The sequence below is a fragment of the Candidatus Stoquefichus massiliensis AP9 genome (assembly GCF_000455285.1).
Lineage (GTDB): Bacteria > Bacillota_I > Bacilli_A > Erysipelotrichales > Coprobacillaceae > Stoquefichus > Stoquefichus massiliensis.
Genome location: NZ_HG005289.1, coordinates 67,765 through 183,107, shown reverse-complemented (window position 1 = coordinate 183,107; position 115,343 = coordinate 67,765). Strand labels below are relative to the sequence as shown.

The window sequence follows — 115,343 nt, the reverse complement described above, 5'->3', positions numbered from 1 at the left end:
CAACATATGATGTTTTGAAATTATCTATACTGTTCGTTGTCTCGTTATAGACCTGTTCGTTTAATAGCAACATATGATGTTTTGAAATTACAATTTCATAATAAACACCCCTTTCAAAGTCGACGTTTAATAGCAACATATGATGTTTTGAAATTTCGTAAGCATAACGCCACCCAATGCACAGAGCCCGTTTAATAGCAACATATGATGTTTTGAAATTTGCGAGATTTGCAACCCAAAGACTCACAAATACTAGTTTAATAGCAACATATGATGTTTTGAAATAGATAAGGTTTTAAACATTCCCTTTCATCTTTTTCAGTTTAATAGCAACATATGATGTTTTGAAATTATGCTTTATTATCTATATACATCTGTGGCTTAAAAGTTTAATAGCAACATATGATGTTTTGAAATCCAGCTTTGGTATAGTTTTGGCAATTTAAGCTGGCAGTTTAATAGCAACATATGATGTTTTGAAATAGACATGATAATGAACTCTACCGGACTTTTGAAATTGTTTAATAACAACATATGATGTTTTGAAATGTATCTAAGATTTTAGAATGACGGTTAGCACCTCGGTTTAATAGCAACATATGATGTTTTGAAATGTTGATCCAGCAATCCCAATATAGAATCAAATCCTTGTTTAATAGCAACATATGATGTTTTGAAATAAACTTGAAAAAGCAAGATTTCTAAAGTGTACCAAGGTTTAATAGCAACATATGATGTTTTGAAATGGTTTTAGCAACAAATTCTTCTTTAGATAATCAGCTGTTTAATAGCAACATATGATGTTTTGAAATACATTCAATCTTCAGGCCAATTCTTCAACCATTTCAGTTTAATAGCAACATATGATGTTTTGAAATAGGCTTAATTCTACCTTGGATAAATCCTCTGCCTTAAGTTTAATAGTAACATGTGATGAAAAAAAGTTTTTAAATAAACATTTAAAAATTATTTAGGAGGTGTAAAAATATGTTATAATATAGTAAAGTTGATTTAGTTTTATGTATTTAAAAAAATAGTAACAAAAAGAAATGAGGAATAATGATGAAAATTTATGAATACAAAGTGAAGATAAAATTAAAACAAGATTTAGAATATTCCCAATTGGCGGAAAAAACAAGTTATTATATTGATAGTATACTCACAGAAGATAATGAATTTCTATCATACCATACGGGTAAGCAATACAAAGGATATGTTCATGATTTGTTATATCCAATTGAAAATGCAGGTCTCTACAAAAAGAATAAAATATATACTATGCGAATTCGAATGGTTGAAGATAAGTTGGTTCAATATTTAATGGCAAAACTATCTTTTCATGAAACAAATGAATTTGAAGGTGTTGGTGGTGAGATTAAAATTATACAAAAAAGAAATATTCAAAGAATATATTCAATAACACCTGTTATTTTAAAAAATCCTGGTTTAGGTTACTGGAAAGGTCACATGACATTAGAAGATTTTGAGAAAAGATTAAAAGATAATCTTATTAAAAAATATAAATTCTTTACTGGAAAAAATATTGATGAGAGTTTATCTTTATATGATCTTATAGAATTTAAGAATAAAGTTCCAGTAAAGCTGCCATACAAAAGTATTAATCTACTAGGTGATAAAATTGTTTTAGAAATTGCTCAGAATGAACAAGCACAAGAATTGGCTTATTTGGCATTAGGTGTAGGATTGTTAGAAAATAATAGTAGAGGGTTTGGATTTGTTAACTTTAAATACATGTAGAAGGAGGTGTAGATATGCTACAAGAGGCATTGGAAATCTTTGAAAAAAAACTAAGAAAAAACAGTAGAATTATTATTGACTCTCATACCCTAAAAGATGGTACATATAGATTAATCGAAATAGGAGATGATGATAATTGGAAGGTTACAAAAAATTTAAATGTTTATTTTGATAAAAAGTCCAAAGAAACGGTTGGTCATAATGATGAAGATTATTTGTTTATTCAAGAATTGGATTACTATAGTAAACTCCTAGAAATGAATAAGCCTATTGATCCAAAGAAAATTATACATACAAACAATTATCTTTCTATTGCAGTAAAAAAAGAAAGTATTGTTCTTAATAAGCTCACTCCTGAAATTATCAAAAACTTTTTCAGCATACTAAAAAATCCTATTGTCAAGTATGAGAAAAAAGCAAAATCAAGAGAATTATATAGAAATGTAGAAGAACAACTTGGGCCAGCAGATGTTGATTTGATTAACAAAATAGAGAATTATGTTTTAAATCATGATATTTTTAAGGATGAAGATATTGATTTGACTAAGAAAAATTATGTAAAGATATTCTTTGTTTTCACAGACAGAGAGAAGACTATAGAATATTATAAAAAAGAAAGCGAACGTTATTTACTCCCTAATTTATATAATAGTAATGATTATAATTTTGATGATGAGGGAATCATTTTAGGCTTGCCTAATAATAATATGGGAATGAACTCTAAAAAACCATTTTTAGAGAATAAAACACGTAAAGTTAAAGTTCCTTATTTATTAGATCAACAAAAAGCATTATTACAATCTCAATTATTTGATTATTTATTAGGGGAAGTTTCCAAGGGAAAATATAATATCTATATAAATAATTTTCAAAACAAAGAAGATATTAAAGCCTATACAGATTTAGAAGAACCTGAAGATTTGATGAGTGGATACTATCTCAGATGTCGAAAAGAAAAAAATGAAGTTGAAATTATTCATGCTGATAACATAAGTCATTATTCAAAACTTTTAAAAAAACCATTTATGCTTAAAAATTATATAGGGATATCACAAAAAGATATAGATAAATCCACACTCCCTTATGGTAATTCAATAGATAATTTATGGCAGATTAGGCATTTGATTGATAGTGTATTTTTTGAAGGAAGATTACAATTTAATCTTTACAGTAGAATGGAAGACATTCAAATCAATGATGCAGTTTTGAAAAGGTGTCTATTAGAAAATCGTGGGGTTTTATCTGCTTGGTTTTATCAAGGTGAAAAGAATCAAATAAGGGCATCATTAGATAAATTTACAATGGAACTGATTAAAAATGCTATTTTGAAAGATGAAACTTTTAAAGCACAAAGACAATTTAATTTAAGATGGTCTTTATTATCTTATTTTAATGATGAAAGGAAAATAGGTGAAAAGATGGAAGACGTACAAGAGAAACTGAGAAAACATATTAATTCAAAGAAAGGTGAGAAATGGGAGTTTGATGATGATTATGAATTTGGATATGCAATTGGACAACTAGCACAATATTTCTTATCATTAAATAAATCAAATAATAAATCATCAGCATATATTAATGCATTTTTAAATGCCAAAGATATTTCTTTGATGAAGAAAAAAATTATGAACTCATATAAGAAGTATAATTATTTAATTAATCCTATTGAGGGAGGTAGAGTTCAGCAACTCGTTGAACATATTATGTTATATACACCGCAAGTATTGCACGCTGAATATATTTTAGCTGGTTTTAGTGCTATGATGTTAGTATATGAAAAGAATAAGGAGGAAAAAGAAAATGGATAAAAGAGTTTATGGAGTTTTGGGAGTGAGTTCAATCATGGCAAATTGGAATGCTGATTTTACAGGATATCCAAAAACAACAACCAGTGGAGATACTTATGGAAGTGACAAAGCTTTTAAATACCCTATGAAGAAAATGTGGGAAAACCAAGGAGAGAAAGTCCTTTATATTAAATCTATGAAACTTTCACCTGATAAAAAAGGGGAGGTTAATTTAGTTCCACGTAGTTTAAAAGAAAGATATGAGTATTTATTTAATGTTAATGATTTGAAAGAATGTAAAGATACTTCAGAAGTTTTAAAAAATTTATTTCATGCAATTGATGTAAAAAACTTTGGTGCAACATTTGCTGAGGTGGGGATGAATATTTCTATACCAGGTGCTGTACAATTTGGTCAGGGATTTAATAAATATCGTGATACAGAGCCCCAAGAACAACAAATTCTTTCACCATTCCGTGACGCTACAAAAACAACTGTGGAAGATGGAGAAGCAAAAAACTCAACATTAGGAACAAAAATTGTTAGTGATGAAGCTCATTATTTTTATCCATTTGTTGTGAATCCTGACGCTTATAATGAATTTGTGAAATTAGGAGTAACAGAAGGTTATACGGATGACGATTATTTGAAATTTAAAGAAACTTCACTTGTTTCGGCAACAGCGTTTGCAACGAATTCTAAAGAAGGTTGTGATAATGAATTTGGATTATTTGTTGAAACTGATAATCATCTTTATTTGCCTAATTTAACAGAGTATATTGACTTTGAAAAGACAGATTCAAAGAACATTATTCATATATATCTCAAAGATATATTAGAGGGATTAGAATCTCAAATTCAAACAATAGAAGTATACTATAATCCAGTAACAACATCAATAAACTGTGATTTTGAAGGAGTTAAATATTTACATATTGTGACTAGAAAAGAGGTTTAATTTATGAAGGCTATAAAATTTACTTTAAGGGGAAAAACAGCTTTCTTTAAAAATCCAGAAGTGAATACTTATTATTATTTTACATATGGAAATATTCATAAACCTGCTTTGCTAGGGATTTTTGGGGCTATATTAGGATATCGTGGTTATGAAAGTGAGTTTGATACATATCCTCAATATTATGAAAAATTGAAAGATATTTCTGTTTCTATTGTTCCTCATAAGGAAAACGGACATTTTTATCGTAAGATTCAATATTTTAATAATTCAGTAGGATATGCATCTCATGAACAGGGAGGAAATCTTGTTGTTAAGGAACAATGGTTGGAAAACCCTGAATGGAGTATATATGTCTTGATTGGCAATGAAGAAAGTCAAAAACTAGCAGAAATGATCATGAACAAACAATGTGTTTATACTCCGTATCTTGGTAAAAATGATCATCTTGCTATTATAGAAGATACAAAGTTAGTTGAACTTCAAGAGAGAAATTGTCAAGATATACAAATTCATAGCTTATCTTTGGCTTCAATGTTAGAATACAATTGGCGAACAGCGATGTTTAAATATGAAGAGTACTTACCAATCTCTCTTAAAGAAAGTACCAATCATTATCAATTAGAAAAAATGCTTTTGACTGATGCAATTGTTAAGAATAGTTATGTACCGATATATTCTGATGGAGAAATAAATGTTACTTTTTATTGATTATAATGAAATTATAGATAGTCATGCATTGTTTTATGCACATACTGATGATCAAAGAAAAGAATTATTAAAAGAGCATATTGATAGATGTCAAAAGTATTTTCAAAAATTGTATGATGATAAAAATATAGAAATGGTTATTCAACGGTTTCATCAAAATTTGCATTTTCAAAATGAGAATGCAAGTTTTGACTTTCTCAAAGAATTATTAATTCAGCTTGTATCATTTCATGATTTTGGTAAAATCAATCCTGAATTTCAACGAATAAAAATGCATAACAATATTGGTAAGCCATATCAGGGATTAAAAAAATCAGATCATTCATTTTTCTCAGCTATCATTTATTTGGATTATTTTCTTTATAAACTATCATTGAATGAAATACTCGTAGATGACGATAGATACATTTTGGAGAGAATCATTGTAGAACATGCCTATATTATTGCTAGGCATCATAGTCACCTGGAAAGTTTATCACAGTTTACTCAATGTCTAAAAGAGAATCAAACCAATTGTTTAATAAAAAATTTATTATCAAATCCATTAAGTGGTTATAAAGGTCTCAAATATATAACTGAAGGAAATATTGATGTATTAAAGAAACTTGTATATCATCTTTATGATGAGCATCCAGATTATTCTTTTGAAGAATCAGCTATACATTATTTCTACTATCGTTTAACTTATTCTCTTTTAGTAGCAAGTGATTATTATGCGACAAGTGAATTTATGAATGATCATGATTATAACATTATAGGAGGTAAACTTTCTATTCAAGATTATCAGGAAGAATATAACACTTCCAAGTTATTAAAATCAATTCGGGACTATGAGAAAAAGAGTTATCAAGGCATGACTAAACATTTTGATAATATTTTACAGATGAATGATTTAAGAAGTGAATTGTTTTTAGATGCTGAAAAAAATCTATTAAATGATTTAGATAAATCTATTTATTTTCTAGAGGCACCAACGGGTAGCGGGAAGAGCAATACTGCCTTTAATTTGAGTTTTCATTTAATGCAAAATAGAAAGAAGATGTTTTACATTTATCCTTTCAATACACTTGTAGAGCAAAACAGGCAAACATTGAATAAATTATTTCCTCAAAAAAAGTTCCAAGATCAAATTGTTGTTGTGAATTCTTTGACACCACTTCCTCAAAGTCACAGGGAATATAAAGATAATGATGATTCTACTGATTTTTATCAAAAATTATTATTAGATAGACAATTTTTAAATTATCCATTGATTTTATCTACGCATGTTAGTTTTTTCAATTTGCTTTTTGGTGATAAGCGGGAAGATGTTATGGGATTTCATCAATTATCTGAATCAGTGATTGTATTAGATGAAATACAAAGTTATAGAAATGAAATTTGGGCAGAAATGATTATCTTATTAAAGGCGTGTGCTGAATTAATGAATATGAAAATTATCATGATGTCAGCAACACTTCCCAATTTAGAAAAATTATCTGGACAAAATCATGTGATAAAACATTTATTACCAAATTGTCAGTTATATTATCAGCATAGACTTTTTAAAGAAAGGGTTATTCCTCATTATGAGTTATTAGAAAATGATATTGATTTAGAAGATTTAAAGAATCATATTATTGTTCATCAAAGTCACGATAAAAAAATACTAGTTGAATTTATTTTTAAAAACACTGCCTATGAATTTTACAAAATGCTATCAGAATGTGATGATATTATTGTAGATGTCAAATGTATAACTGGAGATGACTCACTTTTAGAACGTGAAAAAATACTAAAACCTATCAAATCAAATGAAACATCAGGACTTATTTTAATAGCTACTCAGGTTATTGAAGCAGGTGTGGATATTGATATGGATATAGGGTATAAAAACATCTCATTATTAGATAGTGAAGAACAATTTTTTGGACGTATAAATAGATTGTGTCAAAAAAAGGGACATGTTTATTTTTTTAAACATGATGGGTATAAGACCATATATCGTAGCGACTATCGAGCAAGTGATGCATTAACCCTTATGTGTAATGATATGAGAAATATTTTTTCGAATAAAGATTTTGGTCAATATTATGATCGTATTATGCAAATTATTAAAAAAGCAAAAAATGAGAGTACTAATGATAGCGGACTGGATTATTTTTTTAATCACCTTGTCTTTAAATTGGATTTTTCAGAAATATCGAAAAAGATGAAGTTGATTGATGATGAAAACTGGTCTATCGATGTTGTGTTTTGTAGGAAAATCGAATTAGATGATGGATCCATTTTAGATGGATGGACTGTATGGAACTTATATAAAAATTTATTACAAGACAATGAGATGAATTATGCAGAAAAACAAGTTAAATTGATTGAAGTCAGAAGCAAATTAAGTTACTTTACATATAAATTAAAAAACAATATTGATATTCAATATAATGATATTATTGGTGAATTGTACTGTATTGAAGATGCAAGTGGATATTTTGTTAATGGAAAGTTGGATAGAGAGAAACTTGGAAAATCAAGTTATGATATTTTATAATGAAAGGGAGTCTTGATATGAAGGTGAATGGAACGTTAATGAATTATTATATTCATTGTCCACGACAATGTTATTTGCATGCACATAGACTAAACCTAGAAAATAATAGTGAAGATGTTAAAGTGGGGAAAGCATTACATGAAAGCAAATATTTAAATGATGTTAATGCTGAAATTGCTATTGAAAATATTAGACTTGATAAATTAACAAAAGAATATCTCACTGAAACTAAGAAAAGTGATGCCGATGTAGAAGCAAGTCGTTGGCAATTGATTTTTTATCTATATAAACTTAAAGAGAAAGGGGTAGAAAGAAAGGGGAAGTTAGAATTTATTCAAAAAAACAAGGAAAAGAAGACAGTTATTATTGAGTTAGATGAGCAATTGGAGACTGAATTGTTAATAAAAATTAATGAAATTGAAAAATTATTGAAGAGTGAACAGGTTCCTAGTGTTATAGAAAAGAAACATTGTAAAAAATGTGCGTATTACGAATATTGCTATATATAGGAGAAAGAAAATGGGATCAACAAAATATATTACAAGTATGGGCGAATTGAGTCGTAAAGATAATTCATTATGTTTTCGAAAGAACCAGAAAAATGTTTATTTACCAATTGAGAATATTAAGGAAATTTATTGTATGAATGAGATTTCTATTAATACGAAGTTACTTGATTACATTTCTAGTAAAAATATAATGGTTCATTTCTTTAACTATTATGGATTTTATTCAGGAACATTTTATCCTCGAGAACAATACAATAGTGGGAGATTATTAGTTAAAGAGGTAGAGGCTTATCATTCAGAAAAAAGAATTGTTATTGCAAGAAAAATAGTTAAAGCTATTGCGGTAAATATAGACGAGGTTTTATATCATTATTATAAACATAACAATAAAGAGGTAAAAAATACAATAGATTGGATTCGTGGTGATTTTAAGAAATTGATATATGAGCAAAATGATATTCAATCTATTATGCTTCTAGAAGGAGAACTATGGCAAAGGTTTTATTCAGCATTTCAATTTATTTTACCTACTGATTTTATGCTTAATAAACGTGTAAGAAGACCACCGGATAATCCAATTAATGCTCTTATTTCTTTTGGAAATTCTTTATTATATACGAAATGTATTTCGATTATTTATCAAACACATTTAAATCAAACGATAAGTTATTTGCATGAGCCAAGTGAAAGCAGATTTTCGTTAAGTTTAGATTTAAGTGAAACGTTCAAACCAGTCATTGTTTTTAAAACTATTTTTGATTTAGTCAATAACAAAAAATTAAGAGTTAAAGATCATTTTGAGAAGAAAGTGAATTATTGTATTCTTAATGAGACAGGTAGACAAATTTTTATTCAGGCTTTTGAAGAACGGTTAGATAAGACTTTTGTAAATAAGAAATTAAATCGTAAAATGACTTATAAAACTGCAGTCAAAATGGATTGCTACAAATTGATTAAATATTTGTTAGAAGATAAAGATTTTGAATTCTTTTCTTTGAAAGAAGGCCAATAATGAAGAAAAAGTATAACTATAATTATGCAATTGTATTTTATGATATTGGAGAAAAGCGTGTTCAAAAGGTTTTTAAAATATGTAAAAAATATTTATCACATTTTCAATATTCTGTATTTAGAGGGGAGATTACCCCATCAAAACTAATTTCTTTAAAAACCGAATTAAATAAAGTCATTAATAAAGAGGAAGATTTTATATGTATTATAAAAACATTTAATGATAATGTATTTGATGAGGAAGTTTTAGGTAATAAAAAGAGTGAAGGTGATGAATTGATCATATAATTTACCAGCTAAATTTATCTTTATAATTGAAATTATACTGATTAAATCAGATAAAAGTGATATTTTTAGAATAATTTTTGTTATAATCATTTTTACTTGGAAAAAAATCGTAAAAACATTGATGAAATCAGTGTTATTTGATTTGTTATAGTCATGAAAACGTTGATTTATCTAGGCTTAATAGCAACATATGATGTTTTGAAATTCATTTAAATTTATAATTTGTCCACTTTTAAAGCAAGCGCTTAATAGCAACATATGATGTTTTGAAATTGGAAAAATATCTAATGATGTTTGGTATGATGTGTAGCTTAATAGCAACATATGATGTTTTGAAATAATATAGATGGAATACGCATCTGTTTTGTTGCTAAAGCTTAATAGCAACATATGATGTTTTGAAATCTGAATCTATCATTAAACCACTGTCCGATTGAACCGGCTTAATAGCAACATATGATGTTTTGAAATAGTTTGTTATCTCTTAATGTTCCGATAATACCAGCCGCTTAATAGCAACATATGATGTTTTGAAATAGTATGATTTTTATCAATAACAGTTTTATCATATCGCTTAATAGCAACATATGATGTTTTGAAATTCAAAAGGAATTAGCCAATTTACATAAGAAAGATAAGCTTAATAGCAACATATGATGTTTTGAAATTTACTATTAGGAAGTTGCCATATAAGCCCCCAATTCGCTTAATAGCAACATATGATGTTTTGAAATTCATTAAATGGCTTGTATGAGTTTTTCCAATTTCGGCTTAATAGCAACATATGATGTTTTGAAATAATGTTTTGCATGCTCCGCCTGAAACTTTTCCGAAGCTTAATAGCAACATATGATGTTTTGAAATAAATTGCCTTTTCTTTTAACGGGATTGACAAGCATTGCTTAATAGCAACATATGATGTTTTGAAATTTTTGAATGACTTTAAAAGGGGATGTAAAAAAGTATGCTTAATAGCAACATATGATGTTTTGAAATTTGATATTTCAAAAATAGGAAATTACAAGGACTTTGGGCTTAATAGCAACATATGATGTTTTGAAATAACAAGTTATTTTAACAGTAAGAAAGTGAGGACGATGCTTAATAGCAACATATGATGTTTTGAAATATGATAGAACATTAGGAGATATTACACCCGTTAATAGCTTAATAGCAACATATGATGTTTTGAAATTTATTGGTAATAAAAACAATTTAGATCTTGTAAATGGCTTAATAGCAACATATGATGTTTTGAAATCTTTCATAGTGACCAACCTTTGCTTTTGTAACAGTAGCTTAATAGCAACATATGATGTTTTGAAATCTAAATACACAACTGAAACTAATAAGCCATAAAAGGGCTTAATAGCAACATATGATGTTTTGAAATTGGCCATTTATACAATGATTGTGGGATTCTATTTTGGCTTAATAGCAACATATGATGTTTTGAAATAAGGTTGCATCATTTCCTAGAACCCAATAATTTGTAGCTTAATAGCAACATATGATGTTTTGAAATTCGACTAGACTATAAGCATAATCAACCATTTCTATAGCTTAATAGCAACATATGATGTTTTGAAATGCAAGTTTATCATATATAACGATATAAATATCACTGCTTAATAGCAACATATGATGTTTTGAAATAGTTTATGTATTGGGTAGTGTTAAGAACATCTCACGGCTTAATAGCAACATATGATGTTTTGAAATCAAGAATATAATCCAAATCATTAAAAAGATACATAAGCTTAATAGCAACATATGATGTTTTGAAATTTCTTTACGTCGAAAAATCTACATTTTTATTCCACGCTTAATAGCAACATATGATGTTTTGAAATAAAAATACAATGAATGAAATTTTGAAATATAGAAAGCTTAATAGCAACATATGATGTTTTGAAATCAGATACTATCAAATACACGCTCCGAAACCTTAACCGCTTAATAGCAACATATGATGTTTTGAAATATGAATCTGCTCGAATTTCTTTCAATTCACACGAATTGCTTAATAGCAACATATGATGTTTTGAAATTGAGACATAATTTTATAAACTAAATAGCGATTTCTAGCTTAATAGCAACATATGATGTTTTGAAATGGTTTTGCAGACATGCTTCAAGATCATTTGAATTTCGCTTAATAGCAACATATGATGTTTTGAAATTTACTGCAATCTTGATGATCTAAAAGTAAAGAAGATGCTTAATAGCAACATATGATGTTTTGAAATTAGACAGAATGGACATAACAACTACGACCATCATATGCTTAATAGCAACATATGATGTTTTGAAATGAAATACTTAAAAATTATGTTGGTTCTTCTATAAAGCTTAATAGCAACATATGATGTTTTGAAATGAAATACTTAAAAATTATGTTGGTTCTTCTATAAAGCTTAATAGCAACATATGATGTTTTGAAATTGTCTATGCAACTAAGACAATAAAAAGCAATAATCAGCTTAATAGCAACATATGATGTTTTGAAATTATTCTAGAAAATATAAAAAACAAGCAGGAAATCCAGGCTTAATAGCAACATATGATGTTTTGAAATATACCTGGAGTAGCTTATCCTCGTCTTTGAGGACTGGCTTAATAGCAACATATGATGTTTTGAAATAGGTAAGACAATGGCTATGACTTATCTTGCGTTAAAGCTTAATAGCAACATATGATGTTTTGAAATTTTTACGTTTAAGTTTTTTTGCCGTACCTTTTCTCAGCTTAATAGCAACATATGATGTTTTGAAATGTTTTCTATTTTCCTAAGGCCTAACCTTGATTACAGGCTTAATAGCAACATATGATGTTTTGAAATCCCTTAACTCCTCTTCAGTTTCTTGTGACATACCATTGTTTAACAGTAGCATATTATGTTTAGCAAGTGGTTTTATTTTATTGTCTTTGTTGTTATAAAGATGAAAAAAGTGAAGATGAGCTAAATCATTCTTCACTTACAAAATTCATTCTTTAAGCTTTAATTGCCCATCTCATTTTAGTTGATCTAGCACGGCTATTAATGTGACATTCTTCTTTGCTAGGACGTATCACATTTCTTGCAATCTCACTATAAATCCCAAGATTTTTCATTTCTTTAAAAGCTTTTTTAACAATTCTATCTTCTCCAGAATGAAAAGTAAGAATAGCCACTCTACCACCTGGTTTGAGAATACTAGGAAGTTTTTCCATGAATTCCATAAGTACATCAAATTCACTATTAACTTCAATACGAAGTGCTTGAAAAACTCTTGCAGCCGACTTTTTAATTGAATCTTTTCTCTCTTTAGTAGGAATAAAAGAAAGGCTTTTTTCGATAATCTTATAGAGTTCAGTAGTCGTGTTTATAGGATGTCCAGCTTTTAAAAACGAATCTATATTAGATGCTATTTCTTTTGCATATGGTTCATCAGAATTTACAATAAAAAGTAATTCTAACTGTTCTCTTGTTAATTGTTGTAATCTTTGAGAAGCGGGGATACCTTTTTCAGGATTAAGTCTTAAATCTAAAGGACCTTCTTTTTTATAGGAAAACCCTCTTTCTGGATTATCGATTTGCATTGAAGATACACCTAAATCCGCTAAAACGAAATCAAATAAACCAACGTCTTTTGATACCAAATCAATATCTTTAAAGTTGCATTGTTTAATTGTTAAAAGATCTTCACCATATCCTTTGTTTAATAATCTTTCTTTTGTTTTTATACTTTCGATAGGATCAATATCTAGAGCATATATATGTCCAGTATGATTTAAAGATTCTAGCATCTTTAAAGTATGTCCACCGTATCCAAGCGTACAATCTAATCCAATTTGTCCTTCTTTAATATCTAAAAACTCAAGTATTTCATTTACCATAATAGATAAATGCATGCCTACAGGTGTACTGCCCTTTTTAATCACTTTTTCAATTGTTTCAGGATATAATTCAGGATTCAATTCTTTATATTTTTCATTATATTTTTTAGGATGTGTTCCTTTATATCTCACTCTTCGTTTATGTTGTTTTTCCATCAATAATAGACCTCTCTTTTATATATAGCTAATATCTATATTATCATCATAAAATGATATATGTCTAGATAAATAAATCATCTCTACATGATTTATCTACAAAATTTGCTCATAATATGTTACTCTATAAGAAGAAAGGGTGATAATATGATAGAAGACATAACAAAAACCGTGAGAAAAGAATTTATATACGAAATATATTATAGAACAGTAGAGATTCCAAAAGAATATGAAAAAATAACGCGAAAGAAGATGATTAAAGAAATTTTTGATTATTATAGAGAAGATAATCATTTAGAACTCTGCTTATCTTATCAAGATATGATAGAATTAAACGAAATCATCAAAAATGGTAATATTTTAACATTGGAAAAGAGCCATCTTTATCAATTACTGTTATTGAATTTTATTGATTATAAAACATTTTGTATTCACGAAGATATTTTACCTTTTATAAAAGAGAAAATAAAAACTTTTGATTTAGAGGCAGCAAAACAAAGAGATGAAATGAATCATTTGGTAATAGGAATGATTAAAGGATATGGTATTATTAAAGAACAAAATTTAAATCAAATGATAAATATCTTCAATGAAATCAATGGAACCCATTTAGATTTAGAAAGAGATGTCTTACAAAATCGAATTGCCAGAGAGTATTATGAGATTATAGATAGTGAATACGGTTATTATATTGTTTATAAAATATTCGATGAATATATTGATGAACATATGGAAATACAAAATGAAGGTCCACTTTATGTAAAGATATTTGAATATAATTCATTAATGAATATTGCCCAATATGATTTCGATATCTCAAATTCTAAAATCAAAAAATTATATGATCAAATAAACCAAATTAAATCACAATATGCAAGAGATAACATAAAAGAAAATCTTATGATTATGTTAAATTTAGGTCATAACTATCAAGATATTGAAGATTTCTTTTTAAGATTTCCATATTTAAAAGATAAATTGTCTCCTCTATTATTAAAATGTATTAAAAATGCTATGAATGACATACCTATAGCAATTTTTAATGGAATGACAATAAATGAAATGTTAGAAAAAGAAGAGCAAAAAGAAAATAATTCAAAGTACTTAAAATCAGTTCAACAAATTCGTGCATGTCTTGGTGAAAAAGAAGCAAAGTATTTTTATAAAATGTATATGAACTTATTGGATTATGTGAATAAAAAGTATCATATTATACAAGAAAATCATTTAGCTACTGCACGACATGTAGAACCATTAGATCAAGTGAAAGTGAGAAATAAAATGTTTGAGGACATGTCAATTATTGACGAATATATACAACGTAATCCAAATCATTTAAACAGTACAATATTAAAACAGATTGAAGAAGTGAAAAATGCTATTATGGTGAATTGTATCATTGTTAAATATGAGAAAAACTATACATTAATTATGGATGATCAAGATATTCTTTATGCTATTATTGGCGGAGTGAGTAATCTAGATGAAGTCATTCCATCTCAAGAACTTCCTTATATGTGCAAATTAGTGTTAGTTCCATATAAAGGGAAAATATTATATGACGGAGTTATTGAAGGAACAAATATTCAGATGGGATCAGGAATTCAATCAAGAATCATAGAAAGTATAAAGAATACGGAAATACATAAAACATTACCTATTATTGTCAATTAGATAGGAGAAAATAAAAATGAATTATGCAGATGAATTAAAGGGCATTCAAACTGAAAATGAAAAATATTTAAATGTTTTTTATGGGATTTAAGAAAAGAAGGGCTTGTTGAGAAAACAATACGAAAACATATGAATAATGTTGAATTTTATATCAATGAGTTTTTACTTTATTATGAACCTAGAAAGATGGTTATGGGATGTTATGTAATTAATGAATTTCTAGGTAATTGGTTCATTAGAAAAGCAATGTGGTCAACAGCGACAACTGTTAAAGAAAACTGTGCGAGCCTAAAGAAATTCTATAAAGTCATGTTTGAAAATAAATTCATAAATAATGAAGACTATGCAGAATTAGTGAGTATAATTAAGTGTCAAAAAGAAGATTGGCTTAGAACTGTTAAAGAATACAATAATTATGAGATTGATTGGTAGACACATATGATATCAAATATATAAAATTATAATAGTGATGATTTCTAGTTGAATACTTTAATCGTTAAAATTTCGATTTTACATGAAAGAAATTGATTTTCTTGTAATGTTTATGTTACAATGGGCACATGTCAAATTGAAAGGAAATATTTATGGGAAAAGTTAACAAATTAGGACAATATAAAGGTATTGAAGTCAAAGTAGAAAAACATACTGCAACTGATGAAGAAGTCAATCAACAAATCGAAGCTATGGTTGCTCAAAATCCCACTTTTGTAGAAAAAGATGGTGAAGTAGAGCATGGAGATATGACAACAATTGATTTTGAAGGATTTAAAGATGGTATTGCTTTTGATGGTGGAAAAGCAGAAGGACATCAGTTAGAAATTGGATCAGGACAATTTATTCCTGGTTTTGAGGAACAAATGATTGGTATGAAAAAAGGGGAAACAAGAGATTTAAATCTTACATTCCCAGAAGATTATGGAATGGCTGATTTAGCTGGTGCTGATGTTATTTTCAAAGTTAAATTACATAAGATTGAAAATAAGAAAGATTCAGAATTAAACAATGAATTTGTGGCATCTTTAAATGTTCCAAATATGGAAACAGTTGAAGATTTACAAAATCAGATGAAAGTTCAACTTCAATCACAACATGATCAAAAGTATAGAACAGATGTAGAAAATGCTATTTTCGATAAGTTGATTCAAGCAAGTGATGTAGAAGTAAGTGATGAAGATATTCAAAGAGCAATGGAACAACATATTCAGCATATCCGTATGGAATTAGCTCAACAAGGTATGCAATTAGAACAATACTTACAAATGACTGGTGCAAATGAAGAAATATTACGTCAGCAATTAGAACCATCAGCTAGACAACAAGCTATTTTTGAAGCAATTATTGATGAAATTGTAACTGTTGAAAACATAACAACAACTGATGAAGAAGTAGATCAGCAAGTTGAAATGATTGCTCAACAAAATCAAATGACTAAAGAAGATGTTTTAACAAGAATTCAACCAGATGACTTGAAACGTGATTATAATCGTATGAAAGCAAGTCAATTAGTTATTCAAAGTGCTCAAATTAATAATTAATAAAATGAAGATTCATTCTTAAGGGAATGAGTCTTTTCTTATATAAAAAAGTTCTCTTTAAAAGAGAACAAAAACAAATCCAGATATTTATAATAAAAGTAAAAGAAGGGAGAATATAAATGATAAAGAGAATAAAAGAATGGTTAATGAATGAAGAAGAGGGAGATAGGGATGAAGAAAAATATAAAATTGTTCAATATAAAATTCATAATTATGATTTGTTAGATAAAATAGGTGAAGATATTAAAAATCATAACTTTGTTATTTGTATCATAGATGAAAACTATCTCATCAGAACATTAGATTTTATTTCAGGAATAACTTTTGTTTTAGATGTTCAGGAGGTCGTTTTGAGTCAAAATATTTATCTTTTTATTCCATATGATTTCGATTATAAGCCCATTTCATAAAGAATTTCATTAACTGTAAAAAGATCATAAATATGATGTTGGATACAATAAATAATAACAATATCAAATTCATTATTTAAAGCCAATGCATACTGTGCACTTGTTAGTAATAATTCAAATTCTTCCAAGGTAAGTTCTAAAGCAAGTCCTAAAGCAACAACTGTTTTTCTTGAAGGATGATATTTTGGATTTCTAATTTTTGAAAATAATTTGGCATTGATATGAGCTTTTCGATAAATATATGAATCTTTTTCTAATGGATATTTGATATGAATAAAATGATACAACAACTCAATAAAAGTATAAAAAGCATAAGGATTTTCATTCATGAAATCCTTATTGTTTTTTATTTTCCATTCTAGACTCTTAATTTCTTTAATCATTTCATTTATCATGATTGATAAAATGCTGATTCAAAAAATTTTTAAATCTTTGAATCTGCTCCTGATTTCCAGAAATTTGAATCTTTCCACCAAAACCTATAATCCATGAATAAAAAGTGCTATTAATAATATGTTTCACTTGAACCCTATAAATTTGATTTCCAATATCGTAAGGCTTAATATCTTTCCCAAATTTATCAATCATATTTGAATAGATAGATTGATCAAAATCCAATTCAATTGTTTCCAAATTTCCTTCTCCATACATATAAGTTGTATTTTTCAGTTTTTCATGGAAACATTGCAATTGATACTCATCATAGAAAAAACTTGAGTCTTTTATAATCTCAACATCTTTTATATAATCTAAGCGATACAGTAAGCAATCATTAGGATTTCTTGCTCCTTGGCATAATAAATAATATTCATTATTAGAAAAGCAAGTATCAATCGGGGCCAACTCTACTCTTTTCAGTTTTATATCATGATTTAAACTTGGTTTTTGATAAATAAAACTGATTTTCTTTTTTTCATGAATGGCTCTTGTGATTGTTTCAAGTTCTTTATAGAAAACTTGATCATTCTCATTTTTTACAATATGCAGATTTAATTTTTTATTAAAATAAGCCTGATAATGAACACTAAACATATCTTGAATTCTCTTCTTATAGTTTTCCTTTGTTTTTAAAGTGAAGAAATCTGAACTATATACCAAATCAACAATGGCTTTTGCTTCCATTGTATCAAGCGAAGTATTGATAAAATAATAGTAGTCATTTCTACCTTGATGATAACAGGCTATCACTGTATCTTCATAATATTCATTATAATACTGCACATATTTTTTAATTAAACGATAATCAATGCTAAAATCATACTGCAGTGCGTAAATTTTTTCCTGAATATCTTTCACTGTTAAAGCATGTTTTTCATCACTGTTTTTAATAATAATATCTACCACAGCAAGAAATTTAATGAATGATTGACTGTCTTTGTTTCTTTTCATTGATAAGCACCTTCTTTCTTATATATTAAAAGATTAATACACAAAAATCAATAATGTATGCTTATATAAGCATGTATTTTCTTGTCGCATAGTTTATACTTGGATTCAAGAGGTGGATATTATGGATTATATGATTACAATCACAGGAATTTCGCATTTTATTGAAAGCGCAGATCTAGAAGCGCATCAAAAAGTTATTTTAAAAAAAGAACCTTCAAACAAGTATGACAAAGAAGCCATAGGCGTTTATATGAACGACACAATACAAATAGGATATGTAGCTAATAGTATTCATACAGTTGCAAAAGGGACCTATTCAGCTGGAAGATTATATGACAAAATTGGTGATAATGTAGTCGCTGAGATATTGGTTGTTATTCATCATGTTGCAATAGCATCTTTGTCAGTCAATTCAGGAGAATAATTTATGTTAAAAAGATTAAAAATGAGAAAGTACAAAAAAATATTTTTAATTGATAGTGAAAATGTTGGGTATCAATTGCCTAATCAATTGCCTAAAGATGTTTATATTTATTTGTTTATAAGTGATCAAAATGTACTAGAAAAAATTCATCATCAGCTTGAACAATACTCTAGACAAGTTGAAGTGGTTAATATTAAAAAAATTGTGAAACAAAATCAAGCAAAGAATGCCATGGATTTTTGTATTGTTTCTCAATTAGGAAACTTATTACATGTTTTATCTCGTAAACAAAAGGTCATTATTGTTTCTAAGGATAAAGGGTATGATGCTGCTATTGAATTTATGAAACTGCAATTTCCTAATCATCACATTGAAAGATATCCTTTATCAATGTACTGTTATTATACAACAAATCCATATGCTCAAAGAATACTCAAACAATGTCATCAAGAATTGCTAAAACGTATTTCGACATATCAAACAATGCAGAGTCTAAAAAAGTCACTGACAAAATCAGAAAAAAGCATTTTTATTATTGATGAATATGTGGAAGAAATATCAGGAGTAAAAATTTTTATTGAATTTGATATTTATCTAAATCAATTTGCATTATATCATTCTGGTAATGTCAAAAAACGCTATCAGACTTTAGAAGAAGTAAATGAAGATTATTGTTTATTAATGGACAATCTTCAAAAGAAATATCAAAAATATTATTCAAGAGAATTATTAGTAAAAGCCAAGCAGATGAATATTCATCCTTATATTGAAGAGGCTTATTTAAAGAATGAAACATTACAGAAATGCTTAGTCAATCATTTTGGACAAAATGAAGGAGTACAATTATTCAATCAGTTTATACATTCATCATAATAAAAGAGTATAGAGTGTAAATATTATCGAAATTTGTAGGCATTGGTGATAAAATTCGTTATAATACTTATATCCACTTTTAAGGAGAATATTCATGCAAATCAATGATAAATTAATAAAACCCATCTATGAAGTCAACTATTTAAGAGCTGAAAATGTTGATCGATATCGTATGATCATTAGATATTTTTATCTTGAATATGAAAAAATTCATAACTGGTTACATAAAGAAGATGTTTATGAAGAGATTCATAAAATAGAAGGATATGAGAATTATACACTAGAACAATGTCAGCAGGATTTACAAATGCTTGTTAATTGGGGAAACCTCACAACCATGCAAGACAGCAATAAAGTCAGAACAATTGAGGATTTTAAAAATAAAAAATATCGTTATCAGTTAAGCGAATATACTGTTGAGATAGAAAGAATGACCATTCGTTTAGAGAATTTGGAAATCGAAGGTGCTTCTTTAGAACCTACTTTATTAGAACGTATTTATAAACAAATATTACAAATATCCAATATAAAATCACAAGATGATATGAACATTCATGGTTGGTTGCAATTGTTGATGAATGATTTTGTACGCTTGAATCAAAACTATCAGGATTACATCAAAATGCTCAACAGTGCAAAAGCAGAAGAACTGATGAAAACAACAGAATTTCTTGTCTATAAAGATAAAATCATTATGTACTTAAGAACATTTGTTATGGAAATGCAAAATAATGGGAACTTAATTGCAAGTGTATTGATGCAAATAGATATCAGCGAACTTGAAATAATTTTCCAAAAAGCAGCTCAGTATGAAATTTCTATTCCAAGAATTGGTTATGATCTGAATGAAAAGGAAGTCTATCAGAATTTCAAAGAAAAATGGGCAAGTCTTCATCGTTGGTTTGTAGGCGAAGATGGATCAAATGAAATGGATAAACTCTATGAAATCACTAATGAAATTATCCGTAAAATGACAAGATATGCTCAACAAATTTCAGAAATGATAAACCGTGGTTCAAATCGTAAAGAACAATATCAATATATTGCTGATATATTTACAAAATGTGAAAATATAGAAGAAGCACATTGTTTAAGTGCCTATGTTTTTGGAGTTGAAGATTGTCTACATTTAACGCATATTCAGCCCAGATTAAGTGAAGATATTCATATGGGTGTTTATCAGGAAAGTCCGTCTTCAATCCGTTTTGATCCGCATTCACGAATTGTTAGAAAAAAGACATTGCGTAAACCAGCGAAAGATTATTCATTAGAGCGAAAAATGAATCAATTGGAATTAGAAGCAGAATTAGCTAAACAAAAAGAGTCTATTCAAAAACTCATTATCAATGGTGAAATTGATTTTGCTTCCTTACCAAAAATTGATTCATCAACACGTAAGACATTGCTCATCTGGTTATCAAAAGCTCTGGCACAAGAATCACTTTCATCCAAGACTGATTATGGAGATCATTACTATATAGATAAAAGTCTCGAAAAGGAGACTTGTGTCTTACATTGTCAAGATGGAGATTTCCTGATGCCATCATTTAAAATTGTATTTAAGGAGGCTCACCATGAATAATGTAGAAACACTTTTATCAAAAAGATGGATATTGAAACGTGATGATCGAGACCGTTACTATAAAATAAAAGATCACATGAAAGAACTTAGAAATTTATTTCAAGATAAATTAGGTTACTCACTTGTTTCTCATCAGCAATTTATTCGCCTTGATAAAATCCCTGGAAAACCAGAACCATGGATGGGAATTACAGATTTTAAAACGATTGAAGAATATCAGATTCTTTGTTATGTCTTGATTTTTTTAGAAGATAGAGAAATTGAAGAACAATTCATTCTTTCTCATTTAACCGAATTCATTCAAGTTCAGTTAAAAGTCAACGAAGAGTATTGGTTAAAACATGCACATCGTAAAATGCTTGTTAGTGTTTTAAAATTTTGTATGAAAGAGCAGTTAATTGTACAAGATGATGGAAATACTGATCATTTTATTCAAGATCAACAAGTTGAAGCTTTATTTGAAAATACAGGATTATCTAGATATTTTATGCGTAATTTCACAACTGATATTTTTGAATGGAACGAACCATCACAATTTATGCAAAATGAATGGCTAAACGAAAATGAAAGAGATCGTGGTGTGATTCGTCGACAGCGTATTTATAGAAGACTATTATTGTCATGTGGAATCTACCGTGAAAATGATGAATTGAATGATGATTTTTCTTACATTCGCAATTATCGGAAAAGAATTCAAAATGATTTTAATCAATTCTTTCCATGCGATTTACAGGTTTATCAATCAAGTGCCTATTTGATTTTAGATGAAGAAGTACGGGTGGGAAGACTCTTTCCAAAGAGTAATGCTTTAGATGAACTGGTCATTATCTGTTGTAGTCAGATTCGTAAAGGTATTAAAAATGGAGATTATCATATTGATAGTCAGGAAATTTATTATGAAGAAAAAGAAAGAATGTTGAAAAGAATGAGAATTGCTATTCAAAAACAGCATCAGTTTTTACCTTCAACATATCGTCAAAAAAGTATTGAACAGCTTGTGAATGAAGTTTATCAGCGCATGTTGGAAATCGGCTTTGCAAAAGAAGAAAAAGAGAATGTTTTATTTTATCCAGTTGTTGCAAAACTGGTTGGAGAGTTCGATGGAGAGGGGGATAAATCATGAATTTAAGTCGTTGGCATATGCACAAAATGGGATTGGTTGATTTTTGGTGTTATCAAAATGAAACTTTTGAGTTTGAAGATGGCCATATGTTGTTAAGAGGAAGTAATGGGAGTGGGAAATCTGTCACAATGCAGAGTTTTATCCCTTTACTATTAGATGGGAATAAAAGTAGTGAAAGATTGGATTCTTTTGGGACAAGATCAAGAAAAATGGAAACATATTTAATTGATGAAAACAGTGATCGTGAGGAAAGAATCGGTTATCTCTATTTGGAATTTAAGCGTCAGGATAGTGATTTGTACAAAACAATTGGCATGGGCTTACGTGCTAGAAAAGGAAAACCATTGCAATCATGGTATTTTGTGATTGAAGATAATCGGAGAGTTGGGATTGATTTTTCATTAATGCATAATCATTTAACATTAAGTGAAAAACAGCTTAAAAATATATTAGGAAACCAAGTTATTTCATCTCAGGGTGAATATATGAAGCGTGTCAATGAGGCATTGTTTGGTTTTGAAAACCTTGATGATTACAGTGATGCCATCAGTTTGTTATTACAATTACGTTCTCCAAAACTCAGCAATTCCTTAAATCCTCAAAAAATCAATGAGATCTTAGCAAAATCTTTACAGCCTTTAAGTGATGAAGACTTACGTCCAATGAGTGAAGCGATTATTAATATGGATAATTTACAAGATCAATTAGAAAGTTTAAAACAAAGTTTGAATGCTGCAATGACATTAGAGCAGGCCTATCATACATATAATCAAGCAATCTTAATGGATAAATGGAATAAATATTTAAAAGTTTATCAAGAATTATCAATGTTAAATCAGCTGATTGCAAGTAAGACTAATGAACGTACTGATTTCCTCCAAAAAATTGATGAAGCAAAACAAAAACTTCAGGAAAATCGTATTGAAAATGAAGTCAAAAAGAAAGAGCAAGCTTCATTAAGAAATAATGATATTGAAAAATGGATTGAAGATATCGCACAGTTAGAAAAAGATGTAAAAGATTATACACAAGAGTTAGAAAAGAAATACCAAACCTTAGAACAAAAAGAATCAGCATGTCAAAATACTCAAAATCAGATAGACCATTATCAAAACATCATGGATGAACATGAAAGAAAGTGTCAATTAACTTTAAAAGAAATGGATATCTTAAATGAGAACTTACAGTTAAGTGAACATATTGCTATTCAAGATTGTTTTGATAATCGAAAATCAAACTATGATTTTTCCTATACACGTCAAATTTTACATGAAACATTACGAAAAGTTGAAAATGGTCTTGAAAAATGGGATGCATATGATAAACAAAGGGAACAGATTGCATTCTTTGAAGAACAAGAAAGTCGTTGTAAAAGTGATTTACAAATGACACAAGATCGTGTTGATAAAGCTGAAGACAATTATCAACAAACAGTAGAATCATATCTTGAATTTTATTACCAATATAATGAAACAAATCAAGTTTTAAAGTTTCATCAAGATCAAATGGATATGTTGAGATTATCATTGATTGATTATGAAAAATCACAGGATTATTCATCTATACAAAATATCTTAAATGAAGTTCATCAAAAACAACTCACTCAATTGACTCAACAAAAAATAGATATGATGAATAAAAAAGAAAAAACAGATCAAGATATTTCTGAATTAAAAAAGGAAAAAGATAGATGGGAAAACATGAGTGATCCTGAACCAGAAAAAACGATGGAGAGCTTGGCCAACAGACAATATTTAGATGAAAATCATATTGAATATGTTCCTTTATATAAGCTTCTCGATTTTAGTGATGCATTGAGTGAACAAGATAAAAGTCAAATTGAAGAAATATTAAGTCAAATGAAACTCTTAGATGCTTTGGTTGTTTCTGAAACACATCGTTCTTTTATTGAATCATCACCAGAAGGTTGTGAAGATTATTATTTATGGACTAGTCAGTCTTTAGATGCATTAAAATCGTTTGTTTTTGATAAACCTTTAGATAAAGAAACATTATTATTGTTATTGTCAAGTTTAGGCATTCAAGCAAATCATGATTTTATGATTCACCAAAGATATTTCCAATCTGGTATTATTGAAGGAAATATTTCTCATTGTAAACAAGCTGTTTATATTGGATATAAACGTCGTTTAAAAATGAAAGAGGATGCTATTGCATTATTGACTGAGCAAATCCATGAAAAAGAAATCATTTTACAACAATACATTGATAAAGAAGATCATTATCAAAATCAACTGATTTTACTTCATAAAGAATATCATCAATTTAAAGATGAAAAAGAATTAAAGAAGAAAATCAATCAAGTTGAACAATTAAGAGCTGAGTATTCACGTTTAGAAAAAGAGTTAGAATCTATTCTTATGCGTATCCAATCAGTGAGTGAAAAGATGTCTCATCTTTATAATGAATTACAAAAAATAGCTTCTGAAATGTTGTTATCTGTGCAAAAGAATGCTTTTATAGAAAGAAAAAAAGATATTCAAGAATATCAAAGTTATTTTGAAAAATTTAAAGATGATTATATGACATTACAGCAAACACAAGAATTAAAACAATTAGAAACAAATAAACATGAACAATACTTAATTGATTTAGATGATCTTAATTATGAAATCAATCAATATGAACAAAAGAAAGAGATTGCTATGAATCGAAAACAATCACTTCAAAAGCAGTTAGATGAAGCTGGTTATACAGATTTGGCTAAGAAACTTACAGCCATTGAAAACCGTTTGGTTGAATTAGAAGAGGAATATAGAAACTATAGTAAAAATCTTGATATCTATGAAAATGAATTGAAACATATTGATGAAGAATTAATTGTTAAGGAAGAAGAAAAAGAAAGTCAATCTGTCATTGTACAAGTTTATAAAGATATTTTGATTCAGGAAGTCGATTATCAATTTGTGATTAAAGATTATAGTGATGATAAAGAGCTTATAAGACAATTAAGAACAATGTCAGCACAATTCAATAATAAGAAGAGTATTTCGGATTATCAAAATCAATTACAACATGTTTATTTTGAACAAATTGCTTATTTATCACAATATAATGTCGTTCAAGAAAATGTTGAATTATGTCATGAGGTTGAAGATATATCTAATCGTTTAATTTTAAAGGCTATTCATCAAGGAAAGAAAGTGTCTTTCTTAGAATTAATTGAAGTTCTCAAAACAAATATTGATATGCAAGAAATGCTTATTCAAGAAGAAGATAGACATATTTTTGAAGAGATACTCGTCAATACAATAGGTAAGAAGATTAGAGAACGCATCCAGGTCAGTCGCCGCTGGGTAGAGAAGATTCAAGATTATATGCAATCAATGAATACAAGTAGTGGATTACAATTAAGTCTTAAGTGGAAAAGTCGTAAAGCCATTGATGATCAACAAATGGATACGCAGCAGCTTGTTGAACTCTTAGAAAAAGATTATCGTATTTTAAAAGAAAATGATCGTCAAAAAATATCTAATCATTTTCGTTCTAAAATTGCTTCAGCACGTAAGATGAGTCAAGATGAAAGTACAACTGCTTCTTTCCATCAATTAATGAAAGAAGTTATGGATTATCGTGAATGGTTTGATTTTACATTATTTGCAAAGAAACCTAATGAAAATCGCAAAGAATTAACTTCCCATATTTTTTATGCCTATAGTGGTGGGGAAAAAGCATTGTCAATGTACGTTCCATTGTTTTCCGCTGTAGCAGCTAAATTTGAAAGTGCACGAGAAGATGCACCACTATTAATTGCTTTGGATGAAGCCTTTGCTGGAGTGGATGAAAATAATATTGATAATATGTTTGCTTTGATTACAAAATTTGGATTTGATTATATTATGAATTCTCAGGTATTATGGGGAGATTATCCTTCATGTCCATCACTTGCAATATATGAATTATTTAGACCCAATAATGCACCATTTGTGACTGTTGTTGCTTATATTTGGAATGGGCATAGTAAGAGTGTGAGGGTTTCATGACTTTAGAGGAAGAATTTGCTGATTATCTCAATCAACCAGCATTTGATCAATTCATTGAAGCTTGGATAACAAAATATCAAAGTCTAGGATATCTTGGTGGCAAGATACAATTATCCCATTTAAACTCTCAAGAAATTGAGAGTTTAAATGGATTGCTGGGCTTACATATATCAAATGGACAACTCCAGATCACATATCATCAATTTGAACTCATTTTATCAAAGACACGCTTTGAAGGCGTTGATTTCTTCAAAGTTATTGAATTATTGAAAAAACAGAAAGTTTATTCAAAAAAAGAAATCAAACAACACCATGAAAAGAAATTAAATCAATTTAAAGATGTATTGCTTTCTCAATTTATAGAAACAAAATGTTATGAATGGTTATCCGATTATTTGAGCACTGATAAATATGTCAAAAGATACTTTGAAGATAATTCAAAACAGTATTTTGATATATTGAAGTCTGTTTGTCATGCTTTGAATCATTTGCCTATATATGAATCTCGTTATGAACTTTTAGCCATTTTCTCTCAAACCATCACCAAAGATCCGCATTATTTTGATGAAGATTTACCTAGAGATTTATTATTAAAAGGAATAGCATTTTTATTTCATTTAGGTGAAGTTTCAAAGTCAAGTGAAGACATCACACGAGTCTATTATGAAGCAGGCATCTTACGAGATGATTTATCAAATTATTGTTATATTTGTCATATACTTCCTCAAGGTGCAATATCATCATGGCATGGTTTTTACCATGCATATGAACCATGGAATATGAACTTATATAATATCAATCAAATCCAATTAGGTTTTTATCCTCAATCTATCTATATATTTGAGAATCCGTCAGTCTTTAGAACGTTGTCATCTTTTATCAAAGAACAAGGCTTACCAATTGGACTTATTAGTAGTAATGGACAAATTAATTTGGCAACTTATATGTTAATGGATAAATTAGTTGAAAGTGGGTGTTATCTCTTTTATGCAGGCGACTTTGATCCAGAAGGTCTTGTTATTGCAGATAAACTCAAACAGAAATATCAAGAGAATTTAACATTATTCTGTTATGATCAAGACTTATTTGAACAGATTAAAGTTCATCAGTTAGAAATTTCGCAAAATCGTTTACAAATGTTACAAAATATTCAAGATGAAGAATTATTAATAATTGCAGATAAGATAAAAGAGAGTATGTCCTTTGGATATCAGGAAGGACTTATTGATGAGTATAAAAAGTCTTATATGATGAGAATATATGAATGTAATGTAGTGAGACAATAAAATATTATTATATGTTTATAGACAAATGAGAGTTTTTATGTAAAGATTTTAGATAAGAATTTGAAATAGAATCGAATTAATGATAAAATTCAATGACATGTAAAATATAAAAGAAAGGTGTGAGGTTATGAGATATACTTTGATGAATAGAAATATCAAAATATTAGATTTTGAGTATCAACAGGAATATCAAGCATTTCTAGGTGTAAGTAAAGTTTATGATCTCACCTATGCACCTTTGTCATTGCAATATTGTCATTCAAAAGAACTCGCTCATAGTTTTTATCAATGGTTCAATGACAGAAAAATTCCACCAATGAGAGATGAACTTCAATACTTGTTAAAAAGTTTGAAATACACGAATACGACTGAACTCATGATGAGGCATTATGGTTTATCATTAAGTGATCAGTATTGGTTTTTACCAGAAAATGAAGATATTTTATGGGAAGATATCAATTTTTTTGATAATTCTTATAGTTCACATAATTTTTTGGAAGCAACATTTAGATATTCTGATTTCCAATTGTCTTCAGATTATAATATATCTCCTAATGCCTCTACGAATGGACAACTTAGTAAATGCTGGATTCAAAAGAATGGGAAAAACATTTTATTTAAAGGTGCAAATACTATCTATAGATTTGAAGCTATTTGTGAAGTTATTGCTTCAAGGATGTGTGAAGTTTTAAAAGTGCCTTATGTCGAATATCAATGTTTAGCATTATCAGGAACAAAATCAAGAGCACTTGTGAGTGCTTGCCCTGTCATGATTCAAAGCCATCAGGAATTTATTCCATCATATCACATTCTTCAAGTTAGAAAAAAACAGATAACCCATACATCAGCTGATTATGAATTGTATTTAGATATTTTAAATGAACATCATGTACCTCATGCAAGAGAATATGTTGAAAAAATGAATATGTTAGATTTTATACTTGCAAATGAAGATCGTCACCTTGGTAATTTTGGTGTTATCAGAAATCTAGATACATTAAAATGGGAATCTGTATGTCCAATATTTGATACTGGTAGAAGTTTAAACACAAATGTTTCTCGAAAATATTGGTTAGAGGAAAAAACTGATATGAAATTCTTTACTCATGATTTTGTATCGAGTGAAAATGTCTGTCGTACTTTTTCTATTCGCATTTCTCATCAACAAATCAATAAAATGTATGAACTCACAGGTTTATTTCAAGAACTTCTAGAAACATATCTAGAAGAACTACCTATTCATAAAGATGATATATATATGTTGAAAAAGTCTTTTGAAAAAAGAATAGAATTATTTGAATCAATCATGTACCATAAGCATCTCATTATTGATGATTAATGAATGGGATGTGTCGAAGAATGTCACATTATAAATGTAAGGGTTTCCATTTTTGGAAACTTTTTTGCTTTACTCTTGTTTTTTACCTATAATGAAGGTGAAAAGAGAGGGGAAACTCAAATACATAAGATCTGATCAATCTTACTATGTAGAGAAATTATTTATGACATGTCAATCAAACTCTTTTTAACAAACGATAGGAGGAAAAAGATATGCAAGCGTTGAATCGATTTTTTGAAAAGTATTTCATGCCTTTTGCAACAAAACTCAATAGTATCAAAGGTTTAATTGCGATTCGTGATGCTTTTATACAAATATTCCCATTAACATTTGTGGGATCAATTGTGATTTGTATTAATGTTGTTTTATTAAGTTCTACTGGTTTTATTGGACAATTTTTAGTTAAAGTGATTCCTAATTTAGATGATTTCCAAGCGGTTTTATCACCAGTAGGAAATGGAACAATCAATCTTATGGCAGTCTTTGTAGTCTTTCTGATTGCAAGAAATATGGCATTACAGTATAAAGAAGATGGTTTAAAAGCAGGCTTAACTGCTTTGGCAGCATTCTTTGTTTTGTATCCACCAAAAGTAGAGGGTATGTTAACTGACTCTTACTTAGGAGCTAATGGAATTTTTGTCGCTATTATTGCTGGGTTGCTGATTGGATGGGGATTTAGTAAGTTGGTTAAAGTCGATAAGTTAAAGATTAAAATGCCTGATCAGGTCCCACCAGAAGTCGCTAAGTCATTTATGGTTGCTGTACCATCTGCAATTTTGATTATTTTGACTTCTATTGTTGCTTACCTTGTTTCATTGATTGAACCATTAGGTATGAATGCTTTACTCTATTCATTATTACAGGTTCCAATTCAATCATTAGGAGCAACACCATTTACACCGTTAATACTGATTCTTATGGCTATGATTTTATGGTCAGTTGGAATTCACGGAACATTTACAGTTTCACCTATTTATTTAACATTATATGCTTCTATGAATATTGCCAATATTTCTTATGCTGCACAGGCAGGAACAACTGCAGGTTCGCCATATCCTTATACATGGTTTGCCTTATTTGAAAATTATGGGTGTATAGGTGGAACAGGAAATACACTTGCATTGATTGTTGCCATTCTTATTTTATCAAGAAGTAAAGGATGGAAACGTGATGATTATACAAAGACTGCAAAAATTGGATTGATTCCAGGATTATTCTGTATTAATGAACCGATTATCTTTGGATTACCAATTGTTTTGAATCCAATTCTTGTGATTCCATTTATTCTTTCACCAATTGTTTCTATGGCATTAGGAGCATTGATGATTTCGACTGGTTTTGTATTGCCAGGGACTTTAGATGTTGGATGGACAACACCACAGCCAATTAAGGCATTCTTATCTGCTTCTGGGTCATGGGAAACAGCAGTATCAGTATGTATTGTTTTTGTGATTTGTGTATTGATCTATCTACCATTTGTGAAAATGGCAAATAAACAAAATATTGAAAATTATGGAGAAGGAGAGTAATTTATGAGTCAAATTCCTAGTGATTTTTTATGGGGTGGTGCAACGGCTGCCAATCAATTAGAAGGAGCCTATAATGAAGGTGGAAAAGGACTGAGTACTGCTGATATGGTCAAGTTTGTACCAAGAGAAGTTAGTCAAGGAACAAATACAGAAACTGTCACTTATGCAGAAGCACTTGAAATCATTGCTGGGCAGCATGATAATGAGTACTATCCAAAAAGATGGGGAGTAGATTTCTATCACCATTTTAAAGAAGATATTGCTTTAATGGCGGAAATGGGAATGACATGCTTTAGAATGTCTATTAGTTGGCCAAGAATATTTCCTCATGGTGATGATCTAGAACCAAATGAAGAAGGGTTGCAATTTTATGATCAAGTCTTTGATGAATGTTTAAAATACGGAATTGAACCCTTAGTGACATTATCACATTACGAAATGCCATTACATCTCTCATTAGAATACAATGGATGGGAAAATAGAAAATGTATTGATTTCTTCTTAACCTATGCAAAAACTGTTTTTGAACGTTACAAGCATAAAGTCAAATATTGGATACCATTCAATGAAATCAATATGTCATTACACTTGCCTTATACGGGTGGTGGAATCTTTATTGAAAAATCAAACAACAAGCTCCAAACAACATTCCAAGCCTTACACCATCAGTTTGTTGCAAGTGCCTTAACAACAAAACTTGCAAGAGAAATCAATTCACAATTTCAAATAGGTTCGATGTTAGGATTGTCACTATATTATCCAAAAACAAATGCACCAGAAGATATTTTGGCTGCTCAAACTGCAAACCGTATCAATTATTTCTTCTTAGATGTCTTATCAAAAGGAGAATATCCAACTTATGCAAATGCCTATTTTCAAAAGAATCAAGTTCAGATTCACATGGAAGAAAATGACCTTAAAATTTTAAAAGATAATACTATTGATTTTAACTCATTTAGTTATTACTATTCTTTATGTACATGTGCTCATCCTGAAAATGAAGAATCTTTAGTAGCTTTTGTTCCAGAGGGAGAAGTGATTGATGAATTCCATCCACGTAAAGTCAGAAATAATAATTTAGAAGTGACAGACTGGGGATTCCAAATTGATCCAATAGGATTAAGAATTGCAATTAATGAGATATGGGATCGTTATCATAAACCTATTATTATATCTGAAAATGGTCTTGGAACATATGACACCTTAACAACTGATAAAAAAATTCATGATAATTATCGTATTCAATATTTAAGAGAACATATTGCACAAATGAAAATATGTGTTGAAGAGGGAATACCAGTAATTGGATATACATCATGGGGATGTATTGATATTGTCAGTGCTGGAACTTCTGAACGAACAAAACGTTATGGTTATATTTATGTAGATAGTGATGATTATGGAAATGGAACATTTAATCGTTATAAAAAAGATTCGTTTTATTGGTACAAAAAAGTCATTGCATCTCATGGGGAAGATTTGGATTAAAATAAAGAACTCTTGTCTATCTCAACAAGAGTTTTTCCTGTATAATAATAAAAAAGAACAGATAGGGGCTGAGAATATGATTATTGATAAATTAAATGAGGTTTTAAATAGTGTTGATACTCATACAACAATGTATGTTTTTTGTTATTATGTGAAATCGCACATGAATGAAGTGTCACATATGACTATTGATGAGATTGCACAAAACTGTTATACGTCAAAAGGACAGATTTCAAAATGTGCTAAACATCTTGGCTTTCATTCCTATTTAGAATTTAAAGATGCCTGTATAGATTATAGTCAGTCCTATCGTGATAAACCCATCTTCTTTCGGCAGGATTATGATTTGCCACACAACTCAAAACAATTTGCCAATGGGATATCACAGGCTATTACACATGTGAGTAAAAACATTAATTATTCTTCCTTGAATCGTTTAATTAATGATATTTTTCAAAGTCAAAAAGTCTACCTTTATGCTCAAGGAGATAACCGTTCTTTGTGTAATGTCATTCAGGTAGAATTAAGTGCTTTACGTATTCCAGTGATTATTTGTGATACTGATTTTGTGAAAGATTATCACTTTGAAAAAGGACATCTTTTGATTATTTTAAGTACTAATGGAACAATTTTCCAATTAAACAAAAGAATTATTTCTCGTCTTCTTAAAGCTGATGTGAAAACATGGCTGATTACATGCAATTCATTAATGGATTTTTCGAAAAACAAATTAACTGTTCCTTCATATGATTTAAAATATAATAAATTTGCAATTCGATATATTGTTGATATTTTAATTGCTAGTATGCAAATGATCTCAAGAAAACAGTAAAGATTGATATAATAAGTCGGAAATTAAATGGTACAATAATAAAAATAGAAATGATAATGTATTTTAAAAAAGTCTGATTTTACATCTTGACGTGTACTCAGACTTTTTTAATTTATATTCTTTTCTGGCTGCATTTTGAAAAAAAGATCATCTTCTAATCTTTATCATTAAAATATGTGAACCCTAAATAATAAACCATTTCATCAAACATCTTTGTATTAAATCCATAACAAATACAATCATCCATCTCTCCATCCCAATCATTATTCAACTGATCAAGTAATGGCTGTACTTCATTCTCTTGTAAATCACATGTGATATAAAATTCACTATGACCTTTCAATCCTGCATACTCACGACTAGGTGAAATAGAAAACTGAGGATTGATATTCAATAATTCTTCTTTGACTTTTTGATAGTCTGTATCCTTTTCACTAGATATAATAACATGTAATCTTGCTAACATATAAACACTCCTTTTTATGACTTTCATTATAACATAAGCTTATATAAATAAGAAACTCATTTCAATAAATGTCACTTGGTTGTCATTTGAGGCAAGTGAGTTTTATTTTGTGGATATTTATGCTTATTCTTATTATAATGCAAATAAGGAGTGTGGAGAAATGAAATTCAAAGATACGAATCTACAAGATTTATCATTGTATATTGAATTTGATAATATGCAGGAAAAACAAAAAGTTATTTCAATCTTAAATAATATAGATGCAAAACTTGTAGGTTATAAACGGGGAAAGCAATATCTCTTAGATATTGAATCTATTTACTATATTGAATTGGTTGATAAGCAAGCATTTATTTATACACAGGATGACTGTTATGAATCTCCATTATGGTTATATCAGTTAGAAGAAAAACTGAGTGATGCCTTTGTCAGAGCTAACAAATCAACTTTATTGAATATGAATCATATAGAAAGCTTAAAAGCAGATATTGGTTCACGTATTATGGTTTATCTGGATAATAGAGATCAAATATTGGTTTCAAGAACTTATTCAAAAGAATTCAAAAGAAAATTGAAAGGAGATACAGATGGAAACAACAATTCGTACAATCATTGATATTATGAAGAAAACGGCAATTTCTTTTATAGTCTGTGTGATGTCTATTTGCGTGATAGGAAGTTTTGTGGGAGATGAAGTGACTACTATATCTACATTGTTTCAAAATGGAAATATCACATATGCGTCATTGTTTCAAATTTTTTCATTAAGTTTGATAATTGCTATTATTAATGCGATCTTTGATTATCCTAAGTTTATGAAGAAAATACTTCTCCTTTATAAAATTATCTTTCGACTCATGATTGTTATTGCAGTGACAATTCTTTATATTTATTTATTTGATTGGTTCCCATTTACAAATGTAGGAGCATGGATTGGATTTATTGTATCCTTTGGATTATGTTTTGGTTTGGCTTTTTCAATAAGTCTTTATACAACAAGAAAAAAGAATCAGGAATATCAGGAATTATTAAATAATTATAAGAAAAGAGGACATAGTGATGGAAGCCATTCGTATTGAAAACATTTGTAAATTATTTTCACAAAAACAAGTTTTAAATGATATTTGTATTGAAATAGAAAAAGGTGAAATCTTTGGATTGCTTGGACCTTCTGGAGCAGGGAAAACCACATTGATTCATATCATTACAGGACAATTAGCACCAGATAGTGGAAAATCTTATATACTAGGTAAAAATTCATTAAAACTATCACATGATGATTATACACATATTGGTTTAGTTTTAGATCAGGAGGGTCTTTATACACGATTAAGTTGTTATGATAATCTGGCATTGTTTGCATCGATTTATCAATTGGATAAAGCCAAGATAGAGAAAGTTTTAAAGCAAGTTCATCTTTATGATGATCGTAAGAAAACAGTTAGTGAACTTTCTAAGGGTATGCGACAGAGATTGGTTTTAGCAAGAGCAATTATGCATGAACCACAAATATTATTTTTAGATGAACCAACGTCAGGATTAGATCCTGCGACGACATTAAAAATTCATAACTTATTATTAGAGTTAAAAGATAAAGGAACAGCTATTTTTTTAACAACACACAACATGGAAGAAGCAGCAAAATTATGTCATAGAGTCGCACTATTACATGAAGGAAAAATCATTGAGTGTGATTCACCTGTAACAATTTGTGAAAGACATAATGATTTGAATAAAGTCATTATAACAACCAAAGATCATCAAAAATATATTCTTAATAACAATCGAGAAAGTGCACAACACATCTATCAATTATTCCAATCAGAAAATATACAATCAATTCATTCATCAGAACCAACACTAGGAAATGTCTTTATTTCTCTTACAGGAAAGGAGTTGGGCTAAATGAGTTTTCGTATTATCAAAGCTATATTTATTAAACAACTAAAAGAAACATTTAAAAACAAAGAGGTCTTAATACAAATTGTGATGTTTCCAATTATTGCGATTGTATTAACAAATTCAGTCAGTGATAATATGGTTCCACCTGAGTATTTTGTGATTCTATTTGCTAGTATGTATGTGGGGATGACACCTATTATTATTCTTTCAAGTATTATCAGTGGTGAAAAAGAAACTGGCAGTTTAAGAATGTTAATAATGTCCAATGTCAAACCTATTGAGTATATTTTAGGAATTAGTATTTATGTGATGATTTGTACAGTTATTGGATTAATTATTATGGGAATTACTGGGGGTTATTTAGGAATACAATTATTATACTTTGTTGGAATATGTACTTTAGGAATGCTTGTATCTATTTTTATAGGAAGTATTATTGGTATTGTTTCTAAAAATCAGATGGCGGCTAATTCATTAGCTGTACCAGCCATGATGATTTGTGCATTTGTTCCTATGTTATCTATGTTTAATGAGAGTATCAAAAAGTTTGGCAGTTTTCTTTTTACTCAACAGATTAATAATGTCTTAACAAAATTACCATTAAATGAGTTTCCAACTCAAGCAATTCTCATTATTCTTGCTAATTTATTTGTTTTTCTTATCATTTATATTCGTTTATTTCGTAAAAGAAATCTATTAGCATAAATAGGATTCAATAGTTGATTTCAACTATTGAATTTTTTTGATTGTTTACTTGACTCTCCCCTAACAGGAGGATATATCCTAGGTTTGTAAGGAGGAGGAGAAGATGAATAAATGTATTGAAGTCCATCAATTAACAAAAACTTATGATGGCAGAAAAGTTGTTGATAACCTGACTTTTGAGGTTGAAAAAGGAGAAGTTTATGGACTCTTAGGTCACAATGGGGCAGGCAAATCTACAACGATAGAATGTATACTTGGTTTAAATACACCTGATAGTGGGTCGGCAAAATTATTAGGAAAAGAAGCAACTAAGCACCGAAAAACTATTTTTGAAAAGGTTGGTGTACAATTACAGCAATCTCATTATCAAAATAATATTCGTGTTGGTGAAGTCTGTGAAGAAAGAGCAGCTATGTATAGTCATCCGGCAGATTATCATGCTCTTTTAAAACAATTTCAATTAGAACAATATATCCATCAGGCAGTCGCTCAACTTTCTGGTGGAGAAAGACAAAGATTATCAGTTGTTATTGCGTTAATTCCTCATCCTGAAGTCATTTTTTTAGATGAATTAACTACAGGACTTGATGTTACAACTCGTCGAGAAGTTTGGCAGATTTTAAAACTGCTGAAAAAGCAGGGAATGACATTGTTACTGACTACACATTATATGGAAGAGGCAGAAAATCTATGTGATCGTGTTTTGCTTATCAAAGAGGGTCAAAAAATTGTTGAAGGAACGGTTGATGAGATTATCAAGAAGAGTCCTTATAACAATCTGGAAGAAGCTTACTTATGGTATATGGGAGAGGAGAAACTTGTATGAAAAGAATGATGACAATGTTGAAAGTTGAAGGAAAATTAGCATTACGCTGTCCAGATGGATTAATATTTGGTGTGGGAATGCCTGTAGGTGTTTTATGTTTGATTGGGATGATTGCTGGTAATCAAACTGTCAATGGTCAAGGTTCATATACATTTATGGATAGTGCTTTTGCATCTTTATTGACTGTTGGCATTTGTGCTACAGCATTTATGGGCTTACCATTGACTTTTGCAGATTATCGAGATAAAAAGATTCTTAAACATTTCTTTGTAACACCAGTCAGTCCAATGAGTATGTTGTTTGTACAAGTCATGATAGCAATGATGACAGCATTATTATCATCAGTGATTGTTTCACTTGTTGCTGTGTTTGGCTTTGGGTATCAGATGCAAGGGAGTGTCTGGGCATTTATTGGCGCTTATTTCTTAGTTGTCCTATCCATGTTTAGTTTAGGAATGGTAATAGCAAGTCTATGTAAAACTGTGAAAATTGCAAATGTTGTGACAACTTTTGTCTATTTTCCAATGTTATTTTTATCCGGTGCCACAATTCCATATGAAATATTCCCACCATTTTTACAAAATATTGCCAATATATTACCACTCACACATGGCATCAAATTATTGAAAGATATATCAATGGGTGTTACAAACGAGCATTTGTTGTTTTCAATTGGCATTTTAGTTGTATTTACTATTGTGGGATGTATAATATCAGTTGTATCATTTCAGTGGGAATAAGGGAGGAATGAATGATGAGTAGAGAAAATTGTTATGCAGAAAAGTCACCTCAAAAGTTATATAAAATCGGAATGTTTGCTCAAATGAATAGAGTGACTATTAAAGCATTAAGACATTATGATGATATTGGTTTATTTAAACCAGAATATGTAGATGAAATGAATGGTTATCGTTATTATACCTCAGATCAGCTTCCACAATTACATAGCATTTTAGCATTGCGTGAACTTGGTTTTTCATTAGAAGACATCAAGAAAGTCAGTAATGGTGTGTCAGAAAAAGATTTACTGATACGCAAAAAATGTGAGTTATTGCATGAAATGGCAGATATTCAAAAACAGATTGCACGTGTTGAAGGGTATCTTTCAGGTAATTGCTTGAATAGTGATTACCGCATTGTGATGAAATCTATACCTGAAGTGATTATCGCATCAATGCAAGTGCATATGGACGGTTATGAGGATTTATTCAATTATATGCCAGCAATGGGAAATGAAATGGAAAAGGCAGGCTGTGAATGTGCGATTCCAGAATATTGTTTTACAATTTATTATGATGAAGAATATCGAGAATCAGATATTCATGCAGAGATTTGTGAAGCAGTTACAGAAAAGAAAGATGATACCGAACTTATTCAATTCAAAGTTCTTCCAGCTGTTGATTTAGTAGCATGTGTGTTGCACAAAGGTCCTTATTACACATTGCCAAAAGCCTATGAGGCAATCGTGCAATATATTGAAGAAAGTGGTTATGAAATTATAGGTTATCAAAGAGAATCATATATTGATGGAATATGGAATAAAGATACAGAGGATGAATGGTTAACGGAGATTCAATTTCCAGTACGTAAAATAGAAAAGTCATATTAAGGAACCTAGAGTGAAAACTTTAGGTTTTTATATCATATGTCAAAACACATTTCATGAATAATCAAAAAGAATTCCATTTCTTGTTAAAAAATGCTAAAATAGGCATGTGAAAAAGGAGTGAGATGATAATGAGAATTGGAATCGTAGGTTATGGAAATCTTGGACGAGGTGTAGAATGTGCAGTACACAATAGTCCAGATATGGAATTAGTGGGAGTTTTTACAAGAAGAAAACCAGAAACAGTTCAAACACATACAGAAGTATCTGTATATGAAATGGAAAAATTGAATGATATGAAAGATAAAATTGATGTTCTTGTTTTATGTGGTGGAAGTGCAAATGATTTACCAACACAAACTGTTGAATTGGCAAAATCTTTTAATGTTGTGGACAGTTTTGATACACATGCCAAAATACCTGAACATTTTAGCAATGTCAATGCAGCAAGTGTTGCAGGAAAACATATTAGTATTATTTCAGTAGGTTGGGATCCTGGTTTGTTTTCATTAAATCGTTTATATGGACAAGCTATTTTACCAAATGGTGCAGATTATACATTCTGGGGAAAAGGTGTCAGTCAAGGACATTCTGATGCTATTAGAAGAATTGATGGTGTCAAAGATGCAAGACAGTATACAATTCCAGTTGAAGAAGCATTGGAAAGTGTACGTAAAGGTGAAAATCCAACGCTTTCTACAAGACAAAAACATACACGTGAATGTTTTGTTGTGACTGAGGAAGGTGCTGATTTAGCTGTTATTGAAGAAACAATCAAAACAATGCCTAACTACTTTGCTGATTATGATACAACAGTTCATTTTATCAGTGAAGAAGAGTTGATGAGAGATCATCAGGGTATTCCTCATGGTGGGGTTGTTTTAAGAAGTGGTGTAACAGGTTTTGATCAAGAACATAAACATGTGATTGAATATAAATTAACATTGGATTCAAATCCAGAGTTTACTTCTAGTGTATTGGTTGCTTATGCAAGAGCTGCTTATCGTTTGGCTCAAGAAGGGCAATATGGCTGCAAGACAGTTTTTGATATTGCACCTGCTTATTTACATGTAAAATCTGGTGAAGAATTACGTAAAGAATTGTTATAATGGAAATGCAAGGTACTACTTATGAAAGAAGTACCTTTTTAACATTCAAAATAGGGAATCAAAAATGTTGGAATACCAGTAGAATGTGGAGCAATATCATATAATGCAAAGAAAACAACTACACCTTCACTTGTTAAATAAAAATTCTGTGGATTAAAAGTTTCTTCAACTAAACTTTGATAATTATCAAAATAGTTGCTTAGATCATGACTGGTTTTTATTTGTTTAATAATGTTATTTTTGATACAAGTTTCACAGTTTTCCGTATTTTGAAAAAAGTCACAAAGTTTTAGAATTTCACCTGTTAATGTATTGACTGTTTGACTCATTCTTGTTGTGTTACCATTAGCACCTCCTGTATATAAATATTCCTGCTGATAAAAACTCGCAATTTGTTCAGTTTGTAACGTTATTGTGATTGTGACTATCATTTCATAAGGAAAAGCCTTTGATCCTTGTAAGAATGCTTGAACAGCATCCGGATATAAGACATTGCTACAATATTCTTTTTTCTTCAGTGCATTCCAATAGTACTGTTTATTTAATTTATGAAAGATAGGATTTTGACCTATAAATTGTGGGTAGACAATATGATAAGAAACAACCTTTATACCTTCAAAATAATAATCCTCATGTAGAAGAAAACGTTTAATACACACAAATTCATTCATATTAAAACCTCCTATCTATTCATATGATTATAGATATAAATATAGCATTGTTCAGATGTGAATAAATAAAAATATTTGTATTGAAATTGTAAAATAATTTGATAGAGTTCATAGCTATGATATAATTTTGCTTGTAGAGAAACTATCATTATTTGGGAGGACAATATATGGACGAACTATTATGCTTTCAAACGCGTGCTGACTTTAGAGATTGGTTATCTGAAAATTGTCAATCACATGAAGGAGTGTGGCTATTATTTAGCAAAACAAAAGAATTACCTACATTAAAAGCAAATGAAGCTCTAGAGGAAGCACTCTGTTATGGCTGGATAGATGGATTAATGAAGAAAATTGATGATACTTCTTATAAGAAGTATTTTGTAGCACGTAAACCTAACAGTAAGTGGTCTATAAAAAATAAGGAACTAGTTGAAAGGTTAGAATCATGTGGATTAATGACTGAATTTGGAAGAATCAAAATTGAAGAGGCAAAGAAAAATGGTCAGTGGGATCTTGCTACAAAGCCATCAGGGATTACAGATGAACAAATTGATATTGTATCTGAACTACTCAAAGCAAATGAATTGGCATATACCCATTTTTTAAACATGTCTCCATCTGTCAAAAAGACTTATACAAGAGCATACTTTGATGCAAAAACAGAGGTTGGTCGTTTTAAGCGTCTGACTTGGATGATAGAACGATTAGAAAAGAATTTAAAACCTATGGAATAGAGAATCGTACATAGATGAGAAGCAACTTTTTGTTGACTTCTTTTTTATTTGAATCAATTTAGAAATGAAAAATGTCGATTTTAAGATAATTTCCAGGAATTATGATAAAAAAATAATAGCGTAATGGGATGAATTATATTATAATAGCACTGTATATAAATAAGAAAGTCAGGAAGGTACTTATATGGATAGAAAAGTAGGAACTATTTCAAGAGGAATTCGTTGCCCAATTATTAGAGAAGGTGACGATTTAGCAAAAATCGTTGTTGACAGTGTAACAGAAGCTGCTTATAGTGAAGGATTTATGTTAAGAGACAGAGATGTCATTTCAATTACTGAATCTATTGTAGCAAGAGCTCAGGGAAATTATGCATCAATTCAGAATATTGCAGCTGATGTTAAAGAAAAATTAGGCGGAGAAACAATTGGGGTTATTTTACCAATTATGTCTCGTAATCGTTTTGCAATCTGTTTAAAAGGAATTGCAATGGGTGCTAAGAAAGTTGTTTTAATGTTAAGCTATCCTAGTGATGAAGTCGGAAATGCGTTATTAACATATGATCAATTAGATGAAGCAGGTGTTAATCCCTATAGTGATGTTTTAACATTAGAAAAATATCGTGAATTATTTGGAGAAAACAAACATGAATTTACAGGTGTAGATTATGTGCAATACTATTCAGATATTATTACTGAAGCAGGTGCAGAAGTAGAAATTATTTTTGCGAATCGTGCACAAGAAATCTTAAAATATACTGATTGTGTATTAACTTGTGATATTCATACACGTGCAAGAACAAAACGTCTATTAAAAGAAGCAGGAGCGAAGGCTGTTTGTGGATTGGATGATATTTTAACTGCATCTGTAGATGGTAGTGGATATAATGAAAAATACGGTTTATTAGGATCTAATAAATCTACTGAAGACACTATTAAATTATTTCCAAGAGAATGTCAGGACTTAGTTGAAAATATCCAAAAAGAAATCTTAAGTTTAACTGATAAACATGTAGAAGTTATGGTTTATGGGGATGGTGCATTTAAAGACCCTCAAGGGAAAATTTGGGAATTGGCTGATCCTGTTGTTTCACCTGCTTATACAAGTGGATTAGTAGGGACACCTAATGAATTGAAACTAAAATATTTAGCTGATAATGATTTTAAAGATTTAAGTGGTAAAGAATTAAGAGATGCAATTGCGAAAAGTATTAAAGAAAAAGATGATAATTTGGTTGGAAATATGGCTTCACAAGGAACAACACCAAGACAATTGACTGATTTGATAGGTTCTTTATGTGATTTAACAAGTGGTTCTGGTGATAAAGGAACACCTATTGTATTAGTTCAAGGTTATTTTGATAATTTCACAGATTAAGGAGAAAAAGAATGAAACAAGATATGATTGTTATTTTAGATTTAGGTAGTCATAATAATACTGTGATTGCACGTACAATTAGAGATTTAGGTGTATATAGTGAAATTAAACCTCATGATATCACTGTAGATGAATTAAAAGCATTACCTAATGTGAAAGGGATCGTTTTAAGTGGTGGTCCTAATAATGTGATTGATGGTGAAGAAATTGATGTATGCAGTGATTTATATAATGCTGGATATCCAATTCTTTCATTTGAACATAAATTAGCAAAAGTGGATAATAGAACATATCCTGCTAATGAAGAAGAATTAAAAGATATATTAAAAGCATTTGTGATTGATGAATGTCAAGCTGACAAGAACTGGAACATGAAAAACTTTATTAATGATCAAGTTGAAATCATTAGAAATCAAGTTGGTGATAAAAAAGTTTTATTGGCTTTATCTGGTGGTGTTGATTCATCTGTAGTTGCAGCATTGTTAATCAAAGCGATTGGAAAACAATTGTATTGCGTACATGTTAATCATGGGTTAATGCGTAAAGGTGAATCTGAAGATGTTGTGGAAGTTTTCCAAAATCAGTTAGATGCTAATTTAATCTATGTTGATGCAACAGAACGTTTCTTAACTAAGTTAGAAAATATTGCTGATCCAGAACAAAAACGTAAGATTATTGGTTCTGAATTTATTCGTGTTTTTGAAGAAGAAGCGAGAAAGTTAGATGGTATTGAGTTCTTAGCTCAAGGAACGATTTATCCTGATATTATTGAATCTGGAACAAAGACTGCAAAGATGGTGAAATCACATCATAATGTTGGTGGATTACCTGAAGATTTACAATTTGAATTGGTTGAACCTTTATATCAATTATTTAAAGATGAAGTGAGAGCATGTGGTGTAGAACTTGGTTTACCATATGAAATGGTTTATAGACAACCATTCCCAGGGCCAGGACTTGGGGTACGTTGCTTAGGTGCAATCACAAGAGATCGTTTAGAAGCTGTTAGAGAATCTGATGAAATCTTAAGAGAAGAATTTGCGAAAGCAGGTTTAGATAAAAAAGTATGGCAATATTTTACAATTGTCCCTGATTTTAAATCAGTTGGTGTCAAAAACAATGCGCGTAGTTATGATTATCCAGTCATTATTCGTGCTGTAAATACTGTGGATGCTATGACGGCAACGATTGAACAAATTGATTGGCCTATCTTGATGAAGATTACTGATCGTATCTTGGCTGAAGTGCCTCATGTTAATCGTGTTTGTTATGACATGTCACCAAAACCATGTGCTACAATTGAGTGGGAATAAATAGGTAAGTCAAAAATAGCCGATAAATAAAGCGTATTTTGAATATTAAAAAGAAAATGACCTTAAAATGACCTTAAAAAGTCAAAGAATGCGTCATTTTTAATTATTAATTATTGTAACTTAATTTATTTTGTTTTACTCTATCTATATAGAAAAATAATTAAAAAAAGGAGGTACTTTAATGAAAGAAAACATAACTGAACAAAGTTTAATTGATTTTTTAACTGCTATTTTACGTGTTGAAGGAGAAATTACATTGTATGACTTTAAAAAACGTGTTGCTGAATCGTTTGAACTAACTGAATATGATATGAGTTTTTCAAAAACTAGACCAAACGAACGTATGTATGAGCAAAGGTGTAGAAATTTAAATTGTCATAGAAATTTTCCAAGTAATTTGATTTCATATGAAAATCAAGTTTTCAAATCAAGATTTTAATGGGGAATCAAAAAAGTATGGATTTTAATGTGTTTCCATACTTTTTTAGTCTATAAAATTCTTTTTTTTGCGGCTTTAAAATATTCTTTATTTATCTCAATTCCTATGAAATTTCTTTTCAAATTTTTGCAAGCTATACCAGTAGAACCAACACCCATAAATGGATCGAGTACAACATCATTTTCGTTTGATGCTATTTTGATTATGTGTTCTAAAACAGAGACGGGCTTTTGCGTTGGATGCTTTGGGTTTGTTAATCTTTCAGGATATTCACAAATTGGTGTTTCAATAAAGTTGTGCATTTTTTCTTGAGAAATAAAATTCCATTTATGACCTTTGTTCCATAAACAGATAATTAGTTCGCAACTATTTAAGAAAGTTTTTTTGTAAACACAGGGTGTAGGGTTAGTTTTATGCCATACCATAAACTGAAAAGTATCAAATTCTTTGTCAAAAAACTTATGCCAAAGACCAATTTGATTGTAACTAGTGAATACAAAAATATTTCCATCTGGTTTTAGTATTCTTTTAAAATCATCTACTAAAAGACTTGGATCAAAATAGTTTTCATCCCATTCAGCTATTTTGGTATTTAACTTTCTATTACCAATAAACACATCGGTTTTTGAATAATTTGATATGTTGTAAGGTACATCAGTTAAGATTAAGTCTACTGAATTAGACTTAATTTTTTTCAATTCATCAAAAGCATCGGCGTTAATTAAATTCATTTTTTCTTTCATGTAAAGTTCCTCCTTATAATGTTTTTTATAGTGAGTTACTTCTGCAAATATTAATTAATATTTTGAGGACTTTACTGTTTTATGCTTTTAAGAAATATAAAATTTTGATATAATTAAACATAAAGGAGACGTGATCGTAATGGAAAATATTTTGAATGAAAGACTCTCTTCACTAATAAAATATCCAGGTGGAAAAGAAAAAGAACTTAAATATATTTTACCAAATTTACCAATTAAAATAAATAATTATTATGAACCTTTTGTAGGTGGTGGTGCAGTTTATTTTGCAGTGCAAGCCAAAAATTATTTAATAAATGATAAGTCTGATGAATTAATTTCATTATATAACATGGTGAAAAATCAAGATAAAGAATTTTTTGAAAAACTAAAAGCTTTTGACCATAACTGGAAAATCATTAGTAATGTTGTTGATAATCATTCAGATAATTTAATTACACTTTATTGTTCTTATAAGAATGATACTTATAATGAACGAGAGTTAAACGATGAAATTACTGAATTTGTATTAGCTAATGCTGATGAATTTAATGGTCTTCTTAGTCGTAGTTTTAACTGTCAAATTGAAAACTTTGTAAATGAACTAATTAAAAGTATAAAGAATAAAATGATTAGAATGAAACGTTTAGAGAAATCTAAAGGAACATTATGTCAAGAAGATTTAATTGCTAATATTGAATGTTCTTTAAAAACAGCATTTTATACACATTTTAGATATCTCATTAACTATAAAGATGAATTTGGTATTTCTAATGCCTTTGCGACTGCTATATACTTTTTTATGCGTCAAACATGTTATTCTTCAATGTTCAGATATAACAAAAACGGTCAATTTAACGTACCATATGGAGGAATTTCTTATAATAGAAAATCTTTCTTAAATAAAATTGATTACTATCAAAATAGTGATTTAGTAAAACATTTAAATAAAACTAAAATTGGAAATATGGATTTTTATGATTTCATGTATGAAAATCCACCGATGCAAGATGATTTTGTCTTTTTAGATCCGCCATATGATACTGAATTTAGTACTTATGCAAAGAATGAATTTAATCAAAATGACCAATTAAGATTAGCAAATTATTTAATTAAAGAATGTAAAGCTAACTTTATGTTAGTTATAAAAAATACTGATTATATAGCATCTTTATATCCAGAAGGAACAAAGACTGCTAACGGTGATAAGATATATATAAGTAGTTTTGATAAAAAATATTTTGTAAGTTTTCAAGATAGGAATGATAAAAATGCGCAGCATTTGTTAATAACTAATTATCAAATAAGCGGAGGTGAATTCAATGGATGAAAATAAAAAGAAAGCAATACAACAAATAATGGATTCTAATATTAAGAGTTTTGCTGAAGGATTTGAATTACGTTATTCTAGTGAAGTAGATGATCCTGAAGGTGTAATTAACCGCAAGAAAAATAATTGCTTTATTGCAGCACTTGGTAAAGAATTTATGTTTTATAGTGCTTTTGTAAGAAGCTTTGATAGCTCGTTTGGACGTATTTTAGAAAACATAGGGAATAGTATTGCAAAATTATCTTATGACGTAAGAGGCAATATTGAATCATTTTTACTTCCTCAACAATCACAACACATGGATTATATTATATTGGAATATGAAAAACATGCTAAACCAAAAGCATCAGATTACAATACTTTCAGTTGTATGATTCCTGCTGATATTAGAAGTTTTCAAAAATCACATGTAACAGATCATTATTTTTACAATGAGGAAAAGAAAGAACATTATTTAATTGAATTAAAATCTGGTGGAGATTTAGATAACAAAAAAGCAAAAACGGAAAAACTAGCATTATTACAAGAATACTTTATTTTAAAAAATTCTTTAATAAATAAACCTGACGAAAAAATCAAATTATTCTTTGGAACAGCATACAACATGTATGGTGAAGGTGCTGAATGGAAGCAAGAAAGAGTTAAACAATTCTTTGCTGATGAAGAACTTTTAATTGGTAAAGATTATTGGAATTTTGTTTGTGACGATGAAGATGGATTTGAAATTATATTCGAACAATATAAGCAAAGTGCTTCATATATTAAAGAAGCTTTAGAAAGAATTAAAACACTTTATTTTTAAATTTTTGAAGAAAATTAGAGGGTAAGGTACATAAGTTAGGAGGAAACAATCATGCATTCTGAAGGAGATATTAGAAAAGCTGTAAGGTTATTATTGGATAAGTATGGAGAGATAAATGTTACTGAAGCTAAAGAAATGCTTCATGAAGTACTTGAATATGACGAAGAAGATAAAGAGATGTCTTCATCTCGTAATGAAATTAAAATTTTGCAAAGAATAGGGAATATTGCAAGTCATCAAACAACCGAACAAAAAATTTACAGAGAAGGATTTATACTGGATAAAAAATATGAACCTGCTAGATTCGCAGCAATAAAAGGTATTGGTGATTCTAAGAATAAAATTTCTAAAACTCAAATTAATGCTAGAAAGAAAAAATCCAAAACATTTAAAGGACGTAAGGTTAATTGGGGAGAATTAAGAGAAAGAAATGATGATTTAGGGAATTTAGGCGAAGAATTTGTATTAGAATATGAACAAGAAAGAGTATCTGAATTTGATCCTACTTCTGTTACAAGGGTTTTACATCTTAGTCGATTACAAGGCGATGGACTTGGGTATGACATAAGTTCGATTAATGATGATGGAACAATTCGAAGAATTGAAGTAAAAACTACATCAGGTGGTTTAAATACTCCATTTTTTATGAGTAAGAATGAAAAATTATTTTTTGAAACTTACAAAGATGAGAGTGTTTATCTATACAGAGTTTATGATTTTGACAAATTGACAAGAAGAGGGAAAATAGAAATTATTGATGCCGAAACATTGCTTAACGATTATGATTTTAATCCAGTTACTTTTGCTGTTGTGAAGAAACAACAAGAAATATAAAAAATAAAAGAAAGAATAAAACTAGGAGGGTATCAATGAAAGGTTGGCACAAAATTGATTTACATCAACATACTTTACATGAGATTACATATGATGGAAAAGAACCTCAAAGTTTATATACTCATGAGAAATTTGAAAATATCTTGATAGAGGAAGCTGTTGAACTTAAAGCAGTAACTAATCACAATACATTAAATATCGTTGATCATATTAAACACGCATTAATTTGTAAGAAAAATAATGTTAATTATTTACCAGGAGTTGAAATTGACTACTTATTTGATGCAAAAGATATACATGCTATTACAATTTTGAATCCACAAAATGATATAGTAAGTTATTCAATAAAGTTAAATGAAATTATAACAAATAAATTAGGAAACAAGTTTTTAGATAAGGATGAGTTTGCTAGATTACATGAAAATATGGAATTTATTTTTATTCCTCATGTTATGAAGAACAAAGGAATCTATCCTTCAAAAGATGTAGAAATAGTAGAAGAAGCAGAAGACTGGGTAATCAATATGATAAGAAATGGTATTTTTGTACCAGTTATATTTGAAAACACGCAGAATTATAACAAATACTCAATTTATGGTAAAATTGAAGAACTTTTATTAGACGATTATCAATATCCTGCATGTTATGTTGGGTCGGATTATAAGTTTGATAATGATGTGAAACGTAGAAATATTGCTATCAACAGAGTTAAACATTATATTTTTTCCGAACCAACATATCGAGGGTTAGAGATTTCTGTTAGAAATCACCAAACCAGAATGGCTCATGAATCTGAAATTATTTCAAGAAGTAATTATTTAGAATCAATTAAGATTCGTGATAATAAAAATTTTAGGAATAATTCAATACTTGAGTTATCTCCATCATTAAATGTAATTATTGGTGGATCGGGTTCTGGGAAAACATTATTACTGAATGAAATATTTAGATGCATAACGGGAAATGATTTAAAAGATGTCAAAAATAACAGTAAGAGAAAAGGAGAAAGTGCGTATTTTTCTAGAATTGGGAAAGGAACTCTTTTAGAGATTAATTCTGTTCCAGATGATTATAAAAACTTCAAAGTTGTGGAAATACCAAATATTTATACTGAGATTATGAAGTATGTAAACGATCATGAACAATTAGGAAATGTTTTCAAAATTTCTAATAGGTCTTATGTAAATTCGTTGATAAATGACTTTATCTCAGATTGTAATAAATATAGCGAATTAATGTCTGATTTAGAGGAAGAGAAAAAATTGGGAAGTGAAAGTTTAAGAAATATTTTTACAAGTATTGAATTTTTAAATACTAATCCAATTGAAAAAAGTTTGTTTAAATTAAAACCTAAAAATATGGCAAATCTTGACTCAACAAAAACTCGTTTAATTATAGAAAATGATGAAAAAATCATTTTAAAAAAGGATGAGATTCTAAAATATTTTAACGATATCAATAAAACTTTATATTTTGAATTTAAGGAAGTAGTTGAAGAAATTATAGATGATTATTTGTTTTTGTTAGAGAAAGTAAAGGATAAAATTATTACGTTTGAAAAAAGAAAGATTGAAGAAATGATAGTAGAACAAATACAGAATTTATTAAATGTAGCTATACGTAATTCTTCAACTAAATTAGGGCAAAAGGAAAAAATATTCAAAGAGAGGGAAGAATTATTATCTAATAATCAGACAACTTTAATCAATTGTATAAAAAATGTTTTAAAAATTAATAAGGATCTTGCAGGTGTTTATCTCGAATATCCTTTTGATCAAATAAAAAATACAATTGAAACAAAGAATGCAAATGAATTAGCTAGATTTACATTATCATTTGATAAAGCCAGTTTAAAACATGTTTTAACGGATGATAGTGATTTTATAGAAACAAAAAATATCTCTACAAAATTAAAAAAATTACCAATAAAATTTATTGATTTTTTAGATGATCAATCAATTAAAATGTTTATAAACGAATTAAAAAAAGTAACTTTAGATATTAATGATGTTATTAAAAACGATTTATCATTAACTCTTGAATTAAATGTTAATGGTAGTTGGAAAGAAGCTACAACTGTTAATCAAGGAACAATAGCAAAAGTTTCTATGGAATACTATTTTAACGATATTATAAAAACTGAACAACCAGATATTATTTTTATTGATCAACCTGAAAATGATGTTGATAAAGAATTTTTAACACAAACCTTAGCTAAATTTTTAATTGATAAAAAAATGACATCGCAGATTTTTATTACTTCACATGATGCTATACTAACAGTAAATGCAGATGCAAATATGATAATACAGGCAGATGTTGATGAAGATAATAAAATTAATTACATGTCATATCCATTAGAATATACAGAATGCAATAAAGTTGGAACGGATAATGTTGCACGTATACTGGATGGAGGAAAACAAAATATTGAGAAAAGATATCAAATTTATGGAGGTATTTTGAAATATGGAAATTAGTATTTTAAAAGAAAAAGAGAATGTTTTTTTTACTGTAGATGGATCGGAAAATCAATTAATGAATTTTGATAATTTAGTTGCATTATCAGAAAAAATAGTTGATATTAAAGATGATTTTGAATACCAGATTAATTGTACTGATGGTTCATTAGAACTATATAAATCCACAATAGATGAATTAATAAAAAGTTTAAGAAATGATACTGATTTACTGGATTTGCTTTCTCAAAAAGAAAGTAAATTTGGTGAAACTAAATCTGATACTTAAATTTAGACTATATTTTACTGAATATTATTTGTTTACTACCTTTTTTGCTTACACTGGTTCTTATCTATGATTAATATAGTTAAAGCTATAATTAGCAAAATTGTATGTGGTGTGAGAATAAATATGTTTAATACTAAAAACTGTTGACTGGAGGTACTAGTATATGAAATGTATTTATTGTAACGATGAAATAAATTTGACTATATCTGATATAATTCCTGCTGCCTTGACTGGAGCAAAATTAAGAAAAAAATTTGTTTGTCGAGAGCATAATTCATTTACAAACGATCATTATGAAAAAGCAATGATACGACAACTTGATATTTTCAGAAATCAGATAGGTTTAACTGAACGAGATGGCGATTCTGTTCGATTTTCTGCAAATTTAACTATTGGTGAATATGTTTCTCAAAAAAATATTATTGTATCTGATAATAAATCCATTATGGATAGTGATAGAGTTTTTAGAATGAAGGACAAGCAGGGAAATACAGTGTTAGTCGGTCCTAAAAATAAGTTGCTGAAGATTAATGGAGTGGAAACGAACAAAATAATTGATCTACCCCTTGAGGATATTTCAATTAGTTCTAAGGCAGATATGAGAGATTTGTTCAGTTCAGAAACAGTGTTACATGCGGTAGCTAAAATTGCGTATGAATGGCATTGCTATATTAACGATATAGAAGAATTTCAAGAAGATACATATGGAATGATTACATCTTACATTTTAAATCCTGAGCAAGAAAATACATTAGTCAATATAGTAAATGATTCCCATGTGAAAGTGGTGGCAGATCGTTTTTCACGCACAGGTAGTAATATGCTTTTTGAGTATAATGATCCTAATGGAAATATCTATGTTATTTTCTGTTTATGGAATGTTATAGCATATAAAGTCAAGATAGGTGTACACAACGAAAAGCTTAGTATGGTTCATTGTCCTATAGCATATTTTTATCATCCCGATGGTTCTCAAAATGGTGTAATGTTCAGTGTTTATGGGAATTTTCATGTTAATGCAACTTCACCGAATGTAGGAATTTCTGAACTATATTCTGAAATTAAGTTTAGATTGTCTAAACTAGGTGAGCGTGATTTATCTAAAGAGTATCTGCAAAATTGTATAGCAAAGATATCAAAAGAGTTACCTACTTATGAGGAGCATAAGATTTCTATTGCCGATTTGCTTGACTTTGAACATGAGGATAGAATAATACCTGTATATATTCTTGAACAAATATATACACATAGGGATGAATACTTACCGTCAGAAGATTTCTATAAAAATATGCAACAAATTCTTCAAGTTAATGAACGTTATGTATTAACAAAAGAAATTGTAAAAGAAATTATAGAACGATATTCGAGTATGGATTGTGATGGTTCTTTTATTACAATGCTAAATCAAGCAATAAAGTTCTTTGAAACAATAAGTAAGGACGAAATAGATAGTTAATGAATTATAAAGTGTGTGAATATTTCTCATTTGAATAGCTAGTTATCATCTTAACAATAATCCAAGCGCAATCGCTTAAAATAATATTGTTTCTGCTACCGTTTTGATACCATTAGCTCGTATAGTCAATATAATTGATATAAAACATGTTAAAAATAGCAAAATAGCATACGATACGTGAACAAATATGTTTAATTTTAAAAATCGCTATCCGAGTGGGAATAAAAAAATAAAGTCCATAGAGCCTTATTCTATAAGGTTTTACGGACTTTTTCATTTTGTTTGAGTACAAAATAAGTTAGCAGTAATAAATCTTTAGGCATATAAAATTATATAAAATTAAATACAATCATTTTTTAACTCTTGACAAAAAATTATAAATGTATATATTGTACATGTACGATATATACATTTATATACATTGGAGGAATGGTTGTGCAAATACTGATCAGTAATAATACTACAAAACCAATATATGAGCAGATTATCACTCAAATAAAAAATGCTATCATGAGTGGGGAACTCAAGTGTGGAGATTCATTGCCGTCAATGAGAATGTTAGCAAAGGATTTGCATATTAGTGTGATAACAACGCAAAAGGCTTATGAAGAATTACAAAGAGCAGGCTTTATTGAGAGTGCTGCTGGAAAGGGAACGTTTGTCTCTTCACCAAATAAAGAATTTATACTGGAAGAACAAATGCGATTAGCTGAAGAAAAATTACAGGAAGTGGCTGACATTGGGCGAACGAATGGGATTCAACTAGACAAGTTATGTGAGATATTAACGATGTTTTATGAAGGTGAATAATAAAAAGAAAGGTGTGTTGTTATGAATGCATTAGAAATAAAAAATATTACAAAAAATTATGGAGATTTTCATCTAGAGAATATATCATTTATTTTGCCTTGTGGAAATATAATGGGTTTAATCGGTGAAAACGGTGCAGGTAAATCAACGATTATAAATTGTATTTTGGATACAATAGAGAAAGATTCTGGAACTATTTCAATATTGGGACAAACAAATGAAAAAAATAATTTGAGGTTAAAGGAAGATATTGGAGTTGTGTTTGATGTAAGCGAGTTTTATGATAATTATAATATTCTGCAAACAGAAAATATTCTTAAGGATATTTACAAGAAATGGGATAAAAAAACATTTTATAACTATATGGAAAAGTTTGATTTACCAAAAAATAAGTTAGTAAAAGATTTCAGTAGAGGAATGAAAATGAAGTTAGCAATATCAATTGCTTTATCTCATCAACCTAAATTACTTATATTGGATGAGGCAACAAGTGGGCTAGATCCTATTATGCGTGATGAAATATTTATTAAGGCTTGGTTAAGAGCACAATATGCCATAACTATTAGAGAAAACAAAGCAGGAGCAGTAAAATTAGATTTTGATATCATTGGAGGGCCATTTCATAAATGGGTTAGAGATGAAAGTAAAAAATTAAACCTTGAAACATCATATGATTTTGAACAGTTCATTAGAAAGTTTGCTAAATATGCAGATATATATATGAAAATTAGGGAAGCAGAAAGTAAGTTTTCAAAGGAAACAAAATATGTGTATTATAATGCTCAGCTCAATTTCACTTTTCAACCTCAGTTGATTTTATCGACGATTTGTTTTGAAGATAGTTGGGATATAATCATTAAAAAAATGAATATTGTTGCAAGATTTATCGATTTATATATTGTTTCAAGAGTTACAAATTATAGTAAAATTGAATATAGTACAATTAAAAATTATATCTTTAATGTAACGAAAGAAATTAGAAATTTGAATGTAAATGAGTTAAAGGATAAATTGTTATTTATATATAATAGCCTTGATTTTGACAGTGATAAAGTTTTACAAGATTTTAGATTAAATGGGTTTACTAAAAAATATATCAAACATATGTTGGCACGTATAACTGGCTACATTGAGGAAAATACTGGTGTTGCTTCAAACTATTGTAATTATGTAAAAACTGTAAAAGTAAAAAATCCATTTGAAGTTGAACACATTATTTGTGATCATTTTGAGTGGTTTACTGATGAATATTTAGATCATGAAGATTTTAGACGTTGGAGAAATAGCCTTGGTGCATTACTTTTATTACATAAAAGTATAAATGCTAGTTTGAATGATGCTAAATATGAATATAAGCTAAATAAATATTGCTCTAATGAAGGAAACATATATTCTGAATCTCTTGGTACACAGGCTTATCAAAATAATCCACAGTTTATTAAGTTTATAAAAGAGAATAAACTCCCCTTTGAGCCTTATCAAAAATTTGGAAAAAAAGAAATAGAAAAACGCAATGAGTTATTTGCAAAGTTATTCAAATTAGTTTGGAATAATGAGGTATTAAAAAATAAGGAATAAAGAATATTGAAGTTGTAAAAAGAGATAAGAAGTTCCAGTTAATAAAATTTAAAGTGAATTTTTAGATATTATTAATTGATTTATAGAGATAAAAAATTATTGATTAGAGAAGATAAAAATATAAAATTTTGAACAAGATATTTCAATTTAGATATGGTAAATTAAATATAAAATAAAAAAGCAATAGATAAATCTTAGTTATGATGAAAGATATGTAGAGTAACGATATGAGCGGATATAATAAAGATAAGTTAAAAGTGATATTAACAGCGTTAGCAAGAAATGAAATACGGATATCATATAAAAAGGCAGATGAAATACTTACTGCTTGCAGTAGCAAAATTGGAGGTAGACCAGCAGTTCCCAATGATTTTGTATGGCCTAGATTTTTAGGTGAATCATTTGATGGTAAGACAAAGGAACGACCTTTATCATTTATGGCTCAAATTAATCTTGAAGATGTAAAAAATGATGATACTGAAAATTTATTACCCAAGACTGGCATATTAAGTTTCTTTTATGAGCAAATAAGTATGCCATGGGGATTTGATCCTAAAGATAACGGATCAGCCAAGGTATACTATTTTCCCACAAAAGATCATCTAATTCCTATGAATATTCCTAAGGATATGGATGAAGAGGCAATTATGCCAGAATTAGCCATAACTTTTGAAAGTCATATCAGTTTTCCTGAATATGGTGATTTATCTGCTGAAATTACAGATATGGAAATAGAATGGGAAGATTATGATGAATGCCGCATTGAATATGGATATCCATGTGATGAATATGGGGAAGTGACAAAACTTCTTGGTTATTCTGATACAATTCAATCATCTATGGAAGAAGAATGTGAGATAGTAACTAGAGGATATAGGTTAGGATCTCCAGAAGATTTTGCTGTTATTCCAGATGATATATTAGAACAAGTTAAAATCAATAGTAAAGATTGGATACTTTTATTTCAAATGGGAACGATTGAAACAGAAGATATGGAGTATATGTTTGGTGATTGTGGTCACATTTATTTTTGGATACGAAAACAGGATTTAAAAAATAAAAATTTTGATAGAATATGGCTGATTCTACAATGTGGTTAATGACTGAGTTTTTTTATCAAAAAGAGTTAAATAAGTGGGAAGTAATAAATGATTTAAGTTCTGTTTTGATTAAAAAAGTTATTAAAATATATTTGGGTTTTTTAAATCTTATGAAAACACAATGAAAACAAGATTATCGATGTCATGTTTAATATAATGAGCAAGAGGTGGGATATTATGAAAGACAATAGATATTTTCAAATGGTGTATCTTTTGCTGCAAAAAGGGCATATGACTGCACCAGAATTAGCTGAACATTTTGAGGTTTCAGTAAGAACTATTTATAGGGATATTGACATATTGAGTTTAGCAGGAATACCTGTATATGCTACACAGGGTAAAGGTGGAGGTATCTTTATTCAAGAGAATTTTGTACTTAATAAATCTCTTCTGAGTGAAGAAGAACAGAAACAAATATTAATGGCTTTACAAGGGATTAGAATCATAGAAGAAGGGGATACAAGTGCTCTTTTATCAAAACTGAGTAGTGTGTTTCAAAAACAAAACACAGATTGGTTTGAATTTGATTTTTCAAGTTGGACAAAAAGTGGTGCAAGGAAAGAAGTTTTTCATTTATTACAAAGTGCAATTTTTAAGAATAAGAAAGTTATGTTTCATTACTATAATGGTAAAGGTGAATGCATTCAGCGTATTGTTGAACCACTTAAACTGGTTTTCAAGTCTTATGATTGGTATCTATATGGATATTGTTGCATACGAAATGATTACCGTTTTTTTAAATTCACACGCATTCGAAATTTAGAGATGACAGATGATGGGTATACCCGTAATATACCAAATGAAATTTTTACAAGAGCAGAAAAATTTGAAATGGAAATGATTCAAGTCACACTTTTGTTTGATAAAAGTATGTCAGTTCAAGTTTATGAGAAATTTGATGATGAAGTCACTAAAAATAAAGATGGAAGTTTATTGGTAGAAACATTCATGCCAAATAATGAACTTCTCTTTAGTTATATATTATCTTGTGGGGATAAAGTAGAAGTGATTGCTCCTCAAAGTATTCGTAATATCATATTTGAAAGAGTTAAAAAAATCCAAGAAAAATATAGAACATGACACGCTGTTGCAAGTTATAAATGATATGATAGTTTTAACATATTCAATGTAAAATGCTTTATAGATAAATTGGCTATTTCAGTCAGAACAAAGTATAGGAAGAAAGTAGGGGAATGAAGGCTCAATTAATTTTCCATTGTTTTGCAATAATAGAATCTAAAATTGAATAAGCATTATATAATTCAATATGTTAATGATTAAAGAACTCAACACATTAATAATGATGTGATGATAGTATCTATTTATAAGAAGGAGAGAGTGTACAATGGAAAAAGCTTTAGTAGTTATAGATATTCAAAACGATATTACAAAGAATTATAAGGAAATTATTGATAATATAAATAGTTCAATAGATTGGGCAGTTAAAAATGATATTCATGTTGTTTATATAAGGCATTATAATTTATCAGCAGGAACAAGAACATTTAAACCTAATACACCTGGATCTGAATTAGTTTCTGATTTAAAAATAGTATCAGATCATATTTTTATAAAATCTAAAGGAAATGCATTAACAAGTGAGGAATTTGCAAACTTTATAACTGAAAATCAAATAGGTGAGTTTTATATTACTGGAGCAGATGCTGTTGCTTGTGTGAAATCAACGACTTATAATTTACGCAAGGCAGATTATCAAGTTAATGTCTTATCTGATTGTATTACAAGTTATGATAAAAAGAAGATTGATGAAATGCTTCATTATTATGAGAGTAAAGGCTGTAAGCTAATGAGTTTGAATGATTTATTAGATTCATAATTGATAAAGCTTTAAAAGTAAATAGTATGGAATATAATTAGTTGTTTGCTAAACATCAAAATGTCTTAGAGTTGATTGATTAAATTTGTTTTTTATGAAAGTGACCATTAAATTTTAATAACAAGAATAATTCAATCATTTGAAAGTGCTCACTCATTTTTTCTATATAATATCAAATATGCTAATATAATTAGTTTCATTAAAATTTTATGTAATTGAATTTAGTTATAAAATGAACTATGAAAATAGAGATTATGACAATAAGTAGAAATATTATAAATGAAAGTTATATAAAATAATGTGTATTTTTTTATAAATATGGTAACATAGTAAGTAAGATAATAAGCAAGATGAGGTGATAAAATGAAGGATTATAAACCACCTTATTCAATAACAGAAGATATGTTAAATTTAGTTTCTTCTATATCTGAAAAAATGGGTAAAATTAATGTATATCACAATCTAGATGCAAAGCCACATCTAAGGAGAAATAACCGAATTAAATCAATTCATTCATCTTTAAAGATTGAAGCAAATTCTTTATCATTAGGAGAAGTAAAAGATGTTATTGATGGTAGGGTTGTTCTTGGGTTAGAGCGAGAAATTCAAAAAGTGAAAAATGCATATGAAGCCTATGACATGATACAAGAGATAGATCCATTCAGTTTAAAAGATTTGAAAAGAGTTCATGGCGTTATGGAAAAGTTTTTAGAAGTAGAAGCTGGTGAATTTCGAAGTGGGGATGAAGGTGTTTTTAATGGAGATGAATATTCCTTATTTTATAGGAGCGTTTATTTATTATATTAGGTTAAAAAGCGAAGTCAAAAAATAAAATGACTTATTAAAAAGTATACAAGAGAAAAAATCAATATCATTCTTAAAGTGTATATAATCATAAAATAGCATTAAAATTTTCTTATGAAAGTTTATAAAAGAGTGAAGTGATCAATTTTTCTGTGTCTATGTCTTACAATAATCCATGAAACAGCTCATCTTATAATAGTACATAGAAAGAGTGGTAATAGAAAAATGAAATAACCATTCACATATTGGTTAGTAAAGACTATGAAGCATGTAACGATTTTTATACAGAATAGTTAGGATTGGTGTCTATTTGGGGAGATAGAAATGGACTTTATACATCATTTGCAGTAAATGCTGATGAAGCACCTTGCATGGCTGTTATTCTATCAGTGAAGGATGTGCCAACTGTTATTATTATGAGCCCACATGCCAAACATTATAGACAAAATACTGTTGAAAAAACAGATAATAACTGTAACTAAAGAATATCATATTAATATTTTAAATGGAAAGAAATTCTTTTAATAGATGAAGGCATCACATGATGTCTTTTTTAGATGTTTATAGCAGAAAATATCATGAAGACAATAACAAACTTTGATAAAATGAAGGAAATGAAAGAAAGGAAGTATACGAAATATTATGAAAAAGTGCATAATCAATGGAAAAGTTATTCTACATGATGAAATTGTTACTAAAAATGTTTTTATAGAGGGAGATAAGGTTGTAGAAATTAGTGAGAGGAAACCAGAAAAAGAAGACATCATAGATGCCAAAGGGTTATATGTGAGTCCAGGGTTTATTGATATTCATACTCATGGTAGAGGTGGATATCAAGTGATGGATTCAACTTTCGAAAGTCTCAATGCCATTTCAAAAGCATCTTTACAAACAGGTGTGACTTCTTTTCTTGTAAGCACAGTCACAATGCCTATTGAATCTATTTCACATGCGATTGAAAATGTTGTCAAAAATAAAGAAAAAGTTGAAGGAGCACAAATTTTAGGCGTTCATATGGAAGGACCATTTTTCAGTAAAGTTTACAAAGGAGCACAACCGGAAGAATATATGATTCATCCTACTATTCAAAACTTTGTTTCTATTGTTAATAATAATGAAGATATCGTCAAAAAAGTATCACTTGCTCCAGAATTAGAAGGGGCTACTGAATTGATACCCTATTTATGTGAGAAAGGTATTATTGTCTCATTGGGTCATACCAATGCGACCTATCAAGAAGCGCAAAGAGCAATTGACTTAGGTGCTACATCAGCAACCCACACTTATAATGCAATGACACCTCTAACCCATAGGGAAGTGGGTGTTACAGGAACTGTGATGATAAATCAAAATGTATATGCTGAATTGGTATTAGATGGAATACATGTTTCTTATCCAGCTGCTAAAATCCTCTTAAAAACGAAAGGAAAAGACAAGGTGGTTTTGATAACTGATTCTGTAGAAACCGCAGGATTACCAGATGGTATTTATGAGTCATCAATGGGAACAGTTCGTATCAACAATCATCAAGTCAGATTATTAAATGAAACTTTAGCAGGGAGTCAGGCTGATATGAATCAATGCGTCAAAAATGTATATCAGCATTTAGGATTAACTTTGAATGAAGCTGTTTCTTTAGCAAGTTATAATCCAGCGAAAAGTTTAGGTATTGATAAAATGGGAGAAATAAAAGTAGGGAATTTTGCAGATATTATTTTCTTTGATGATAATTTCCAGATTAAACAAACAATAGTGAAAGGAAAGGTGTTATAATATGTTAACTATACAGACACGTACTATTGAGGTCGGTGGAACCCATTATGAAATTGGTTATCAATTAGGAAAGATGATTGAGACAAATTTATTATTAAAATCAAAATATATTGTAAAACCAGAAATGACTCTTTATCAGATTCAAGAAACCAATCAATTACTTGATAAATGGTGTCCAGGATTAACTGATGAAATCAATGGCTTTGCTGATGCTTTGAATGTATCATTAGAATCATTATTCTTCTATAATATGACTTGTTATATTCCTCGCTGTAGTCATATTGCATTGCTTCCAAGTATGACGGCTGAAAAGAAGCCATTACTTGCAAGAAATTATGAATTTTCTTGTGAACTTGAAGATTTTTGTCTGATGAGAACAGTGGCAAAAGGCAATTATACACATATTGGAACATCTATGTTACAATTTGGACGGGATGATGGTTTCAATGATCAGGGTTTAGCTGTCACAATCAGTTCATGTGGTCTTCCTGTTGCTAACTTACCTCATATGAAAAAACCACAATTTCAAGGTTTACAATATTGGGTTGTTGTGAGAGCACTGCTTGACAACTGTAAAAATACAAAAGAGGCATTAGCTTATTTAAAAGATATGCCAATTGTTTTTAATATGAATATTATTTTATTAGATAAGACAGGTCATGGGGCACTTGTCCAAACGATGGATGGTCAAAAAGCATTTCGAGAAATTGATATGCATAGTTCTCAACAAATGCTTCATGCCACAAATCATTCTGTATTACCAGAATTGATGCATTTAGAAAAACACGCCTTTACACATAGCGTTGGTCGATATCAATATATAGAAAAAGAATTACAATATCAAAAAGCAATCACAAGAGAAAAACTCAAAGAAATGTTATTAGATAAATATCCTGATGGACTTTGTTTTCATAATTATAAAGAAAGTTTTGGTACAACCAAAAGTATGATTATTTCACCGATTGATGGGACAATCGAGTTATGCTGGGGTGGGAGACATGAGAATGGCTGGAATCTGTATCATTTATCTCAACCATTTGATAATCAAACATCAGAAATTGAAATTCATATTGATGATGTTCAAAAAGGATTGTTTGATTGGCAATCATTATAGAAAGGATATAAAAACATGAACTATCAAAAGGCTTTAGAAGATGCTATTATCTACATTGAAAATCATTTAGAAGAAGATATCAGAGTTGAAGAAGTTGCTCATTTTGTTGGTTATTCATACTTTCATTTTAATAGACAATTTCAAGCATTGATTGGAGAGAGTGTTGGTAATTATATAAAAAAACGACGACTTGCCAATGCTGCTCACCAACTTTTATATACGCATCATAAAATTATTGATATTGCTATAAAAAATAATTTTGAATCAGCTGAGTCTTTTAGTCGTGCTTTTAAATTGATTTATAAAGTGAGTCCACAAAAATATCGAGAGAATCGAATACAAACATTAACTTCTAATAAAGGAAATTTAAATTCTGATTTGTTAGAACACTTAGTTCATCATGTTACTGTTCATCCTCAAATTGTCATATTGCCTGAAATTAAGGTTGTTGGAATCAGAAGACAGACTCAATTAAGAACCAAGGAGATTAAAAAACTTTGGGAAGAGTTTTATAGTCTTGAAGAAAAGGCTCCTTATTCTTATCAAGAGCATCGTAAATTTGGTATTTATGAATCATCTTTAAGTGATGTTCATTTTATTGTTGGAGAAGAGACGATATTTAATGAAGTGGTTGGTATAGAGGTTGATTCTTTTGAAAATATGGCATCATATTTTATCAAGAAAGTCATACCAGGAGGCCGTTATGCTGTTTTTACACATCATGGTTGTTTTAAGACATTACCACAAACAATAAATTATATTTGGGGAACATGGCTTCTTTCTACCAAAGAAGAAATAGATTCACGAGAAACATTTGAAGTTTTAGATGAAAGATTTTTAGGCTATGATCATCCTGATTCTGAGTTGGATTTATATATTCCTTTACGATAACTTATATCATTTAACTGGTATAAGTTTTTTTATATGCCTTTTAGGTATAGGAATCTATAAATTATAAGTGTTTGTATTCTTTTTATTTATATATTAGAATAAAAACATCAAAAGATGAAATAATTTATTATTCATTTTTTGAAAACAATTGAAAATATAAATATACAAATTAATAGGAGGAATTTATGGCAGCATTATCAACTTTATTTCCCGTATTCTTTATGGTACTTTTAGGGATTATATCAAGAATTAAGGGATTTGTTACACCAGAACAAAAAGAAGGAGCCAACAATATTGTCTTTAATGTTTTGTTTCCAATCTTAATCTTTAATATTTTATTAACTTCAAAAATAGAATCATCAGCAATTTTGATTGTTGTTTATGTTTTTATCGCATTTGTTTTGACAATGTTCATTGGAAAACTTTTCACAAAGTTCACAGGTGAAAGATTTTCTCACATTTCTTATTTCATGTTAACAACATGTGAAGGTGGAAATGTTGCATTACCACTTTATACTTCTATTGTTGGTGTTGCATATGCCAGCAATACAGTTATCTTTGACTTAGCAGGAACTTTAATTGCCTTTGTGCTTATCCCAATCATGGTCGCTAAACTGAGTGCAGGACAAACAAGTCCAAAAGAATTGGCCAAAACAATTTTTACGAATTCATTTGTGATTGCAGTTATCTTAGGTTTAGGATTGAATTTATTAGGTGTTTACAATATGTTAGCACAAACACCATTTATTGATGTTTATACAAATACAATCAATATGATTACAGGTCCAATTATTGGTATGATCTTATTCATTATTGGCTATAACTTAAAAATCAATATGGACACACTAGGTTCGCTATTGAAATTATTAATTGTGAGAATTGTTCTATTTGCCTTTGTCATTGTAGGGTTCTTTGTATTCTTCCCACATTTAATGGCTGATAAGATTTATATGTTGGCAGTGCTCATCTATTTTATGTGTCCAACTGGATTTGCTTTACCAATGCAAATATCACCACTGTTTAAAAGTGAAGAAGATAACAGTTATACAGCTGCACTGATTTCATTAAACATGGTTGTGACATTGATTGTCTATACTGTTATCGTTATTTTTATTGTATAAATCATAACAAATTGTTTTTATATACAAACATAAAATTTGTTACAATAGAATCAAGGAGGAAAGAAAGATGGCATTTCAAAAAGATTTTTTATGGGGTGGAGCAATTGCTGCCAATCAAGCTGAAGGAGCTTGGAATAAAGATGGAAGAGGACCAGCCAAGACTGATGTGACAACAGGAGGCTCAGTCAAAGAACCTCGTTACGTGACATTTATTGATAAGGATGGGAATCCTGGTAAAGTCAGGAATGGTCAGCCTATTCCTGATGGGGCAAAATATGCAGTTTTAGATGATTACTATTACCCCAATCATGATGGTATTGACTTCTATCATCACTACAAAGAAGATATTGCATTGTTTGCAGAAATGGGATTTAAGATGTTTAGACTCTCTATTTCATGGAGTCGTTTATTTCCGCATGGAGATGAAGAAATACCGAATCAAAAAGGCATTGAGTTTTATCGTCATGTGTTTAAAGAGTGTAAAAAATATAGAATTGAGCCATTGGTGACTATCTGGCATTTTGATACACCACTTTATTTAGAAGAACATTATGGTGGATGGAACAATCGAAAACTAATTGATTTTTATGAAAGATATGCCAGAACATGTTTTACTGAATATAAAGGACTGGTTAAATACTGGTTAACATTTAATGAAATCAATAATACAATTATGATGTTGAATTTATTTGGGAATCAAGCTGGTTCAAAAGAACATCAGGAAGGATATCAGCAATTACATTATCAGTTTGTAGCCAGTGCAAGAGCTGTACAAATTGGACATGAAATTGATCCAGACAATATGATTGGTTGTATGATTTGTGGGATTACATTCTATCCAGGGACATGTGATCCTCGTGATATTTTAGCGAATCGCCATATGTGGGAAAAATCCATCTTCTATTGTGGAGATGTGCAGTGCAAAGGTAAATATCCAACCTATGCAACACGTTTATGGAAGGAGCATGAAGTTCATTTAGATATCACGAATCAGGATTTGATTGAATTAAAAAATGGGACTGTCGATATGTATACATTCTCATATTATATGTCATCACTTGAAACAACGCATGAAGCAGATGAAATGGTTTCTGGAAACTTTGCGGCTGGTGCTAAAAATCCATATTTACAATATTCAGATTGGGGATGGGCATTTGATCCTCAAGGACTGCGTTATTATCTAGAGATGATTTATGATCGTTATGAACGACCATTAATGGTCGTTGAAAATGGATTAGGAGCTTTTGATACAGTTGAAGCAGATGGTAGCATCCATGATCCATATCGTATTGATTATTTAAGAGAACATATTATGGAGATGGGCAAAGCTATTGACAATGGTGTCAATTTAATTGGGTATACAACTTGGGGATGTATTGATCTCGTATCAGCTGGAACAGGTGAAATGAGAAAGCGTTATGGTTTTATCTATGTTGATAAAGATGATGCTGGAAATGGAACTTACGATAGAAGTCGTAAGGATTCATTTTACTGGTATCAAAAATGTATCGCAACCAATGGTGAAGATTTAAAATAAAGACATAAAAAGTACAGAAGAGTCCAACTCATTTCTGTACTTTTTCTTTCAGCATATTCATAAAGATTTCAATAGGTTTAGAAAACACCTGATATTTACGCCAAATAAATACCATGTTTTCTTCTATTGCTGGTGTAAGTGGTCGAAAACAGACATTATCCATTGCATCATCAAAACTCTGTTCAAAACATAAAGCATAAAGATGACTTTCTTTCACAAGCGAAGATAAAGCAAAAGGAAAATTATAAGTTCCAACAATATTTAATTTCCTTTGATTACCACCAACCCATCCAGCAATTTCATTTTTAACCAGTTCCTGTGAAGGACATAACAATGGTATTTGACGTAGATCATCAGCAGTGATGTATTCAAGTTGAGAAAGTGGACTCTTTTGAGACATTAAAACACCCCAAGTATGAGAATGTGGTATTTTCAAATAATCATATTTCATAAAATCAACTGGTTCAATCACAATCCCAAAATCAAGTTCAGACTTTTCTATCTGAGATGAGATGTCTTCAGTGCTTCCATATTTAATATGGACTCTGACAAAGGGATGTTTCTCTTGCATGAGGGCAAGTGATTGAGCAATATGGTTTAAACCTATTTTTTCAGTACATCCAACATGAATATCTCCTGTCAGTAATTCTTCATTTGCTCTCACTTCTGCTTCAGTTCTTTCAACAATACTGATAATTTCTTCGGCACGTTTTTTGAGAATCATACCTTCATCAGTTAATGAGATTTGCCGATTTCCTCTTGTAAAAAGCTGTTTACCAAGTGTTTCTTCCAACTCCTTCATTTGTCTTGAAAGGGTGGGTTGTGTTATATGTAAATGCTCAGCTGCTTTAGAAATATTTTTTTCTCTAGCAATTGTTAAAAAATATTGGAGTGTTCTTATTTCCATGTCAGTCACCTCATCTTTATTATAAACATCCTCAAATCAGCTTTCAAATAGAAAATTATTTTTTATTTTCTTCTTGACTCTCCCCTAATGTGAAGGTTTATGCTATAGATATGATAAACAAGGAGGAATTGAAAATGTCACATCAGGATTTTATAACAATCAAAGGTTTAACGCAAAACAATCTTAAAAATATTTCTTTAAACATTCCTAAAGAGAAAATAGTAGTCTTTACTGGAGTTTCTGGTTCAGGAAAATCAAGTATTGTCTTTGATACTATTGCAGCAGAAAGCCAGCGTCAGATGAATGAAACATATACAGCGTTTATACGTGGAAGATTACCTAAGTATAGAAAACCAAAAGTCGATTTGATTGATCATTTATCACCATCAGTCATTATTGATCAGGCACAATTAGGTGGCAATGCACGTTCAACAGTAGGCACAATTAGTGATATGTATGCAGCCTTACGCTTGTTATTTTCACGTATTGGAACACCTTATGCAGGAAGTGCGTCACATTTTTCATTTAATAATCCGAATGGGATGTGTCCAACCTGCTCGGGAATTGGTAAAGTTTTAGACATTGATATTGATGAAGTCATTCATTCAGAGAGAAGTTTAAATGAAGATATGTTAGATTTACCAGCCTATCATGTTGGAAACTGGTATTGGAAACAATATGCTGAAAGTGGTTTATTTGATTTGGATAAAAAGTGGAAAGATTATACACCACAAGAAAAGAATCTCATGTTATATGGTGCTTATGAAAAAGACGGTGAACGTGTTCATAAGAAGGTTGAAGGTATTTATCATCATTTTAATCGTCTATTAATCAAAAGAGATTTATCACAATCTAGTGATACAACATTAATGAAGTTAAAGAGAATTGTCAAAGAGTATGAATGTCCTGATTGTCATGGGAAACGTTTAAATCCAAATTCCTTAAATTGTTATATCAATGGCTATAACATTATGGATATGTGCGATATGGAATTTACACAACTTCGTGAAGTCTTAAAACACATCAATGATTCACGAGCAAAAACGATTATCAATACTTTAATTGCATCTCTCACGAGAATGATTGATATTGGGTTACCTTATTTAAGTATGAATAGAGAGACGACAACTTTATCTGGTGGGGAGGCACAGCGTTTAAAATTAGTCAGATATATGGGAAGTTCATTAACTGGCTTAATTTATATTTTTGATGAACCAAGCACTGGAATGCATCCAAGAGATGTTTATCGTATGACAAAATTACTACAGAATTTACGTGATAAAGGAAATACTGTTTTGGTTGTTGAACATGATAAAGATGTGATATCGATTGCAGATGAAATTATTGATGTGGGACCACGTGCTGGAAGATATGGAGGAGAAATATTGTATCAAGGAAGTTATCAAGATTTATTGGTTTCTGATACACTCACAGGAAAATCAATGAGTGAAGCCTTACCCTTAAAGTCTCAGCCTCGCAAAGCTACTCAATTTCTCCGTATTCGCCATGCCAATCTCCATAATTTAAAAGATGTCTCTGTAGATGTGCCAGAAAATGTTTTATGTGTTGTGACAGGTGTTGCTGGTTCTGGAAAATCTAGTCTCTTTAGAGATGTGTTTGCTAGAGAATATGAAGAGCGTGTCATTATTGTTGATCAGTCATCAATCACTGCAACCAATCGTTCTATGCCAGTGACCTTCTTAGGATTCTTTGATGATATCAGAAAACTCATGGCGCAAGAGAATCAAGTGTCTGCTTCACTGTTTTCATTTAATAGTAAAGGAGCATGTCCTGAATGTAAAGGCAAAGGAAAAATTACAATAGAACTTGTCTTTATGGATCCTGTGATCACAACATGTGAGTCATGTCATGGTGAACGTTATAATCAAGAGGTTTTGTCTTATCGTTATCATGGAAAAAATATCATTGATATATTAAAGATGACAGTTGAAGAAGCGTCTGAATTCTTTAAACACCATCATAAGATTTCTAGAAAGTTACAGGCAATGATTGAGGTAGGTCTTTCTTATCTTTCATTAGGACAACCACTATCAACCCTTTCAGGAGGAGAACTGCAAAGAATAAAATTGGCTAAGCATTTAAAACAAAAAGGAAATATCTATTTATTAGATGAACCAACAACTGGGCTACATGCCTCAGATATCAAAAATATAATGAAACTCTTAGATCAGTTTGTTGCTCAAGGGAATACTGTTATTGTGATAGAACATAATATTGATGTGATGAAACTCGCAGATTATATCATTGATGTTGGACCGGATGGAGGAACAGCTGGTGGTGAAATTGTTTTTACAGGTACACCTCAAGAAATGATTAAAAATGCTAATACAATTACAGCACAATATCTTAGAAAGTCATTAACTATTGAATAGGAAAAAAGAGTACTTTGATTGTTGTCTTAAGTACTCTTTTGTTGCTTATGATTTGATACCTGCATTTTTTTGATAAATAGAAGTTGATAAGAAATAACAGATGGTAAAGAAGATAATAATTGCTATGACACTGATGATATTAATCATCAATAAATCAGTTTGAACCATATTGGCTAAAGCACGAATTGAGAAATAGGAAGATATTGTCATAACTAGAAGTGGAGCAGCATAAGCAAAACGAAGTTCATTAGTTATAGAATGTTTTAGAGTTTTCTTGCTAATACCAATTTTTTGTAATACTTGGTATCTTTCTTTCTCTTCAAAAGCATCATTATAAAGTTTCATAAAAATAATACTTCCACTTGCAAAGACAAAGACCATAAACATAAAGATACATAATGAATAAAGAATTCTTACCCATTGTAATTCATCATCTTGAGGATCCATTTTGATAAGCCCCATACAATCAGAATGCCCTTGAATATCTTGAATAGATGCTGCAAAATGATAAGGATTAGTAATTTTATAATTGTATAAATAAAACTCTTCTCCTATTGATTTTAATTGCTGATAAACTGTATCATTGACCATATAAAATGCTGTCTTTTCTTGCATATATCCTAAATAGGGAGTTGTAGTATAATCTGCTATTTGATATTCCTGATGATTAATTTTGATTGTTTCATGAGTATTATCAGTTATAATAGTCATTAATGTTTTTCTATCAACACGAATATATTCATTGTCTTTTGGAATAGTAAAATCAAAAGTGAAATGTGTATCTTTGGCAAGTTGTTTAACTTGGGAATAAGATAAAAAACCATAACTTGCATTTTTGAATCGTTCATCAATATAAGAAGAGTCTACTTGTAAAAAAGAAACTTCTCCACTATACTCTATATCATTATTTTTATCTATAAGTTCAGAAAAATCTTTATATAAGTCCTTTTTTGGACTCATAACCTGAAAAGTATACGTATTTCTAAAATGGACGATTCCATCATGACGTTCTTTCATTGCAAAACCAGTTGCTAGGGCAGTTACTGAACATAACATCAAAACACTTACCATAGCATATGTGCGATAATTCTTTTTTATTCTAAATATGATATTGTTCACCCAAAGATTACGTTCTTTCTTATATAGGAAAGTTTTTCTTTTCGCAAGTGTTTGAAAGAGCAGGGGAATCATTCCTCCAAAGAGAAGATAAACACCTACAATCACAAGTACCACAGCAAGCATGGCATTATTGATTGTGTCCATACCACCCTTTTTAATCGCAAAATAATAACCAGTACAAAGGAATCCCATGCCCACAATCGTTTTCATTATTAATATGAAATGATTTTGTCTAACATATTCATTTTGTCTTGAAGCAGAGACCATTTCTAAAACACTACTTCTGACAATATTGATATATCCTTTACATACAAAAATCAAATAAATAAGAAAATAAATCGCTGATACAATAAGTACAGATTTGAGGGAAAAACCAATCTGTAAATCAATTGAAATATCTGAAAGTTTAAAAAGAATCATTTGAAATAATTGAGCAGTTATGATTCCTGACACAATACCAAACAATAAAGCCATCAGACCAATAAAAGTTGTTTCAATCATATACAATTGACCAATCTTTTGATTGGTTAAACCCATAAAGATATAAATACCAATATCTTTCTTACGTTTAGATAAAAAGACATTTGTCGCATACCAAATAAAGAAAAGCATAAAACATATCAAAACAATAGTAATAATTTGAATAATGATTTCTACATTTCTAAAAACAGCCTCACCTAAAGAATCAAAAATATGTGAATCAATTAGATTTTGAAAATTAAAGAAAATTAAAATTGTAAAAGCGAGAGAAATAACTAAAGATATATAATTTTTAAAACTTCTTTGAAAATTTTGAAAAGCCAATTTTAACATACTCATGAAAAATCACTTCCTATAGATGCCTGTGTTTCTATAATGCGATCATAAAATTCTTTACGATCATGTCCACGACTTAATTTACATTGAATAGATCCATCGCATAAAATATAAACATCTTTGGCATAAGAAGCACTCAAGGCATCATGCGTGACCATTAATATTGTTGCCTGATTACCTTCATTCACATTTTTTAGACACTCTAATAAATCGCGACTTGATTTTGAATCCAATGCTCCAGTTGGTTCATCAGCAAAGATAATTTTGGGTTCCGTAATTAAGGCACGACAAGTAGCACCTCTTTGTTTTTGTCCACCTGAGAGCTGATGAGGATACTTTTTTAGGTGTTCCTTTAATCCAAACATTGTTGCTAACTCTAAACTTTTTTGTATACAAATTGAGGAATCAACACCGTTTAATGATAAAGGTAAAGCAATGTTATCTTGTAGTGTCATTGTATCTAATAAATTATAATCTTGAAAAATAAAACCAATTTTATCTCTTCTTATCTTTGATAATTCTTTGTTTGTGATTGTTGTGATATCTTGACCATCTAATGTAATTGTTCCTTGGGTTGGTTTATCAATAGTAGATAAAATATTCAATAACGTTGTTTTCCCAGAACCACTTGGTCCCATAATCGCAATGAAATCATTTTCATAGATTGTCAGATCAATCCCTTTTAAAACTCTTGCTTGAAATCCTTTGTTTCCATAATCTTTTGTTAAATTTTTAATTTCTAATACTTTTTTGTTATTCATTTAAATACCTCCTGACAATCTTATGATAAACCAGTTGAATAATAAAATCCTTACATTCCTATTACAAAAGGAGTGTCAATCTTACATAATTTGTAAGATTAACGCTGAAAATAGTCTCGATTATCTTGAAATGTAATGATAAATTTTGTGTACTTTCCATACTCACTTTCAACATCAATATCATGTCCAAGTTTTTTTAAAATTTTATCAACAAAATAAAGTCCCATTCCTGTTGATTTATATTGTCCATTATGTCGATTTCTTCCAGTAAAACCTCTTTCAAATATATTTCGTATATCACTTTCTAAAATTCCTATTCCATTATCTTTAATAATGAGTTTTCGCTCTTGTTGTTCCTTTTTGAATGTGATTTGGAGTTTTGGCTTTTTTTGACAATATTTAATAGCATTAACAATGATTTGATCTAAAACATAAACAAGCCATTCTTTATCTGAATAAATTGTTTCTTGACAAGGATCAATATTGATTTCAAAATGTTTTTGGATTAAAAAATACTGATTATTTTTGATGGATGTTGTGATACATTCGTTGAGATTGACTTCTTTCATTTGTAAATCATAAAGGCGGCTTTGAACTTTACAACCAATTAACGCTGCATTTAATTGCTGACGAATTTTTTCTAATTGATCCTTTGTAGACATGCGTAGTTCTTGATTTTCAATTTTTTCATTCATTAACAAAAGTGCCGAAAGGGGGAGTTTAATTTCATGGCACCATTTGGCTATATAATCTTGTAAATCACAATTAATTTTGAATTGTTCATTGTATTGTTGTTGCACGATTTTTATGTCATGTTCTAAAATATCTTTATGATTTATATACTCAATTTCATGATAAATGATATGATCATGTTTTAACATATTCTGGATATGTTTTTCGTTTTTGATAAATTTAATAAAGTCAAATATAAAAAAGAAAAGAATGCATAGGGTAATTAGAAAATCAACATATAAGATATAAAAAAGGTTACGCTGAGGAACAAGATAGATAAAATAGAGATTAAAAAGAATACAGACAAGTATAAAAGGAATATATGTGCAGATATGTGTTTTTATATATTTATGCAATGTAATATCCCATTCCTTTCTTGGTCAGAATCATATCATATTTGCATTGCTGTTTTAATTTATGACGAAGTCGACTCATAACTGTGTTTAATGTTCCATCTGATATAAATTCATCAGTACTCCATAATTCCATCATAAGTTCTTCTCTTGTCACAATTTTACCTTTGGCATTGATAAGTGTATTCATAATTCTTTTTTCAGATTTTGTTAGTTCAATTTCACGATCTTGCATGTATAAAGATTGATGTGTTATATCATAAATAATTGTATCAGTAACGAGAATACGTTCTTTCATTTGATACTGATAAGTTCTTCTTAATATAGCATCAATCTTAGCTTTAAATAATTCTAAATGAAATGGTTTTTCAATATAATCATCTCCGCCTTGTGCCATTGCCATAATTTTATCTTTATCATCGTTACGACTACTGATATAGATGATAGGAACTTCAGATATTTCTCGAATTTGATGGCACCAGTAAAATCCATCATAATAAGGGAGATTAATGTCCATAAGAATAAGATGAGGACGAAAGTTAAGATATTCATGGAGAATGTTTTCAAAATGTCTTGTTGTTATGCAATGATAATCCCATTTCATTAAATAATCTCTCAGTTCATATGCAAGAGTTTCATCATCTTCTATAATCATAATTGTCATTTTTTTGTCCATATTTATAATCACCTCTTCTTTCATTATATAGATATTTATAATTGATGAAAAGAAAATCAATGAACATTACAAAACTGTAATATAGGACGGTATTCTTTTATTTATCATAATAAGTAGGTTATAATAAAGATAAGAAATGGATGTGATCTTATGGAAAATATATTACAATATTTAAAATGGCGTGGAGATCTTTCTTTTGAAGAAAGACAATGGAATGAAGTTGATGCCTTAATCTGTGCGCTTTTAGGATATGTAGAATGGGATGGAATCGTTTTGGATATAGCCGTTTCTTTGCAATATGCCTGTCAAACACTTTGTCAAAAAGACAGCCATGAAGATATGGTCCAAACATATGCTTATGCACCAATGATTGCTGATATGATTCCTTTGTTAATAGATGCAAAACGATATCAGGATGTACAACTGCAAAGATATATTTCGATTTGTGATCAGGAGAATGATATACAATTTGCTGCCATAACAATTCTTCTTCCTTTTCAAGCATTATATATATCTTATCGTGGTACAGATTGTACTTTACTTGGATGGAAAGAGGATTTCCAAATGATGTTAGATACAATTCCATCACAGAAACTTGCTTTACAGTATTTAAAGGAAACTTATCAAGATCTTGTTATCCCCAAAAAATTATTAGGTATTCAATATGGAAAAACAAACAAATCTCTCTATTTAGGATGTCATTCAAAGGGTGGAAATCTTGCTATGTATGCAGCTATTTGTTGTGATGAGATGAAAGAATATATTAATCATATTTATAGCTTTGATGGCCCTGGATTTCAGGAAACGTTTTATCAAGAACATGAGTATCAATCTATTATTAAATGCATTCACAATTATGTTCCTACATCTTCCTTAATTGGAAGAATTATGACTCATAAAGAAAAACATATTATCTTAAATGCTTATGGTAATGGTCTCCAGCAACATGATGCTTTTTATTGGAAAATCAGTCAAAGTCATTTTGATTATGCTCTTTGTTTTGACGAAGAAACTCAGCACCATATTAAATATATTCATGACGTTTTATTGTCACGAACGGATCAGGAAAAGAAGGATTTTATTTCATTAATTTTTACAATATTAGATAATATGAAAATAAATCTTATTACTGATTTTAATGAAATCACTTTTAAACAGGCATTTCAAGGTATTAAAGAACTCAGTACTATGAATTTTGAAGAAAGTAAAATATTTTTTGATTTCTTAAAATTTATATACGGACAAATTAAGACTGTCTATTTTTCTAAAAAGAAAGAATAAATTTATTATAGTAGAAGAAAATAATTTTCAATTTATGAAATAATGTTTGTAATCTTTTTTAAACAATGTATACTATATATATAACATACGTCAAGAGTTGATGAAAGGTGAGTGTGTATGTATAAGTCAAAAGGATTAAAGTATATAAGTATACAAAAAGTGAAAGATTATTTTATTAAGTATAAGTATGCAACGAAAAATGATATTGCTGATTCAACAAAACTTTCTCATGCCACAATCACAAATATTTTAAAAGAACTCTTAGATAACCACTATATTGAACAGGTAGAAGATTGTGAATCAACAGGTGGCAGAAAAGCAAAACGATATAAAATCTGTGGAGCATATATGTTTTTTGGATTGATTGATTTACATGTTGAAAAACATATCATTCATGTTATGTGTAGAGTTATTGATTTGGATTTTCGAATAATTAAAAATGTACAGTATTGTTATAAGCAATTATCAAAAGAAAAACTTATTCACATTATTCAAAAGTTAAAAGATGATCATTTTCTTGAACATATCAGTCTTTCTATACCTGCGATTGTGAATAATGGGAAAATTGAAAAATGTGATATTGATAGTTTGGAAAATATTGATTTAAAAGAATATATTGAATCAAAATGTGATATTCAGGTTGCGATTGAGAATGATGTCAATACAGCTATGCTAGGATATATTCATACGCATGAAATCAAAAGTTCTTCAGTTGCTTTTGTTTATCAGCCAGATCATCATCATAGTGGATGTGGATTATATATTAATCATGCTATTTTATATGGTGCAACGCATTTTGCTGGGGAACTTGGTTATTTACCAAATGGGACACTTATTGAACAAGAAGAAACTTTAAAGAATAATCCATTATCATTACTTGTTAAACAAGTCACAAGCATTATTGCTATTGTGAATCCATCCTTGATTATTCTTCATGCACCATGTATAAATGATGCAGAGTTCATACATATGATTGAAGTCAATCTACCTCATCAACACTTACCGCAATTTCAATTTATAGAAAGTATGGAAAAAAATATATTTGATGGTTTAGCATGTCTTTGTATAGAAAATTCAAGATATAAAGGAATAGGAGAATAATTTATGAGTGTAAAAGTAATAGCAGTAGATATGGATGGCACTTTTTTGACAAGTGATAATCAGTATGATAAAGAAAAATTTATGAGACAATATGAATATATGAAAGACAATGATATTCATTTTGTTGTGGCAAGTGGGAACCAATATTATCAGTTACGGTCTTTTTTTCCAGAGATTCAAAAAGAAATAACTTTTATTGCAGAAAATGGTGGGTACATTGTAGATCAGGATAAAGATGTATTTGTAGCCCAATTAAAGGATGGAGAATTAGAGCAGGTTCTAGAAGCCATTGAGCAATATCCTGAAATCAATAAGATTGTATGTGGAAAAAAGAGTGCATATATTAATGAAAATGTTGATAATGATTATTTTGATCGTCTTCTTTTCTATTATCCAAGAATGCAAAGAGTTGCTCATTTTGAGAATTTAGATGATTCTATTTTTAAAATATTTTTGAGTTGTCAGGAAGATAATTTTGAATATATTTTAAATGATCTCAAAGAAAAAGTTGGACATATTATGACACCTGTTGATTGTGGTCATTTTGGCATTGACTTGATTATTCCAGGTATTAATAAAGCTCATGGCATTCAGCTTTTGATGGAGAGATGGAATATTGCTGGTGAAGACGTGATGGCTTTTGGAGATAGTGGTAATGATATAGAAATGCTAGAACATGCAACATTTAGTTTTGCGATGGCAAATGCGAAAAAATCTGTCAAAGATATTTCTCGTTATACAATTTCATCAAATAATGATGGTGGTGTTTTAGAGGTTATTGATTGGCTGATTCATAAAGAAAAGATGTTTAAATAAGTGATAGACATGAATGCGTTCATGTCTTTTTTCTTGCTGCGTTTGTTAAAATATCTTGTTTATTTACTTTTGTTACATTATAATAAAAGTAAGGAGTGATGCTATGGGAGTGTATGTTCATAAATTATTAAAAGAAAATAATAGTTTCCTATTATTGCATAGTTTATATAATAAACAAAATGCAACAATGTTTGAATTGGTAGAGGATACACATTTATCACAATCAAGTGTCAGGAATCTATTAAGAAAGTTTGAACAGGATAGAATTGTTGGAAGTATTGGTGTTGAAAAATCAACAGGTGGCAGATGTCCCATTCGTTTTTCATTAATTGCACAATCCTTTACTGTATTTTGTTGTTATGTACATAAGGGATATCTAGAGTATCGGGTGATTCAACTATATGAAATGCTTGATGAAGGACAGATTCAATATGTAAATGATCAAGAGATGATAACGCAATTTCTTTCATTAATAACAAGGTATTCACTGCAGTGTATTGTTATAGCAGTAGAAGGAATTGTAAGTGGACAATACTATTATACTGACCATGAAAATCGCTATGATGTAAATGTGTGGATTGAAGATATACAAAAACAAATAAATATACCTATTTATGTTGAAAATGATGTGAAAGTCATGCAGCAGGGAATTTACAAAGAAAATGAAGAATTGAAGAATTTTGTATTTATATATATCAATCATCTTGGAATGGCATCTTCAACAATGAGAAAGGGTGAACTATTACAAGGAACAAAAGGTATTATTGGAGAATTAGGATTAATTCCATTTGAAAATATGACGTTGAATCAAGCTATTCGTATATGTTATACACAAGAGCGATTTTATCAATTGATGATATTTATATTAGCCATTATTTGTACTTCATTAGATCCTCGAAAAATACTTATTTCATGTGATTTACCCTATAACATAGATATTGACTATCTTACACAATCCTTATACAGTATTGTTTATCAAAATTATCAAATAGAATGTAGAAAAGAACCTATTAAAATTTTATTTGATGGTTTAAGTTATTTAGGTATTATGAATTTATTAAAAAGAAGAATAGGAGAAAGTTATGAAAAAATATAAAGCAATTATTTATGATATTGATGGTACAGTTTTAAATACATTAAATATGAATATGTATCCTTTAATGAAAATCATTAAAGAAGAAACAGGAGATGATTGGACTTTTGAACAAGTTTTAAAGTTTGCACCATATCCAGGTATGAAAGTCATGGAAGAATTACAGGTACAGGATAAAGAAAAGACATATGCTAGATGGGTTCAATATGTTAATGAATATGAAGAAGGAGCAATACTTTATGATGGTTTTCAAGATGTTTTTGATGCATTTGATGGACAAATTATTCAAGCCGTTGTCTCAGCAAAAACGACGAAACAATATCAAATTGATTTTGTAGATAAAGGATTAGATCGTTATATGAAAACAGCCATTTTAGCTGATGATACGAAGAAACATAAACCTGATCCAGAACCATTATTAGAATGTGTGAAAAGATTAGGTATCAAACCAGAAGAAGCCATCTATATTGGTGATGCACTATCTGATTATAAAGCTTCACTCAATGCACATATGGATTTTGGATATGCAACATGGGGAAGTGTATCGAGTGAGGGAATTGATCATCCTGATTATGTATTTGATAAGCCAATAGACTTATTAAAACTATTGAAAGAAATATAATGAAAGATATAAAAATCATTATGTGTGATTTGGATGGTACTCTGTTGGATGAAAATGAAAGACTCACAATAAAAACAATTCAAACAATGAGAAGAATCAAAGAAAAAGGATATTTATTTGGCTTAGCAACAGGTAGACCTATGTGTTCAGTAGAAAAGTTAATGACACAATTTGAAGTGAGTGGTGTGGTTGATATGGTTGTGGCATTAAATGGAGGACATATTAAGGATTATGTCTTACAGAAAGAGGAACATCATTATTTAATAGATGGTCATTTGATTAAAAAAGTTGTTCAGCATTTTGAGGGCTTTCCAGTAAATTTTGGGGTTTATCTTGATGATTCTTTAGCAGTTATGTATGATGATGCATTAGCAAAAAGATTGGCTCTAAGTGATCAGATTCCTTATCAGGTTGTTGATTTTAATAAGATATATAACAGTCAGCAAAGTAAGCTGATTGTTATCACTGATCCAATGGATATGAAAAAAGTTGTATTTCATGGTGATCTCTTCCATGATCCCCAGTTAAAATCCTTACAAGCTGGAAAAATTGAATATGAATATATGCATCCGCAATTATCTAAAAGTTTTGGTTTAAATCAAATTTGTGAATGGCATCATTTGACACTTGAAAACATGTTAGCATTTGGTGATGCAGATAATGATGCTGATATGATTAAAAATGCTGGAATTGGTGTTGCGATGGCAAATGCAAGTGATCTAACAAAATCGGTTGCAGATGATATCACATTGAGTCATCAAGAAGATGGTGTTGCAGATTATTTGCTCAAATATATTTAAGGAGAAAACGAAAATGACTGAAAAGGAGAAAATGTTAGCGGGTGAATTATATGATTGTGGTGATCCTGAGTTACTTGAACTCTGGCATCAGGCAAAAGATTTAGCAAGAGATTATAATGTAGCAGATTCGGCAGATGATATTCAGAAAAGAAAAATACTGAAACAGTTACTAGGTGGAATGGGTGAACAGCTTTGGATAACGGCACCATTTCATGTTGACTATGGTTGTAATATCTATTTTGGAGATCACTGTGAAGTCAATATGAATTGTACTTTTTTAGATGATAATAAAATTATCATTGGAAATCATGCTTTGATTGCTCCTCATGTTCAGATTTATACGGCTTATCATCCAACTCATTATCTAGATCGATTTGGTGAAAATACAGATGGATTTGCGTTTTGTAAAACCCAAACAGCTCCAGTGATTATTGGTGATCATGTTTGGATAGGAGGAGGAAGTATTATCCTGCCTGGTGTAACAATTGGAGACAATGTTGTGATTGGTGCAGGAAGTATAGTCACACATGATATTCCCTCAGATAGTATTGCTTATGGACAGCCTTGTCAGGTTGTGAGAGCAAATGAAAGAGAGGACAGAAAATGAATTATCAAGATTTCAAGTGGTTATCTGAAAGTCAATATGAAGAAATAGAAGATGGTATTCAAATTTATGCACCTGAAAAAACAGATTACTTTGTTGATCCTGTAAGTGATCAAGTTCATACGAATGCACCTTTCCTTTATCAGGAAGTGACAGGTGATTTTGTATTACGTGCAAAGGTGAGTCATGATTTTCTATCAACATATGATGCCTGTGTTTTAATGGCATTGGAGAATGAGAAACTGTGGGCGAAGGCATGTTTTGAATATTCTGATTTTGATACACATTCTATTGTTAGTGTCATGACAAATCAAAAATCAGATGATGCTAATAATATAAATATTGAGGGAAATGAAGTGTGCTTGCAGTTAGCAAGAAAAGAAAACATTTTTGCAATTCACTACTCAATTGATGGAAAGCATTATTTTATGTCAAGATTGACTTATTTGCCAATGAGTTCAACGATTAAAGTTGGATTTGAAGCACAGTCGCCTATTGGAAAAGGTGGTATGCGTTATTTTAAAGAGATTTCATTAGAAATGAAAACATTAGAAGATATTCGTAATGGTAATTTTTAAAAGGAGTAAGAAAGTTTTAGATTCTTTCTCTATGTAAATTGATTATGTAAAAGGGATTTCTTTTTCTATTGATATTAAATAGATTATGAAATCTCTATTTTTATAATCCAGAAGTGAATATGATAAATATTGAAATATAAATATAGCATGATACAATGTATTTGTTATAATAGTAGAAAGATTTATAAGAATAATAGGAGAACAAAATATGTGTACAAGTATAGTTTCAAATGGAAATAAAACGATTATAGGTTGGAATCTTGATATTTTGGATATGGAATATAAAGTTGTGGCTGAAAATGACAAAGTTTTCATTGCAATCAAAGATAAAACAGAGGGTTGGTTGCCACTATTTGGGGCAAATGCGAGAGGGGATTTCGTAGCTATGCCAACATGTTGGCCATTTGATGAACGAAGTAATCCTATCAATGCAGAATGCCAAAATATTATTATGCTAGATATTGATCTACTTCTTGGTAAAAAAACGTTAGATGAAATTAAAGAAATTGTTGAGTGTGAACCTGTTTTTAGTGTTCCGAATGTCACTTTTCAAGCACAGTTATCAGATTGTCATGGAAATGTTTTACAGATTATTCCAGGTCAAGGGATACAATATTTACCAAAGCCCCATTATTCAGTTTTAACGAATTTCTCTCCATTTAAGAATCATAGTGAGACGCATCCTTGGATGGGTTGGGATAGATATAATACAGCTATAGAAATGCTTGAAAATAAAAATGATAATTTTGATGTTGCTGATTGTTTTGAAATTTTAAAGCAAACAGCACAAACAATATGTCCTACAGTTGTATCAATGGTGTTTGATGTTACAGATAATATGGTCTACTGGTGTGAAAACAGGGAATGGGATAAAATAGAAAAAAAGAAAATAGGTTAATCAAATTTCAGTAGATAATATTCATTATTGAAATCGATTCAATAATTTCATAATAAAAGAACGAAATATGCCACTTTGTGGTGCAGAAGAAAAGTATCTTTTCTCTTTGCATCAAAGGGTATCGAGAATAATTACGAATGAATTGTTTGATTGGTTAAAAAAGGATAGTTTTAAAAATGAGAATTTGAGAGGAAATTGTATATGAATAAGGAATGGTCTGAACTCAATAAAACAATGCAAGCACAAATAAAAAAGAAAAATACTTATAAAATAGGTATTGAGACTTTACTTAGTTTACGAAGGCAGTTAATGCAAACCTTAATATCTTTCAAAGAGGACTTATGCAGAGAAGATTTTAACTCATCCCCTTTCATAAATACAGATGGTTATCATAGTAAGACAATTGCTTATTCTATTTGGCATATTTTTCGCATTGAAGATATAGTTGTACATACAGTAATCAATGAAGATGAACAAGTGTTTTTTGCAGGTAATTATCAAAAGCGTATCAATTCACCTATCATTACAACAGGAAATGAACTCATTAAACAGCAAATTGTAGACTTTTCAAAACAACTCAATCTGGAAGAATTATATACATATATTTTTGAAGTACAGAAAAGTACTGAGAAAATGCTTGAACAGTTATCTTATGATGAATTGAAAAGAAAAATACCAGAAGAAAGAAAAGGATACGTAGAATCATTAAATGTAGTCAATAACAATGAAAATGCAATCTGGCTGATTGATTATTGGTGTCATAAAGATATTCGTGGACTTATTCAAATGCCGCTGTCAAGACATTGGATTATGCATACAGAGGCCTGTTTGCGTATAAAAAATAAGATACATTTATAAGTAGACATTTCAGTTTCTAGTGTTTATTCCATAGAAATAGTGTAAGATTTTTTATTAGGTAATTTTATGATAATGGCGGAGTAGTTGAAGAAAAATGAGATTGTTTTTTGTATGATTGAAGAATTGATGAAGTTTGCTTAAACGATATTGATAGAAATGAAATAATACTTCGATTTTGATAATTAACAATTTCTAGGCTTATTTATCATTTTATAAATAAATCTATTGGTGAGTATTGGTTTGAGTATAAATGTATCTGAAATTGTAAAGTCATATGTTTTAATAATTATATAAGAAATTGCTATTTTTTCCCACCTTATGGATTTTTCTATATGAGTTGTAAATTTGGGAATTGAATGGTTTTTGAAAGAGAATCAATAAAAGGAAAGTCATTAAGACTATTCATCTATCAAAGAAATCTTAATATACTTCAAAAAGTATTATCACTAAGAATGGATGTATTATGTGTTTAATAAATAGTTGTGAATAGAGAAGAGAGAAGTAAACTCAGAATCGATAAAAGATTTGATATGAAATTCTTTTTAAATTGAATAGATGCTTACTGCTCAATTGCTTATTACAATTTCTTTCGTACAGTTCAACAGACACAGTATCAAGGACGCAAAAGACATTGTGTTCCTTTTTTATATTTGGTTGTTTATTTAGGTTTCATAATTTGAGTAAAATAAAAATAAGTAGAAAGAGAGGAATAGTTATTTATATTTTTTATTTAGTATTTTCTAGGGACAAAATTGATTTTGACCTTTACATATATGTTTTCTTTTTAGTATTTTGTGATATGATTAATTTATGAAGATTGATAGGAGGAAATATTGTGCAAACAAATTTGGAAAGAATGAAAAAGGATTTAGAAGTATTAGCCACTTATACTTCAACACCAGGATTTGGTGTCACACGTTCATCATATTCTAAAGAAGATAAGCAAGCAAGAGAATATTTAATAAGAGAAATGGAAAAACTGAATCTTAAAATCTATGAAGATGGAATCTTTACTTTGTTTGGTCGCAGAGAAGGGACAATTACAGATGCACCAGTAGTGATGATTGGCTCTCATTATGATTCAGTAGTGAATGGTGGTGCGTTTGATGGACCTGTTGGGTGTATAGCAGCTTTAGAAGTATTGCGAGTTTTAGAAGAAAATCATTTTATCAATGATTATCCCATTGAACTTATTTTGATGAATGCTGAAGAAGGAGCAACGTTTGGCCAGGGGTCAGGAGTTACAAATTCAAGGGGGATGTTAGGAACATTGACAATGGAAGAGTTAACAATGAAAAAGAACCGTTTTGGACAAACAAAACTGGAAGCTATGAAAGAATATGGATTAGTTCCAAATTTAGAATCTGCAAAAAGAAAACCCGGTTCTATTAAGAATTTTATTGAAGTTCATGTAGAACAAGGACCTATTTTAGAAAATGAAAATAAAGACATAGGATTAGTAGGGTTTGTACCAGGGATTGGTAGATATAAGCTTTGTTTATTTAAAGAGGAGAATAATGATACAAAAACGGCCATCGATTATTTCAATGAACTTTTTAATGAAATGTTAAAAAGTTTAGAAGATAAGATAACAGGAATCATTATTCTCTTGAGTACAGATGATGATAATTGCATAGAATATAAAGTTGAGATTAGAACATTAAATAAAGAAATAATCGAAGAAATTGACTTTAAAAATAAGATCAATGATATGGTTAATATCGTTATTCAAAAGACAGGACTACATATAGAATTAGAAGAAATGGCGAGAATTAATTATCCAAATCCAACACCTCCAAGTATTATGAATAAAGAAAATGTAGAAAAGATGGAGAGAATATGTCATGAACTAGGATATAGCTATATGATCCTTAATGATGGTAGTGGACATGACGCAATGATGATGACAGAGTTTACAGATACCAATATGTTATATGTTCCAAGTGTTGGTGGATTAACACATTGCCCAGAAGAATGGACAGATTATGAAGATATTAAAAAAGGGGCAGATGTACTTTTGCATCTAGTTATGGATATTGCTGTAAATAAAAGATGAAGTGACTTATATATGTAAATTATCGTAGTTGTTGGCTATATCTAAATGAATGAACAATTATTTTATACTTTCCTTAACTGAGATTTATTGGCTAACTTCTCATAAGTATAAATTCTCATAATGGATACATGTAGGGCATTAATTTTACAACTTGTGAAATGCTATTAGAAAAATAAGTAAAAATTTGCATCATTAATGAAAAGGAATGATTTATCATGTCATTTTTTGCACCAATTCCACTCATAAGAAGAAAACATATCTTTAATTGTCTAAGAAAATGTAGTGCTACTTCAAAAGAAATAGCAAAAATATTTTATGATGCAGGGGTTATCAATCCAAATGCGTTTAAAGCAATTACAGAGAAATTAATAAAAAACATGAATTAGGAAAAACGAATGATAATAAATATTATCTTTTATAAACAATATAAATTTCAAATTTGAAAAGTGTGAAAACACTAGTTTGTCTATAATTGAATAGTCCATCCTATAAGCAGTTAGTCAATGATTGACTGCTTTTCTGATAGAGAATGCTTAGTAAAATCTTTAATATACTTTGTTATAATAGAGTTTTTCATAAATATATTCTAATGTTGTGTCTATATGATAAATAGATCATTTATTTTTTATTGATTTTCCCAGTAACTATCAATATTTGAAACTTAGATATTTTTGTTTTACGATTATATATGAGATCAGATTGATCTTTACAATTGGCTAAATAATCTAAACTTTCAGCAAAATAGAAATAATCTTCATCGTAACCTACGATAGACACATAATGTGTGTTATGAGGACTTTCATAAGATTCTTCAACACGAATAAAAACAATGACAGAAGCACCATTAGAAATTTCAAATTTTAGACCATCAATTGTTCCATTGACAATATATTCTACTTGATGATCTAGACTTTTAAAAATTCAGTGATTCTCTCTGGTTTGACACATCCACCTGAAAGTTTGCCAGGAAAAGTTTCAAACAGTTTTAAATCTTCTGCATCTTTACTATAATGACGTAAGAGGTAAGGACGAAAACGCAATACATTCTAAATTAGGCTGATAATCAAAATCGTTTTTTGTATCAATCATATATATTGGTACTATGTCTATCAGTATAAGAATAGAACTGAGAAAGAAAAGGGATAAATGAATCGACATCGAGGGCAACCATCTTAAAGAAAATCTTAGAGAAATGATTCTCAATTAACTGATATCATCATTTATAAAGAACATTTTTAATATATAAAGTTATTAATATCTTTTTTTATTTTATTGATGACAGTTATAATAGATAAAAGATAAACTTTTTGAAAAAGATTTTATATTTAAGGATTTTTTAAGAATTGATTCTTTATAATGACATTGTAAGATAGGAGGAATCAAGATGTTTTGGCAAATATTAAAAAGGGATATGGTGAAACGTAAAGGCGTAAATATTATATTATTCTTATTTATAACACTTTCAACAGTCTTTCTGGCAAGCAGTATCAATAATATTTCTGTTGTCTTCTCGGCAATAGATTATTATATGGATTTTGCAAATGTTCCAGAAATCAGTATGATTATGAATTCTGATAAAGATAATGATAAAATTCAGTTTTATTTGGATAAACAAAAGGAAAAGGGGATTATTGAAGATTATGATTATGATCATTTAATTGAAATTTCTGATCAATCAGTAATCGTTCATCAGAATAATGAAGAGAAAAAACTTGAACAAGAAAGTACAGGTATGTATCTTTCAACAATGGATGCAAATTATTGTAAAGTGTTTGATACTGATGGAAATGAATTAACGCTTAATGACGAAGAAATTGCTCTTTCTGTTTCTATGATGAAAAATGCTCAATTAAATGTGGGAGACAAACTGACAATTCAAAATGGTGGTGTTAAAAAAACATTGACTATTAAAACAGCAGTAAAAGATGCTGCTTATGGAAATGAAATGGTAGGGATGACTCGATTTATGATGAGTCATAAGAACTTTCTGGAATATCAGAAAAACGCTCAACAATTAGGTGTGTATTATATATCTACATCTAATCAGCACTTTTTGCAGGATTTTAATAATCAAGGATTCGAAGGTGTTATGAATACAGTCACATTGGATACATATCAGTTAATTTATTCTTTTGATATGATCATTGCTGGTTTATTGATTTTAATTGGAGTCTGTTTGATATTGATTGCATTGCTTGTTTTACGATTTACATTGGTTTTTTCATTAGAAGAACAATATCAGGAAATAGGTATATTAAAAGCTATTGGATTAAGAGATTTTGCGATTAAAAGACTCTATCTTATTAAGTATTTAGCGATTGTTATTGTTGGAGCAACACTAGGGGCATTAATGAGTATCCCTATTAGTCAAATGATGATTGATGGTGTCAGTCAAAATATGATTATGAACAATCATCAATTAAATGTTTTATTAAATATAGTATGTGCATTCATTATTATTGTTTTGGTTTTAATATTCTGTTATTTCTGTACAAGAAAACTGAATAAGGTGTCCGCTATTACAGCCATACATGGTGGATATACAGGTGAGAGATATTCTAAAAATAGCGGTATTCGTTTATCGCGTAGTCAACATCTTTCTGTTCCATTTTATTTGGGATTGAATGATATTATGACACATATATCTCGTTATATCGTTTTGATGGTGACTTTTTGTATTAGTTTTATTTTAATGACAATTCCACTCAATACAATTCATACAATGAACAGCCCTGAAATGAGTAAAAAATTTGCATTAAATCCTGAGAGTTCTGTTTATGTACGTAAGATAGAAGGAAAGAACGGAACTTATCATCATACGAAGGAATTAATGAATGGCGTTGAATATTTACAGAAAGAAATGAATGAAAAAGGTTACTCAGCCAAGATGACAGTTCTACCTATTTATTTTCTCAGTTATAATCATGAAGATACCAATCAGAAAAACACTATTATGAGTTTGCAAATCTTAGGTCCATCAGATTCCTATCTAGAATACGATGAAGGTGATGCACCATTGTTAGAAAATGAAATAGCTTTTTCAAAAGATATCATGAAAGCCAATGATTGGGTGATTGGAGAGCAAGTTATTTTAAATCTGAGCGGACAAAAGAAAAAGATGATGATTACTGGGACTTATACTGATTATATGCAAATTGGACAAAGTGCTCGTTTAAATCCTCAGATTGACTGTAGTCAGGAAATTTTATTTGATTATTGGGCTATTATGGTTGATTTAGATACTGATAAATCACAACAGGAAGTTGCAAAAATAATGCAAAATCTCTTTCCGGAATATGAATGGAAAACGGCTCAAGAACTGGTGGATCAAAATGTAGGTGGTATTCAGGAAATTTTATCATCGTTGCTTATACCAATGACAGTAATGTTATGTGCTGTGATTATGCTGATTACATTATTGATGGAAAAATTATTTATTACGCGAGAAAAAGGTGAAATAGCAATGATGAAAAGTATTGGTTTCAAGCAAGTCAGCATACGTCATTGGCAGATCATGCGAATGAGTTTGGTTGTCATTGTTTCTATGATGATTTCGATACCATTATCATTATTGACAAATCATTTCATGCTACGGCCAATATTTGCAATTATGGGGGCTGAATTAACAATTCAGGTAGATCCATTGCAAGCCTATCTGATTTATCCAGGTATCTTGCTGATTGGAATTATCGTTGCAACTGCTATAGCAACACGTAGTGCAAAAAATATTAATATTCGTGAAATGAATAATTTAGAATAGGAGATCAATGAATATGGACAGTTTAAGAGTATCAAATTTATGTAAAACATATATTGTGAATAAGCGTCAAAACAATGTTTTAAGAAATGTGGATTTAGAAATAAAAGCAGGAGAAATGGTTGCTATTATGGGACCATCAGGGTCTGGAAAAACAACTTTATTATATACTGTTAGTGGAATGGATGATGCAACTGCAGGCAAAGTGAATTTCTTTGGCAAAGAGTTAACAGAGTTAAAACCTAATGAAATGAGTGATTTACGATTACAAGAGATGGGATTTGTTTTTCAGCAGATGTATATGCTGAAAAATTTATCAATCTATGATAATATTATCTTACCAGCATATCAGGCTAATAATAAATGTAAACGTAAAGATATTCAGGAACGTGCAAAAGTATTAATGCAAAAATTAGGTATTAATGATGTTTCTGATAATGGTGTTACAGAAGTATCTGGCGGTCAATTACAACGTGCCTGTATTTGTAGAAGCTTGATTAATCAGCCTAAGATTATCTTTGCTGATGAACCCACAGGTGCTTTAAATAAACAAAATTCTATTGAAGTCATGGAAGAATTAACACGTATTAATGCTGAGGGAACAAGCATTATGCTAGTAACACATGATATGCGTGTAGCAAGTAAATGTGAACGTGTTCTGTATATTGAAGATGGGAATATTCGTGATGAGATGACATTAGGAAAATGTCAGTTAACAGATGATATGAGATTGAGAGAAAGACAATTAAATGACTGGTTAATTAAATTGGGGTGGTAAATATGACAGATATCTTATTGGTTGAAGATAATCAAGAACTTGCACAATTGATTCAAACCTTTCTGAAAAAGGAAGGTTTTTCCTGCTATCACGCTTTAACAAGTGAAGATGCTTTAGATTGGTTTGAAAATCATCAAGCACAAGTTATCCTTTTAGATATCATGTTGCCTGGAATGGATGGTTTTGCATTTTGTCAAACAATTCGTACTCATCATCATATACCGATTATTATGATGAGTGCCAGATCAACAAAATCAGATCAGTTGATGGGTTTTGAATTAGGGGCTGATGATTATCTTGAAAAGCCAGTTGATCCTGATATTCTTTGTGCGAAAGTGCGTGCCATCTTAACTCGTACACAGAAAACACAAAAGCGTATACTTATATCTGGAGATATTAAAATGAATACAGATGCAAGACAAGTTTATTTAAAAGATGAAATCCTCAACTTAAGTGTTAAAGAATATGAACTTCTGTTGATTTTTGTACAAAATCCTGGCAAAACATTACATAAGGATTACTTATTTAATGAGATATGGGGAATGGAAAGTATGAGTGAAAACCAAACTTTAACAGTCCATGTGAAGATGCTACGAACTCATATTGAAGAAGATTCTAGACATCCTCAACGTATTCAAACTGTATGGGGAGTTGGTTATCGTTATGAAGAGATATAATTATATTATTGTTTTTTCTATTTTTGTTTATCTTGTTATTGGATTTTTTTCTGGGTATGCCATTTTAAGTATGGAAGAACAGAGAAATTATGGATATCGTGTTGAGAGTCATCGTATTCTTAATCAAATGAAAACGATTGAAGACATTGAACAATTCAAAAAAGATGATTTTGAGTACATTTTAGATATAGATTATTTACATGTACAGACTGATGATCCATCTTCAGTCAAGAATTTTTTTGATGAAAACTATCAAAAACAAATACAAATTATTCCTTTTTATCATGAACAAGAATTACAGGGATATATTAAATTTATATATCAGTTACCACAATTAAATACTCATTACGTTTTTTGGATTTTAGAAGGAAGTTTATTGATTTTAGAAATACTTATTCTTATTGTCCTTTTTGATATGAGAAAAAAATTAATACAGCCATTTCAACGTTTAAGTCATATACCATTACAACTAGCAAAAGGTCATTTTAAGGGTGAAGTTAAAGAAGAAAAAAGTAAATACTTTGGGCAGTTTATGTGGGGAATTGGACAGTTAAAAGATAGTCTAGACATTTCTCAAAAAAGGCAATTAGAATTGTTAAAAGAGAAAAAAGAAATGCTATTGTCTTTATCACATGATATGAAAACACCATTAAATCTTATAAAGTTATACAGTAAAGCTCTAGAAGAAAATATTTACACAGATAAACAAACACAAATACAAGCTATTCATCAGATTGGTGAAAAAGCCTCAGAAATAGAAAACTATGTTGAAGAAATTATTAAATCATCTCGTGAAGATATTCTCAATATTCAGGTAAAGAACGAAGATTTTTATCTTCAAGATTTAATGGAACAGGTATTATCAGTTTATGATGAGCAATGTGCATTATGGCATATAGAACTTATTGTTCATCCTTATGATAATAAAATAGTAAATGGTGATAAAGAGCGTTGTCAGGAAGTCTTTGAAAACTTATTTGAAAATGCTTTTAAATATGGGGATGGGAGACAAATTGAGATATCTTTCTTTGAAGAAGATTATTGTCAGCTCATTCGTATTTTTAATACTGGTACAACTGTTTCTGATACTGAATTTAATCATTTGTTTGATAGTTTCTTTAGAGGAAGCAATAGCCATGGACAAAAAGGCAGTGGATTAGGATTATATATTTGTCGTGAACTGATGCAAAAAATGGATGGAGCAATTTATGCTGAAAAATGTGAAGATGGAATGGCATTTGTTGTTGTAATACGTTAAAACGAACTGTGAGTCAGTTCGTTTTTTCAAATATGAATTGATAAATTTTTGAGATGGTGAATAGATCTGATCTGGTAAATGATCTAAATCAAACCATTTCCATTCATCTTGTTTTTCTGGTTCCATGATTTTAAGTTCTCCCTCATATTGATCTGTTACTATCCATATTGTTACAAAATGTTTATGAGGTTGAATGTCATCAATAGTACCAAAGACTTCCATATGATTAATGTCAAGATTTGTTTCTTCTTTGACTTCTCTTTTTGCACAATCAAAAATTGTTTTGCTTCCTGCTTACCTCCAGGTAAACACCAAATACTAGATTCAAAAATCCCACCTGTATCCTGACCATATATTGCACGATGTCCTAATAATATGCGACGATTTTTAACAATCATGACACCTAGACCAACTTTAATTATAGATTCCATTTTTATTTCTTTACACCATTGTTTTTTATATAGTGTACATTTTTAATAATCCAACCTGACTTCCATCTATTCTTACTTATATACCATTGTTCTAAATAATATTTCCAAGATCATGTGATAGACTATGATTCATCAAATAATTCCTGCAGTTGAATATCCAAAATATCACACAAAGGTACAAACAAAGAAGCGTCAGGTAAACAGATTCCACATTCCCATTTTGATACAGATTTATAAGTGACACCAAACATATCTCCTACCTCACTTCAAATATATCATTTCTTTGGAATAATGTGTACCAATCAGACGTAGAATTGTGTGTTTTTATGATAAAATGTACCAATGAAATCGGAAATGATATATTAAAATTTATTATAAGAATTTATATGGCAAATTTAAATAAATATATTTTTCATAAATTGAAATTCAATATGAAATATTGTAAATAGATTTATAATCTGTATAATAAAAAAACATGGGAAGGGGAATTATGTTATGAAAAAAGATATGACATCAGGAAGTCCATGGAAATTGATTTTAGCTTTTGGAATTCCTTTAGTTATTGGGAATATATTTCAACAGTTTTATAATATGGTTGATAGTATTATTGTTGGAAAATATGTTGGCAAAGCTGCTTTAGCAGCTGTAGGATCAACAGGCTCATTGAATTTTATGATTATTGGTTTTGGAATAGGAATATGTAGTGGATTTGGAATTCCTATTGCTCAAAGTTTTGGTGGTAAGAAAATAAAACAAATGAAAGAATATATTGTAAATTCTTTTTATTTATGTGCAGTGATAACAGTTGTTATGACAATAGTGATGGTATTCACATTGCCAACTATTTTAACTTGGATGCAAACACCAGCTGATATTTATGATCAGGCTTATGGATATATTGTTGTTATTTTTATTGGTTTGTTTGCGACAATGATTTATAATATGTTATCAAGTATATTACGTGCTATTGGTGATTCTAAAACGCCATTGTATTTCTTAATTTTATCATCAGTTATTAATATCATATTAGATCTCATCTTTATTACTCAATTCAAAATGGGAGCACCTGGTGCTGCTTATGCAACAGTCATTGCTCAATTTATATCAGGAATATCATGTTATGTGTATATGAAGAAAAAAACAGATATCTTAACATTTGAACATGATGAGAGGACATTTCAAAAACATTTATGTGTAAAATTATTGCAGATGGGACTACCTATGGCATTGCAGTTTTCCATTACGGCGGTTGGAAGTGTTGTGATTCAATCAGCAGTGAATACACTGGGATCAGATGTTGTGGCAGCTGTAACTGCGGCTATGAAGATATCTATTATGTTAACACAGCCATTAGAAACTTTAGGATTAACAATGGCGACATATGGTGGACAAAATCTTGGTGCAAATCAGATTGAGCGTATTTTCAAGGGTGTGAAAGTGAGTTATCTCATTGGTGCTATTTATTGTGTGATGGCTTTTGTTTTTGTCTATTTGACATCAGATTATTTATCCTTATTGTTCATTGATGCACGTGAGATAGTGATTATTGGTGAGATAAAGCAGTATTTAATTGCCAATTCTATTTGCTATTATATATTGAGTATTTTGTTTATATTACGTAATTTATTACAAGGTTTGGGTTATAGTTTTTTAGCAATGTTTGGTGGGGTTGCAGAAATGATTGCACGTTGTATTGTGGCATTTTGTTTTGTTGGAACACTTGGATTTAATGCTATTTGTATAGCTAATCCATTAGCTTGGATATTTGCTGATATTGTTTTTATTGGTGGGTGGTTTTATAAACGTAAAGAATTAAAATTACAAATGCAAATGCAGACAATGAATATTCAAAAATGATATCCATTGTTCTCTTTATGGAGACGTGGTAAAATAAAAGTAGAATATGGGGGATTGTATGAAGAAGATAGTCATTGGAATTTTGGCACATGTTGATGCTGGAAAAACAACTTTATCAGAAAGTTTGCTCTATTTATCTGGGAGTATTCGTAAACTAGGAAGAGTTGATCATCAGAATGCATTTTTAGATTATAATCACCAAGAACGTGATAGAGGAATTACTATTTTTTCTAAACAAGCTATTTTTGATTGGAAAGATGTTCAAATCACACTCATTGATACACCTGGTCACGCTGATTTCTCAGCGGAAATGGAAAGAACATTACAAATTTTGGATTATGCAATACTTGTTATTAATGGGTTAGATGGCGTTCAGCCCCACACTGAAACAATCTGGCGATTGCTTGAACATTATCAAGTTCCTACATTTATCTTTATGAATAAAATGGATATGACTTCATATTCAAAGTCAGAACTTATCTTAAATGTACAACAGCAATTGGATAATCATTGTCTTGATTTTACCCAGCAAAATGATGAGTTTTATGAAAATATAGCATTAATTGATGAAAACATGTTAGATGAATATCTCACAACACAAACAATATCAATTCAAAATATAAAAAATATGATAGAAACAAGACAAGTCTTCCCTCTATTTTTTGGTTCAGCTTTAAAACTCAATGGGGTAGAAGAATTTATGGATGCCCTGTTGCTCTATACAAATGAAAAGAAATACTCTCATGATTTTGGAGCAATTGTTTATAAAGTGACATATGAAGAAAATGTTAGACTTACGCATATCAAGATAACTGGTGGAAAACTACTGGCTAAGAGTAAACTAAGTGATGATGAAAAAATTGATCAAGTCAGAAGATATACTGGTCAAAAATATGAAATGATTAATGAAGCATATGCTGGTGATATTGTTGCTTTGAAAGGACTGAAAAACATACAGCCAGGTACTGGTTTAGGTTTTGAATCAACGTCTCATCAGCCTGTTCTTTCATCGTATATGAACTATCGTATTGTTTTACCAGCCAATTGTGATCAACATCAGATGTTAAAGAACTTACAATTATTGTCAGATGAAGATCCATCGTTACATGTCACTTATCATTCTCAGTCAGATGAAATAAGAGTACAGTTGATGGGAGAAATCCAAATAGAAATTCTTAAAAATATGATTCAGGAAAGATTTCATGTCAATGTAGATTTTGATCAAGGACAGATTTTATATAAAGAAACAATTCTGAATACTGTAGAAGGTGTTGGACATTTTGAACCATTACGCCATTATGCAGAAGTTCATTTATTACTGGAACCATTAGAAGTAGGGAGTGGGTTGCAATTTGCTACAGAATGTTCAGAAGATATCTTGAGTCGTTCTTTCCAAAGATTAATTTTATCTCATTTACAAGAAAAAGAACATAGTGGTGTTTTAATAGGAGCACCTATTACAGATATGAAAATAACATTATTGATAGGCAAAGCCCATCAAAAACATAGTGAAGGTGGAGATTTTAGAGAGGCAACTTATCGAGCTGTTCGACAAGGTTTGAAAATGGCAGAATCCATTATTCTTGAACCTTATTATCAATTTTATTTAGAAATACCTAGTGATTGTTTAAGTAGAGCTCTCTATGATCTTGAAGAAAAACATGGAACTTTTCAAATCCCTGATGTCATTGAAGATACTGTTATTATTGAGGGACAGGCACCAGTGTCGTGCTTGCAAGATTATCAGCAAGAAGTGATTTCTTACACAAAAGGAAAAGGACGATTGATATGCGCTTTAAGTGGATATCAGCCATGTCATAATCAAGAAGAAGTGATTCTTCAATTTAATTATGATAGTGAAGCAGATATCCATCATCCTACAGGTTCTATTTTCTGTGCTCATGGAGCTGGATTTTATGTGAATTGGCAAGAAGTACGAGATTATATGCATGTTCATAGTGGCTGGACACCTGAAAAGAAGAACCAGCCATCACCACAGCGAAGCACATCTTATCAATCATCTGATAAAGAACTAGATGCAATTTTTGAAAATACATACGGACCAGTGAAACGGAGATTAGCAGATGATTATTATTGTAAGGAGCCACTGGCTGAATCAATGCGTGTACAGGTAAAACCTGAATGCATACTAGTAGATGGCTATAATGTCATTCACTCATGGTCTGAACTTAAAGAATTAGCCAATATGAATTTAGGTGCTGCAAGAGATAAACTGGTTGATATTTTAAGTAACTATCAGGGCTATCGACAATGTCTGATGATTATTGTATTCGATGCTTACAAAGTGAAAGAAAATCAGGGAACATTACAACAAAATCATGATATTTATATTGTTTATACAAAAGAAGCACAGACAGCTGATATGTATATAGAAAGAGTAACTCATCATTTAGCACAAGATTATCGCGTGGTTGTTGCGACTTCTGATGCGCTTGAACAAACGATTGTTATTGGAAGAGGAGCACAACGCATATCATCACGAGAATTAAAGTTGGAAGTTGAGTCTTTAGGAAAAGAGCGTTTTGATGAATTTCAAAGAAAACAAGAAAAAAGTCGCAATTATTTATTAGAGGATATTCAAGATTGGAATGAAAAGGAGTAATGGCTTATGGCAAGAAGAGTTATTAGAGATGCATTTGTTCGTATTATTGAAAATCAGTTGGATAATGAACTATCTCCAGCAACAAGCTTACATTATCAAAAATTATTAGATCTCGATTTAAGTGAAGAAAGTTCAAAAGAATCATTGGCTTATTTTTATGAAGTTTATCTCAGGCAAAATCCACAGCATAGTGAGGGATTTAAAGAAGAAGATTGGTTATCATTTTTAAATCAAGTTCCTATCCATACCCATTTTGGTGAATATTCATTTACAACAGTAGAAGCAAAGAAAAATATTCGTCAAATTCAAAAACGTTTTGGGTCATTAAAGAAAAATACCAGACTCTTTGAAAAAGAATTGTTTTCTATTGAAAGTTATCTTGTTGTTTTAAATGCAGCATTTCAGACTTCTAGTTTAGATGTTCAAAAAGTTATTCATATTGTTATAAATCGACTTTTAGATTTAGAAACACATGATACAAGCGATTATAGTGGTTATGCAAGTGAAGATCTATTATATATGGCAGATGGGTTAGAAGAGATTTGTAATCCTTTTATAAACCAAGAAATTGAGAAAATATTAAAACCTTATGTCAATATTCATGATGACATGAATTATGAATATATTTTCAAAAATGTATTGATCTGTTTAACAAGGATTCTTGATAGTATTTCTTTTTGGGATAAAGAGTTTGGTAAAGATGGTTATTTTAGGTATATACAGCAATTTATTAATGCTGACCAAATTATAAATCATGGTCCAATCATATTTTTTAATGATCAAACTTTACAAAAAGATATCAATAATCTATAAATATTATATCGTAAAAGGGTCATTAAATAATTGGGGATTACTCCCAATTATTTGACGACCCTTTATCTGCTTCAAAATAGTAATATCATGTCTGTCTATTAGGCTTCGTAATTATTCTACAGACTTTTGGATATTTAATTAAGTCAGTCTTATATATGTAAGCAAATAAAAATTATTATTTGCTTACGAAATTGTTTTATTATTTATATTAATGACAAATAAATTAAGGACTTTCAAAAATGTTTCTATACATTGGAATTAAATTTTTATTGACAGCACTTTCAATAACTGAGTACTCATTATCCAATTTAGTAAAACTTCCTTTTTGTGATATAAATGATATCCTTCTTTTGTTAAATGTAAACAATGTATGTAGATCCCACATATTGTTTAACTAAACTTTTTATTTTAGAAATACATTGAATTAATATGAAATGTATATATGTTATTTTTTTGTTAATTATAATTCTTTTAGCTTTTTGAAATTTATTATCTATTGCAAACATATTAATTCATATTGCTGAACCATTTTGGATGAATCCATTTTCACTATCTTCAAGTACTGAATCTGCATATAAAGAAAGGAAACCAATTGTTTTAGAAGATATTTCATCTATCATAATAAAGGTAGTTGTGATTTCACAACAGATTCCATCCATTTGAAGATAATTATTAATTTTCAAATTGCTACAATTAAAACCTTCTATATATTTTTTTGTTTCTTTAGTTAAACGTGTTATTTTTAAATCTAAGTCATCTAATAATTCAATATTCATTTAGTCTACTTATTTCTTTATAAAATGAAAAGTATATGTTCCTGGTTCTTCTTGAAGAGTAATTAATTCAATAGCTTTTCAAATTTTTTTGTACCTGAAGTTTCAGACATCTTCTTCAGTTTTGCTTCAGCAGGAAGTATAAAAAGTTTATTATTTGGTTGTGCATAAATCATATTTTTTCTACCTTCTTTCTTTTTGTTTTCTATAAGAGCATCACCTCAATAATTATATTAATAACTTTGAAGTCGTATGCTTCTCATCACAATAATCATATTATGGTATGGGAAATAGTCAATTATTTACAGTTAATAGAAATATCAACCATGAATCAAATATGATAATGTACTTTATGTACCAAAGTTAAAAATGTCCACATTATTAATAGATTATGTTATTTGAACCTCTTTAATAAAAGAGATGTTCCTATGAGAAAGGTAAACTTAAGAATGAATGCACTGTTCATTATCGAAGGTCTAAAAGATGTTTTCAATTTTCATATCAAAGATCAATTTTAAGCAATTTACAAGAAAAATGACATCTTACTATATTGACAAGTATGCCTATTACAGATATGAAAGAACCATTTTAACATGTTTCAACGTTTAAACAATGGCATTGTAGATAAATGATGAATATGATATAATGTTGTCGCTTTTGTAAAGCATAATTGGAAATAATTGTTATTGTTTTTCGCTGCAACTACGACACTATTTGATGTGGAGAAGGTGAGTAAAACATAGAATTATTTCTGAGTTATATACATATGAAGGGAGATAGAAATGGGACATAAGAGAAAAATATTAAGTTTATTTGTTGTTGTCACAATGATGTTTTCTTTAATAGCATGTACGCCAAAAACATCAACACAATCAACGCAAATAGAACTTACTGATCAGGCAAAAAGGCTAGTCACCTTAAAACAACCTGCTCAAAAGATTGTGAGTTGCTATTATATTACAACATATGCCACATTATCTTTAGGAATAAGTGATAGACTTGTGGGTATTGAAAAAAAGGCTGAATCACGTCCTATTTACCAAATGGCAAATCAAAAACTTTTAAATTTAAAGCAGGTAGGAAGTTTAAAAGAATTAAATATTGAAGCTATTGCTGAATTAAAGCCTGATTTAGTATTGATGCCATTGAAGTTAAAAGAAAAAGCACAAATTTTAACTGATCTAGGTATTCCTGTTTTGGTTGTCAATCCAGAAACCCATGAACAATTAGTAGAAATGTTGTCATTAATAGGAAAGGCATGTGGTGTTGAAGATAAGGCTAAACAACTTAGTGAATATTATCAAACACAAATAGATAAGATGTCAAAAGTGAAAACCAATAGTTTTAAAACTATTTATATGGGGGCTAATTCATCTTATTTAGAAACAGCACCAGCATCGATGTATCAAAGTACTTTAATAGAAATGGCTGGAGGAATGAATGTTGCGAAGGATTTAAAGGGAGATTATTGGACAAAAGTTTCTTATGAAACACTTTTGAAAATGAATCCAGATATGTTTATTATCCCAACAGGTGCCAGTTATACCATTCAAGATATTTTCAATGATCCACAGTTAAAAACTTTAAAAGCTGTTCAAACACAATCTGTTTATCAAATGCCCCAAGGTATTGAAGAATGGGATTCACCTATTCCATCTGGTATCCTAGGAACAATGTGGCTACATAGTTTGTTGTATCCAGAGAATTATTCTTTTGATACATTTGAAAAGGATGTCAAAGATTTTTATCAGACTTTTTATGGTTTTGATATTGATCAGAGTTTAATGACAAAATAAATATGAAAAAGAAACATTTAAAATGGATTTATATCGTTCTCTTTCTGTTGATTGTCTGTTGCGGATCGTTATTGATTGGCAGTTATCATCTTTCTTTAGATGAGATATTGCTGTTAATCAGTGGTCAATCAACTGATGTGATGGCACAGCAGGTTTTTTATACATTACGCATGCCTAGAGTACTAATGGGATTGCTTGCTGGTATGGCTTTGGGAGTTGCAGGGGCTGTTTATCAAATGATTTTTTCAAATCCTTTAGCTTCCCCAGATTTAACAGGTGTAGCATCGGGTGCTAGTTTAGGGGCTGCTTTAGCGATTGTGATAGGTGCAGGAAGTGCTTTTGAAATGATAATTGGTTCTTTTGTGATGGGTCTATTGGCATTGCTTTTTGTGATTTTATTAGTGAAGATGACAGGAAGTCAGCATGCAACAACTTATATTCTTGCTGGTATTATTATTTCTGCTTTAGCAGATGCTAGTATTATGATATTTAAATATATATCTGATCCTTTAGGTGAATTGGCAGCCATTGAATTTTGGATAATGGGTAGTTTATCAGCTATCACATTGAATCATATGCTTATTACTTTTTTTAGTATGATGATTCCTCTAGTTTTATTGCTTCTGTGTCATCGTCAAATTGTGATGTTGTCATTGGGTGATGATAATGCTAGATATTTAGGTTTAAATGCTCAAACTTTTCGAATAGCTGTTTTACTTTTAACAACATGGATGGTTGCCACGATTGTTGCAATGACAGGTGTAATCTCTTTTGTTGGATTAATTGCACCTCATATTGCTTATTTGATTTTGAAAAAACGTACTGGTTCTTTTCTTTTGATAAGTGGCTGTATAGGAAGTTTGATTATTTTAGTAGGTGATATGCTCGCCCGTTCCCTCATTCCAGGGGCAGAGTTACCTTTAAGTATCTTAACAATTTTCTTTTCAACACCTGTTTTTATATTTTGGATGATGAAGCAAAGGGGACGTATTCAATGAAACCTATATTAGAAGTAAAAAATATGTCTATATGTTATGAACGTATTGTTGTTGATGATGTGTCATTATCTTTATATCAGAGTGAAGTTGTTGGTTTACTAGGACGTAATGGGTGTGGGAAATCTACATTATTAAAAGGAATTATGGGTGGTTTTCCAAAATGTGAAGGACAAGTTTATGTTTATGAGAAAGATTATTTTGCTATGAATACCAAAACACGCGCACAGTATTTATCTATGCTGACACAACGTTTTGATATCATGGAAGGAATTGACGCTGCTGATATGATTGAATTTGGGTCATATGTTTATTCGTCTTTATGGAGTTACCATAGTCATCAGGAAAAAGTATATGAAATTGCTAATGCATTTCATATTCAGCATCTCTTGCATCATGAGTATACAAAATTGAGTGAAGGTCAAAAGCAATTGGTTCAGCTAGCTCGCCTTACAATGCAAAATACACCTGTATTGCTTTTGGATGAACCTGATAGTGCTTTGGATTTTGATAATCGCCATATGATTTTTCAATGGATTCAAGAAATGATTAAGCATCATCAAAAAACTGGATTAATTGTTTTACATGATCCAGTTGTTGCCTTCATGTATTGTGATCGCATTTTATTAATGGAACAAGGGAGAATCATTAATGAAATTCAACCACAAAAGGAAACATGTGATGAAATCACATTAAAAATGCAATCTCTTTATCCACATCTGATTGTAAAAAAGGATATAGAGACAAATCAATATTATTGTTTAACGAAATAAGAAAGGATACATATATATGAATAAAAATGAAGAATATACATCGCCTTATGATTTTGAAGGAAAGATTCCTTTAAAACAGGCAATACCATTAGGATTACAACATGTTTTGGCTATGTTTGTTGGAAATTTAACACCGATTTTAATTATAACAAGTGCTTGTGCTGCCATGAGTGATGCAGAACAATTTGCGGCTATTCAAGTTTCATTGTTGCAAAATGCGATGTTAATTGCTGGTGTTGTGACTCTGATTCAGTTGTTTGCAATTGGACCAATGGGTGGAAAAGTCCCTATTATTATGGGAACAAGTTCTGGATTTATTGGTGTTTTTCAAAGTGTTGCAAAAGTGATGGGTGGCGGTATCTTAGGATATGCTGCCATTATGGGAGCTTCTTTAATTGGTGGATTATTTGAGGGAGTGTTGGGTTTTTTATTAAAACCATTACGCCGTTTCTTTCCTGCTGTTGTTACAGGAACAGTTGTTTTATCAATTGGACTTTCATTGATTAGTGTTGGTGTTGGTTCTTTTGGTGGTGGAAGTACAGCAAAGGATTATGGTTCTTTAGAAAATTTATGTGTAGCATTAGCTGTATTAGTGATTATTTTAGTTTTAAAACATGCAACAAAAGGAATGATGAGTTCATCTTGCATTTTGATAGGGATTATTTGTGGTTATATCATTTGTAGTGTGATGGCGATGTTTTTATCAACGACTGGTGTCACTGCTGAAGGTGTTGAATTTACAAAATCATGGGTTATTAACTGGGATGCTGTGGCACAAGCCAAATGGTTTGCAATTCCGGAATTAATGCCAGTGACTCCTGTGTTTGATTTACGTGCGATTTTACCCGTTTTAATTATGTTTATTGTGACAGCTGTTGAAACAGTTGGCGATATCTCAGGAGTTATTGAAGGTGGTATGGGCCGTGAAGCGACTGATCAAGAGTTATCTGGTGGTGTCATTTGTGATGGAATTGGTTCTTCACTTGCAGCAGTCTTTGGTGTATTACCAAATACTTCATTTAGTCAAAATGTTGGTCTGGTAACAATGACTAAGATTGTCAATCGCTTTGCCTTAGCATGTGGGGCTATTTTCTTGATTTTATGTGGACTATTCCCTAAATTAGCTGCTTTGATTTCAATTATGCCTCAAAGTGTACTTGGTGGTGCAGCAGTGATTATGTTCTCATCAATTGTGATGAGTGGTATTCAATTAATTACTAAGGAACCATTAGATGCACGCAATATGACAATTGTCTCTGTTGCTTTAGGATTAGGTTATGGATTAGGAGCAAATAGTGCTGTTTTAGCTGGGTTACCACAAGCTGTTCAAATGATCTTTGGTGGGTCTGGAATCGTTCCAGCAGCATTGGTTGCAATTCTTTTAAATATTTGTTTACCAAAAGATAAAGACGTTAATAAAATATAAAATGAACATGAAAACAATAGAATGTCAGTATTGTAATGAAATATCGACATATCAATCAGAAGCCAATTTTATCGTATTTTGTCCTCAATGTAAGAGAAAAATATATTTAGAATGTGAATATGGGTATGGGCCTGTTACACCTTGTTCTATTTTACTTGGATGTGAAAAGATAGGGGACGTCGTAGTGAATGATAAAAACCAATATAGACTTGATATCAATGGGAAACAAATATTGTTAAAAAAGACCTATTTAAATGCTTTGGAGGAAGCAACTCAAATCATAAGAAAAATGTTAAATCCAAAATATCGAGAACAAGAAGATGATTTGTTTGAATTGAAAAGTAACGGTGGGTTCTTAAGTTTTTATGGGGAGCCATTTGGTAGACCTGGTGATAATTTTCATGGAGTTATAGACTGTTCATTTCATGATCATCTGCTAGAAATTCTATTTAGAGAGGGAGAACATCTCATCATTTTTGAACCTGAGGGAATTGTAAATAATGAACATGAATTGATAATTCAAAAAGCACAAATTATTAAATGGAACTGGATTCCTTATGGTTATTCAGAAAAAAGAGTTCATAAAATTTCATATGAATGCAAAGATGGTAAAGTTTATAAAAGAACTTCTTATGGAGAACAATTATTAGATAGAAAATCCTCTTATGCATTTGTTATGAGATGATTTTAAATAGAAATGGATTTTCGTCATTTTACATCTTGAATCATGATATAAATCATTGATTTATAAAATAGAAAAGGAGGGATTGTCTTGCTTGATATCAAAAATTATGTTAAAGTTCAAAGTCTTGAAGAAGCCTATGAACTTTGTCAAGATCGAAAAAATATTATTATTGGTGGTATGCTTTGGTTAAAGATGCAAAATCGTAGTGTTGAAACAGCTATTGATCTTTGTGATTTGGGATTGGACACTATTGTAGAGAAAGAAAATGAAATTCATGTTGGAGCAATGGTCACATTGCGTCAACTTGAACAAGATCATTTACTTAATGATTATACATATGGTGCCATGAAAGAAAGTGTTCGTCATATTGTTGGTGTTCAGTTTAGAAATCTTGCAACTGTTGGAGGAAGTTTATTTGGTCGTTATGGTTTTTCTGATGTCTTAACAATGTTTATGGCATTAGATGCTTATGTAGAACTTTATCATGGTGGGATTATTCCTATTCAGGAATTTGCCAATATGCGTCCAACTCCAGATGTTTTAGTGAGAATTATTATTAAAAAATCACCTCTTCATGTTGTTTACATGTCACAACGCAATACCAAAACAGATTTTCCTGTTTTAACATGTGCAGTGAGTCAGATTAATTCTGATTATACATGTACAATTGGTGCTCGTCCTTTAAAGGCTGTAACTTTTAAAGATGAAAATCATCTTTTAGATTCATCTTTAAGTGATGAAAGTATCGAAGCATTGGCTAATGACATAGCTCAAAAAGCAGTATTTGGTTCAAATTTAAGAGGAAGTGCAGATTATCGTCGTCGTATCAGTAAGGTTTTAATTAGGCGTGCATTTCAACAATTGAGAGAGGAGAAAAAATCATGAACGTTAAAATAAATTTAAACGGAAAAGATATTGAAGCACTTATTGAACCAGATATGTTATTGATTGATTTTTTACGCTCTCAGGGGTGTTTTAGTGTCAAACGTGGATGTGATACAAGTAACTGTGGTTTATGTACTGTCTTGGCTGATGAAAAACCGATTCTTTCATGTAGTGTATTGGCTGCCAGAATGAATGGTCACTGTATTGTTACATTGGAAGGATTACAAAAGGAAGCACAGGGCTTGGCTGAATTTATAGCTGATCAGGGAGCTGAGCAGTGTGGATTTTGTAACCCAGGTATGATGATGAATGCGATCGCTTTATTAAAAGAAAATGCTCATCCTAGTGATGAAGAAATTCTTGATTATTTAGCAGGAAACTTATGTCGTTGTTCAGGATATGAGGGACAATTGCGAGGTATGAAAGCATATATCGCTTATCTTGAACAAGGAAAGGAGAATTCATGATGAAAAAAACTTTCCAGCAGGTGAACAAGCCTGTTCGTAAAAAAGATGCTATGAATTTATTGTTAGGTAAACCTGCCTATGTAGATGACATCACACCAATAGATTGCTTATTGGTAAAAGTTTTACGTTCTCCTCATGCGCATGCTTTAATTGAGAATATTAATACTGAAAATGCAAAAAAAGTAGATGGGATTGAAGTCATTTATACATATAAAGATGTTCCACAGAAAAGATTTACTATGGCTGGTCAAACTTATCCTGAGCCTAGTCCCTATGATCGTTTGATATTAGATCAAAGAGTTCGCTTTGTGGGTGATGCTGTTGCAATTATTGCAGGAACAAATGAAAAAGCAATTGATCAGGCTATGAAACTTATTCAGGTGAAATATCAGGTATTAGAACCTGTTTTAGATATGCACGTAGCTAAAGACAATGATATTTTGGTTCATCCAGAGGACAATTGGAAAGCTTTATGTCCTGTAGGTGCAGATAATCAGAGAAATCTTTGTGCTTGTGATGAAACAATAGAAGGTAATTTGGAAAATGTTTTTTCATCATGTGATGAAGTGATTGAAAGAACCTATCATACTCGTGCGAATCAACAGGCCATGATGGAAACTTTTAGAACATATTGTGAAATTGATCCTTTTGGTCGATTACATGTTGTGAGTTCAACTCAGATTATTTTCCATGTCCGCCGTATTTTAGCTCATGCGTTAGATATTCCTAAATCTCAAATTCATGTTGAAAAGCCAAGAATTGGTGGCGGGTTTGGAGCAAAACAAACAGTGGTTGCTGAAGTTTATCCAGCCTTTGTGACTTGGATGACAAAGAAACCATCAAAGATGATATACTCACGTACAGAAACTCAAATTGCTGCCTCACCTCGCCATGAGATGGAAGTGACAGTACGTATTGGTGCTATGAAGGATGGAACCATTCGTGCTATTGATGTGTATACATTATCAAATACAGGTGCTTTTGGTGAACATGGTCCAACAACAGTTGGATTATCAGGACATAAATCGATTCCATTATATAATCATCATTTAGAAGCTTTCCGTTTTGCCTATGATGTTGTTTATACCAATTGTCAGGCAGCTGGAGCTTATCGTGGTTATGGTGCAACTCAAGGCATCTTTGCAGTCGAATCTGCCGTTAATGAACTAGCCTCTCGTCTAGGAATAGATGCAGTTGCTATTCGTAAAACCAATATGGTGAAAGAAGGACAGGAAATGTCTGCTTATTATCATGAAGTGGCTAAGAGTTGTGCTTTGAATCGCTGCATGGAACGTGCTGAAGAATTATTTGATTGGGAAAATAAATCAAAACCAAGAATAATGCCAGATGGGAAGATCCGTAGTGGTGGTGTTGCCATGGCTATGCAGGGTTCAGGAATTTCTGGTGTTGATGTTGGTTCAGCAACGATTAAATTAAATGATGATGGTTTTTATGCATTAACAATTGGGGCAGCAGATATGGGAACCGGTTGTGATACAATTCTTGCTCAAATGGCTGCTGAATGTTTAGAGTGTGATGTTGATAATGTGATTGTCTTTGGGGCAGATTCTGATGCTTCACCATATGACTCAGGTTCTTATGCTTCAAGTACAACATATGTCACTGGAAAAGCTGTTGAAAAAGCTTGTCTAGAATTAAAAGATCATTTATGTGAGATAGGTGCTCAGATGTTGGATTGTGTAAAATCTGAGGTTGAGTTTACGGGGCAAGGTATTGAAACATTAGTTGGTCAAAAATCTGTATCTTTAAGTGATATTGCAACAAAATCAATGTGTGGAAACAATATATCTACACAAGTTACAGTTTCCCATTCATCACCAGTTTCTCCACCACCATTTATGGTAGGAATGGTTGAAATTGAATTAGATAAAGAAACAGGACAAGTTGAAATCTTAGATTATGTTGCAGTCGTTGACTGTGGGACAGTCATTAATACCAATCTTGCACGTGTTCAAACAGAAGGGGGAATTGTTCAAGGGATAGGTATGGCTCTTTATGAAAATGTTCAATATAGTGATAAAGGAGCAATTGCTGAAAATTCATTCATGCAATATAAGATTCCATCTCGTTTAGATATGGGAAAATTACGTGTGGATTTTGAAAGCAGTTATGAAGAGACTGGACCTTTTGGTGCAAAGTCAATTGGTGAAATTGTTATTAATACACCATCTCCTGCCATTGCTCATGCGATTTATAATGCGACAGGGGTATGGCAAAGAGATTTACCAATGACTCCTGAAAAAATCTTAATGAGTTTACCAGAAGAGTTATGAAAATTCATATGATTTATTTAGCGGCGGGTAATAGCCGTCGCTTTGGTTCTAATAAATTACTTTATTCATTTCATGGTTTACCATTATATCAATATGGGTTGAAACAATTACGAGAACTCTTAGAAAAAAATGACAATTATACTTTAGATGTTGTGACTCAATATGATGAAATTATTGAGTATATCAAAGAATTATCATGTCCTCGTTTGTATTCAATAAAGAGTGAAAAAAGTCATTTGGGTTTATCATATTCCATTCAAGCTGGAATTCAAAAATATAATCATGATAAAGATTGTTATTTCTTATTTTTGGTTGCTGATCAGCCTTATATTCAATCATCAACTATTAAAGCTATGGTTAATCTTATAATCAATAATCATGCTTTATTAGGAACTGTTAAATATCAACAGCAAGTTGGTAATCCAACTATGTTTCATTGTCAACTTTATAATGAATTGATGAATTTAACAGGTGATGAGGGCGGAAGAAAGATTATTGATAAATATTCAAGTGTATGTCTAAAAGTTCCTGTTATAGAGAAAAGAGAACTTTATGATTATGATTATCTTCAGGATATCAAAAATAATGAGGTATAAGTTCATTTAACTTATGCCTTTTTCATAAAAAAAGCTTTATAGTAAGGAACAGAAATGAGTTTTTGTCCATTCCTCATATAGAGCTATGTTGGATAGTCATTGTAAAAATACTTTTAAATATTATGTTCATCTTTTGATATCTGGCAAATATAAAAGTCAATAAGCGGGAATAACCAATCAGATAATGGAGTGAAATGAAAACCGGTATCTTGAGCTTTTTTTACATTTAAACTATGTGACTGTATATCATTAAATGGTGCCTTATCTCCATCAGATGTTATTATAGCTTTTTTACCAGTATGGTCTTCAATATAATCGAAAATTTCTTGTAATGTTATGGACTGTGGGCTACATGCATTTATGGCTTCAAATATATCTTTATCACTTAAATAAGCCAAAAAAGCACCAGCATCATGCGAGGATATGAAATTGAATGATGTTGTGAATTCATCTATATACATAGGAACACCTTTGAAAATATGTTCAACATAAAAATACAAACGTTTTGTATAGTCATCTCTTCCTAATACAACTGGAAAACGAACTCTTGTTGTTTTCTGTTGTGGATGTAACTGGACGATAGCACTTTCAGCCTGACGTTTCCCTTCATCATAAGAAAATGAACTCCTTACACCCATTTTTAAAACATGATGAGCTGCTATGAAATCATCTTCCTTTGTATTTAATTGAAAAGGATAAACCGCATTTGATGATGTTAGGATATAACGATGACAATGTAAAGAATTGAAAAGAGTTTCAATATCCTGAGATGAGTACGCTAGATTATCATAAACAATATCAAATTCTTTATCCTTAAATATATCTTTTAATTGATTGGTATCATAACGATCTACATGTATTCTTTCTACACTTGTTCCAAAAGAGTCAGGTGTCATTCCTCTTGTAGCAATTGTGATATGATATCCTTTCTTAATTAATTTGTTGACTAAATGAACACCAAAATAACGTGTACCTCCAAAAACCAATACATTCATAATTATTCTCCTTAGATTTTCATAAGATATATATATTATAATTGGATAATCATTTATAAGCAATCAATTCAATGTATATGGTATATATATCAATATTTTTTAAAAATTTTCTTGAAAATCATTTGAATAGGATTTACGATGATTATGTTGAAGTCGACATCAACTATGAAGAATAGGAGAATAAGATTATGAAAATTGAAGAATTTAAGAATGTGACTATGATTTATATGCGTCATGTTGGTGAATATGGACTCAAAAATAAAGAGTTAATGGAGACTTTTAAACAGTTTCTAAAAGATAATCATTTATTAAATGATCAATCAGTTATTTTAGGGATTGCATTAGATAATCCTCAAATTGTTCCTGCTGATCAGTTGCGATATGATGTAGGTCTTATTGTTGATGAAACTGAAAATGATATTTTGCCAAGTCGATTAATTGATGATGGAAAATATGCAATATTTGAAGTACCTCATACTGCTCAAGGTGTCCAGGATTTTTGGATTCAAATTCCAAAGCTGGCAGAAAATCTATCAATTGATGAAAAGAAACCAATTCTTGAACGCTATGCTATGAACAAAATCAAGAATCATTTGTGTGAATTCTGTATTCCACTTAAATAATATAAATTGTATTAATAAAAAAGATGTGTTAGAATCAATTTTTTCCAAAATAATACAAATAATTCTAAAACTATGTTATAATGAAAGCGTTAATAAAAGTTCGTAATAGTAGACTTTAAAAGACTATTTATATATGCTAAAATCATAAATAAATCAAATAGAATTTGTTAAAACCATAAGGCAGAGAAGATAATTCTCTGCTCTTTTTTTGTCTACTTTGAAGTACGAGGAAAGGAGAATGATATGATTAATAAGTATTTTAAAAAGGTGAAACAATTTCTATGTTTCGTTTGGAATGTATTCATTGCAATTTTTTTTAAAACGACAAAAACATTCTTTGATTATCATATCAAAGACTTTGCTTTTATAGATTTTAGTATTTATAAAAGTAGAGATGGACCAATATTTATTTTATAAAGATTTATAAATATATTAGTGAAAGGAAAAGTATGAAACTTATATCTGCTAAAAGTAAGTAACATACAGTTAATGAATCATGAGATTGAAGTATAACTTATTACAGCACTATAAAAAATTATCATTTATTATATTTGTCGTTGTTGCAATTTCTATTACATACGTAACGAAGTATGGTATTAAAGCTGCCAATCAGAATAATATAGGTGATTTTATTGTGACTGGTGGTACCTATGGTATTGATTATGAATATGGAGATGTCACATATTATATACAAGGATATGGTATTAATGAAAGTGCAGTTACTGATAAGGATATTCCTAAAAGTGGTGGTATCAAAAATCTTGTTGTGAAAGCATTAATAATTAAGACATCCACTCCATTAACTCTATCAACATCTCAAACAACAACATCGGGAATATATATTGAACCAGGCAATCATGCAGACTTGACATTTAATAATGTTAATATTAATGGTAGTCTTCCAGTAAATATTCCAACCAATATAGGAAATCCAACATCTTTACATCTGACATTGGCTGATGGAAGCCATAATTCGTTACAGGCAACAACAAATGCAACTGCTCATTTGCCAGGATTGCGATGTGGAGAAGGATCGTCTCTAACTATAGATGATGAACGTAGAAATGTAGATATTAATGGAAATTTTGTTGCTCCAGAACAAGGGAGGGTTTCAAGAGATGTAACCTTAATGGATGGTACCAAAGTACAAAAAGGTGATCGTTTAACAATACTAGATAGTTCAAATCCGGGTCAGCTTATAGTTAATGGTGGTTATCGTGCATCTGCAATTGGTGGAGCAGCAATTGAAAATAGCGGAAATATGACATTTAATGGTGGACAGATTATAGCTCGAGCATATGGACCTAATGACCAGACTTATGGAGCTGGTGCTGGAATAGGTGGGGGACATGCTGGTGGTGGAACAATAACAACTGTTAATGGTGGAAATATAGAAGCTTATGGATCATTCCATGGTGCTGGATTTGGTGGAGGATGTACATATTGTGGTGGTATGTCAAATAAATCAGTGACATATACTTTGACAGATGCTATATTATGTAAAACCCCAAAGTCAACAATTGCAGGGGACATGAATATAAATGGAGGATATCTAAGAGCAGAAGGATTCACACATAGTAATGCTTTTGGACAAGGATGTCAAAGTACGAATATAGGAAAGACAATCAAAATCACTGGAGGAACATTATTACCAGTTTCCAAATCAGGTTTTTATGATATTGGTGGATTGGGAGGTGATGTTATTGTTACTGGTGGTTCAATCCGTCTCTCTGGCCCAGGTAAATTTCAAGGTAAAAATAATGGTGATACTTATGCTTGGGGTAATTTGGAAATGACAACTAAGGTTTTTATGACTAAAATTGATTTGAAAGGTTACAATCTTCCTGATACTCTTGTAGACAGTATGAAAATGTCTATCAATGGTGTAGAAACAAATTATGGAATGCCATCATACACAGATGAAAAAGGTGGACTATATTTTTGGCTTCCTGAAAGTGGATCAGCAACAGAAGTACGTGTGGATTTAGGAATTAAAGGTAGTGATGGTAAGGAAATTCCAATGGATTCATTCTTTGTTACTGATGCTAAGCAAGATTCTATCTTAAAGCAATATGTGACATTTTCTGTAGATAATTCAATTATTAATGAATCTGATCGTCTTTATAAGAGATATGATGGATTAAGTTTTACTGCCCAGCAACAACACAATTTCTTAAATTCCGCCATTGCTGGAGGTATAAATGTTCCTATACCAACAAATGGACAGTTAACAGATATCAGTAAAATGTCTATTCAATCACAATTGTTAGACAGTGAGACACTTGAACCGTCTGGCTCAGAGGAAATTATATCAGGTACAAATGCCAATGTAGGGAAATATCAACTTATTATCACTTCAACAGAATATGCAAATTCTATAGGTTTTAAAGATAGTTTTTGGGGCCATCGTGCTTATTACAAATACGCTGAAATTGTGAAAGCAGATAGTATCATTAATACAGAGGTGAAGAGAAGTAAGAATGAAATTGCTGCAGATCAAGAAATAGAATTGACTGCCTATGTTTCTCCCAATAACAAGGAAGCTTTAACATGTAAGGCACCAACTGGAAAAGTACAATTTTATATCAATGGTGAGAAATATGGAGATCCAGTAGAATTAGTCAAAGCCCCAAATTCTAATGGGGCTGGGTTTGAACAAAGCATGGCAATTATGAAATGGACACCAACAGATGATGGAGGGAAATATAGTAAGAATGGAGAACAGGTTATCACTGTAGAATATTTAGGAGGAACAAACTATAAGGAAAGCAAGGTAGATTCAGAAAAGATTCAAGTGACACCCGTCAATCAAGGGGATATAAATAAAGGTGGAACACCAATTAAGGTAACTGATATGTCAGAAAATAGAGTTGTAGCACCTGGGGATATATTAGATAAGATTTATGGAGATGACTTTCATCTCAAACTTGAGGGTGGAGATACAGATAATAAACCAATCTACAGTTCATCAAATGAAGATGTTTTAAGAGTAGATAAAGATGGAAATGTCCATATTGTAGGGCCAGGAGAAGCAGTCATCACTGTGACAAGACCAGGAAATGGAGCATATAATGATGCAACACAAAATATTACAGTGCATGCAGGAAAGAAAAAATTGACTTGTGAGTGGCTTGATATATTGGATAAATATTATGATGGAAATCGTAGTGCATCAATAGATTATCAAACTCTGAAACTTTTAGGAATAGCAAAAGAAGATCTCCAAGATTTTATAAATAATATTGAAATTATTGCTACTTTTCCAAAAAAAGATGTCGGTAAATATGTTGATGCTCAAGCAAAGATATTATTAAGTGAAGAACTTGCAAAGAAATATTATTTTGAACAACCAAATGGTGAGAAAACATCATATATAGATGTGAAAGATGAAGCATCTATATTACCAAAAAAATTAAATAATAATGATGAGAAATTAACAGTAGAAAAAATACCAAATCATCCATATACAGGAAGTGAAATCAAGCCACCTATAGTTGTAAAAGATGGTGATAAACTTCTTATAGAAGGTGTCGATTATACTGTAGAATATAAGAATAATGTGAATGTTGGAGTAGCAACAGTTGTTATTAAAGGAAATGGAAATTATGAATCATCATTAGAAACACAGTTTAATATCACAAATATTAATATAGATATAAATGGTGATGGCAAATCTGATATTAATATAGATGTGGATGGTGATGGAAAAGCAGATATCAATATAGATGTAGATGGTGATGGTAAAGCAGACATCAATATTGATATAGATGGCGATGGGAAACCAGATATAAATATAGATGTGAATGGTGACTTCATTGCAGATTACAATATTGATACAAACGGAGATGGCATAGCTGATAAAAATATTATGAATCAAAAAAATAATTATGATATAGTTATATCAGATGATGCAACATCTATAAATTATCTTATTCTTATGTTAGCAATATCTTCATTGTTAATTATGTGTATGATATTCAAACACAAAAAATATAATTGATCTATTTTGGGATAGAATGAAACTATCCCTTTTTCTGTTGAATGATGAAAATAAAAAAACAACTCTTTATTTAAGTGTTGCTTGAATATATTTTATATATTTGTCTTCATTTGTACCTTTATCATACCACAAAATGGCTGTTTTTTCAAGTCTTGTCATTTTCATATAATAGGTGTATTAAGTATAAGGGAGGAAAATATATGGATAAAATTATGCAGTTACAAGTTGTTAAAAAAGAGGAAGAAATCAATCAGATTATGAAGTGTAATGAGCTGTCGATACAGTATGGATTGACTCTCACACCACAAGATGTTGAAGGTTTATTAGAAATGCAACATAAAGTTTTACAAGATGTTGGGAGGGTAGAATTTCATTCAACAATCTTACAACAAATCATCAATGAGTTTTGTGATAGTTTATTTATTCATAAATATAACTATGTAGAAACAATCAATCAACTTTTAGAAATTTTCTATTATTATCGAGATGCAACTGAAGATTATTTAACTGATAAAGAGATTATTCATTATATGAAGCTGGCATTTGATGGGTGTTGTCAAGGGTCGTTATATTATTTATCAGAGGAACAGTTGGATACATTAATGGACGATTTAAATAGTAGAAATGATATTTATGAGGGGTTAGCATATGGAGATATCTAAGAAAATCATTTCATTTGAAGAATTGTTAGATTCAGAGTTTCTACCAATTGAACTCAAAGATAAAATGACTCAAGGCATGATAGAAGTTTTCATGGAAAAGATGAGAAGATATACAGGTGGAGATTCATCAATATCTAAAGAAAGAGCTCAAAGTCTAATGGATTCTATTCTCTATACTTTATCTTTTTATATGCGAAATATGGATATGAAAGATATGATAGAGATGCTTGAGACTCAGGATATCGTTGAGGTCTATAAACAGAGTCATTATCACTTATTACAACAGGTTCATAATCTCTATTTACAAGTTCAAGAATTACAAAGTCATAAATTAAATATATCTTTAGATATTTATCAAGAAACAATAACAAAAGGATTAACGGCTTTCTTTGATGTTTATAACTTTGATTATTGTAGTCAGGATATTGTTTTAACTTTGGATTATCCAACGTGTCATCCTTTCAAACAAGTTGGTTTAGAAAGATTGATTGAATATGTTCATTATTTAGAAATAGAACATGATTTCTTAAATTGTTTTCAACAAAGTGATATTGAAAAGGTCTTAAAGGGCTATTGTTTCTATAATGATGGAATAATTGATAATATTTCGTTGCTTTTTATGAACCAACTTTTAATGAAAAGTTTAATAGGTTTTGATCAAGATTTGTTATTTCAAAATCAAGAAGAAATCAATCAACTTTATCAAGTTTTATCATCTTATTCTTCAAAAGAACTTTATGATGTCTTATATAGACAACTTCAAATATTGATCAAGAGTTTAGAAACTCATCATCAACAAGAGATATTGATTTATTTTACATATATATTAAATGATCTGGTTTCTTATTTACAACAACATAACCAATTTCATACTCTAAAAAAAGCAGTTGCTTGTGCATTTTAAGATATCTGTGTTTATTTCAAGCATATGAGTGGAAGACTCTTTTTAAGATATGTTAGAATGCATTGAAGGATGTGGATGAAATGTTAATACAAAAAAGAAATGGTCTTTATCAGGATTATGATAGACATAAAATTAAGAATGCGATTATAAAAGCATTTAAGGGAATACACGAAACAATAAATCAACAACATTTAGAAAATATTTTAAATGATGTTGAAAATCAGATTCAAGAGAAAACCAGTGTTGAATATATTCAGGATAAAGTAGAAGAGGCCTTAATGCGACATGGCTATTTACAAGTTGCAAAGGCTTATATTCTTTATCGTGAAAAGCATCATCATTTAAGAATTGTTATTGATGAACTTATGCAGATGTTAAGTGATGATAGCATAGAATCTCTTTTCATAAAAATACAAAAAGACTATCCTCAAGCTGAATATTCTCTACAATTGTTATTGATAAAATTAAAAACATTTTATAAAGTAGGTATGAATCAGCATGATGCTTTTAAGATGTTAATGAAAGCAAGTGTAGAACTGATCAGTAAAGATGCTCCTGAATGGGAAAAGATTTCAGCAAGATTCTTAACTTATGATATTCATCAAAGAATAGATGAAAAGATGGAAACTATGGATATTCATTCTTTTTATGATAAATTGGTTTATTTAACTAAAGAGAATTATTATGGTGATTACATCTTAGAACATTATTCTCATAAAGATATTCAAGAATTAGAAAGTTATATGCAAGATGAAAGAAATGAAGTTTTTACATATAGTGGTTTAGAATTAATTATGAAGCGTTATTTGATTCAAGATAGAAATAGAGATATCTTAGAAAAACCACAAGAAATGTTTATGGGAATAGCTATGCATTTGGCGATGAAGGAAAAAGAGAAAGTCAAATGGGCAAAAGAAATTTATGATATTTTAAGTACATTGAAAGTCACAATGGCGACGCCCACAATGTCAAATGCTAGAAAACCATTTCATCAGATGAGTTCATGTTTTATTGATACTGTTGATGATTCATTAGCGGGTATTTATAAGAGTTTGGATAATTTTGCAAAGGTTTCTAAGCATGGTGGTGGAATGGGACTTTATTTTGGAAAAGTTCGCGCCAATGGAAGCAGTATTAGAGGGTTTAAAGGGGCTGCTGGAGGTGTGATTCGTTGGTTAAAATTAGTCAATGATACAGCAACTGCAGTTGATCAATTAGGTGTGCGTCAAGGAGCAGCAGCCGTTTATTTAGATGCTTGGCATCGTGATTTACCAGAATTTTTACAGATTCGTACAAATAATGGTGATGATCGTATGAAGGCTCATGATATTTTCCCTGCTGTCTGTTATCCAGATTTATTTTGGAAATTGGCAAAATGCGATTTAGATGCATCATGGTATATGATGTGTCCCCATGAAATTTATGAAGTGAAGGGATACTATCTTGAAGATACATATGGTGAAGAATGGGAAAGAAAATATTATGAATGCGTAGATGATAAACGCATTTCTAAACGTGTGATGTCAGTTAAGGATATCATTAGATTGATTATTAAATCTCTCGTAGAAACTGGGACACCATTTGCTTTTAATCGTGATCATGTGAATCGTATGAATCCTAATGCTCATCAAGGAATGATTTATTGTAGCAATCTTTGTAGTGAAATTGCTCAAAATATGAGTGTTATGGAAATCTTGCCACATGAAGAAGTACAAATCAATGGAGAAACAATTGTTGTTGAAAAAACCAAACCAGGAGATTTTGTGGTTTGTAATTTAGCCTCTTTAACACTAGGACATATTGATGTGACAAATGATAAAGAGTTACAGCATATTATACATGTTGTCATGAGAGCATTAGATAATGTGATTGATTTAAATTATTATCCTGTACCTTATGCAAAAATAACAAATCAAAAATATCGTCCAGTAGGACTTGGAACAAGTGGCTATCATCATATGTTAGTGAAATTAGGCATGACTTTTGAAAGTCATGAACATTTAGAGTTTGTTGACCAACTCTATGAGAAAATCAATTATTATGCATTAGAAGCATCGTGTGCTCTTGCTAAAGAAAAAGGGAAATATGATTATTTTGATGGCAGTGATTTTGATACAGGAT

At 30.0% G+C, this 115,343-nt stretch carries 104 protein-coding genes and 2 CRISPR repeat arrays (1 of these 106 running past the window's edge); of the genes, 87 read left to right on the top strand and 17 right to left on the bottom strand.

All coding sequences use genetic code 11. The annotated features are described in order from the left end of the window. Window positions 1–878: a CRISPR direct-repeat array (repeat unit 30 nt; unit sequence GTTTAATAGCAACATATGATGTTTTGAAAT) (it extends 667 nt beyond the left edge of the window). A 184-nt stretch (window positions 879–1,062) separates the two neighbouring features. From cas6 to cas2, 8 genes are read left to right on the top strand one after another with little or no spacing between them, the layout of a single operon-like run. Continuing rightward, the gene (cas6, locus tag BN350_RS10575) at window positions 1,063–1,758 is read left to right on the top strand and encodes a CRISPR-associated endoribonuclease Cas6 (protein WP_028043572.1); all 696 of its coding nucleotides are present in this window, start codon (window positions 1,063–1,065) and stop codon (window positions 1,756–1,758) included. A 14-nt stretch (window positions 1,759–1,772) separates the two neighbouring features. Further along, window positions 1,773–3,566 (top strand): hypothetical protein, encoded by a 1,794-nt coding sequence (locus BN350_RS10570; RefSeq protein ID WP_028043571.1) that lies wholly within the window; start codon window positions 1,773–1,775, stop codon window positions 3,564–3,566. After that, window positions 3,559–4,503 (top strand): type I CRISPR-associated protein Cas7, encoded by a 945-nt coding sequence (locus BN350_RS10565; protein ID WP_028043570.1) that lies wholly within the window; start codon window positions 3,559–3,561, stop codon window positions 4,501–4,503. The genes BN350_RS10570 and BN350_RS10565 overlap by 8 nt, the downstream gene beginning before the upstream one ends. Before the next feature lie 3 nt (window positions 4,504–4,506). Then, window positions 4,507–5,211 (top strand): type I-B CRISPR-associated protein Cas5b, encoded by a 705-nt coding sequence (gene cas5b / locus BN350_RS10560; protein WP_028043569.1) that lies wholly within the window; start codon window positions 4,507–4,509, stop codon window positions 5,209–5,211. After that, complete coding sequence (locus BN350_RS10555) at window positions 5,195–7,738, top strand: CRISPR-associated helicase/endonuclease Cas3 (RefSeq protein ID WP_028043568.1); 2,544 nt, start codon at window positions 5,195–5,197, stop codon at window positions 7,736–7,738. Before cas5b ends, BN350_RS10555 begins: the two co-directional genes overlap by 17 nt. 17 nt (window positions 7,739–7,755) lie before the next feature. Then, window positions 7,756–8,247 carry a CRISPR-associated protein Cas4 gene (gene cas4, locus BN350_RS10550; protein ID WP_028043567.1) on the top strand — a complete coding sequence of 164 codons (492 nt, stop codon included), beginning with the start codon at window positions 7,756–7,758 and terminating at the stop codon, window positions 8,245–8,247. Between the two features lie 10 nt (window positions 8,248–8,257). Continuing rightward, complete coding sequence (cas1b, locus tag BN350_RS10545; RefSeq protein WP_028043566.1) at window positions 8,258–9,259, top strand: type I-B CRISPR-associated endonuclease Cas1b; 1,002 nt, start codon at window positions 8,258–8,260, stop codon at window positions 9,257–9,259. Further along, on the top strand, window positions 9,259–9,546 hold the full coding sequence (gene cas2 / locus BN350_RS10540; RefSeq protein ID WP_028043565.1) for a CRISPR-associated endonuclease Cas2: 288 nt from the start codon (window positions 9,259–9,261) through the stop codon (window positions 9,544–9,546). Before cas1b ends, cas2 begins: the two co-directional genes overlap by 1 nt. Before the next feature lie 175 nt (window positions 9,547–9,721). Then, window positions 9,722–12,388: direct repeats of the CRISPR family, unit length 30 nt; unit sequence GCTTAATAGCAACATATGATGTTTTGAAAT. A gap of 152 nt (window positions 12,389–12,540) precedes the next feature. Here cas2 and rsmH read toward each other — a convergent pair. Continuing rightward, complete coding sequence (gene rsmH / locus BN350_RS10535; RefSeq protein WP_028043564.1) at window positions 12,541–13,581, bottom strand: 16S rRNA (cytosine(1402)-N(4))-methyltransferase RsmH; 1,041 nt, start codon at window positions 13,579–13,581, stop codon at window positions 12,541–12,543. Window positions 13,582–13,728: 147 nt separating this feature from the next. Between rsmH and BN350_RS10530 the strand changes: the two genes are divergently transcribed. From BN350_RS10530 to BN350_RS10515, 4 genes are all read left to right on the top strand, one after another. Continuing rightward, window positions 13,729–15,255, top strand: a complete 1,527-nt coding sequence (locus BN350_RS10530) for a hypothetical protein (RefSeq protein WP_028043563.1) — start codon at window positions 13,729–13,731, stop codon at window positions 15,253–15,255. Between the two features lie 129 nt (window positions 15,256–15,384). After that, on the top strand, window positions 15,385–15,687 hold the full coding sequence (locus BN350_RS19010; protein ID WP_049945554.1) for a hypothetical protein: 303 nt from the start codon (window positions 15,385–15,387) through the stop codon (window positions 15,685–15,687). Between the two features lie 152 nt (window positions 15,688–15,839). Next, entirely contained in the window at window positions 15,840–16,790 is a 951-nt protein-coding gene (gene tig, locus BN350_RS10520) for a trigger factor (protein WP_028043562.1), read from the top strand. A gap of 119 nt (window positions 16,791–16,909) precedes the next feature. Beyond that, window positions 16,910–17,200: a cell division protein SepF gene (locus tag BN350_RS10515; protein WP_028043561.1), complete on the top strand. Its 291-nt coding sequence runs from the start codon at window positions 16,910–16,912 to the stop codon at window positions 17,198–17,200. Here the strand turns inward: BN350_RS10515 and BN350_RS19005 are convergent. Both BN350_RS19005 and BN350_RS10505 read right to left on the bottom strand, forming a co-directional pair. Then, window positions 17,182–17,583, bottom strand: coding sequence for a hypothetical protein (locus BN350_RS19005; RefSeq protein WP_049945553.1), 402 nt, complete (start codon window positions 17,581–17,583; stop codon window positions 17,182–17,184). The two genes, BN350_RS10515 and BN350_RS19005, sit on opposite strands and share 19 nt — an antisense overlap. A 1-nt stretch (window position 17,584) precedes the next feature. Continuing rightward, entirely contained in the window at window positions 17,585–18,589 is a 1,005-nt protein-coding gene (locus BN350_RS10505) for a WYL domain-containing protein (RefSeq protein WP_028043560.1), read from the bottom strand. Between the two features lie 121 nt (window positions 18,590–18,710). On the opposite strand from BN350_RS10505, the gene BN350_RS19000 reads away from it, so the two are divergent. The 10 genes from BN350_RS19000 to BN350_RS10455 all read left to right on the top strand — a co-directional run bounded on the left by BN350_RS19000 (window position 18,711) and on the right by BN350_RS10455 (window position 33,069). Continuing rightward, window positions 18,711–19,013 (top strand): HIRAN domain-containing protein, encoded by a 303-nt coding sequence (locus tag BN350_RS19000; RefSeq protein WP_044600263.1) that lies wholly within the window; start codon window positions 18,711–18,713, stop codon window positions 19,011–19,013. A gap of 3 nt (window positions 19,014–19,016) precedes the next feature. Then, entirely contained in the window at window positions 19,017–19,886 is an 870-nt protein-coding gene (locus tag BN350_RS10495) for a PIN domain-containing protein (RefSeq protein ID WP_028043559.1), read from the top strand. Between the two features lie 94 nt (window positions 19,887–19,980). Further along, window positions 19,981–21,468 carry a TIGR02677 family protein gene (locus tag BN350_RS10490; protein ID WP_028043558.1) on the top strand — a complete coding sequence of 496 codons (1,488 nt, stop codon included), beginning with the start codon at window positions 19,981–19,983 and terminating at the stop codon, window positions 21,466–21,468. Beyond that, a complete protein-coding gene (locus BN350_RS10485) occupies window positions 21,461–22,591 on the top strand; it encodes a TIGR02678 family protein (protein ID WP_028043557.1) in 1,131 nt (376 codons plus the stop codon). Before BN350_RS10490 ends, BN350_RS10485 begins: the two co-directional genes overlap by 8 nt. Continuing rightward, complete coding sequence (locus BN350_RS10480) at window positions 22,588–26,595, top strand: TIGR02680 family protein (RefSeq protein ID WP_028043556.1); 4,008 nt, start codon at window positions 22,588–22,590, stop codon at window positions 26,593–26,595. Before BN350_RS10485 ends, BN350_RS10480 begins: the two co-directional genes overlap by 4 nt. Then, a complete protein-coding gene (locus tag BN350_RS10475) occupies window positions 26,592–27,881 on the top strand; it encodes a TIGR02679 domain-containing protein (protein ID WP_028043555.1) in 1,290 nt (429 codons plus the stop codon). The genes BN350_RS10480 and BN350_RS10475 overlap by 4 nt, the downstream gene beginning before the upstream one ends. A 127-nt stretch (window positions 27,882–28,008) precedes the next feature. Next, on the top strand, window positions 28,009–29,220 hold the full coding sequence (locus tag BN350_RS10470; protein WP_028043554.1) for a HipA domain-containing protein: 1,212 nt from the start codon (window positions 28,009–28,011) through the stop codon (window positions 29,218–29,220). Window positions 29,221–29,432: 212 nt separating this feature from the next. Then, complete coding sequence (locus BN350_RS10465) at window positions 29,433–30,749, top strand: PTS sugar transporter subunit IIC (protein WP_028043553.1); 1,317 nt, start codon at window positions 29,433–29,435, stop codon at window positions 30,747–30,749. A 3-nt stretch (window positions 30,750–30,752) separates the two neighbouring features. Beyond that, the gene (locus BN350_RS10460; protein ID WP_028043552.1) at window positions 30,753–32,237 is read left to right on the top strand and encodes a glycoside hydrolase family 1 protein; all 1,485 of its coding nucleotides are present in this window, start codon (window positions 30,753–30,755) and stop codon (window positions 32,235–32,237) included. A 76-nt stretch (window positions 32,238–32,313) separates the two neighbouring features. Next, complete coding sequence (locus BN350_RS10455) at window positions 32,314–33,069, top strand: MurR/RpiR family transcriptional regulator (RefSeq protein ID WP_028043551.1); 756 nt, start codon at window positions 32,314–32,316, stop codon at window positions 33,067–33,069. 154 nt (window positions 33,070–33,223) lie between these two features. Here BN350_RS10455 and BN350_RS10450 read toward each other — a convergent pair whose 3' ends face one another. Continuing rightward, on the bottom strand, window positions 33,224–33,535 hold the full coding sequence (locus tag BN350_RS10450) for a hypothetical protein (protein ID WP_028043550.1): 312 nt from the start codon (window positions 33,533–33,535) through the stop codon (window positions 33,224–33,226). Between the two features lie 160 nt (window positions 33,536–33,695). Between BN350_RS10450 and BN350_RS10445 the strand changes: the two genes are divergently transcribed. The 8 genes from BN350_RS10445 (at window position 33,696) to BN350_RS10410 (ending at window position 39,683) form a co-directional block, all read left to right on the top strand. Beyond that, window positions 33,696–34,151 (top strand): LytTR family DNA-binding domain-containing protein, encoded by a 456-nt coding sequence (locus tag BN350_RS10445; RefSeq protein WP_028043549.1) that lies wholly within the window; start codon window positions 33,696–33,698, stop codon window positions 34,149–34,151. Continuing rightward, on the top strand, window positions 34,123–34,614 hold the full coding sequence (locus BN350_RS10440) for a hypothetical protein (RefSeq protein ID WP_028043548.1): 492 nt from the start codon (window positions 34,123–34,125) through the stop codon (window positions 34,612–34,614). Before BN350_RS10445 ends, BN350_RS10440 begins: the two co-directional genes overlap by 29 nt. Further along, the gene (locus BN350_RS10435) at window positions 34,595–35,440 is read left to right on the top strand and encodes an ABC transporter ATP-binding protein (RefSeq protein ID WP_028043547.1); all 846 of its coding nucleotides are present in this window, start codon (window positions 34,595–34,597) and stop codon (window positions 35,438–35,440) included. The genes BN350_RS10440 and BN350_RS10435 overlap by 20 nt, the downstream gene beginning before the upstream one ends. Next, window positions 35,441–36,142, top strand: a complete 702-nt coding sequence (locus BN350_RS10430; protein ID WP_028043546.1) for an ABC transporter permease — start codon at window positions 35,441–35,443, stop codon at window positions 36,140–36,142. Window positions 36,143–36,245: 103 nt separating this feature from the next. Continuing rightward, window positions 36,246–36,968, top strand: coding sequence for an ABC transporter ATP-binding protein (locus BN350_RS10425; RefSeq protein WP_028043545.1), 723 nt, complete (start codon window positions 36,246–36,248; stop codon window positions 36,966–36,968). Next, window positions 36,965–37,708: an ABC transporter permease gene (locus BN350_RS10420; RefSeq protein WP_028043544.1), complete on the top strand. Its 744-nt coding sequence runs from the start codon at window positions 36,965–36,967 to the stop codon at window positions 37,706–37,708. Before BN350_RS10425 ends, BN350_RS10420 begins: the two co-directional genes overlap by 4 nt. 14 nt (window positions 37,709–37,722) lie before the next feature. Further along, window positions 37,723–38,577: a MerR family transcriptional regulator gene (locus BN350_RS10415; protein ID WP_028043543.1), complete on the top strand. Its 855-nt coding sequence runs from the start codon at window positions 37,723–37,725 to the stop codon at window positions 38,575–38,577. Window positions 38,578–38,702: 125 nt separating this feature from the next. Continuing rightward, a complete protein-coding gene (locus BN350_RS10410; RefSeq protein WP_196802963.1) occupies window positions 38,703–39,683 on the top strand; it encodes a diaminopimelate dehydrogenase in 981 nt (326 codons plus the stop codon). A gap of 38 nt (window positions 39,684–39,721) precedes the next feature. On the opposite strand, the gene BN350_RS10405 is transcribed toward BN350_RS10410, so the two are convergent. Further along, complete coding sequence (locus tag BN350_RS10405) at window positions 39,722–40,354, bottom strand: DUF3298 and DUF4163 domain-containing protein (RefSeq protein WP_028043541.1); 633 nt, start codon at window positions 40,352–40,354, stop codon at window positions 39,722–39,724. Between the two features lie 167 nt (window positions 40,355–40,521). On the opposite strand from BN350_RS10405, the gene BN350_RS10400 reads away from it, so the two are divergent. The 4 genes from BN350_RS10400 (at window position 40,522) to BN350_RS10385 (ending at window position 44,215) form a co-directional block, all read left to right on the top strand. After that, window positions 40,522–41,088 carry a YdeI/OmpD-associated family protein gene (locus BN350_RS10400; RefSeq protein ID WP_028043540.1) on the top strand — a complete coding sequence of 189 codons (567 nt, stop codon included), beginning with the start codon at window positions 40,522–40,524 and terminating at the stop codon, window positions 41,086–41,088. Between the two features lie 184 nt (window positions 41,089–41,272). Further along, window positions 41,273–42,463, top strand: a complete 1,191-nt coding sequence (locus BN350_RS10395) for a coenzyme F420-0:L-glutamate ligase (protein WP_028043539.1) — start codon at window positions 41,273–41,275, stop codon at window positions 42,461–42,463. A gap of 11 nt (window positions 42,464–42,474) precedes the next feature. Then, window positions 42,475–43,776, top strand: coding sequence for a glutamine-hydrolyzing GMP synthase (guaA, locus tag BN350_RS10390; RefSeq protein ID WP_028043538.1), 1,302 nt, complete (start codon window positions 42,475–42,477; stop codon window positions 43,774–43,776). A gap of 181 nt (window positions 43,777–43,957) precedes the next feature. Continuing rightward, window positions 43,958–44,215, top strand: coding sequence for a hypothetical protein (locus tag BN350_RS10385; RefSeq protein ID WP_028043537.1), 258 nt, complete (start codon window positions 43,958–43,960; stop codon window positions 44,213–44,215). A 50-nt stretch (window positions 44,216–44,265) separates the two neighbouring features. Here the strand turns inward: BN350_RS10385 and BN350_RS19990 are convergent, their stop codons facing one another. Beyond that, window positions 44,266–44,958, bottom strand: a complete 693-nt coding sequence (locus tag BN350_RS19990) for a DNA-methyltransferase (RefSeq protein ID WP_049945552.1) — start codon at window positions 44,956–44,958, stop codon at window positions 44,266–44,268. 139 nt (window positions 44,959–45,097) lie between these two features. Here BN350_RS19990 and BN350_RS10375 point away from each other — a divergent pair, with 139 nt between their 5' ends. The 18 genes from BN350_RS10375 to BN350_RS10280 all read left to right on the top strand — a co-directional run bounded on the left by BN350_RS10375 (window position 45,098) and on the right by BN350_RS10280 (window position 64,690). Next, window positions 45,098–46,285: a DNA adenine methylase gene (locus tag BN350_RS10375; protein ID WP_044600262.1), complete on the top strand. Its 1,188-nt coding sequence runs from the start codon at window positions 45,098–45,100 to the stop codon at window positions 46,283–46,285. Continuing rightward, window positions 46,278–47,087 (top strand): TdeIII family type II restriction endonuclease, encoded by an 810-nt coding sequence (locus BN350_RS10370; protein ID WP_028043534.1) that lies wholly within the window; start codon window positions 46,278–46,280, stop codon window positions 47,085–47,087. Before BN350_RS10375 ends, BN350_RS10370 begins: the two co-directional genes overlap by 8 nt. A gap of 51 nt (window positions 47,088–47,138) precedes the next feature. Beyond that, window positions 47,139–47,921, top strand: a complete 783-nt coding sequence (locus BN350_RS10365) for a protein NO VEIN domain-containing protein (protein ID WP_044600261.1) — start codon at window positions 47,139–47,141, stop codon at window positions 47,919–47,921. Window positions 47,922–47,956: 35 nt separating this feature from the next. After that, entirely contained in the window at window positions 47,957–50,401 is a 2,445-nt protein-coding gene (locus BN350_RS10360; protein ID WP_028043532.1) for a hypothetical protein, read from the top strand. Further along, on the top strand, window positions 50,391–50,669 hold the full coding sequence (locus BN350_RS10355; protein WP_028043531.1) for a hypothetical protein: 279 nt from the start codon (window positions 50,391–50,393) through the stop codon (window positions 50,667–50,669). Before BN350_RS10360 ends, BN350_RS10355 begins: the two co-directional genes overlap by 11 nt. A 163-nt stretch (window positions 50,670–50,832) precedes the next feature. Then, window positions 50,833–52,125: a hypothetical protein gene (locus BN350_RS10350; protein ID WP_028043530.1), complete on the top strand. Its 1,293-nt coding sequence runs from the start codon at window positions 50,833–50,835 to the stop codon at window positions 52,123–52,125. Window positions 52,126–52,560: 435 nt separating this feature from the next. Further along, the gene (locus BN350_RS10345; RefSeq protein WP_028043529.1) at window positions 52,561–52,935 is read left to right on the top strand and encodes a GntR family transcriptional regulator; all 375 of its coding nucleotides are present in this window, start codon (window positions 52,561–52,563) and stop codon (window positions 52,933–52,935) included. Window positions 52,936–52,956: 21 nt separating this feature from the next. Then, complete coding sequence (locus BN350_RS20280; protein WP_231385268.1) at window positions 52,957–54,513, top strand: ABC transporter ATP-binding protein; 1,557 nt, start codon at window positions 52,957–52,959, stop codon at window positions 54,511–54,513. Between the two features lie 227 nt (window positions 54,514–54,740). Then, window positions 54,741–55,613 (top strand): YwqG family protein, encoded by an 873-nt coding sequence (locus tag BN350_RS10330; protein ID WP_028043528.1) that lies wholly within the window; start codon window positions 54,741–54,743, stop codon window positions 55,611–55,613. Window positions 55,614–55,790: 177 nt separating this feature from the next. Next, entirely contained in the window at window positions 55,791–56,693 is a 903-nt protein-coding gene (locus BN350_RS10320) for a helix-turn-helix transcriptional regulator (protein ID WP_028043527.1), read from the top strand. Between the two features lie 265 nt (window positions 56,694–56,958). After that, window positions 56,959–57,450, top strand: coding sequence for a cysteine hydrolase family protein (locus BN350_RS10315; RefSeq protein ID WP_028043526.1), 492 nt, complete (start codon window positions 56,959–56,961; stop codon window positions 57,448–57,450). Window positions 57,451–57,813: 363 nt separating this feature from the next. Next, window positions 57,814–58,257, top strand: a complete 444-nt coding sequence (locus BN350_RS18980; protein WP_049945551.1) for a hypothetical protein — start codon at window positions 57,814–57,816, stop codon at window positions 58,255–58,257. Window positions 58,258–58,556: 299 nt separating this feature from the next. Then, the gene (locus tag BN350_RS10305; RefSeq protein ID WP_028043525.1) at window positions 58,557–58,736 is read left to right on the top strand and encodes a hypothetical protein; all 180 of its coding nucleotides are present in this window, start codon (window positions 58,557–58,559) and stop codon (window positions 58,734–58,736) included. A gap of 160 nt (window positions 58,737–58,896) precedes the next feature. Beyond that, window positions 58,897–60,027 carry an N-acetylglucosamine-6-phosphate deacetylase gene (nagA, locus tag BN350_RS10300; protein ID WP_028043524.1) on the top strand — a complete coding sequence of 377 codons (1,131 nt, stop codon included), beginning with the start codon at window positions 58,897–58,899 and terminating at the stop codon, window positions 60,025–60,027. A gap of 1 nt (window position 60,028) precedes the next feature. Beyond that, window positions 60,029–61,141: a C45 family autoproteolytic acyltransferase/hydrolase gene (locus tag BN350_RS10295; protein ID WP_028043523.1), complete on the top strand. Its 1,113-nt coding sequence runs from the start codon at window positions 60,029–60,031 to the stop codon at window positions 61,139–61,141. A 15-nt stretch (window positions 61,142–61,156) separates the two neighbouring features. Continuing rightward, on the top strand, window positions 61,157–62,032 hold the full coding sequence (locus BN350_RS10290; protein ID WP_028043522.1) for an AraC family transcriptional regulator: 876 nt from the start codon (window positions 61,157–61,159) through the stop codon (window positions 62,030–62,032). A 185-nt stretch (window positions 62,033–62,217) separates the two neighbouring features. Further along, window positions 62,218–63,153: an AEC family transporter gene (locus tag BN350_RS10285; RefSeq protein ID WP_028043521.1), complete on the top strand. Its 936-nt coding sequence runs from the start codon at window positions 62,218–62,220 to the stop codon at window positions 63,151–63,153. A 67-nt stretch (window positions 63,154–63,220) separates the two neighbouring features. Further along, complete coding sequence (locus BN350_RS10280) at window positions 63,221–64,690, top strand: family 1 glycosylhydrolase (protein WP_028043520.1); 1,470 nt, start codon at window positions 63,221–63,223, stop codon at window positions 64,688–64,690. 28 nt (window positions 64,691–64,718) lie between these two features. On the opposite strand, the gene BN350_RS10275 is transcribed toward BN350_RS10280, so the two are convergent. Next, entirely contained in the window at window positions 64,719–65,597 is an 879-nt protein-coding gene (locus tag BN350_RS10275; RefSeq protein WP_028043519.1) for a LysR family transcriptional regulator, read from the bottom strand. A gap of 134 nt (window positions 65,598–65,731) precedes the next feature. Between BN350_RS10275 and BN350_RS10270 the strand changes: the two genes are divergently transcribed. Beyond that, window positions 65,732–67,990, top strand: coding sequence for an ATP-binding cassette domain-containing protein (locus BN350_RS10270; protein WP_028043518.1), 2,259 nt, complete (start codon window positions 65,732–65,734; stop codon window positions 67,988–67,990). Between the two features lie 45 nt (window positions 67,991–68,035). Here BN350_RS10270 and BN350_RS10265 read toward each other — a convergent pair whose 3' ends face one another. From BN350_RS10265 to BN350_RS10250, 4 genes are all read right to left on the bottom strand, one after another. After that, window positions 68,036–69,928 (bottom strand): FtsX-like permease family protein, encoded by a 1,893-nt coding sequence (locus BN350_RS10265; RefSeq protein ID WP_028043517.1) that lies wholly within the window; start codon window positions 69,926–69,928, stop codon window positions 68,036–68,038. Then, a complete protein-coding gene (locus tag BN350_RS10260; RefSeq protein ID WP_028043516.1) occupies window positions 69,925–70,686 on the bottom strand; it encodes an ABC transporter ATP-binding protein in 762 nt (253 codons plus the stop codon). Before BN350_RS10260 ends, BN350_RS10265 begins: the two co-directional genes overlap by 4 nt. A 98-nt stretch (window positions 70,687–70,784) precedes the next feature. Then, window positions 70,785–71,567 carry a sensor histidine kinase gene (locus BN350_RS10255; protein WP_147573572.1) on the bottom strand — a complete coding sequence of 261 codons (783 nt, stop codon included), beginning with the start codon at window positions 71,565–71,567 and terminating at the stop codon, window positions 70,785–70,787. A gap of 199 nt (window positions 71,568–71,766) precedes the next feature. Then, window positions 71,767–72,447, bottom strand: a complete 681-nt coding sequence (locus tag BN350_RS10250; RefSeq protein ID WP_231385267.1) for a response regulator transcription factor — start codon at window positions 72,445–72,447, stop codon at window positions 71,767–71,769. Window positions 72,448–72,597: 150 nt separating this feature from the next. On the opposite strand from BN350_RS10250, the gene BN350_RS10245 reads away from it, so the two are divergent. From BN350_RS10245 to BN350_RS20645, 12 genes are all read left to right on the top strand, one after another. Continuing rightward, the gene (locus tag BN350_RS10245; RefSeq protein ID WP_028043513.1) at window positions 72,598–73,728 is read left to right on the top strand and encodes an Mbeg1-like protein; all 1,131 of its coding nucleotides are present in this window, start codon (window positions 72,598–72,600) and stop codon (window positions 73,726–73,728) included. A gap of 117 nt (window positions 73,729–73,845) precedes the next feature. Then, window positions 73,846–74,829 (top strand): ROK family protein, encoded by a 984-nt coding sequence (locus BN350_RS10240; protein WP_028043512.1) that lies wholly within the window; start codon window positions 73,846–73,848, stop codon window positions 74,827–74,829. A gap of 3 nt (window positions 74,830–74,832) precedes the next feature. Next, window positions 74,833–75,645: a Cof-type HAD-IIB family hydrolase gene (locus tag BN350_RS10235; RefSeq protein ID WP_028043511.1), complete on the top strand. Its 813-nt coding sequence runs from the start codon at window positions 74,833–74,835 to the stop codon at window positions 75,643–75,645. A gap of 103 nt (window positions 75,646–75,748) precedes the next feature. Beyond that, window positions 75,749–76,741, top strand: coding sequence for an ROK family protein (locus BN350_RS10230; RefSeq protein WP_028043510.1), 993 nt, complete (start codon window positions 75,749–75,751; stop codon window positions 76,739–76,741). Further along, a complete protein-coding gene (locus tag BN350_RS10225; RefSeq protein ID WP_028043509.1) occupies window positions 76,728–77,360 on the top strand; it encodes an HAD family hydrolase in 633 nt (210 codons plus the stop codon). Before BN350_RS10230 ends, BN350_RS10225 begins: the two co-directional genes overlap by 14 nt. Then, window positions 77,360–78,160 (top strand): Cof-type HAD-IIB family hydrolase, encoded by an 801-nt coding sequence (locus BN350_RS10220; RefSeq protein ID WP_028043508.1) that lies wholly within the window; start codon window positions 77,360–77,362, stop codon window positions 78,158–78,160. Before BN350_RS10225 ends, BN350_RS10220 begins: the two co-directional genes overlap by 1 nt. 13 nt (window positions 78,161–78,173) lie before the next feature. Continuing rightward, window positions 78,174–78,767, top strand: a complete 594-nt coding sequence (locus tag BN350_RS10215; protein WP_028043507.1) for a sugar O-acetyltransferase — start codon at window positions 78,174–78,176, stop codon at window positions 78,765–78,767. Beyond that, window positions 78,764–79,342, top strand: coding sequence for a DUF1349 domain-containing protein (locus BN350_RS10210; RefSeq protein WP_028043506.1), 579 nt, complete (start codon window positions 78,764–78,766; stop codon window positions 79,340–79,342). The genes BN350_RS10215 and BN350_RS10210 overlap by 4 nt, the downstream gene beginning before the upstream one ends. Before the next feature lie 208 nt (window positions 79,343–79,550). Further along, on the top strand, window positions 79,551–80,240 hold the full coding sequence (locus tag BN350_RS10205) for a C45 family peptidase (RefSeq protein ID WP_028043505.1): 690 nt from the start codon (window positions 79,551–79,553) through the stop codon (window positions 80,238–80,240). Between the two features lie 201 nt (window positions 80,241–80,441). Further along, window positions 80,442–81,098 carry a hypothetical protein gene (locus tag BN350_RS10195; protein ID WP_028043504.1) on the top strand — a complete coding sequence of 219 codons (657 nt, stop codon included), beginning with the start codon at window positions 80,442–80,444 and terminating at the stop codon, window positions 81,096–81,098. Between the two features lie 835 nt (window positions 81,099–81,933). Then, window positions 81,934–83,154, top strand: coding sequence for a M20/M25/M40 family metallo-hydrolase (locus tag BN350_RS10190; RefSeq protein ID WP_028043503.1), 1,221 nt, complete (start codon window positions 81,934–81,936; stop codon window positions 83,152–83,154). Window positions 83,155–83,369: 215 nt separating this feature from the next. Continuing rightward, window positions 83,370–83,540, top strand: coding sequence for a hypothetical protein (locus BN350_RS20645; protein WP_155849102.1), 171 nt, complete (start codon window positions 83,370–83,372; stop codon window positions 83,538–83,540). Window positions 83,541–83,772: 232 nt separating this feature from the next. On the opposite strand, the gene BN350_RS21350 is transcribed toward BN350_RS20645, so the two are convergent. After that, window positions 83,773–84,042, bottom strand: coding sequence for a C39 family peptidase (locus tag BN350_RS21350; RefSeq protein ID WP_261797186.1), 270 nt, complete (start codon window positions 84,040–84,042; stop codon window positions 83,773–83,775). Window positions 84,043–84,538: 496 nt separating this feature from the next. Here BN350_RS21350 and BN350_RS10180 point away from each other — a divergent pair, with 496 nt between their 5' ends. From BN350_RS10180 to BN350_RS10165, 4 genes are read left to right on the top strand one after another with little or no spacing between them, the layout of a single operon-like run. Further along, window positions 84,539–86,914: an ABC transporter permease gene (locus BN350_RS10180; protein WP_028043502.1), complete on the top strand. Its 2,376-nt coding sequence runs from the start codon at window positions 84,539–84,541 to the stop codon at window positions 86,912–86,914. A 13-nt stretch (window positions 86,915–86,927) separates the two neighbouring features. Beyond that, window positions 86,928–87,689 carry an ABC transporter ATP-binding protein gene (locus BN350_RS10175; protein WP_028043501.1) on the top strand — a complete coding sequence of 254 codons (762 nt, stop codon included), beginning with the start codon at window positions 86,928–86,930 and terminating at the stop codon, window positions 87,687–87,689. 2 nt (window positions 87,690–87,691) lie between these two features. Beyond that, complete coding sequence (locus tag BN350_RS10170; protein ID WP_028043500.1) at window positions 87,692–88,366, top strand: response regulator transcription factor; 675 nt, start codon at window positions 87,692–87,694, stop codon at window positions 88,364–88,366. Further along, on the top strand, window positions 88,353–89,624 hold the full coding sequence (locus BN350_RS10165; protein WP_028043499.1) for a sensor histidine kinase: 1,272 nt from the start codon (window positions 88,353–88,355) through the stop codon (window positions 89,622–89,624). Before BN350_RS10170 ends, BN350_RS10165 begins: the two co-directional genes overlap by 14 nt. Here BN350_RS10165 and BN350_RS21345 read toward each other — a convergent pair. The 3 genes from BN350_RS21345 to BN350_RS20975 all read right to left on the bottom strand — a co-directional run bounded on the left by BN350_RS21345 (window position 89,529) and on the right by BN350_RS20975 (window position 90,306). Continuing rightward, on the bottom strand, window positions 89,529–89,846 hold the full coding sequence (locus tag BN350_RS21345; RefSeq protein WP_231385266.1) for an NUDIX hydrolase: 318 nt from the start codon (window positions 89,844–89,846) through the stop codon (window positions 89,529–89,531). The two genes, BN350_RS10165 and BN350_RS21345, sit on opposite strands and share 96 nt — an antisense overlap. Next, window positions 89,795–90,055 carry an NUDIX hydrolase gene (locus BN350_RS21340; RefSeq protein WP_231385265.1) on the bottom strand — a complete coding sequence of 87 codons (261 nt, stop codon included), beginning with the start codon at window positions 90,053–90,055 and terminating at the stop codon, window positions 89,795–89,797. The genes BN350_RS21345 and BN350_RS21340 overlap by 52 nt, the downstream gene beginning before the upstream one ends. Window positions 90,056–90,177: 122 nt before the next feature. Further along, the gene (locus tag BN350_RS20975; protein ID WP_147573571.1) at window positions 90,178–90,306 is read right to left on the bottom strand and encodes a helix-turn-helix domain-containing protein; all 129 of its coding nucleotides are present in this window, start codon (window positions 90,304–90,306) and stop codon (window positions 90,178–90,180) included. Window positions 90,307–90,550: 244 nt separating this feature from the next. Here BN350_RS20975 and BN350_RS10150 point away from each other — a divergent pair, with 244 nt between their 5' ends. From BN350_RS10150 to BN350_RS10140, 3 genes are read left to right on the top strand one after another with little or no spacing between them, the layout of a single operon-like run. Beyond that, window positions 90,551–91,912: an MATE family efflux transporter gene (locus BN350_RS10150; RefSeq protein WP_028043498.1), complete on the top strand. Its 1,362-nt coding sequence runs from the start codon at window positions 90,551–90,553 to the stop codon at window positions 91,910–91,912. A 58-nt stretch (window positions 91,913–91,970) separates the two neighbouring features. Then, complete coding sequence (locus BN350_RS10145) at window positions 91,971–94,535, top strand: translation factor GTPase family protein (RefSeq protein WP_028043497.1); 2,565 nt, start codon at window positions 91,971–91,973, stop codon at window positions 94,533–94,535. A 6-nt stretch (window positions 94,536–94,541) separates the two neighbouring features. Then, on the top strand, window positions 94,542–95,348 hold the full coding sequence (locus BN350_RS10140) for a hypothetical protein (RefSeq protein ID WP_028043496.1): 807 nt from the start codon (window positions 94,542–94,544) through the stop codon (window positions 95,346–95,348). Window positions 95,349–95,860: 512 nt separating this feature from the next. Here BN350_RS10140 and BN350_RS10135 read toward each other — a convergent pair. Then, a complete protein-coding gene (locus BN350_RS10135) occupies window positions 95,861–96,124 on the bottom strand; it encodes a hypothetical protein (protein WP_028043495.1) in 264 nt (87 codons plus the stop codon). A 779-nt stretch (window positions 96,125–96,903) separates the two neighbouring features. Between BN350_RS10135 and BN350_RS10120 the strand changes: the two genes are divergently transcribed. The 9 genes from BN350_RS10120 (at window position 96,904) to BN350_RS10080 (ending at window position 106,038) form a co-directional block, all read left to right on the top strand. After that, on the top strand, window positions 96,904–97,917 hold the full coding sequence (locus BN350_RS10120) for an ABC transporter substrate-binding protein (RefSeq protein ID WP_028043494.1): 1,014 nt from the start codon (window positions 96,904–96,906) through the stop codon (window positions 97,915–97,917). A 2-nt stretch (window positions 97,918–97,919) separates the two neighbouring features. Next, complete coding sequence (locus BN350_RS10115) at window positions 97,920–98,915, top strand: FecCD family ABC transporter permease (protein WP_044600260.1); 996 nt, start codon at window positions 97,920–97,922, stop codon at window positions 98,913–98,915. Then, window positions 98,912–99,685 (top strand): ABC transporter ATP-binding protein, encoded by a 774-nt coding sequence (locus BN350_RS10110; RefSeq protein WP_028043492.1) that lies wholly within the window; start codon window positions 98,912–98,914, stop codon window positions 99,683–99,685. The genes BN350_RS10115 and BN350_RS10110 overlap by 4 nt, the downstream gene beginning before the upstream one ends. 16 nt (window positions 99,686–99,701) lie before the next feature. Beyond that, entirely contained in the window at window positions 99,702–101,111 is a 1,410-nt protein-coding gene (locus BN350_RS10105) for a uracil-xanthine permease family protein (protein ID WP_028043491.1), read from the top strand. Window positions 101,112–101,118: 7 nt separating this feature from the next. After that, window positions 101,119–101,796, top strand: coding sequence for a hypothetical protein (locus tag BN350_RS10100; RefSeq protein WP_028043490.1), 678 nt, complete (start codon window positions 101,119–101,121; stop codon window positions 101,794–101,796). 87 nt (window positions 101,797–101,883) lie between these two features. Next, complete coding sequence (locus BN350_RS10095; RefSeq protein WP_028043489.1) at window positions 101,884–102,681, top strand: FAD binding domain-containing protein; 798 nt, start codon at window positions 101,884–101,886, stop codon at window positions 102,679–102,681. Further along, the gene (locus BN350_RS10090) at window positions 102,678–103,148 is read left to right on the top strand and encodes a (2Fe-2S)-binding protein (RefSeq protein ID WP_028043488.1); all 471 of its coding nucleotides are present in this window, start codon (window positions 102,678–102,680) and stop codon (window positions 103,146–103,148) included. The genes BN350_RS10095 and BN350_RS10090 overlap by 4 nt, the downstream gene beginning before the upstream one ends. Continuing rightward, window positions 103,148–105,442: a xanthine dehydrogenase family protein molybdopterin-binding subunit gene (locus tag BN350_RS10085; protein WP_028043487.1), complete on the top strand. Its 2,295-nt coding sequence runs from the start codon at window positions 103,148–103,150 to the stop codon at window positions 105,440–105,442. The genes BN350_RS10090 and BN350_RS10085 overlap by 1 nt, the downstream gene beginning before the upstream one ends. Continuing rightward, window positions 105,439–106,038: a nucleotidyltransferase family protein gene (locus BN350_RS10080; protein ID WP_028043486.1), complete on the top strand. Its 600-nt coding sequence runs from the start codon at window positions 105,439–105,441 to the stop codon at window positions 106,036–106,038. The genes BN350_RS10085 and BN350_RS10080 overlap by 4 nt, the downstream gene beginning before the upstream one ends. Window positions 106,039–106,151: 113 nt before the next feature. Here the strand turns inward: BN350_RS10080 and BN350_RS10075 are convergent, their stop codons facing one another. Further along, complete coding sequence (locus BN350_RS10075; protein WP_028043485.1) at window positions 106,152–107,033, bottom strand: NAD-dependent epimerase/dehydratase family protein; 882 nt, start codon at window positions 107,031–107,033, stop codon at window positions 106,152–106,154. Between the two features lie 188 nt (window positions 107,034–107,221). Here BN350_RS10075 and BN350_RS10070 point away from each other — a divergent pair, with 188 nt between their 5' ends. The 6 genes from BN350_RS10070 to BN350_RS18970 form a co-directional block, all read left to right on the top strand. Continuing rightward, entirely contained in the window at window positions 107,222–107,656 is a 435-nt protein-coding gene (locus BN350_RS10070) for an AraC family transcriptional regulator (RefSeq protein WP_028043484.1), read from the top strand. Between the two features lie 243 nt (window positions 107,657–107,899). Further along, window positions 107,900–108,073 (top strand): hypothetical protein, encoded by a 174-nt coding sequence (locus tag BN350_RS20640; protein WP_155849101.1) that lies wholly within the window; start codon window positions 107,900–107,902, stop codon window positions 108,071–108,073. Window positions 108,074–108,152: 79 nt separating this feature from the next. Next, on the top strand, window positions 108,153–111,656 hold the full coding sequence (locus BN350_RS10060; RefSeq protein ID WP_081652894.1) for an Ig-like domain-containing protein: 3,504 nt from the start codon (window positions 108,153–108,155) through the stop codon (window positions 111,654–111,656). Window positions 111,657–111,856: 200 nt separating this feature from the next. Next, window positions 111,857–112,318 carry a DUF6323 family protein gene (locus tag BN350_RS10055; protein WP_028043482.1) on the top strand — a complete coding sequence of 154 codons (462 nt, stop codon included), beginning with the start codon at window positions 111,857–111,859 and terminating at the stop codon, window positions 112,316–112,318. Next, complete coding sequence (locus BN350_RS10050) at window positions 112,305–113,222, top strand: DUF6179 domain-containing protein (protein ID WP_028043481.1); 918 nt, start codon at window positions 112,305–112,307, stop codon at window positions 113,220–113,222. The genes BN350_RS10055 and BN350_RS10050 overlap by 14 nt, the downstream gene beginning before the upstream one ends. An 80-nt stretch (window positions 113,223–113,302) precedes the next feature. Next, window positions 113,303–115,343, top strand: a 2,041-nt coding sequence (locus tag BN350_RS18970; protein ID WP_044600259.1) for a ribonucleoside-diphosphate reductase subunit alpha, incomplete at its 3' end; no start/stop codon positions are given.

Bases quoted from the DNA above. Each gene is read 5' to 3' on its own strand.
- cas6 (WP_028043572.1), top strand. From the start codon at position 1,063: ATGAAAATTTATGAATACAAAGTGAAGATAAAATTAAAACAAGATTTA.
- BN350_RS10570 (WP_028043571.1), top strand. From the start codon at position 1,773: ATGCTACAAGAGGCATTGGAAATCTTTGAAAAAAAACTAAGAAAAAAC.
- BN350_RS10565 (WP_028043570.1), top strand. From the start codon at position 3,559: ATGGATAAAAGAGTTTATGGAGTTTTGGGAGTGAGTTCAATCATGGCA.
- cas5b (WP_028043569.1), top strand. From the start codon at position 4,507: ATGAAGGCTATAAAATTTACTTTAAGGGGAAAAACAGCTTTCTTTAAA.
- BN350_RS10555 (WP_028043568.1), top strand. From the start codon at position 5,195: ATGTTACTTTTTATTGATTATAATGAAATTATAGATAGTCATGCATTG.
- cas4 (WP_028043567.1), top strand. From the start codon at position 7,756: ATGAAGGTGAATGGAACGTTAATGAATTATTATATTCATTGTCCACGA.
- cas1b (WP_028043566.1), top strand. From the start codon at position 8,258: ATGGGATCAACAAAATATATTACAAGTATGGGCGAATTGAGTCGTAAA.
- cas2 (WP_028043565.1), top strand. From the start codon at position 9,259: ATGAAGAAAAAGTATAACTATAATTATGCAATTGTATTTTATGATATT.
- rsmH (WP_028043564.1), bottom strand. From the start codon at position 13,581: ATGGAAAAACAACATAAACGAAGAGTGAGATATAAAGGAACACATCCT.
- BN350_RS10530 (WP_028043563.1), top strand. From the start codon at position 13,729: ATGATAGAAGACATAACAAAAACCGTGAGAAAAGAATTTATATACGAA.
- BN350_RS19010 (WP_049945554.1), top strand. From the start codon at position 15,385: ATGAATAATGTTGAATTTTATATCAATGAGTTTTTACTTTATTATGAA.
- tig (WP_028043562.1), top strand. From the start codon at position 15,840: ATGGGAAAAGTTAACAAATTAGGACAATATAAAGGTATTGAAGTCAAA.
- BN350_RS10515 (WP_028043561.1), top strand. From the start codon at position 16,910: ATGATAAAGAGAATAAAAGAATGGTTAATGAATGAAGAAGAGGGAGAT.
- BN350_RS19005 (WP_049945553.1), bottom strand. From the start codon at position 17,583: ATGATTAAAGAAATTAAGAGTCTAGAATGGAAAATAAAAAACAATAAG.
- BN350_RS10505 (WP_028043560.1), bottom strand. From the start codon at position 18,589: ATGAAAAGAAACAAAGACAGTCAATCATTCATTAAATTTCTTGCTGTG.
- BN350_RS19000 (WP_044600263.1), top strand. From the start codon at position 18,711: ATGGATTATATGATTACAATCACAGGAATTTCGCATTTTATTGAAAGC.
- BN350_RS10495 (WP_028043559.1), top strand. From the start codon at position 19,017: ATGTTAAAAAGATTAAAAATGAGAAAGTACAAAAAAATATTTTTAATT.
- BN350_RS10490 (WP_028043558.1), top strand. From the start codon at position 19,981: ATGCAAATCAATGATAAATTAATAAAACCCATCTATGAAGTCAACTAT.
- BN350_RS10485 (WP_028043557.1), top strand. From the start codon at position 21,461: ATGAATAATGTAGAAACACTTTTATCAAAAAGATGGATATTGAAACGT.
- BN350_RS10480 (WP_028043556.1), top strand. From the start codon at position 22,588: ATGAATTTAAGTCGTTGGCATATGCACAAAATGGGATTGGTTGATTTT.
- BN350_RS10475 (WP_028043555.1), top strand. From the start codon at position 26,592: ATGACTTTAGAGGAAGAATTTGCTGATTATCTCAATCAACCAGCATTT.
- BN350_RS10470 (WP_028043554.1), top strand. From the start codon at position 28,009: ATGAGATATACTTTGATGAATAGAAATATCAAAATATTAGATTTTGAG.
- BN350_RS10465 (WP_028043553.1), top strand. From the start codon at position 29,433: ATGCAAGCGTTGAATCGATTTTTTGAAAAGTATTTCATGCCTTTTGCA.
- BN350_RS10460 (WP_028043552.1), top strand. From the start codon at position 30,753: ATGAGTCAAATTCCTAGTGATTTTTTATGGGGTGGTGCAACGGCTGCC.
- BN350_RS10455 (WP_028043551.1), top strand. From the start codon at position 32,314: ATGATTATTGATAAATTAAATGAGGTTTTAAATAGTGTTGATACTCAT.
- BN350_RS10450 (WP_028043550.1), bottom strand. From the start codon at position 33,535: ATGTTAGCAAGATTACATGTTATTATATCTAGTGAAAAGGATACAGAC.
- BN350_RS10445 (WP_028043549.1), top strand. From the start codon at position 33,696: ATGAAATTCAAAGATACGAATCTACAAGATTTATCATTGTATATTGAA.
- BN350_RS10440 (WP_028043548.1), top strand. From the start codon at position 34,123: ATGGAAACAACAATTCGTACAATCATTGATATTATGAAGAAAACGGCA.
- BN350_RS10435 (WP_028043547.1), top strand. From the start codon at position 34,595: ATGGAAGCCATTCGTATTGAAAACATTTGTAAATTATTTTCACAAAAA.
- BN350_RS10430 (WP_028043546.1), top strand. From the start codon at position 35,441: ATGAGTTTTCGTATTATCAAAGCTATATTTATTAAACAACTAAAAGAA.
- BN350_RS10425 (WP_028043545.1), top strand. From the start codon at position 36,246: ATGAATAAATGTATTGAAGTCCATCAATTAACAAAAACTTATGATGGC.
- BN350_RS10420 (WP_028043544.1), top strand. From the start codon at position 36,965: ATGAAAAGAATGATGACAATGTTGAAAGTTGAAGGAAAATTAGCATTA.
- BN350_RS10415 (WP_028043543.1), top strand. From the start codon at position 37,723: ATGAGTAGAGAAAATTGTTATGCAGAAAAGTCACCTCAAAAGTTATAT.
- BN350_RS10405 (WP_028043541.1), bottom strand. From the start codon at position 40,354: ATGAATGAATTTGTGTGTATTAAACGTTTTCTTCTACATGAGGATTAT.
- BN350_RS10400 (WP_028043540.1), top strand. From the start codon at position 40,522: ATGGACGAACTATTATGCTTTCAAACGCGTGCTGACTTTAGAGATTGG.
- BN350_RS10395 (WP_028043539.1), top strand. From the start codon at position 41,273: ATGGATAGAAAAGTAGGAACTATTTCAAGAGGAATTCGTTGCCCAATT.
- guaA (WP_028043538.1), top strand. From the start codon at position 42,475: ATGAAACAAGATATGATTGTTATTTTAGATTTAGGTAGTCATAATAAT.
- BN350_RS10385 (WP_028043537.1), top strand. From the start codon at position 43,958: ATGAAAGAAAACATAACTGAACAAAGTTTAATTGATTTTTTAACTGCT.
- BN350_RS19990 (WP_049945552.1), bottom strand. From the start codon at position 44,958: ATGAAAGAAAAAATGAATTTAATTAACGCCGATGCTTTTGATGAATTG.
- BN350_RS10375 (WP_044600262.1), top strand. From the start codon at position 45,098: ATGGAAAATATTTTGAATGAAAGACTCTCTTCACTAATAAAATATCCA.
- BN350_RS10370 (WP_028043534.1), top strand. From the start codon at position 46,278: ATGGATGAAAATAAAAAGAAAGCAATACAACAAATAATGGATTCTAAT.
- BN350_RS10365 (WP_044600261.1), top strand. From the start codon at position 47,139: ATGCATTCTGAAGGAGATATTAGAAAAGCTGTAAGGTTATTATTGGAT.
- BN350_RS10360 (WP_028043532.1), top strand. From the start codon at position 47,957: ATGAAAGGTTGGCACAAAATTGATTTACATCAACATACTTTACATGAG.
- BN350_RS10355 (WP_028043531.1), top strand. From the start codon at position 50,391: ATGGAAATTAGTATTTTAAAAGAAAAAGAGAATGTTTTTTTTACTGTA.
- BN350_RS10350 (WP_028043530.1), top strand. From the start codon at position 50,833: ATGAAATGTATTTATTGTAACGATGAAATAAATTTGACTATATCTGAT.
- BN350_RS20280 (WP_231385268.1), top strand. From the start codon at position 52,957: ATGAATGCATTAGAAATAAAAAATATTACAAAAAATTATGGAGATTTT.
- BN350_RS10330 (WP_028043528.1), top strand. From the start codon at position 54,741: ATGAGCGGATATAATAAAGATAAGTTAAAAGTGATATTAACAGCGTTA.
- BN350_RS10320 (WP_028043527.1), top strand. From the start codon at position 55,791: ATGAAAGACAATAGATATTTTCAAATGGTGTATCTTTTGCTGCAAAAA.
- BN350_RS10315 (WP_028043526.1), top strand. From the start codon at position 56,959: ATGGAAAAAGCTTTAGTAGTTATAGATATTCAAAACGATATTACAAAG.
- BN350_RS18980 (WP_049945551.1), top strand. From the start codon at position 57,814: ATGAAGGATTATAAACCACCTTATTCAATAACAGAAGATATGTTAAAT.
- nagA (WP_028043524.1), top strand. From the start codon at position 58,897: ATGAAAAAGTGCATAATCAATGGAAAAGTTATTCTACATGATGAAATT.
- BN350_RS10295 (WP_028043523.1), top strand. From the start codon at position 60,029: ATGTTAACTATACAGACACGTACTATTGAGGTCGGTGGAACCCATTAT.
- BN350_RS10290 (WP_028043522.1), top strand. From the start codon at position 61,157: ATGAACTATCAAAAGGCTTTAGAAGATGCTATTATCTACATTGAAAAT.
- BN350_RS10285 (WP_028043521.1), top strand. From the start codon at position 62,218: ATGGCAGCATTATCAACTTTATTTCCCGTATTCTTTATGGTACTTTTA.
- BN350_RS10280 (WP_028043520.1), top strand. From the start codon at position 63,221: ATGGCATTTCAAAAAGATTTTTTATGGGGTGGAGCAATTGCTGCCAAT.
- BN350_RS10275 (WP_028043519.1), bottom strand. From the start codon at position 65,597: ATGGAAATAAGAACACTCCAATATTTTTTAACAATTGCTAGAGAAAAA.
- BN350_RS10270 (WP_028043518.1), top strand. From the start codon at position 65,732: ATGTCACATCAGGATTTTATAACAATCAAAGGTTTAACGCAAAACAAT.
- BN350_RS10265 (WP_028043517.1), bottom strand. From the start codon at position 69,928: ATGAGTATGTTAAAATTGGCTTTTCAAAATTTTCAAAGAAGTTTTAAA.
- BN350_RS10260 (WP_028043516.1), bottom strand. From the start codon at position 70,686: ATGAATAACAAAAAAGTATTAGAAATTAAAAATTTAACAAAAGATTAT.
- BN350_RS10255 (WP_147573572.1), bottom strand. From the start codon at position 71,567: ATGTTAAAACATGATCATATCATTTATCATGAAATTGAGTATATAAAT.
- BN350_RS10250 (WP_231385267.1), bottom strand. From the start codon at position 72,447: ATGGACAAAAAAATGACAATTATGATTATAGAAGATGATGAAACTCTT.
- BN350_RS10245 (WP_028043513.1), top strand. From the start codon at position 72,598: ATGGAAAATATATTACAATATTTAAAATGGCGTGGAGATCTTTCTTTT.
- BN350_RS10240 (WP_028043512.1), top strand. From the start codon at position 73,846: ATGTATAAGTCAAAAGGATTAAAGTATATAAGTATACAAAAAGTGAAA.
- BN350_RS10235 (WP_028043511.1), top strand. From the start codon at position 74,833: ATGAGTGTAAAAGTAATAGCAGTAGATATGGATGGCACTTTTTTGACA.
- BN350_RS10230 (WP_028043510.1), top strand. From the start codon at position 75,749: ATGGGAGTGTATGTTCATAAATTATTAAAAGAAAATAATAGTTTCCTA.
- BN350_RS10225 (WP_028043509.1), top strand. From the start codon at position 76,728: ATGAAAAAATATAAAGCAATTATTTATGATATTGATGGTACAGTTTTA.
- BN350_RS10220 (WP_028043508.1), top strand. From the start codon at position 77,360: ATGAAAGATATAAAAATCATTATGTGTGATTTGGATGGTACTCTGTTG.
- BN350_RS10215 (WP_028043507.1), top strand. From the start codon at position 78,174: ATGACTGAAAAGGAGAAAATGTTAGCGGGTGAATTATATGATTGTGGT.
- BN350_RS10210 (WP_028043506.1), top strand. From the start codon at position 78,764: ATGAATTATCAAGATTTCAAGTGGTTATCTGAAAGTCAATATGAAGAA.
- BN350_RS10205 (WP_028043505.1), top strand. From the start codon at position 79,551: ATGTGTACAAGTATAGTTTCAAATGGAAATAAAACGATTATAGGTTGG.
- BN350_RS10195 (WP_028043504.1), top strand. From the start codon at position 80,442: ATGAATAAGGAATGGTCTGAACTCAATAAAACAATGCAAGCACAAATA.
- BN350_RS20645 (WP_155849102.1), top strand. From the start codon at position 83,370: ATGTCATTTTTTGCACCAATTCCACTCATAAGAAGAAAACATATCTTT.
- BN350_RS10180 (WP_028043502.1), top strand. From the start codon at position 84,539: ATGTTTTGGCAAATATTAAAAAGGGATATGGTGAAACGTAAAGGCGTA.
- BN350_RS10175 (WP_028043501.1), top strand. From the start codon at position 86,928: ATGGACAGTTTAAGAGTATCAAATTTATGTAAAACATATATTGTGAAT.
- BN350_RS10170 (WP_028043500.1), top strand. From the start codon at position 87,692: ATGACAGATATCTTATTGGTTGAAGATAATCAAGAACTTGCACAATTG.
- BN350_RS10165 (WP_028043499.1), top strand. From the start codon at position 88,353: ATGAAGAGATATAATTATATTATTGTTTTTTCTATTTTTGTTTATCTT.
- BN350_RS21345 (WP_231385266.1), bottom strand. From the start codon at position 89,846: ATGGAAGTCTTTGGTACTATTGATGACATTCAACCTCATAAACATTTT.
- BN350_RS21340 (WP_231385265.1), bottom strand. From the start codon at position 90,055: ATGGAATCTATAATTAAAGTTGGTCTAGGTGTCATGATTGTTAAAAAT.
- BN350_RS20975 (WP_147573571.1), bottom strand. From the start codon at position 90,306: ATGTTTGGTGTCACTTATAAATCTGTATCAAAATGGGAATGTGGAATC.
- BN350_RS10150 (WP_028043498.1), top strand. From the start codon at position 90,551: ATGAAAAAAGATATGACATCAGGAAGTCCATGGAAATTGATTTTAGCT.
- BN350_RS10145 (WP_028043497.1), top strand. From the start codon at position 91,971: ATGAAGAAGATAGTCATTGGAATTTTGGCACATGTTGATGCTGGAAAA.
- BN350_RS10140 (WP_028043496.1), top strand. From the start codon at position 94,542: ATGGCAAGAAGAGTTATTAGAGATGCATTTGTTCGTATTATTGAAAAT.
- BN350_RS10135 (WP_028043495.1), bottom strand. From the start codon at position 96,124: ATGAATATTGAATTATTAGATGACTTAGATTTAAAAATAACACGTTTA.
- BN350_RS10120 (WP_028043494.1), top strand. From the start codon at position 96,904: ATGGGACATAAGAGAAAAATATTAAGTTTATTTGTTGTTGTCACAATG.
- BN350_RS10115 (WP_044600260.1), top strand. From the start codon at position 97,920: ATGAAAAAGAAACATTTAAAATGGATTTATATCGTTCTCTTTCTGTTG.
- BN350_RS10110 (WP_028043492.1), top strand. From the start codon at position 98,912: ATGAAACCTATATTAGAAGTAAAAAATATGTCTATATGTTATGAACGT.
- BN350_RS10105 (WP_028043491.1), top strand. From the start codon at position 99,702: ATGAATAAAAATGAAGAATATACATCGCCTTATGATTTTGAAGGAAAG.
- BN350_RS10100 (WP_028043490.1), top strand. From the start codon at position 101,119: ATGAAAACAATAGAATGTCAGTATTGTAATGAAATATCGACATATCAA.
- BN350_RS10090 (WP_028043488.1), top strand. From the start codon at position 102,678: ATGAACGTTAAAATAAATTTAAACGGAAAAGATATTGAAGCACTTATT.
- BN350_RS10085 (WP_028043487.1), top strand. From the start codon at position 103,148: ATGAAAAAAACTTTCCAGCAGGTGAACAAGCCTGTTCGTAAAAAAGAT.
- BN350_RS10080 (WP_028043486.1), top strand. From the start codon at position 105,439: ATGAAAATTCATATGATTTATTTAGCGGCGGGTAATAGCCGTCGCTTT.
- BN350_RS10075 (WP_028043485.1), bottom strand. From the start codon at position 107,033: ATGAATGTATTGGTTTTTGGAGGTACACGTTATTTTGGTGTTCATTTA.
- BN350_RS10070 (WP_028043484.1), top strand. From the start codon at position 107,222: ATGAAAATTGAAGAATTTAAGAATGTGACTATGATTTATATGCGTCAT.
- BN350_RS20640 (WP_155849101.1), top strand. From the start codon at position 107,900: ATGATTAATAAGTATTTTAAAAAGGTGAAACAATTTCTATGTTTCGTT.
- BN350_RS10060 (WP_081652894.1), top strand. From the start codon at position 108,153: ATGAGATTGAAGTATAACTTATTACAGCACTATAAAAAATTATCATTT.
- BN350_RS10055 (WP_028043482.1), top strand. From the start codon at position 111,857: ATGGATAAAATTATGCAGTTACAAGTTGTTAAAAAAGAGGAAGAAATC.
- BN350_RS10050 (WP_028043481.1), top strand. From the start codon at position 112,305: ATGGAGATATCTAAGAAAATCATTTCATTTGAAGAATTGTTAGATTCA.